Source organism: Cupriavidus sp. 01L45 (assembly GCF_056399885.1).
Genome location: NZ_JBFTSG010000011.1, coordinates 56,452 through 152,030, shown reverse-complemented (window position 1 = coordinate 152,030; position 95,579 = coordinate 56,452). Strand labels below are relative to the sequence as shown.

The following is a 95,579-nucleotide window of genomic DNA, read 5'->3' as shown; positions in this document are numbered from 1 at the left end:
CGCGACCGGCTTCGTCGAGTCATCTATCAATCGAATCGTTGGCCGTCGGATGTGTAAAAGCCAACATATGCGTTGGAGTCGTGCGGGAGCACACAGTGTCGTGCAAGTGCGCGTCGCCCTCTTGAACCAGGAATTCCACGAACTCGCTCGGCGGCAGTTTCCATGGATTGGCCAGAGACGTGTGTCTTGGCCCTGGCAAAGATCGCCCCGGGCTTTTTAACGGCTTCCCTCAACTCCAGCAGCCGTGGCGATACATTTTGGAGGGGCCCGCTGCTCGGAGATTCCTCTCGGCTTTTTCCTCCGTGGCCCGCTCAGCACTCTGGGTGGCCACCCCAAATCCGTTCACCTAAACCCATCCGTGCGCTTAGGTGCCTTTACGGGTGCGCAATCGGACGGCAGATCAAGCAGTCGGTGGTGGCGCAATGGAACGGGTTCATGAACGCACACGCGGCCGCGCAAGTAGTGTGGGTGGTGGAGATCCCAGTTGACTACTTCATCCCTCGCGAGCGTTGGCGATGCGCCGCGACCCACGCGTTGAGCTTGCTGATTGGGTTGCTCGGATCGAGGACCCGGGTAGCACTGCGGACCAGCTACCGTTGGCGCCGCGGAAGGCTCGCCCACAATCGGCGCAGCGGTAGCGGAGTCAGCCGCTCGCAATCGCGAAGCAGTTCATGCGATCCGGCTTCTGCCATCGCGCCGAACGTCGTACCGTGCAAGGCCACCACCCTACCGTGGCTAGCAACTGACGATTTGCACCAGCAGCCGGGGCGATTCAATAGCGAGGCCCGCTGCTCGGAATTTCCTCTCGGCTTCTTCCTCAATGGCCCCGCTCGGCACTCTGGGTGGGCACCCCAAATCCGTTCACCTAAACCCATCTGAGCGCTTGGGTGCCTTCACGGGTGCGCAATCGGACGGCAGATCAAGCAGTCGGTGGTGCGGCGGATACTACGATCACAACCGTCGCAGTCTGCGCTTCGAACCCCTTCACGTGCTGGCGCAAGACATGCGGTGCTCATCACGACGCACCGAAGATCGTGCGCATTCGTTCGGTGGCTATGATCTTCGGCTTAAGCTGCGGCCGCACGAGTCGCAACCGGCGAACACACCGATGAAATGCTATGCAGGGTCGTTGTACTGATTATCGGCATAGCATTCTGCTTGACAGTTTGGGCCTGTTAAATGCGGTAAGTGTCAGTTCATAATATAAATCAAATACTTACAGCTGGATTCCCGCCCAGGCTCACGAGCTGCGAGTTGCATGACGCTAGAAGTGGCTTCAGACCGTCAGCGCGCAATCAATACCTGCACCGGTTGGGGAACCATATCGGCCCGCCCCTTCTTTTAGGGCCGGTGGGCCTTTTAGGGAATCCAGATCGGCGACAGTGGTCAGGCCCCCGTTGTGCTGTTGTGCGCCCGCGCACTTCAGCGCCCGGCCCTTTGCCCGGATTTCACTGGCGCAAGGGTGCTTCTGTGCCGGACGAAACGAGGCTGACTGCCGTCCAAGATGATTCGGGCTCGTTTCGCCTTAGCACCCGGCACAGTGGATTTAGGTGAACGGATTTGGGGAAGGACTTCTCCCAGCACAGCTCTCGATTCATGGCACATTGACATCCTTCCGTCGCTCAGCTTTTGGCTGCTGCGCTTTGCGCGGAAAGGGAGGGTGGGAATTCCATCTATGAGCAGCACTTTGTCAAGCCATTTGGCGGAACTGGCTAGTCGATTTCGATCAAACTCCAGTATCTCCACTGCAGCGACCGATGGTGCGATATAACACAGGCGGCAACCCCTCGATGACCGAAAGATCACTGGTGCCCGCAAGCGACGTCACCGGACGCCGCGTGGCGAGCCCGGTACATAGCATGGTCCGAGAATCGTCGGTGACATTAGTGAGCGGCGCGAGCCGCATCCCGTTTGAGAGATCGGGTCGATTCTGATGCTTCCGCTGGTGCTGCCCTCAACCAACCAGCCGGGAGCAGGACATGGCCATGTGCACACGGGAAGACGATGAGATGCATCCGAACCCCATTACTATCTTCATGCCCCGATAATTGGGGCTTTGGCCAGCCAGGCCCAGCATGAATCTCGCCCCCAGTCGTCCATGATCCGGGGGGTGTTGTCACCGGGCCTGGTGGGTGACTGGTGATCGCTATTAGGGACTCGGCCGGAACATCCTGAGGCCGTCCGTAACGTGGACGCCGAGACTTGCCACCGTTGTTGCAGGCCAACCCGCTCAATCCGCCTAAACTTCGATGCAAGAAAACCAACAACATGACTCCGTCGATGTCTTCGTCGGCGTTGATGTAGGCAAAGGCCATCATGACGCTGTCGCGCTCGATCGGACCGGAAAGCGTCTGTACAACAAAGCGCTGCCCAACGATGAGGCCAAGCTGCGCGCCCTCATCACCGACCTCAAGGCGCACGGCCAACTCCTGTTCGTCGTCGATCAACCCGCCACCATTTGCGCGCTGCCGGTCGCAGCCGCCCGAGACGAAGGCGTCCTGGTCGCCTATCTGCCGGGTCCGGCCATGCGCCGCATCGCCGATCTGCACGCGGGCGAAGCCAAGACCGATGCCCGCGATGCCGCGATCATCGCCGAGGCCGCGCGATCGATGCCGCATACGCTGCGCTCGCTTCGACTCGCTGACGAGCCACTCGCTGGACTCACCGTGCTGTACCGTTTCGACGACGATCTGGCTGCCCAAATCACCCAAACCATTAACCGCATTCGCGGCCTGCTCACCCAGATACATCCCGCATCGGAACGGGTTCTGGGGCCTCGCCTGGACCATCCGGCCGTGCTCGATCTGCTCGAGCGCTACCCGTCGCCCGCCGAGCTTGCCTCGACCAGCGAGAAGACGCTCGCCAACCGCCTGACCAAACTCGCCCCGCGTATGGGCAAAGGCCTTGCGGGCGAAATCGTTCAGGCGCTCGGTGATCACGCTGTGGTCGCACCCGGCACGCAGGCAGCCACCACCGTCATGCCGCGTCTGGCCCAGCAACTCGCCGCCTTACGCAAACAGCGCGACGAGGTCGCCAGCGAAGTCGAGCGCCTGGTACATGCACACCCTCTTTGGCCGGTCCTGACCAGCATGCCTGGAGTCGGCGTCAGGACCGCCGCCAGACTCCTCACTGAGGTCGCACACAAAGCCTTCGCTTCGGCCGCGCATCTTGCCGCCTACGCCGGTCTCGCCCCGGTCACCCGCCGCTCAGGCTCGTCTATCTGCGGCGAACATCCGTCCGGGCGGGGCAACAAGGTACTCAAGAGAGCGCTGTTCCTCTCAGCCTTTGCAGCCTTGCGAGATCGGATATCGAGGGGCTATTACGCTCGCAAGGTCCAGCAGGGAAAGCGCCACAATCAGGCGCTCATCGCTCTTGCCAGAAGACGCTACGACGTGTTGTTCGTCATGCTGCGCGACGGCACCTTCTACCAGCCGAAATCTGCCCCGGGTGCTTGACGAAACGCATAGGGGCGCCCCTCAGTTCGACGCGCGTGCCGCGCTCGCGCGCTGGGCCGGCGTGGACCTGACCCGCATCAACGGGTTGGCCGTCACCTCGGTGCTATCGGAGATCGGGCCTGACTTGAGCCGCTTTACCAACGTCAAGCACTTCTGTTCCTGGCTGGGGCTGTGCCCCGGCACCAAGATCGGTGGCGGCAAGACGCTATCTTCCGGCACCCGACCCTCCGCTAACCGCGCCCGGCAGGCACTGAAAATGGCAGCCATGAGCCTGTCGCGCAGCCACTCGGCGCTCGGCGCCTTCTACCGCCAGCTTTGCGCCCGCATGACCTGCGTGGCTGCGGGGCCCTCAAGCGCCGCGCTGCCACGCTGGGCTTCCAAATCACCCCAACAGCCCCAACCCCAACGCCCTAAAAACCCGCCGTTTCCATTTGTTTCTCATGAGAGGATCTACGGCGCTACGGGAGGATCTGTTCAGTCGCTTCGATGGCAAGGACTTTCCCGATCTCGTGGCATAGCGATGAGCCAAGATAGTGGGTGTTGGGTAACCCATCTGAGCAGGGGACGGCCATGGACAAGATTGCTCGTATAGGCGTGGATCTAGCCAAGAACCTGATCGTGATACACGGCGTGGATCGCATTAAGAAATGCGCTCTCACGGCGGACGCTTCTCGATCGGTTTGCGAGCCTCCAGCCCTGCCTGGTCGCGATGGAAGCGTGCAACGCAGCCCATTACTGTGACGCAAGCTGTACGCGCTCGACCATGAAGTCCGCCTGATCGCGCCGCAGTTCGCAGCGCCGTACCGCAAAGGCGGTCAGCACGTGAAGAACGACAAGCTGGATGCCGAAGCGATCTACGAGGCCGCAGGCCAGCCGCACATGCGCTTCATGCCGCTCAAAACGGCGGATCAGCAAAACGCGCTGGTGCTACACGCCGCCTTGAACCTACCTTCGATAGACGTCCGCCTACCCTCCCCTATGGCATTCGGGTCACTCGATGAATTTCTACTAGAAAACACTTAAAAATCAATGACTTAAGAAAATAACAAGATAGATGCCGTCTTGCTCCCCACTGTCTAGCAAGCGGGAAATAAATTTAAGTGATTGATTATAAACGACTTTCTAGTAGAAACGTCTTGGTAAGCCATCTACATCAACTTTACGGCTGTCCAACTCGAGCACCTTGCGCGCTAACAGCGTGGAGGCGCGCGGAAAGCCTGTCGACGTCATCCATCGCGGCGACGAGCGCGTCATCATCGAGGCTAGGGGACGGCAGGGGGCAGCTGACCGTCAACGACCCCAGCGCATTTCTGCGGCAGACGCTCCAATCCAGATGCGACAAAATGGGCCAAGCGCCCTACTTCCTAGCATYACGCATCTCGCGCAACCAACTCGCGCAAGCGCATTGCATGAACGAATCTGAATGGGCCGAAATCGCCCCAACGCCTCAGGCATTTCAAGGAAGCGTTTGCGGCCCATCGGAGGCTACACAGGTGAGCAGGTTAGCGCGCAGCACAACAATGAGGGTCCGGCACTGTCCACTTCTCAATTTCTGCTTGGGCATAAGGTCGGCTTTGGGACGGCCACGGCCTTGCCAACTAAGAACTCGGCGTTGAAATCGTCCCCGCCCTCAGCCGTCGGCCGCCGCAGTTTGCGCGGAATTGGGGAGGACGTCTCCTACGGCCCAGTGCCGGCATGACGCCGCTCGTTGAGTCCACTTCGGTTGGTTTCTGCTGCTGGCGGCATCACTGCACCTTTCACTTCACAGGCGAACTTGGCGGGTCCCTCCCTTACAACATTGACCGCCTCATCATCTGCAAGGCCAGTGCCTTGCTACATGAAGCGGCACCGATCCAGCGAAGCGGCGGATGTCGAGCGGCTGCTCGCCATCGGGCATCGGTTCGTATTCGAAGGTTTGATGTCATCGCATAGGTAATTCGCGACAGCAATCGACCCCAGTCAAGGATGGCTCCGCCCTGCGCGCTATCCCTCCGTGCCCAGATGGACGAGCATTGCCCCCTGAGCACCGCGTGACCCAGCAAACCGGGGCGCGCTCAAGCAGACTTCTATCCGGCCTAATGCAGACCAAGCCTGCCGCCCCGAACGGCTCATTGCCCACCAGCACGGCCCATGCAGTTCGCGCCGCCTTGTTGGCTAGCCACTACCGTCACGTTGGTAGTGCGACGGCACGCCGGCTGTTCACAACATAAGCCTTTGTCCTTGGCCCGGAACAGAACTGCCCTGGCTCCGTGGATTAGCAGCATGCGTAGATAGCGGCACCGTGTTAGCTGATCGCGCCGAGGCGCACCTTGCCCCCGTGCGATGCTGACGCGGCACCAGCCTGAGGTAGGCCGACAGTTACTGCCACGATTGGAAGTCGCGTGCATCGCCGATAGTGGTGACTAGCGCCGATGCCGTGAGCATGCCAATCCCTGAAATCGTCACCAAGCGCTGGCACTCTGGTTGCGTCTGGGACCAAGCCTCTATTTGTCCCTTCAGCCCGGCACTGTCTTTCGACGTCTCCCGCTTCATGGGGGGGCGAGGAGGCGGTGGTATCTGAACGTCACGGCGGATATGGCGCACCGGATGATGCCACCTAATACACGCCCGTGTCGGTGAAGTGGAGGGGACGGATAAGCAATGGCCTTGGTGTGCGGGGCGCAAGCATCGTGAGGCAAAATGAGAAAGGCCTGGATGAAAATCCAGGCCTTTCGTATTCAATCGAGAAGGGAAACTTATCGCACCATCATCTTATGGGACTCTCTTCCGCCGCGAAGGGCGTTAGTTTGCATCTCTGGACAGAGAAATCTCCTTCTCCAAGAAATCGACCAAGCGGGCCTCCCATTTCGCCGCATCCGCCACGTCTTTAAAGCGGATGGCAATCACGCCGTTCCGGCTTCCCACAACGCATATCTGTTTTTTGCCCAACTTGATGGTGCGAGTTTGACCCGGCTCCCTTGCGGATTTTGCCACCGCGGTCACAAAAGCCAAAGCCTGTTTTTGCGAGAACTTGGCATCGGTAGCCAAACGCTGTATGGCATCGACAACGAGGTCGGTCTTTTCGGGACGTTCCGCAATCACTGCAGCTAATTCGTAAGCGGCATTGGCGCCCAGACATCCTCGATCCGGGGCATTTCGGAGTGCTTGCAGCGCTTCCTCCGGAAGGCGCGCATAGGCGAACAGCTTAGTTAGTTGCGCCTCGCTGATCCCAGCACCAGCGGCGATGTCCCGCTGGCTACGGCCGGTCTGTTGCTGATGGCGATAAAAACCCTCGAATTTCTCAAAATCGGGAAGTGAAGGGGATAGCAGATTTGAGTAGAAAGCTGCTAGCTCGTGCTCCTCAGTACCCTCAAGGTGGGAGAAGATCGCCGGAATTGTCGTTCGCCCCAACTCTTTGAAGATGTGGAACCGATTGTGGCCAGCGATCAACTCAAGAGTGCCATCTGGTCGCCTAAACAGGGTCACGGGGTGCACGAGTGGGTTGACACGCAGGTTCTCTTTCAGTTCACAGTACTGCTCTGCGGTTAGCTTCCGGCGGCGCCCTGGTATCTCAACCACCTCCGTTATAGACACGTCGACCGCCTTCCCGAGGTTCGACTCCAGGTCGGCTGCCCGTTTCTCCGCAGCAGCGACCGCTGACTGGACTGCCAGCATGCGACCAGGTGAAGTCTTTGGTGCCGCGCCTGCAGGTGTAGGACTGGCCCCCGGTTTGACAGTGACGTTCGCAGTCTTCGCTAGCAATCTATCGCCGATACCCATTACTTATTCCTTAATTTTCCAAGCCCTTGTGAGCTTATCGTCGACGTGCAGCGCTAGCCGATCAAGCGGCTCGCGGAAGCGCTGGTAGGCTTCGACGCTTCCGTCCGGTTTGGAGAGGTCATAAACTGTGGACAGTTGTGCCGATGCCCCTTTCGGTACCGATGACTCGGGTATCTCGATATCCAGAACGCGTGAGCCGTAAGCCTTAACCATCCACTCGCGGACGACTTTGGATACGGCATCCGCCTTGACCTTGGTCAGGACAATATTGATGAAGTCGAAGCGCTTCGACTCGAGCAGACCTGGCAGCTTTTTCGCAATATCGGAGAACAAATGCCAGAACTGCGTAGAGCTGGCGAAGTCAAGTCCATCGGGCGGGCAAGGCATCAAAATGCCATCCGAGGCGATCAACGCGTTAATAGTGATGTAGCTAAGGGCAGGGGGAGTGTCTATCACGATCACATCGTATTTTTCGGAAAGCGGCAAGAGCCCCTTCCTCAAAATGTCCCAAAACTCGAAACCAGATTGCGAGAGGACTTTCGACGGGATTTCGAACTCGGCATCAAACAATGCTGAAGATGCTGGGATGAGGTCCAGGTTATGCCAGTATGTCGATTGGACCGCATAGTTCAATGTGGACTGGTCGCCGTAAATAAGCGGAAGTAACGTCTGGCTTTCGTCGATTTCCGCGTCTGGCGCCCAGCCGCAAAGCTGTGTGGTTGTACCTTGCGGATCGCAATCCACGATTAGCACCTTGCGTCCGAGCAGAGTTAACGCCTGGGCCAGACAGACTGCTGTCGTGGTCTTTGCCACGCCACCTTTGAAGTTGCCAACCGTGATCACGCGGCCCCGCGCACCATCTGGACGCGACATGCGGCCAGCCGCCGATTTCGCCCACGTAATGGTGTCTTCCAGGGTGAAGACTTTGGTCCGACCGTTTCCTTGCGATGTCCCTGAAGGCAAGCCGCCCTTTGACGCCAGGTAGTGAAAACGCGCCTTGTCTATCCCGCACATGCTAGCGATTTGCGTGCTCGTAAACGTCGGGGCTATTTTCCTAGGATAGGGCTCTAGCATTGCATCACGGATTTGACTGAATACGTCATTCGCCTGGGCAGCGACTTCGGCCAGCCCATCAATGGTAAGCGCCTCGTCACCTGTATTGTCCGGACGCGGGAACTCCGCTTTAAGTAGGCTGGTTCTTGCCATAGATTTGAAGGTTTCCTAGAAACAACCCAAAATGCTAAAAGTAGACGGTTTTCCTCGATTCGGAGGTTGGCCGTAGAATAGCTGTCAACTAGGTAAACCGCAAGCAGTTTACGTCACCTCCGTAACCACAGCAGCGACACGACCGGTCAGTTTTAAGGGACAAAGTCCTTGGTATAAGGGAAATACTGACATGCGATCTGAGATCAAAGGTTGCTGACCAATAGGAAGGGTGAAGCTTCAATGAGCACCTTGGAACGGCCTTTGGGCGAGTGGCTAGCTTCAGGAAAACATCTCATCCTGGCTAACCTTGTTTAAGTGCTTTAGTAAACACTGTAAACCTTTAAGTAAACCTTTAGCGCCTCAAGAACCGCGCCAGTAAAGGGCTGCAGGGTAGATAGGTGAAATCTCTTAGGGATTGGGTGAACTCTGTTGGGGCCAAGGGGTTGTGGATTTGGGGGACAGGTGAAACTGATTGGGTTGGGAAGGCTGTGGATTTGGGGAATTGGTGAAGTGTATTGAGGGGAAACCGGATCACCATCTCCAATGGCTCGAGGGTGAACTGTATTGGGGATATGCCAGGGTGAACGAATTTGGGGGGTGGCGTTACCAATCTGGGGCCGGTGCTAGGTGGCGGTTGTGAAGGGTGAAAGGATTTAGGGTGACCCTAAGGTGAAGGGTTTTGAGGCGGTGCGATGCTCGCATTTGGACCAATGCCCAAGGGCCGAGCCATAGGTGAAGTAATTTGGGGGCTTTGAAGGTGAAAGCCTTTGAGGCGGCACTTTGTAAGTGGTCACTCTCATTCATCCCACAAAGATAGATCATTGGTGAATGAATTTGGGGTAGATGAGGGTGAAGGTTTTTGGGGACCGAGAGCAAGTCAGCATCAGAATAGTTGCGTATGCATCACTAAATTTGTGATGAGGAGCATCAGGACTTGAGAACTGCCTTGTGAGTGCAGTAAAGGCCGCTTTGTGAACGCGCTAAATTCAAAAGCTACCCAAAAACCTTCACCTTTCGAGCCGCGCGCACCAGGGAGCCCAGCAGATTGCCCCTGCCTCCCCAAAAGGTGAATGAATTTGGGTGCCTTTCAGGCCTTAGGTGAAGTGTTTTGGGGATGAAGCAACTTAGGCAGGGGATGAGAAACCGCTTGTAAGTGCCAGATTTCAAACGCAAGGAAGCCTCTCGTTCTTTGTGCTCCGCCCATTCGAGCAGCCCCGGAGCACAAAGCCTTGATAGGTGAACGAATGGCAACTAAGATTTCACCAATTCACCGTCAACCCTTTCCTATGACGAAACCAGCCGCGGGTCAGAAGGGCGCGCAGATCGCCCTGTTCCAGCAACCCGAAGTGCCAGAGCCATTCAAGAAGGCTGTCCAGGCAATTCATCTCTCGCCCGTCGGAGGGGCTCTCACTCTTCAGCAGCGGCGCCTCTTCAACGCTCTTATCAAAAACGCGATCGAGCATAGGCTTTCGAAGAGCGATGCGCCCAACATCTTCCAGATCTCGATTCCGGAGATGATGGCTGGTCTCGGCTTGACCACTAAGGACACAGGCTACATCAAGGAGACTGCCAAATCCCTGATGCGCACGGTTGTGGACTGGGACCAACTGAACAGCGATGGGACTGCGACCTGGACCGGTTCGACGCTGGTGGCCGGTGCAAAGATCACCGGCTCTCAGCTTTCCTATTCCTTTGCGCCTCAGATCTCGGAGGAACTGCTCAACCCGGAGCGATTCGCCATGATCGACATGCGCATCGCAAAGCTGTTTCGTCGTGCTCACTCGCTAGCTCTCTGGGAGAACACAGTTCGCTATGAGAGAGTAGGGGTCACTGCTCGTATTCCATTGCCCGTTTTTCGCAATCTGATCCTGGGTCGAGAGGAGAGCGAGACAAAGTACAAGGAATATAAGATCTTCAAGCGTGCTGTGCTCAATCCGTGTATCTCAGAGATCAACACCGTCTCAGATCATCTGATCGAGCTCATCGAACACAAGAACGGCAGGTCAGTGACTGATTTGCAGTTCAAGATCAACCGCAAGGAACCCACGTCCCAGGAGGAGCAGCAGCACTCTGACCTGGTCCAGGCAGTAGTAAAGCTTGGAGTACCTCTCACCGAGGCAAAGAAGATGGTTCGCACCTATGGGGCGGACCGAGTCAAGCAAGCGGTCGCGTACACGCGCGCTCGGGTCGCAAAGAAGAACTCTCCTGCCGTGGATAACGTGGCCGCCTACTTCCGCAAATCGCTGACTGAGGATTGGGGCAAGGGCGCTGAGATAGGCGAGGAAAAGCGTGGTGAGGCACGGGCCTCCAAGACAGCAAGTGCCAGAACTCCCGCCGAAGCGAAGGATCAGTATATTGCTGCGCGTCTTCCCGACGCACAGCGGTATTTCCTGGAACTGTCGGCCGAGGAACAGGCCTCGCTGATCACCGAGTACAACGAGCAATGCGCCGCCGCGGATCTACGGCTTGTCACTTCAAAGAAGCCCACCAAACTTGCGCAGTCCAGCTTCTTTCGCTGGCTTGCTGCTCGCACTTGGGGAGAGCCGTCATCGGACGACATCCTTTCGTACATCTTGAGCGGACAGGTTTAACACCGCATGCCTGTTTGTAATCCAAGTTTTCGCGGAGTCTGCCGTTTCAATCAATTGGTATGGCGCGCCTTCGGTCTGCGGCATGTCAAAGGGCCAAAGGTGGCAGGCTCTCGGGCAGAAGTGATAGCCGCGTCAAGAGTCCCTGGCGCGACCCCAGCAGATACAGGCACGCTAGCCGATCGGTGAAAGCGCCGGCGGCAAAAGAGCGCTGCTATGACGCGGGAAAGAAGATCGTCGGGCGCAAGCGGCATATTGCCGTGGATACGAATGGCCGGTTTCTGATGGTGAACCTGACTGCGGACATCGCCGATAGTACCGGGGCATTGGCGGTTCTGGAGGCGCTAAAGAAGCGCTGGCCGGGACTGAAGCATCTGTTTGTAGATGGTGCGTACGATCGTCGCACTTTGATAGCTAAGGCTGCGACGCTCGATTTCGTCGTACAGGTGGTGCGCCGTCACGAGTATCAGGTAGGCTTCGCGGTGGGTGGTGGAACGTATCTTCGGTTGGATGATTCGCTGGCGTCGCCTTGTCAGGGACTACGAGCGGCGTCCTGATGTGTCCGAGGCCATGGTCTATATCGCAATGGGCGGTGCTGTAACGCAAAGTCGCCCATCCTTGAATTATCCAAACGGGCTCCGAACGGTTGTGGCGGCTCCAAATCAACCRCCGGTATGCCTAGTATCCCATGCCCTTGCTAGGCCAAGTCGGCCTCGATCACAAATCGTGAAGTTGGGTTCTTCTTTGCAGTGCTTACATAAAGCCAGTCCTTGGCGCGTGTGAGTGCTACGTAGAACAGCCTGCGCTCGTCAGCTTCGGTGCTGCCATCATCTGGTATTACCGTTTCCTCGGCACGAATCACTCCCACGGCTGACCGGGGCGCGTAGCGACCGCGATGCGAAGACTGCCGATGGCGCGAAGCTCCTGCAGGAGCGCGCGACACTGGCGGCCAAGCAAAGCGCAAGCGCGGCTACCGAAGCGCGTCTGCGCGAACTCAGGCAACGGGAAACCGAGCTGGGAGCGCGCCGGCGGCAGTTGGATGCTGACCAGCGTGTTGCGGCCACCCGCGCCGCCACGAGGCGCCGGGAGTTGGAGCAGCTGATCGCCGGCCGCAAGCTGATGTTGGCCGAAGGGCCGGCCATCCTCGCGGCCGCCGAGCAGCGCGACGCCTTGCAAATGATCATCGGCCAGAAGCAGGGCGAGTTTGCCACGCTACAGCAGGCGGTCAGCAGCTTGGACGCACAGCAGGCGCAGCATGCCGCGCTCGCGACCGAGTTGCAGGGACTAGAAGCGCGCGGAAGGTCCGCCGCCCAGTTCGCCACCTCGTTGAAGGGCCAGGCCGATGTCATTGAGACGGTGCCATGCCGGGCCGATCCCATGCACAGCACGTGCCCGTTGCTCGCGCAGGCGCGTGACGCCAAGGGCAAGCTGGCCGAGCAGGTCATCCTCGTGAAGGATCTGCGGGCCAGCTACCAGGCGAAGCAGCAGTCGATGAAGCCGATGGCGGAAGCCCTGGGTGAGTTGCCAGCCCAACGCGCCGCCCTGGCGGCCTTGCAGACGGCACTGGCACGCGATCAGCAGGAGTTGCAACGGTTGACCGCCCTCGCGGCCAAGAAGCCGATGTTGGATGTGGCGCAGGAAGGGTTGGCGCAGGCACAACGCGACGCGACCGCTCTGCCTGACGAGGAAGCCACCAGCACGGCCCGGTATGACCGGGACGTTGCCGAAGCCGAGTCGCAGTTGTCGGTGGTGCAGCGCGAGTTGTCCGGGCTGGCAACTGAGGACGTCACCGGCCTCATCGCCGCCTTGGACACCCGTCTGCGACAGAGCCGCGAGGCAGTGGTTGCGCTGGATGCCCGGATCGAGGCATTGATTCGCCAGCAAACCGGTCTTGCGACCGAGCGCGAACGCTTGGAGTTGGTGCTGTCCGGCCAGCCTGCGGTACAGGGCAAGGCCGATCGGCTCTCCGACGAAATCGCGCAGTGGAAGCTGCTGGCGAAGGCGCTCGGCAACGACGGCGTGATCGCGCTGTCCATCGACGACGCCGGTCCGGCGCTCACGCGGATCGTCAACGACCTGTTGCTCGCCTGCTATGGAGCGCGATTCACCATCGCGACTCAGACGCAGACGACGCTGGCCAATGGCGAGAAGCGTGAGGGCTTCGAGATCGAGGTGAATGACGCCGACCGGGACAGCGTGAAGAACTTCGCTTTGCTGTCTGGCGGGCAAAAGATCTGGATCAATGAGTGTTTGACCCGTGGTATTGCGCTCTACCGGGCGCAGGACTCGGGTCAGCCCTTCCAGACGCTGTTCACAGATGAGGCCGACGGCCCGCTCGACCCGGAGCGCAAACGCGCCTTCATGCAAATGAAGCGCGAGGTGCTCCGTCAGGGCGGCTATGAGCGGGAATTCTTCATTTCCCACACGCCTGAGTCGGTTGATGAGGCCGACGCAGTGATTGACCTGGTGGCGCTCGCTGCCTAGTTTTTGTCTTTAACCCGATGGGGCACGCCCCATCGGGGCTGCCCTGTCCCCCGTACAGGGCATCCCATGAAACTCGTGAAATCTCTTTTCCTGCTCTACCTCGTCCTGCGCGTGCTGGCCGCTTGTGACCATCACACGCAGCCGGGAAGCAAGGAGCCGATGCGGTGACCCGTCGTCTATGCCATTGGCAGTTCCATCGTCTCGGCCGCACTCGGCTGACCCCAGCCCCCGGCCATTCTTAACCTTCGGCGCTCCCTCGGGAGCGCCATTTTCTTTCCTACGAGGGGTCTCTACCATGTGTCAGACCATTTAGCTGTTTCCACAGGGCGCGTTCGATCCAATGAGCGGAAGATAGACCGTGCTTTAGGTGCGATCCTTCGCCTGTTGCAAGCTGCGCATCCGGTGGTCATTGCCTACAGCGGTGGCAAGGACAGTAGTGTCGTGGTGGCGTTGGTGCTGCACGCGGCGCTTGGATTTTCATACCATTGCCTGCTAAGTTTGCAGGAAGGCCCCAATCCACGAGGCCTCGCCAAGCAGGAACACTGGTGAGCTACTTGTGCATACCTAGAGGCCGGCACTTCGTCATCGGGCTCGTGGCGGCCGCAGTGTCGATCTGGTACGCATTTGAGGAGGCGCGCGACCGCCAGGATGATGGACTGCGGGAAATCGCTGGCTCGACTCTCCTGGCTATGCCAAGGTTCTCTCCTCCCAGTGCGGGTTCGCTCAGGCCGATGAGCTGGAGATGCGAATCTGGGCGCTCAAGATATCCAAGCGGGCGCGCAAACACTCGTGAACGATTGAGGGTGGGTCGTCAGTGCGGAGCGGCATGGGAGCAGGCGCCCGGCCAAAATCGGATGACGAGCGGGATGCGGCATACTTGCGACTGGAGGCCGCCCCCCCTTGCGAACCATAGGTAGGATGACCGGTAAATGAGGATGAGCTCTCGTCTTGCGTTTGTGCGTCGCTACTATCGTTGGCTGATTCTGCTAGCCCTGCTGCCACTAGGGATACTACTAGCGATGGTGATCATAGCTTATGCATACGGTATGCGTGCCCAGGGCCTCAACTGGCAGGGCGGACTGGAACTGGCGCAGTGGCAAAGACTGAAAAATGGCTGTGTCAGCGCACTTGGCGAACGATTGCGGGTCACCGGCTGGCGCCCGGTGACGATCACCATGACCAGCATGAGCCTGCCCAAATGCGAAACAGCAGGTGCGGAAGAGCTGATTCCACCCCCCTGGATGCCGCCCTTCGATCTCTCAATCGACGCCTTCTCCATTCCCGGCTTGCCGCCCCTAGCGGTGGTCATTCGCCAGCGCGAGCAGCGCTGGCAAGTACAGGCATCGTATCGGCGCAGCATAGCGGCCGCTGCCTATGACCGCATTTCCGGGCGTTGGACCGCGCAAGGGCAAGTTCAGGCGGCTGACATTGCCCCCGAGCTCCTGGGCGGGCTGACCTTCATGAGCAATGGATTGTGGCAGGCCAATCGGCTGGACGGCACTTTGCAGGCGCAGGGGCAACAATTGGGTTATAGGGGGCAGTCGGAACGGACAGATACGACCATTGAGGCCAGCCTCGCTGCCAAGCAATGGCAGTTGAACGCGGTGCTGGGGGCACCGGTTGCGATCGGGGGCGGCTGGAGCCTGGACGCTCGGCAAGGGCTCCAGGCCAGCGGGAACTTGGACGGGGTGAATGCCTTGAGCCTGGACCTGCGGGCGACAGGCCCGCAAGGTACAGTGCAGCTAAACCTGAATACGGAGGGCGGCGGCGTGGCACGCGGCCAGGGCATGTTGACGCTGGACGGACCCAAGCTGGCCGGTACGGTGCCGCTACGCTGGAATCAGCAGGAACTGGCGGTGTTGCCTGCGGCGATACGGCTCCCAGACGAACTGCGCCTGAGCTGGCCTCGTCCGGTGGTTCTGCCGCTGGCACTAGTCGGCAAGAGTACCGTCTCTGCCGACCTTCGATATCGAGACTTCAGCGTTAGAACCGTCGACAGCTTATTGTCCTGGCAGCAAGTCCAGTGGGRCTGGCAAGGGCGGCTTGAGCTGGCCGGCAAAGCGGCCGGCCATGACCTGACTGGGTCTTGGCAGGGGCGTATCGATGCCGCAGGCCTCACGGGCGAGCCGGCCAGCCTGACTGTCAAGGGGCCAAGCCTCCTGCTGGCGCTGCATTTGCCAGTAGCCGACTTTCACGCGCCGCGCTGGGCGACACAGGCGAAGTTCAATGGTCACTATGGCAACCAACCCATCGCGGGAGTGCTCAACGCCAGCTATACACTGGGAAACTGGAAAGGCTCGGTCGAGTGCAGCTCTCGGCCTCCGTTATATATGAAGGGCGGAACCCTGACGCTGGTTGCGCCTTGGTATGGCAAAGGCGACCAGTGGTTTCTAGGCGCTGGCAGCCGCGCCACGATAAGTGAGGGGCTGATCGGAACCACGCTGATCAAGCCAATAACGATTATCGCTACGACCCCATTACGCCTTAGCCCACAGGGGATATTCGGTGACTTGCAGATCAAGGCCGGTGGAGCGGTGACAACGCGCGGTGCATTGCCGGGCATCGACGGACAGTTGGCTGTCGAAGGCCGGCAGGGCAACGCCAAGCTGCGCGTGCCCGCCTGGCAGTCGGAGTTGGCTCTGACCGCATTGCTGACTAGTTATGGAAGGAAAACAGGTGCGCAAGGCACGGTGCAGATAACGACCCCCCTGTCCACTGGCATGAGCCGCAGCTTTGGCGTCACCTTCCAGAATGGGCAACTCAAAGGCCAAGGCCGCTGGGAGTGGCAGGATCACTGGCAGTTGCGAGGGGATATTACCGCGTCCGGGCTCGCGTTGGACTGGGGAGGCATTCTGGCGGCAGGCGGCGATGGGACCGTGCATGTCGAATGGCGGCAAGACGGGCTGACTCTCGCCAGCATTGGGCCGATCATGCTGGCCGAGTTAGATGTGGGCACCCCGGTACGCAACGTGCACATGACGATGCAATCGGACCTGGCCACCTGGAGCCTGACGGACGTTTACGCCGAAGTACTGGGCGGCAACTTGCGCGCCCCTGCCCTGCAATGGCCCTCCCCGCAGTTTCAGCCCGTGACCGTGAGCCGCATCGACCTCGCGGAGGTAGCCGCCCTGCAGAACGACCCGAACCCGACAGTTCAGCTCGTGGGCCGCGTGGGCGGGGTTTTGCCACTGCAGTTGATGAAGGATTCTCTGGCCTTGCAAGGAGGGATCATGCGCAATGAAGGCCTGCTATCGCTTAAGGTTTCGCCATCCGCGGGCGTCACCGCCATGGGCCAGTCCAACCGTGCGGCCCAGTTTGCGCTGGATACGCTGAGTAACGTGGCAATCCATGATTTTCAGGCGCGCGTGAATATGAAACCGGATGGCTGGCTGGATGCTGCCGTGACCATCAAGGGCCAGAACCCACTGCAAGATAACCAGCCGATAGTACTAAACTACACGCACCAGGAAAATGTGCTGGAACTATTACGCAGCTTGCGTATTGCTGATGAACTATCCCGACGGGCATTGGAGCGAAAACCGGCGGAAGGCTCACGCTGACATTGTGCGAAGGACTCATCATGAAAATCTTTTGGCTCGGGGCTTTACTGCCACTGGCAGCCTGTACTCCACGGATCGCATTGGAGGCACCCAAAGATCCAATCACCATCAATCTCAATGTGAAGATCGATCACGAGATCCGCCTCAAGGTGGAAAAGGATGTTGATAAACTTACCGAAGACAGCAAATTGTTTTAGGAGCGGTTAATGAAAACCACGGCACGACTGATAGCGGTGCTCTTACTGGCCTGCAGTACATTGGCTCTGGCGCTTGACTTGGACAGCGCCAAGTCACAAGGGCTGGTCGGCGAACAACCCAATGGTTTTCTAGGGGTGGTCAACCCARCCCCGGACGCCGTAAAGCTTGCCGCCGATATCAATGCCCAACGTCGCGCCGCCTACGAGGCGATTGCTAAGAAGAATGGCGCCACTCTGGATCAAGTAGCCGTCCTGGCTGGGCAGAAAGCCATAGATAAAGCGGCGCCGGGGGCTTACGTGAAAACTTCTGACGGGCAGTGGGTTAGAAAATAGTGCCTCGCGCCTACCACGGTCAGGACGTGAGGGGGAGGATGTCAATAAGGCTGCTCAAACTCAGAGTTCCTCTTGCAACTGAGGTCGAACGCCTGCCTCGCCTGTTCAATGGCCGGGAGATGCGCGATGGCCCATAGGCCAAGGGCTTCCACAGGGGTCCTTAGCGAATGCCCGAGAGAGGTCAGCGCGTAATCAACGCGCGGCGGAATCGTGGCGTATACGGTTCGCGTAACCAGTCTGTCTCGTTCCAATCCCCGCAAAGTCAGCGTCAGCATTCGCTGCGAGATGCCGCCGATCTTCCGCTTCAGTTCATTGAACCGCATGGTCCCCTGCCTGGTCGCACCGGACAAGGCGCGCGCGCTATCGCCGGCGGGACTGGCGGCCGAGATGGCTGCAACCCAGGGGGGTCTCCCGGTTCAGCATCGTACCCGTGCGCAATTGATTCTGGTGTCAGATCTCACGCAGCGTCCCCCGGAGTCACCACTTCTGCGCCCATCTTTGTCGCCTCCTCGTTTGAAGTCGTCACGGTGTATCCGCAACCTTCTCGCCGCCTGGATCGGCGGGCGTTTGTAGAGCAGCAATGAAGATTTGTTCCGTGCCTCGCCTATTCGAGGGCCGGTGCCACGTGCGGCGCCCGCAGATCGCTGCATAGCATGCCAGCGCCTCCGCATTGGCCTGGATGGCGCGCCAGCCAGGCAGTTTGTCGGACACGTTGTACACCGCGCGCCACTTGGCAAAGCGTGCGCCCTGCTGGCGATAACCGGCAAGGCGCTTGGCCAGCCCGTCGAGGCCCTCGGTGATCTCGTCGCCGGGAGCGTGGAGACGGGCGTGGTGCCCATCGTCGAACCCGAGGTGCCGATGGATGGCGCGCACTGCATGGCGCGTTGCGCCGAGGTCACCGAGACGTGCTGCACGAAGTCTTTCACGCCTTGCACCGGCATGCGGTGGTGCTCGAACACATGCTGCTGAAGCCCAGCATGGTGCTCCCCGGCAAGGAGACCAGGCACGCCGCACCGGCTGAGGTTGCCGCGGAGACTGTGCAGGTGCTCAAGCGCACGGTGCAGGCGGCGGTGCCGGGCGTCTTCTTCCTGTCCGGCGGCCAAACGCCCACTGAGGCCACCGCCAATTTCGATGCCATGAACCGGCTCGCCCCGCTGCCTTGGCGGCTGGCCTTCTCCTACGGGCGCGCCTTGCAGGAGCCGCCCCTGCTGGCCTGGCACGGCGAGGCCGCTAGCGCAACGGACGCTACTGCAGCGCTCACGGATGAATGGCATGGCTTGCCTGGGGCAATACGAAGCGGCGCTAGAGACCGCTGTGGGCTGAGCTCTCGGCAGGCGCAAGATGGAAAAACCCCCGCCGCCACGTGGACGACGGAGGCGGATAAGAGGGATGGCCGGAATTCGCAAATATCTGAAGCTTAAGATATTCGCCATTGTGACGCTTCACATATCTGCGAATCCCGGCCGACCCTCCTCAAGGCGATCGTCGCCAATGCTGTGCAATCGATCTGGCAGGCCGCCAACGAGGCGGCCACCGGCGAGCTGGCCGCCTTGCGGGCCGAAGCGCGGCTGCAGGCGAGCGAGGCGGAGGCGCAGCGCGACCAGGCGCGGGCCGCGGTGGTGGTGGCCGAGCAGGAAACCGCCGCCACGCAGGCCGGGCTCGACGCGGAGCAGAGCGCACGCGCGGCGCTGCAGGGGGAACTGGACGCCGAGCGCCAGGCCCACGCCGCCGCGCGGGCACGTCTGGAGGCGGGGCAGCGGCAGATCGAGGCACTGGAGCGGCAATTGGGAGAGTTGCGTACCCAATTTTCGACGGAGCTGGAGCACACCCGCGAGCAGGTGGCCGTCGCGCAGGAGCGGACCAGTGCCACCGAACGCCGCGCGCTGCGCGAGATCGACCAGGAGCGCACGCTGCGTCAGAAGGGCGAGCAGGCGCTCGCGGACCTGCGCGCTGAGCTGGCGGCGGTGCAGGCGAGGGCGCAAGACGCCGCTGTGGCCGGCGCCGAGGAGCGGGCGCAGTTGCAGGCCGAGCGCGCGCAAGCGGAAGCCAATGCGACGCGCCACTTGGCGACCGCCAGGCGCCGGGCGCCGACGACACGCACCAAGTTCAAGCCCGGGCCGGCCTGAGGGGGACGGGAGGTGTCGGATGGAATTTATCCACCGCACGCAGGGACAAGCCTGTGGACAAGCCGCGCGGGGCCGAGTGCCGACGGCATCAGCGGGTTTGACTAAAATTTAAGCAATGAGGGCGGCCACGTCCTCCCGCCGGCGCGGATTCCCACTGCAGCCATCACCTAGAACAACCCCGAAATCCAACGCTGCCGTCAGACGGCACCACGTGGGACCCGGCGCCGTCCCAAATCTATTCACCTACGCCATGTCGATTGAAATCGAGCGCGCCGAAGCAATTGCCTTGGATCCGCATGCAGGGCTGGGACGGCTGCGGCGCCATGCCGGACTGGCTGCAGCGGGCGATCCACGCCGGGCAGACCGTGGAACATTTCCGGGTGCCCATCGCGGGAGTCACAGGGCGCGCCGTGAAGGGGGAGTTCCGATCTGAAATCGAACGGTTAGCGAGCGGCGCGGAATGCGCCACTACCCAGTGGGTGAGGATTGGTACGCGTTCGTATGCGGTCCGCTATAGTGGAACCCGTCATCTGCAAATTGCAAACGAGCTGTTTCCCGTGAAGAAACCCGACCTGCAAGCCAAGCTAGCCTACTGCGCCAAGACGCGCCGTTCCAACTATGCGGCAAGCCTGCGTCTTGAGGGCTATGACGTCACGCCAGCTGAGTCAAAGCGCAAGCTGCCCTCGCGTGAAGCCGTCCTGCAGACCTATCGCAAACCAGCTTGACCTTGGACAAGTACGGCACCGGCCAGGATCGTACTGCTACCCGGAGACGCACATGCTGCGTAACCGGCTGGACATCCAGGACGATGCGCTGCTTGCGCAAGCCGAGCGTGATCTCTCCGAGATTGCCGCCAGCCAGATCGATTTTTCGCTTCCCCCCTACGATCTGGCCTACCTGAAGCATATCCACCACACGCTGTTTCTCGATGTCTACGACTGGGCGGGCGATCTTCGCACCATCGACATCTCGAAGGGAAGCACACGCTTCTGCAACGTCAGCCGCATCGAGCCGGAGGCCGACAAGATCTTCCGTGCCATGGCGCAGCAAGCATGGTTCGAGGATTGGGAACGCCCTCAACTGGTCTGCGCCATGGCTGAGCATTTCGGTGACCTCAACATGATCCACCCCTTCCGGGAAGGGAACGGGCGCGCCCAGCGCATCCTGTTCGAGCACATCATCGTCAATGTCGGCTTCGAAATCAGTTGGTGGGCCGTCGAAGCGTCCGAGTGGATCGACGCCAATGTCGCGGCGGTCGTGTGCGACTATCGCCCGCTGGAAGCGGTGTTCGAACGGTGCATCGGACAGCGGATTGGCGATTGATTGGGGCTTGCCGCCCCCTCGCTGAAGGCGAAGGCGGGTAAGACCGGCGCCAGCCATAGGGCGGAGGGGGCACTGCGCGGAGACCGCGCCAGATTGCGGCCAACCCTCAGGTAGACCTTCCGCCGGAACGATGGATCAAGGTGTCGGACATAGCACAGGCGGGGCAGGAGGGTGTGGGACCGGTCAGAGCCGCCGAGGTTCAGGCGGCAGGCTTACCGGGCCGAGCGCAATGCGCCGGCCGGCCGGGCGGCGCTTCTGGAAGAGGAATAAAGACCGCCCGCCGGTACCGACGCCTGCGCGGCCGCGGCTGGTCCCGGACTGGGCTGCTGGGCGCTTACCAGTCCCTTCAAAGCACGAAGTCGTGGCACGGCGGCAAGGCATAATCAAGCTTTCCAGCACTGCGACTGAACTGACAGGCGTCCGTGGGCATGGTTTCCTGCTTGGCAAAGCCGCAGTGCGGGCAGGTCAGCACGGATTCAAGAATGACGGCACTCATCGCGTCCTCACAATCGCAACGCCCCTCGTCGTCAAACGCAATGGCCACCACCACGGGACGGCAGCGCAGGGAGAAAGGCAACGTGGGGTACGTATTACTCGATCTCGAAATGGCAGCCGTCGCCGCGCGGAACGGTTTTCCGCTCCGATAGCTACATGGGGGAGAGGTCGGCCAGCTTCGGCGCCGGCGCGCGCGGTGGCATGGTTGGTCCTATGGGATGGTCCTTCTGTTGTAGGCGCGCCGGCAGAATAGCGCCATAGGGCAAATGGCAAAGCCGAATGCGATCTCACGTTGGAATCCGATGGGTGGAAAATTGCCGGTCTTACCTTATAGAAAGCGGATCGCCGTATCGGCAAAGCCCTTCCAGCGTCGAATCTTGCCGTCGACGACCGTAAAGATGTGCAGCCATTCGGTTTCAACCAACTTGCCTTCGGGACGCGCGGTCCCACGTAAGAAGCCGAGTACAACCACATGCTCGCCTGACTCGATAAACTCCCGCGGCTCGAAAATTTCTGTGTCGTCCGCCTGTGCGAGCTGTGCGAAGAAGCTGGCGACTTCGGCTTTGTTGGTACGTTGCCCGGTGTAGGGAATCTGCGGTGGCCCTACCATCTTCCAGTCGACCTGGTCGGCCACCAGATCGAGGATGGCATTGACGTCGCCACGGCCATACGCCTCATAGGCTGCTTTCACGACAGAAATCGGGGTTGTCATTATTGTCTCCGATTGCACATTCCGGCCTGACTTCGCAGGGGCGGATGTTTCCAACTTAGTGCGAAAGGGTGTCCCATTCAAGGGTCGTGTTGCCGGGTTTGACGTCTGGCTTTGACTGCGGGCGACTCGTAAAGATTATGCGTTGCTCCCTGGGGCGGCGTTCCACACGCCAGTCCGGCATGTCGATTATTTCACGATTGTAAAATAATGCTCTGGACTTGCCTGCCAAGGAGCATTACCGCCCGTGCTGGTGGCTGGCAAAGACGAACCGGTCGGTCGTGCGAACGAGGCTGCGGTAGATGAGGCCCATGGGCCGAAAATTACCGGGGATTGTGTTCAAAATGGCCTTCGGCGAGGCCGGGGAGATGTCTCTGGCCGAGAGGAGGGGTGCATGTTGTGTTGGACCATGCCTGCCGCACCGCGGCGCACACCGCAGTCAAGGTAGCCGCCGCCGGGCTCTGGGCTGCGCCGCAGGTGGGAGCGCTCAACTGATTGGACGCGCGTGATGATCGAGAGCGCGCTCTGTGTCCGCCTTGGTGGAGGAAACAGTCCGTCATGATCGCGCCGCTTTTGCTCACCGTCGTCTGCTCACCTAACCATTCTCCGCAAGCCGATCATGGGCAAGCCAGCGGGGGTTTCCTTTGGCGTCGGCCGCCTGGGGGGGGCGAAGCCTATGGCTTGCTAAAGAGAGGTCCTGGCAAATAGTCTGCCCGAGGCCGGCCACCCGGCGATGCTCGCAGTACCTACTGGGTTTGACGGCGGGAAAGTGGCGAGGCGCTTGTTGCAATGCCAGAAACACGGAAAACGAGAGAGCATATGGAGACGACACTTGCCCCGAGGTAGCCGTGGTGGACGACGAACACACGCTCAGCCAACTGGTAAAGCCGGCCATGAGCGATACCGCCAACCGGGGGTCACTGGCGGATCCGAATCGGGGTCATCGTGGACTTTTCCCRCATCGCAACTAGACTGGTGCAATCACACCTTTCTCTGCGCGACTGCGCGAAATCCGGGGCCATTCAATGGAGGGACGGATCATGCACACTGTTATCAGAGCCTATTCCGGAAGCGGCGCCAGGGAGCTGTTCGATCTGCTGGAAAAGCGGACACCGGAAATCGAATCCCTGATGCGTTCGGTCCAGGGTTTTGTCAGCTACACGCTTGCGCGGACCGCCGATGGCGGCTTTTCTGTCACGACCTGCAATGACAAGGCGGGCGTGGATGAGAGCGTCAAGAAGGCGAAGGACTGGATCGCCGGGAACGCAGCCGGCACGGGCACAAGCGCGCCGACGATTTCCGAGGGAACCGTCATCCTGCACTCGAAATAGCAGCACGTGGCATCTCCCAGCGCTTCCCTCGTCGAGCCATCCTGAACGCTGCTGTTCTTCCGCTATGGTGTCACGCCCAACGCCAGCGAGCTCTACGGCATGGTGTGTAAGGGAGCAGGGGCATGCTGGCGTTGCGCGGGCGTACGCGCGTCACCATCGATCACGCGGACCGATCGTAACTCGACCGGGGGTGATCGAATGGACGGGACCTCCCCATCCCGGGGCTGCGGCGGAAGCCGCAAGTCGGCATCGAGGTGCCATGATGGCCTTGTCAAAATGCCATCACGACCACAGGAGGGGAAGTCCCATGTCCATTGTTACCGTGGGTATCGCGATCTGGCCAAAGCGTGTTTGCCGTTCATGGGGTCGAACTGCGTTAGCCGTCAGCAATGCCCCACGGCCGCGTTCGGTTCTGCTGCCCAGCTCGCTGAGGCAAAAATGAGTCGCAGCATGTGCGGCACTACGGCACCAGCCGTCACACAGTGAGGGCAGCGCTGGCCGAGCTACAGGAACTCGGCCTGGTGTCGAGGCGCAAGAATGTGGGGACTCGGGTGGAGGCATCCGCACCGACGAAAGCGTTTCGTCCCTCGCTGGCATCCGTGGAGGATCTGGTGCAATTCGGCGCCGCGCATCTGCGTGTGGTGCAGGCAATCGAGGAAGTGACGGTGAGCGGTGCGCAAGCCAAGGAACTGGGCTGTGCCAGCGGCGCGCACTGGCTACGCATCTCAAGCTTGCGCAGGGACGGCGATGCCAACACGCCGCCAATCGGCTGGACTGATGTGTATATCGATCCAACCTATGCGGAGATCGGCGAAATCGTACGCGCGTCGCCTGGTATCCTGATCAGTTCCCTGATCGAGGCGCGCTACGGCCGCTGCATTGCCGAGATACGCCAGGATGTGTGTGCCTTCAATGCCGGCGACACCGACATCTCACACGCCCTTGGGCTGACGCCGGGACAGGCGGCACTCAAGATCGTGCGCCGCTACTTCGATGCAAGCGGTCACGTGTTTGAGGTCTCGGTCACGGTGCATCCCGCCGACCGTTTTTCGCTATCTATGCGGCTGCAGCGTTCGAATGGATAAGCTGTCTTGTGAGATGGCATACGCCGCCGACCTGCTGCTTCGGCCAAGACGCGAGCGACGCAAACAACGTGAGCAAGCGGCAGGTTACGGACGGGYGGTGGCAAACCGCACCGTCGGCCATGAAAGCTATTGCGCCTTCTCTGCCCCATCAGCCAGTCGATTGCGAGCTGAGCCGAGGCATGACCGTCCGAAACGATGAAGAGACGATCACCGCCCTCGGCTCGGATGGCCGTTCGTGGGTGCTCACCGGACCTTCCGCAGCCAGAGTCCGGATGCCCGCTCGTTGATCGCCAAGCGGCGCGTGTCCGGCTCCATACTTTGCGCGGCGGTGGGACTTCGGGTGCTGCCTGAGGGGCTAAGTGCCGATGCGAACTGGAATTCGCCGCCGCCCGAATTGGCGGTTGAAGTGTCCAAATCGCCCGGCAATCGTCACGGAGCATTCGGGACAGTTGCCTGGCTGAGTGAGACGGTAGCTCTCAATGTTGTGCCAGTCGCGCACGATAAGCGGCGCACGACACGCCGGGCAGTAGGTCGTCGCGCCGTCGGGATCATGGACGTTGCCGGTGTAGACATACTGCAAGCCTTGCGCAATCGCGATCTTGCGGGCGCGGGAAAGCGTCAAGAACGGCGTCGGCGGCACATCGATCATCTTGTAGTCCGGATGGAATGCCGTGAAGTGCAGCGGCACGTCGCTGCCAAGCTCCTTCGCGATCCATTGCGCCTCGGCGCGAATCTCGACGTCGCTATCGTTCCTGCCAGGGATGAGCAGTGTCGTGATCTCGAGCCAGACATCAGTATCGTGTCTCAGATACTGGAGCGTCTCCAATACCGGCTGCAAACGAGCGCCAGTGAGCGTGAAATAAAACGCGTCGGTGAAGCCCTTCAGATCGACGTTCGCCGCATCCATCTTGGCGTAGAAGTCGCGCCGTGCTTCCGCGCCCATGTAGCCGGCGGTCACCGCCACTGTCTTGATGCCGCGCTTATGGCAAGCGTCGGCCACGTCCATCGCGTATTCGGCGAAGATTACCGGATCGTTGTAGGTGAATGCCACGCTCTTGCAGCCATGGGCCACTGCCGCGTCCGCGATCGATTCGGGCCTTGCCACAGCGGCAAGAGTCTCCATCTCGCGCGACTTGCTGACGTCCCAGTTCTGACAGAACTTGCACGCCAGGTTGCAGCCGGTCGTGCCGAACGACAGGACGCTGGTGCCGGGATAGAAATGGTTGAGCGGCTTTTTCTCGATCGGATCGATGCAGAAGCCCGATGAGCGGCCATAGGCCGTAAGGACCATCTGATCACCGACACGCCTGCGCACGAAACAAGCACCGCGCTGATCCCTATGCAGGCGACAGTTACGCGGACACAGGTCGCATTGCATGCGCCCATCATCGAGCAAATGCCCATAACGGCCAGGGTAAAGAGATTCCTTCATGGTAGTGGCAGCGGCAGGCGACTCCTAGACAGTGGGGTCGTGTCCGCTCATCCGGCAGCGCGTATCCGGAGCGACAAGCCCACCTCTGCCCATTATCCATCGAACGAATCCAATCCGCATCCGCTCCTTTTCCTGTACGGGGTGTCGCCAAAGTCTCAGATCCAGAGCGTGTTCCCGGTGCGGCAGCCATGGTCTTCGGCGAACCAGGGCTTCCCGCATCCGGCGTCGCAAGCGGAATCTACGCGCTGGCTCAAACCAGCTGGAGAGCATCGGACGATATTTGGGCACCGATGATTGCTGGAGGACCGTTCTCCGGTCGATGACGAGACGATCACGCATTCGGCTCGGATGACGGCTCGTTGCCACATACCGGGCGCTCGGTGGACAGAGACGGTATGCCCGCTCATCGGCCACTTCCGCTATTGGGCCGACTCTTGCGCCGGTTTCATGGCAGCACTCATTGAGGTTGCGGCGCCCGAGAAGACTGCTGAGGGACTCCACCTGCGCACGGATTGTGCCCCACGCGGCGCCTGGCTCAAGTTCGAGGGCAAGGTGGTGGCTCCACAAAGACTGCGCGGAGCCACCACCAACTGCGGGAGGAAACAATGCGTGTTGTTATCGCTGGCGTAGCGGGCGCTTGTTCAGGACGAAATCACCTAGACTGGACACAAGCCCGCCCTCAAGCCGTGCTGGATAAAAACAGTCCACTGGACTGGACGCCATATTGCACCGTTACGGTACTCCGCGCGTGCTGCCGCGTCCGCGGCCAAATCCTCCCTAATAGCCTCGATCACTACTCGCTCCCTCGACCTCGGTCGCATGTGAGCAATGGCCGAAGGACAGCCACTGTGCAGGCAGATGCGGCTTCAAGTCGGCAGGGAATGCATCAAGCGCTTTCGATCAAGCGCAGTACCGCAGCGGAAAGGGCGCCATTGCTGTCGCCAAGCAGGTCGACAGCGTCGAAATGATGGCCTCGCCTCTGTTCGACCACCTGCACGTCGAAGCCATGCGCTTCCAGTAGCGTCTGGTAGTCGCGCTGGAGCCGGTGATATTCCGGCGACTCATCGCCGCMCAAGGTAAGAATCATCGGCAGCTTCACCTTCGGCAGATGAGAGACGGGGCTGTAGGCGGCGACGTCCGCCTTGGTCAGTTGCACCACCTTGTTGAGATAGCAAAGCCGGATCGGTTCGAGGTCGTACAGCCCACTGATCGCGCAACCGCCCTTGAGTACGTTAGCCGGAACGCCGAAGTTCTCCCAGTTGGTGCCCGCCAGGATTGCTGTGAGATGTCCGCCAGCGGAGTGCCCCGAGACATAGATTCTGTTGGCATCGAAGCCACCGAGTTCCCCAGCGTTGCGATAGAGCCATATCACCGCGTCGCGATTGTCGCGGATGATCTCCGACATCCCCACTTCCGGCGCCAGCCGGTAGTTGACCACCGCAACGTTGATGTCGCGCTTCAGGTAGGGCGAGGCAATGTAGCTGAAGTCGGATTTGTCCAGAGACTGCCAGTATCCCCCGTGAATGAAGACCAGCAGCGGACGGCCCTTGTTGGCGGCCGGGAAAAAATCGAGCGTCTGCTTGGCGTCGGGTCCGTACGCGCGACTCTCCATGACGGGGTGGGTCAGGCGGAAGTTCTCGCTGACCTTCGCCCAGGTCTGGAAGATGTCCTGGAAGCCGGGAATACCCGCCCTGACGTTGTACTGCTTGTCCAGCTCTTCCTGATTGAAGTTTCGATACACTGACATTACTTTGGCTCCAGACTGTTGGAATCGATCGGCCGATTCCTTTTGCAAGATGCGACGCTCGTTGGCGTCCGACCAAAGATACTTGCCTGCGCCAGATCCTCGCGCGCCTGCAGATGACAGCGACTATCGCGGAGATGCCATGTTTGGAAAGAGCGAGAACCGGGATGACTATCAGGCCATAGGCCGGCCGATCGGCGGGATGGCGCGCACCCTTGCGGACGGCTTCTATATCGACACGCACTCACATCCGCGCGGCCAACTCATCTATGCTTACGTCGGCGCCATCTCGGTGTCGACCGACTATGGCTCATGGGTCGTGCCTCCCCAGCGCGCCGTCTGGGTGCCGTGCAATGTCCGGCACGCCATGCAGGCTTGCGGCGACGTCGAGATGCGCACCGTCTACATTCGCGAGAACGCCATCCCGGCGGAATTGCAGACGTGCTGCGTCGTTGCGGTGCCGCCGCTGCTCCGGGAACTGATTTCTGCCGTCGTGCGCATGCCGGTCGAGTACGAGCAGGACGGACGCGACGGCCTAGTGGTCCAGCTTCTGCTGCATGAGCTGCGCCCCCTCTCCGTGGTCCCCCTTCACTTGCCCATGCCCAAGGACAACCGGCTGCGCAAGATCTGCGCGAGGATCCTCGACGATCCTGCCGACGAAACGTCGGTACAGGAGTGGAGCCAGTTCGTTGGCGCCAGCGAGCGCACCATCATCCGTCTCTTTCCCGAAGAGACTGGACTGACCTATAGCCGCTGGAAACAGCAGGCGAGACTGATGGCTGCCGTTCGCCTCCTGGCGGAAGGATGCCACGTTACCGATATCGCACTGCAGCTCGGATACGAGAGTCCCAGCGCCTTCAGCGCCATGTTTCGCCGGGCGCTCGGTATGACGCCCACCGAGTATTTCCGGGATGCCGCAGGTGACTAACGCAGCCCCGCAGGCTGGATTGGCGTCTGCGCGACAGTAACTGGCGTCGGGACGCCGGTCACCGTCTCGGCCGTACGGCACAGTCAAGGGGCCGACGGTTGAGGCAGCGTGCTTTCTCCGTCGGTACTTGTTCAAATCGAGGAGTCAGCATGTCAGTCATCGATCGTATCGAGGCGGCCGGGATCGTCCTGCCAGCCGCCGAATTCCCCAGGGCTCTGTACGTGCCGTACACAGTACACAACGGCCTCCTGACGGTGTCGGGGCAGTTGCCGCTGAAAGGCGGAAAGCCAGAATTCGTCGGTAAGGTACCTGGTGAAGTCACCGTGGAAGATGCCCGCGCGGCGGCGCGGCTTTGCCTGGTCAATCTGCTCGGCTGGGCCGCGGCCGCAACGGACGGCGATCTCGAGCGGATCCGGGGCATCGTTCGTGTGGGTGGCTACGTGGCGGCGCAGCCGGGGTTTCATGACGCGCCCGCGGTGATCAACGCTGCTTCGGAGCTTCTCAATGAAATCTTTGGCGAAAAAGGGCGCCATGCCCGCGTGGCCATGGGGGTCGCGAGCCTGCCCTTCGACGCGCCAGTCGAAATCGAAGCCACGTTTGTCCTGGAAGCCTGAGCAATGGAAACACAGACAAAAGCCGGGTACGCCGACGTCCTGGTCGGATTGCAATACGGCGATGAAGGAAAGGCGCGGGTGGTGGATCATCTCGCCGGCGCTTATGACGTGATCGCGCGCTTCAACGGCGGTGCCAATGCGGGTCACACGATCGTCACTGCCAGCGGGGAATTGCGCTTGCGGCAGATCCCGTCAGGAGTATTGCATAGGCGGGTCGCACTCTATATCGGATCTGGCTGCGTCATCGGCTTGCAACAACTGGCGAGCGAGCTCGGGATGCTCGCCGCATACGGGATCGATCTCGCCGGTCGACTGACGATCAGCGACCGATGCCCACTTGTCCAGCCGGTCCACGTGCTGCGGGATCGCAATGAAGGCGGACAAATCGGCACGACGGGAAACGGCATTGGGCCCTGCTACGCGGACCTCGCTGTCCGGATGCACGACGGTGAGCGATGCTCCTTCCAGCTTCGGGACCTGTTGCGGGATGCCGAGGAGGTATTTGAAAAGCTGAATCGGGCTGCCGCATTGCGCGAGGAAGGCGAGCTCGCCAATGCCATGAACCGGATGCGCGAAGCGTGGGACGTCGTGCGGCCGTTCGTAACGGACGATCCACTCTGGCTGCCGCGTCGGGTGGAACAGGGGGCGAGGGTACTCTTCGAAGGCGCGCAGTCCGTGATGCTCGACGTCGTACATGGTGACCAGCCGTGGGTCACGTCCAGCCATACCTTGCCCTCGTATGCCTACGTGGGTGGCGATTTGCCGTGCAAGTACCACCGGAAGACGATCGGCGTGGCCAAGGCGATCGTCTCGCGCGTCGGCGGCGGACCGTTACCGACCGAACTCGGAGGAGAACGATCCGAGCGCTATTGTGCCGATGCCGCACGCTCAGGACGCGGCAAGGCCGACGAAGCCGCTGGGGCCAACGCCCTCGCGCTGCTCGCCGGGGACGACGATTTCGGCATCGGCATGGCACTCCGCATGCTGTCGAACGAGTACGGCACCGGAACAGGCAGGCCGCGCCGCGTCGGACTTCTAGATCTCGCGCAACTCCGGCTCGCCGTGCAACAGTTCGGCATCGACGAGGTCTTCGTGAATAAATGCGACAGCCTGGCGGCATTCGCCCGGTGCGCCGACCAAGGCATTCCGGTCATGGTCGGCAAGGGCTATGCCGGTGGCCGGCACACCATCCGCTTCCCCGCCTTCGGTGAAGCGGCGATTCCGAAGGATCCCGCTGCTCCGCTCCCTCCGCAGTTGGTGGCTCTGCTCACGCGCGTGGAAGAGGTTATCGGCCGGCCGCTGCGGGGGATCGGACTGGGCCCCGGGCGGGAGCAGATGCGCATGGTTGAAGAACACCAGGAAGATATGAAATGACCGATACAACACCATCCTATCTCGACAGCGCCATGCGTCGGACTGACCTCGCATGGACCGACTGGGAAGCAATCGAAGCGTTTCTGAAGGACGAACTGATCTGCAGGATTGCCGTCCACGATATGCCATACCCCTACGTCACGGCGCAGAGCTTCACATTTGCGGGTGACGCGTTCCTGATACACAGTTCGCGCTTCGGCAAGCTCGCCGCTGCAATCCGCGCCAATCCGCTGGTCACGATCGAAATCGACCGACCCATTGCGCTGCTTAAGGCACCCAAGGGCCAGAATACGAGCCTGGAGTACTACAGCGTCATCGCCCGGTGCGTGGTCGTGCTGCGCGATAGTACAGACGAGGTGCGCGCGCACCAGTATCAGGCACTCGACAAGTTCCGTCCCGAGAAGGATTACTCGCCGATCGAGGATGGCGCTGCCAATCAGATCGTGGCGTATCGATGCGAGATTCGCGAGATGACTGCAAAGAAACGCATCCTCGCCGACGGACAGTACTCGCCGCCTGGACAGCCGAAGGCGCCGTATCTTCGCTATCCCTTCCAGGCAGGCGCCACGCTATCCGGATTGGCGCCGGAGGCGTTCGATCCGCACAGGTTCGGCCGGGAAGGACGATAGCTATCACTCTAAATTTCTCTTTGCAACTCGCATGACAGGAGGGGTGCTCAGGCACCTCTTTTTTATCCTCAAGCCATCTTGCTTCGGCAATATTCCATGGCATCTGCGAGATAGAGCTTGGCGTTCCGGCACGCGCTTCGGAAGCGCATCCACGCGACAGTAGCAAGCGATAACGCGGCTTCGCGCTATCGCTTTCGGCCGGCACTCCCGGTGCCGGCACAAGAACTACTGGAGACAATATGAAGCTCACCCCCCTCGAGTTGATGCGCGTGCGCACCGGAGACCGTTTGGAACGGTTGCCGGTGTGCGGGTATCACCGATCGCTCTTCGCCATCATTGCGTTGGCGTTCTTCTTCGATAATCTCGACCTGGCTATGATGACGTATCTGCTGGGGTCTATTCGCACCGAGTTCGGGTTGACGTCCGCGCAGGCCGGCATGCTCGGGAGCGCCAGTTTCGTAGGGATGGGAATCGGTGCGCTAAGCTCCGGCGTGCTGGCGGACACGTTCGGCCGCAAACCGGTGTTCCAGGTCAGCATGATCATCTGGGGCGTCGGCAGCTATCTCTGTTCGACCGCCGACAGCCCGCAAGTGCTAGCCGCGTATCGATTGCTGCTCGGGCTCGGTATGGGCATGGAGCTGCCGTTGGCGCAGACCCTGATGTCGGAGTTCATCCCGGCGCGCCAGCGCGGCAAGTATCTGGCATTGATGGACGGCAACTGGCCGATCGCCTTTATCTGTGCCGGCCTGATGTCCTATTATGTGCTCAGTGCCTATACATGGCGAACGATGTTCCTGTTTGGGGCAATTCCCGCCCTCTTTCTGTTCGTCGTACGGCGGTATGTCCCCGAATCGCCGCGCTGGCTCGARTCGAAAGGCCGTCACGAGGAGGCCTCCGGCATCGTGGATCGTATCGAGAAAGTGGTCATGCGGAAATTGAAGCTGTCGTCGCTGCCGGAGATCATGCCTGCGCTGTCGGCTGCCGAGCCGGAGACCTCCGGTCTGCGCGTACTCTGGTCGCGCGAGTACCGGAGCCGGACATTGACGGTCTGGGGACTGTGGTTCTTCGCACTGCTGGGCTTCTACGGCCTGAACACGTGGATCGGCGCATTGCTGCAGCAGTCAGGGCTCGGCGTGAGCCAATCCGTGCTCTACACGGTCTACATTTCCATCGGCGGCATTCCAGGCTTCCTCTGGGCGGCGTTCGCCGTTGAGCGTTGGGGACGCAAGCCTGCATGCGTGACCACGCTCGTGGGCGGAGCCTGCATGGTATTCCTCTACGGAAAGGTCGCGGGCTCCAATCCGGACGCCATGATGCTCTTGATTTCGGGCGGCATGATGCAGTTCTTCATGTTCGGCATGTGGGCGGTGCTCTATACCTATACGCCCGAGCTCTATCCGACGCGGGCGCGGGCGTCTGGCTGCGGCATGGCGTCGACCATCGGGCGGATCGGCTCGTTGCTCGGGCCGACGCTGGTCGGGCTGGTATTGCCGATCGCCGGTCAGGCTGGCGTGTTCTGTCTCGGTGCGATGTGCTTTCTTGCTGCGGCAATGATCGTCTACAGGTTCGGCATCGAAACGCGAGGGAAGGCGCTGGAGACCATTGCCGAATGACGAGGCTGGCGGCGCGCTGTCTGTTGGACACCACCTCGGGTGGCGGCTGCTAGTGCCCGAGGTCGTGCTATCGACTGTAGTGTTGTTGCAACGAGCATCCAATTCGCCAGGTTCCCACCTCGCTGACCTGCTAGAGCTACTACGAGGCATGGGGCATATCCGAGGCGCGTTCGCTCGACTTCAAAATGTGGTTAGCACGGATTTGCACCTAGCGATGAAACTGGCAGAGTCGGCTGACATCACGCTATGGTTGCTGGATCGGGTGGTCTAGTATCTCGCTGCCACCGACAGCCACGCGATGCAACGATGGGGGCGGCACGGCAGCGTGGTGGCTTGAAGCCGGTCATCCGAGGTTGTCGGGACAGGGCATGTGACTTGGCGAGTGTCGGCTTTGGCCGATGAACCGACAAGTGCCGCCGACGCGCGAGTGGCCGTTGTTTAGTGTTGAAGCGACGCTCGAGCGTCCGAATGGACCACCGGGCCGACGGCCGGAACTGGTCAACGGCCGATGTGGTGACGGCACCGAAGCCGACCGATTCCGGCTGTTTGCACCTGGGGTCATCAGTGACCGGAGCTCGGCCGAAGCGACCGCGCGCATCTTGTACGCGCCGGGCGAGGCCGGCAACGCGGGCGGCGTAGCCACCGGGTGGAGATTTCGGCTGTACGCGATGAAGGACCTCCACGCCAACTGCATACACCTTGGCCAGAAGGACGACGGCTGCATCAACTATGTGGACGGGGCCAATATCGCCGGCTTTGTCACGGTGGCGGACGCCATGCTGGCGCAGGGCGTGATCCGACGCAGGCACTGCCGGCTCGCGGCAATGGGCCTGCGCCTTCGGGGCATCAATTCGGGCTGGGAAAGGCGCCGTTGACGCAGATCATATAGGTCAGTCCGTTGGGCGTGACCGAGCCCAGGTTCGGCAGCGCAAAGTTGGTCATGCCGTCGCCGCCGTATGTGGTGCCAAGCAGGCTGAACAACGCCGTGTACTGGTTGATGAGCAGCAGCTGGCCGTTTGCGGGCATGCCCTGCCCCCAGCGCGCGGCAGTTAGCCAGACCGAGCCCAGCACGCAATCGACGCCGGCATTGGCGGGGCCGGCTCCGCCGGGCGTGCCAAGGCCGGGCACGGTGCCGGTAGCGCCCGTTGCGCCCGTGGCACCGGTCGGACCCGTGGCCCCGGTGGCGCCCGTCACGCCGGTCGCACCGGCGGCACCCGTTGCGCCAGTGACACCGGTCGAACCCGCGGCCCCGGTGGCCCCCGTCACGCCGGCTGCGCCGGTGGCACCCGTTGCGCCGGTCGGACCCGTGGCGCCGGTGGCCCCCGTTGCGCCCGTGGCACCTTGCGGACCCGTGGTACCAGTGGGCCCCGTCACGCCGGTGGCGCCCGTGGCGCCGGTCGGACCGGTTCCCCCGGTTGCCCCGGCCGCGCCCGTGGCACCTTGCGGACCCGTGGCGCCGGTGGCGCCAGCTGCGCCATTCGCACCTGCCGCACCCGTGGCCCCGGTCGCTCCCACGTCGCCGCGCGCGATCTGGTTTGTCACCGCCGCCAGCGTGGTGTTGGTTGCGGCCAGGCGGGCGCTCAGTGCTTCGAGGCGGTCGTCATAGGCGTCGCCGTTCCTGGGCGAGAATTTCTGGTTTAGCAGGTCGAGGCTGCCGGCATCCACGCCGAGGTTGGTCAGGCGCTGCTTGACCAGCGTCAGCGCGGTCTGCAGGCGATCGCTGGTCGCGCCGGCGGAGACGGCCGAGAAGGTCGCGAAGAAGGCTTCGGTATCCGGATTCTGCGCGGCTGATGCCACCACCAGTTCGGTGATCGGCGTAATGTTGGTGGTACCAGGGCCCTGCAAAAAGGAGTGCAGCACCTGTCCGTTGGAGGTGACGACCCGCGCTGCGCACGGCAGCGTCAGCCCGGTGGTCGAGACCGACCAACTGCCGTCGGCGCCAGTGGTGGTGCGGATCTGGCCGCTGACGCACTTGATCAGCACTTCCGCGTTGGTGATGGGTGCGCCGGTCGCGGCGGTGCCGGACATCGTGGCGGCCGGCAGTGCGCCGGCGGAGACCGCCGCGCCCGCGTTGCCGCCGTCGCCACCGCCGCAGCCGGACAGGAGAATGGCCGTAGCGGCGGAAAGGCCGATGGCCCATTGGTGTTGTTTCATGATTCCCGACCCCTTCGATTAAGTAGTTCTGGATGTGCGCGCATTGGCGTGCTGTTGACATGGCACGCTGACCTTGCCGAAAAGACAGGATGTCTTTATCGGTGAATGCCATGGCCCTGTGGATAAAAATATGGCCGTTTCCGGACGCGAAAAATGGTAGCGTCAGAAATGGTTCCCATGTCCCCACTTTAGTAGGGGGTGTCGCATTTGAATTGACGGTATGCTCTCGCCTTTCTGACCCGCGACTACGGAGAACCGGCGGTGGCACGCATTTGCCTGAACATGATCGTCAAGGATGAAGCCCCTGTGATCACGCGCTGCCTGCAGAGCGTCAAGCCGTGGATCGACCACTGGGTCATCGTCGATACCGGTTCCTCCGACGGCACGCAAGAGGTCATCCGTCAGTTCATGGCCGACATTCCCGGCACGCTGCACGAACGTCCGTGGCGAGATTTCGCCCACAACCGCAATGAGGCCATGGCGCTGGCAAAGGACGAGATGACCGGCGCTGATGACTACCTGCTGTTCATCGATGCCGATGAAACCCTGCGCATGGACTTGGGGTTTCGGTGGCCGGCGCCCGGTGCCGACGGGTACCAGTTCCGCTGCGAACTCAATGGCTGGCAATACCTGCGCAATGCGCTGGTCTCGGCGCGCATGCCATGGCGCTGGGAGGGGGTGCTTCACGAATACCTGACGCAGGATCAGCCGCATCGCTGGGATGCACTGCCCGGTGCTGCCATCGTGGTGTCGCATGACGGCGCAAGGGCGCGCGCCTGGGATACCTATCTGCGCGATATCGCGGTACTCGAAAAAGCGGTACACGACGAGCCGGCCAATACGCGATATCGTTTCTATCTGGCACAGAGCTATCGCGATGCCGGCAAGTTCGACGAGAGCATTCGCGTTTATGGCGAACGCGCCGAAATGGGGGGCTGGGAAGAGGAAGTCTGGTTCGCTCGCTTCCAGATCGCGGCACTGCGGGAGCGTCGCGGCGATGCGCCTGCTGCCGTACGCGAGGCGTATCTGATCGCCTATCAGGCGCGCCCGACCCGGGCTGAACCATTGTGCGAGCTTGCCCGTTATCACCGGCTGCGCAACGAATATGCCCTTGCGCACTTGTTTGCCCAGCAGGCAGCAGCGCTGACGAGGCCAGCGGACGCACTGTTCGTGGATGAATCGGTCTACGTATGGCGCGCACTAGACGAACTTGCCGTGAGCGCCTACCACGTCGGTGCGATCGAACAGGGCAGGCTGGCCCTGGCGCGGCTGGTGGCCGAGGCACGGTTTCCTGCAGACCATCAGGCGCGCATCGAAGGCAATCGGCAGTACTTCGGCCTTTGACGCCCACCTGGCGCATCGTTCTACCCCCAGCGGGTGACACGCCGGGCCTGCAGAAAGTGGCCATCTTGCAAACTCGTTGAATGGCCGTCGTGGCCGATCTCAGCCGTCTGCCTGCGGCCATATCCACCCTGCGCCCATCCTTCGGACCACTAGGCATGGGCCGATTCTTTCGCCAGTCGGGATCGAAAAAATGGAGCCTCGCGGGCTCCATTCGTTCAGCAGGTCGGTACACCTTACAGGGCGGCGTCCTTCAGTTTCTTCAGCGGGCGGACCTTCACCTTGACGGTTGCGGGCTTTGCTGCGAACCACTGATCTTCGCCAGTGAACGGGTTCTTGCCGAAGCGCTTCTTGGTCGCCGCCACTTGCAGGGCCGTGACCTTGAGCAGGCCAGGGAGCGTGAATTCGCCCGCACCCTTCTTGTGCACCGCGCTCAGGACCGTGTTTTCCAGGTGGGCCAGCACGGTCTTGACGGTCTTGGCGTCGAGCTCGGTCTGGGCGACCAGGTGGGCCAGCAAGCTCGCCTTGGTGAAGGTTTCCTTCAGCGGCTTCGCCACCGGTGCAGCCGCAGCGGCCTTCTTTGCCGGTGCTACTGCCTTCTTGGCCGGCGCTGCCTTCTTGGCGGCAGGCTTGGCCGGGGTCTTTACGACAGCTTTCGCTTTGGTTGCCATGGATTCTTTCGTCTGGTTACTCGTTGATATTTCGCCGTAGAGGCGTCCGCGAGAATAGCAAACTCTATGCGGTATGTGGGACCTGGGGACACCAACACTTACAACTGAGCATCAATGGTGGCCCTGATCCGGTCGCAGGTTCTCGTGCTGGCCAGCCCAAGCAGCTTGCTGACTTCATCGCGGTTGCGCCCGGCAAGTAGCAGCCGCCGGCAGTAGGTGTTGCGCAGCACCCGCGGGCTCATGTCTTGCGCTTCGAAGTCGATCGCGAGGAGCGCCGCTCGCACGATCTTGCCAAGACTCATATCCGTGATCGGCTCGCCGCTGGCCTGGAGGGAGAACACGAGGTCGCCAACGACCGGAAGGGTCTGCCGGCGAACGCGGCGAGGTGGATCGTGCGGGTATCACGCGCGCCGTGGGCTGGCACGTGCAAGTAGGGCGGGGCAGCATCGGGCTGCAGGTCCTCCCGGCGGGCCGTGCGGCCTTCCAATGCCGTGACGCCGGTGCCTAGGAAGAGCGCCACGATGGCGCGGTTGCGCAAGGCCGCCGGATCATCCCCGGCGTGCGGCTGCACCCAAGCCTGCAGGCGGGCGTCCGCGTCCTCGGGCAGGTAGATGGGATCCGGCTCGGCCTTCGGCCACTGACCGTCGCGGACCAATTGACCGGCTGGATTGCTCTTGCGCACGCCGATGGCAACCAAGTGGCGGCACAACCGGTCCAGCAGTTTCAGATAGCGCATGCGCGTGGCGGCACTGTAGCCGCGCGCGTCGGGCGCCTGCCAGAAGGTATCGATATGGTCAGGACCGAAGGTGGCCACGGTGGCGTCGACGTCGAGCAGATGACGCCGGAAGTGCTCGAACATGGCCTGATGCTGGATGATCGAGCGGGCCGCGAAAGGGCGCCGGTCCGCGCCGGATGCCTCGCGGCGCTGCCAATCGGCGTAGGCGAGGGTGGGATTGGTGAGCCAGAGGCTGTCGACGGGTGTCATGACCGCATTTATATACTGAATTCCGCTTTCCCCGCACCCCAACCGCCTCTTCGAGGCGGACATAGCCTTCAGGTTAGCGGGGTGGAACCAGGCGGACAGATGCTCGCCGCCGTGTGGCTCTGGAGAAAAGGTCGCCACCATGCTCATGCGCGATGCGGATTGCGCTTGAGGCGGGCATAGCGCGGATAGCGGGCGTCGAGCATCTCTTCTATCATCTGCTGGCGGTCTCCGTCCTCAGGGTCGGGGGGGCACTCCAGCAGGTTTGTGTCTGCACAGAAACGCATGATTTCCAACAGCAACGCTTCGCGCCGCGGCGGTGGGAAATGCAGGCGTCTGGCTTTGGTCCAGTAGCGGTGGCCGCGATGGGTGAGGGCAAGCAGGGCGTCGGGCGTCCCATCGAGGTTGGCAGCGAGGGCCTTGGCTTCCAACTGCAGGGTGATGGTGATAGTCATTGATTTGGCTGGAGATTCGTCAGGGCGATCCAACGGGAAACGATGTGCGCGCGGTTTCCCGTTCCCTCCTCGACGTCGGCTTCGGCGGTCATGCCACTGGGTCCTTGGAAAATGCTCCGGATGGTTGCCCAACGGGGCGCAATGCCGGGCAGGTGGCGGTAGGCGTGAATGACGCGCTCGCCCACCGTGAACGGCCCAGCGCGGCGGAAGTAGGGCACCCCGTTGGGAAAGCGCCCGATCTCTTCGGTTAGTTGGCAGGACAAGCCGTCCAGGTACTGGCCGAGCTGGGAGCGCTGCATCCCGATGCCGCCGCTGGTTTCCACGATCGCCGGCGTAGCGCCAGCACCAACCTTGCGGGCCCACCGCTCAACGGCCGCGCGCATCACCCGACGGTAGTGCATGCCGCCGGCGAGGAAGACCGGGCCGACCTGGTCGGGCCACGCCGCACCGGCCATCGCCGTCGACAGGCCCGAGAGCATGGATCTCCGCGCGATCCGCGGTCATACGGGCATCGTAGGGGGCAATCTCCGCGTCCGGCTGGATAAAGCCATGCTGTGCCGAGAGGATGATGACTTGGGGCTGCGCATCGGCTCGCACGTGCGCGCGAAACGTTTCATACATGACGCCGCGATACAGATCCATGGCGGGGGCAGGGCGGTTGAGCTTCGTGGCCGAGCAGGCCATCAGTACCAACGGGCGAGCCGGCGATCGTGCGACGGTTGCGCGAGCGATTTCATCAAAGAGGCTGAGTTGCGTGGGGTGGGCTTGCATCGGAAGCACGGGGGTGATGGGACATACTTCCAATCTACAGGCGCAGGCTGGAAGTCAAGGCCGGACAGCCGGGGGGGCCGTCAAATGTCCCGTCCGGCGCGCTTGGCGTTGCGCGCCCCGACAAGCGAGGCCTCGCTGCGCGTTGCCAACTCGGGGATTGGCACCTGCATCATGTTTCGTGCGGCCTCGCGTATCGCGCTGGTGAGGCACTCACGTCTGCCACCCAGGTCAACATTCCCATGGTTCCGGATCAAGCGGGTCGCGTTGAAACGCCAAGCGGGAACCCGTGCGGTGGCTCCGGCCTCGGGGGCGGCGCTGATGCCGACGGTGGCGTGGCACACGCGGTCCATTCCCAGCTGTACCGTATCGTAGTGAATCACCAGGACCGTCCCGGCGGCACTAAAGAAGTGCTCGAACTCCGTCGAGATCAAATCCTGCACGACGGCGCCGGGATCACCCACCGGCTCGTCGCCGTAGGCGAGGACGCCGAGCGCTGACGCGGGCGAGGCGGAAAAGGTGAGGGCGGCGCCGATCGGGGCGATGGTGCTACGCATGTATTTCTCCTGACAGATGACGGTCCTTCGGCTTCCAAGCCGGAACCTTCAGCAGAACGGGCGTGCGTACGGGCGCGTGTTGCCGGCTCTGATGGCAGATGTAGTGACCGAAGGTCCTTCTACAGCCGGCCGATCAACGTCACAACTAGTTCGTTGAGGGCTAGATGGTCGATGATCTGGAAATCGGACATTTGTGCAAGGCCCAATCCCTGCACCACAGCATAAAAGCACGAGGTCGGAGTTGTTGACGGTGAAGCGGGATTCTGGAAGTAGCTTGTGCACTCCGCCATCGATTTGGAATTCTGAGTCGGGTGATCTGCCATTCGTGCCAGCGTGGCACCTGCGTTCATGCTTGGATATTTCCTCGCATGTTTCGGGAAGCCCATACCAGGCTACGAAGGAAGGGGCTGCAGAAGCCGCCCTGCGCATCGGCTCAAGCCGCCAGGACCGATCTGATGCGCGCATTCAACGACTTTGCGCGTGCGTTCAAAGTGAGGTCGGTGCGCGAAGTCGAACTTCAGCACATCGAGGGATGAATGGGGCTCGTGACTCCCTGGCCGCCCGCTGAAATCCTCCCCGCATGGCCAAGGACCTGTAAACGCCTGCTGCCCTGGGCCTTGTCCGACCCCTCGCCCCGTCGCTCGCTGTCTTCGCGAAATTCCGCAGGTACTGCCGCGCGCCCACAAAGGGGAGCCAAATTTTGGCATTCGACAAGTTTCGCAATCATGCGAGGGGATTGGCGCTGCGCGAACAACATGCTGTTTCTTCACGCGTGCCTAGTGCCTACTAAAAATGACGGCTAGGATTCAACGCAACACGTCAAGTATCTGGCCAGAACGCGCGCGACGCACTGCGCAGCAGCGCGCCAAGGACAAAAAATGAACTCTACGCCCTGCACGCGCCCGGGGTGGAGTGTGTTGCCAAGGGCAAGGTCCGTCATCCCTACGAATTCGGCGTGAAGGTGAGCCTGGCAATCACTGCCAAGCGGGGTCTCACCGTCCGTGCGCGCAGCTTCCCTGGCAATACCTCCGACAACCACACGCTACACGCAATTTGCTGTCTCCTTGACTAAGGCTGCTCAGACTCGGAGTTCCTCTTGCTGCTGAGATCGAACGCCTGCCTCGCCTGTTCAATGGCCGGGAGGTGCGCGATGGCCCATCGGCCAAGCGCTTCCACAGGGGTTCTTAGCGAATGCCCGAGGGAGGTCAGTGAGTAGTCAACGCGCGGCGGAATCGTGGCATAAACGGTCCGCGTAACCAGTCCGTCTCGTTCCAATCCCCGCAAAGTTAGCGTCAGCATTCGCTGCGAGATGCCGCCGATCTTCCGCTTCAGTTCGTTAAACCGCATGGGCCCCTCGGCAAGGAGCATGACGATGAGGACGCTCCACTTATCGCCAATGCGCGCGAGGACTATCCCCGCTCCCCGGCAGTCTCCAGGCAGATCTATCCCGTTACGTCTGTCCAACATTCCGGGCAAGTGGCCCTTGTGCTCGACAACCGTGCCAGTCGCATCGTCAGACTCCCGTTGAATGGTCGCAGGTAACATCGGTGTGCCTCCTTGTGGCGGACGCGAATGGTGGGTATGTTGGTCGCGAGCCATCACGCAATCGCGCCCATTGAATTCGGACTGTTCAACTCCGCGATGGGCAGCGCATACCATTGGAGATCCCCGAGTGACCACGAAGCTTCTTCACATTGATTCCAGCATCCTGGGAAACAATTCCGTCAGCCGTACCCTTTCGGCCGGCATCGTCAACAAGTTCAAGGCCGCGCATCCGAAAGTCGATGTCATATATCGCGACCTCGCCAGTTCACCCATTCCTCACTTGTCCGGCGCCTACTTCGCCGCATCCCGTGATCCCAAGGCGCCGAATGACGCAGCGCTTCTGCGGGATATTGAGTTGGGACGCGCCATCCTGGAAGAATTCCTGGCGGCCGACGTGGTGGTCATTGGTGTCGCATTTTACAATTTCAGTATCGCCAGCCAACTGAAGGCTTGGATCGACCGTATCGCCGTCGTGGGAAAGACCTTTCGCTATACGGACAGAGGTCCAGAAGGGCTCGTGACCGGCAAGCGCATCATCCTGGCCGTTGCACGCGGCGGGTACTATGGCCCCGGTTCGCGCAACGCGGCACTTGAGCACGCGGAAGCCTATCTCCGGAGCGTATTCTCGTTCGTGGGCGTGTCCCAGCTTGAAGTGGTCGCTGCTAACGGTGTGTCTGCAGGTGCCGAACAACGGCAAGTCGCTATCGAGCAGGCACAGCAACAGATTGACGATCTGCTTCCGACCTAAGTGGAACCGAGTTGTCAGGCCTAAGGAAACGGCAAGACACGATCACAGCTTTTCAGAGACCTTTCAAGTGCGAAACGTGTCGCACTTGAAAGGTCTCTTAGTCATCGTCGTCAAAACAGCTTGATCAAGCGGATCTGGCTAAAGCTGCCGACCTTTGCGTTGCGCGAAGTGGTTGTTGCCATGTATTGCAACGTCAGCGCCGCGTCAATGCCAGGCACCATCGCGGTATAGAACGCACCGGCATTGAGCGATCGGTATCGGCTCGGGCCCCAGGGATTGTTCGAGTCGTCCTGGTACTGTTGAACGAAGACGGTGTGCAGTCCGAATACACCAATCCCGGTCTTGTATGCTGCCGCGCCTTCCAGTCCGATCCAGTTTCCGCTGCGGAGGTCATTGTCCCGATTCTTCGTATTCAGGCCCAGGGTCACCTTTGCCGCGAAGGCGATGTCGGGCGTTGGCAGGTAGGCCATTTGCACCGACGGCCGCAGCGTATAGAAATTACCAGTGCCTATGTCGGGTGCAGGCGATGCGTTGTAGCGCCCTGTCGGAATGACGAGGGATGCGCCCAGCAATACGCGCAGCTGTTCGGTCGTATAGAGCCAGCCGCCTTGCAACTCCAGGTCGCCGATGCCCGATACGTCGCCACTGGAACTGGCTGCTTCGCCGGCAAGGGTTGACTGATATGTCGCCCCGAACTGGCTCGCGATGGCCCGCTGTGCGGCCGCGGGGACTGCAGGGTTCGCCTGCACGGCTGGCGTTGCGGCAGTAGCCCTGACCGATTGGGATTTGACGCCATACGGCAGAACGCCGCCGAACGCGAAGCGACCGCCGCCATAGTCCGCGTCGGTAATGTAGCCAACGCCGAGGTTGAACAGCTTGAAAGTGCCTGAGGCGGGGATCTGGGCGGTATTCGCGCCATAAGTGGGATACGCGCTCACGGGTGTCGGGGACGGAAGTGGAATGGCGCCACCGGGGATCGGCTTCGTCAGTGTGTTGCCGTCGTTGCCGGTCACCTTCCTGATGTCGATATAAGTTGCTGCGACGCCAACTGCGAGCCCGGCGGCATCTGGGGGTGTAAACATTTCCCCTCCGATGCTGCCTGCTATGTTGTACCGCACCTGAAAGTCTTCTCCGGCATGCGCGGTCATGCTTGCAAGGCAAATTATCGCCGAGATAGAAAGACAATAAACAGAAGTCTGCAACACAAGGGTCTCCTCCTTGTTATTCAGGTGGTGCAAAAAAAGCCCCGCCCGCCGAGGCCACGAACTGGCACCGGAAGGTTCTTATACTGTCTGCGGGGCGACTGGTGCCTTCAGGCGGCCTTGGGGAGGCGTATGTCGAGGCGTACCTGCGGCGGATCGATCAAATAAAGGGCGCGCTGGAGGATGTGCTCGGCTTGAGAGGCCGGGCCTTCGGCGAGCACGCATCGGTCAGGGCGGACCACCACCATCCAGTCGAGCGGGGCCACGCGGGGCAACACGACCTCGTCCAGTGCTTCAAGACGCCGGCCTTTGGGCGCGAGATGCTGCGCTTGGGCACGCTGGCACCATTGCCACACCTTGCCACCGGCGAGGGACCAGCGGACCATGAGCTCAGACGAGAGACGCGTCGCGGGGTCAAAGCCAAATCCGATGACTGCACACTCAAGCCCCAGGCAATCGTCGCTAAGTGTCGGGATTCCGCTTTCTGCCGGTCGGACCCACCCCTGTGGAAAGCTCGAACCGGCACGCAGCTTCTCGGTGCCGCGCACGCGCACAAACAGGCCTTTGTCGAAAGTGTTTGCCGGCTTCACTTTCAGGTCTTCGAACAGGGCACGGCCGCGCGGCAACAACCTTATCGCGCTCATGCACCCGTGTATAGCGAGTGCCGCAGCTCGGTTGCGTGGCATGACAAGTGCTCCAAGAAAGCGCGCCAGGTTGATGATCTTTCTTGCGTGAGGCCGGCGTTCCTGATCATAGCTGTCGAGAATCTGCTCGCTCGCCTGGCCGCGTAGCACCCACGCCAGCTTCCACCCAAGATTTGCCACGTCTCGCAGGCCGGCCACCAATCCTTGCCCGGCAAAAGGGGGGGTAATGTGAGCGGCATCACCGGCCAGGAAACATCGGCCTTTTGAGAACGATTTGGCTTCACGTGCGTGAAATCGATACACGGCGGTGCGTTCTATCTGGATCTTGTCTACATCGCACCACGGCGCGAGCAGATTGCGCACCGATTCAGGCCGCTCCATTTCCGCAGCGCTTTCGCCCGGCTTCAACATGAATTCCCAGCGCTGGCGGCCTCCTGGGGCGACCATATGCGGCGTTGGCCGCGCGGGGTCGCAGACGAACTCGCAATGGTCAATGGGATTCGGCACGCCAAGCGCGTCGACAATCAGCCAGTCCTGCTGGAATGTGCGGCCCTCGAAATCAAGCCCCAGCTCACGCCGGACCAGTGAACCTGCGCCATCGATGCCCACCATGTACTTCGCCCTGACCTGCAGGTCGGGGCCGCCAGCTGATTTCACGACGGCACGCACACAATGACCATCATCGACGAAGGACTGGAGTTCAGTCCCAAGGCGAACGTCCACGGTGCGGTACGCTGACAGCTTCTTGCGCAGCACGGCCTCCAGCTCTGGCTGGTAGAACGTGACGAGCGTCGGATGGCCGTCGACAATTCTCGCGCTATTGATGCGCGCAAAGCGGCCGAACAGTGGCGAGCGGTATTGCACCTTCGGAATCGCCACCGTGGCGAATTCGCCCTCCGCTACGCCCACGAGTTGCAGAATGCGCAGGGCCTCGTTGTCCAGCGCGATCGCGCGCGGTTTGGCAAAGATTTCCGTGGCGCGGTCGATGGCCAGGACGCGGATCCCGTAGCGGCCAAGCAGGTTGGCCAGCGCTGCCCCCACCGGCCCCAGTCCTACAAGCAGGACATCCGTATCAAGCATGTTCCCCTGCGGGGTCTTCGTGGTGTCCGTCATCATTGCTCCTGCCATGCGGGAATCACGGGATAGCGGGCTACCAGTGCTACCGCCGCCTCACGTGACGCGACCGGACCGGAGATATCGGCTATGGCGCCGCGCTCGGGGCAGAGGCGGGCCTTGACGCGGGTGTCGGACATGCCATCCTCGGCAAGCGCCGCCTGGATGACGTGCTCGATAGTGAGCAGCCGCAGGTCTGGCTTGGAGACCTTGCCGACGGCGGTAAGGGGCAGTGTAGGCATGATTTCGATGCGTACCGGCACCGCCGCACGTTCAGGAATCCTCTCCCGCGCGTATTCCATCAACGCCTCGCTGCAAGCCTGTCCGCCTGGCTTGAGTATCGCGAAGGCCACCGGCAATTCGCCCGCATGGATGTCCGGCTGCCCGACCGCGGCGACCATGGCGACCGCGGGGTGTGCGGCGATCGCATCCTCGATCATCGACGGATCAATGTTATGGCCGCCACGGATAATCAGGTCTTTCGCGCGGCCGCACAGCGTGAGAGCTCCGTCCGCGTCAAGGCGGCCCAGGTCACCCGTGTTGAACCATCCGCCCTCGATCCAGATGCCGCGGTTGTCGCCTTCCCTTAGGTAACCGGGAAACACATTGGGGCCGCGTATGCCGATCACGCCGGTCGTACCGGCTTCGGCAAGTTCGGCGGGCCTGCCGTCTGCGCATAGCTTGAACAGCTTCAATTCCTGATACGGAATGCGGATGCCAACCGTACCGGCCTTGGGCGCGGCTTGTGGCGGGTTGACGGTCGATACGCAACTACCTTCCGTCAGGCCATATCCCTCGTGAATGCGAACGCCGGTGAGCTTTTCRAACTCGTGTGCGACCTGACTGGGCAGCGGCGCGGCACCGCAGAGAACGTGGCGCAAGGTCGGGACCCCGTCCGCAGGCAAAGGTCTGGAAAGCAGGGCCGCCAGGATGGTTGGTACGGCGGAAAACGTGGTGGTCCCGAACCGGTTGGCAATTTCCCAGAAGGCGTCCAGCAGGCCGGGCGTCCGGTACCCGCCCGCTGTCAGCATGACGATTTCCGAACCACTGTGAAGTGCGCCGAGTCCGGTCACCATGGCTCCATTGACGTGGAAAAGGGGCAATCCAGCCAGCATCACGTTGCGCCGGTCATCGATCCGTTGAAGGACCCATGCCATCACAGCTTCGTTCAGGTGACTGTGCACGGCCACCTTGGGATACCCGGTGGTCCCGCCCGTATGAAAATAGGCACACGGCTCGGTGGGCGTGAATCGCCGCCCGCTGATCAGCCGCGTACTGTCCGATTCGGCCAGCGCGTCATGGAAGTCGAGCACTTGCACGCCGGTACGGGCCGGCATCTTGCCGCGCGGGGTGTGGCCGCCGGAGCAGATACGCCCCCCCAGCGCGGCCATCGGGTCAACCTGCAGGATCGTATGGACCCGAGGCAGCCGGTCCGCGACTTCCACGGCCTTTTCCCAGATATTCCCGTCCGTCGTGGGCCCCAGGGCGATGACCACCCTGGCCCCCGTCTCTTCGCAGATACGGGCAATGAAGCTGGATTCCAGCATCGGGTTGATGGGGCTGGCAATGCCGGTAGCTTCCGCGCCCCATAGCGCCAGGTGGCCCTCGATCAGGTTCGGTAACAGGATGGCGACTGGCACCCCCGGAGTGACACCCAGGCGGTGGAGCGTATTGGCGGTGCGATGGATGCCCTCGAGCAATTCGGCATAACGGACATCGCGCGTCGGCGCGGAAGCGCTGCCGTCCAGCAGCAGCCGCAGGGCCACGCGTTCCGGCCAGCGCTCGCAAGCGGTCCGTAGTACATCGTAAGTGTTTGTGGCGCGGATCGCGTCCCGCCAGGGCGTCCGTTCGATCTGTTCCACGTCCTCCAGTCGCCTGACGACCTCTGGCATGGCGTTGATTGCAAGGCTACTCATAAGACTTCACTCTCATTCCAAATGCTGCGATGGGATGCCACGTATTTCGTCGCAACCTGCGTGGTCGTCATGCCGTGGCGATAACGGTGGTCTGCTCACCCAGGTCGATGGTGCCGTCATCCGTGCGAATCGAGGCCCGGATGCTATCGCCGGGCCGAAGGTAGGCGGGATTGGTCATGCCGCGGCGCACAAACATGCGCCATTTTCCGGCGTCGCTGAGAAAATGTTTCGCCATGAACATGGCGAGCTTGCCCGGCGCGCGGGCCGCGCAACCGGCAGGCGTACCGGTGGCGATCAGGTCGCCGGTGTGAACGTCGTGCATGGATGCCAGTTCCGTCAAGGTTGAAGCCGGCGCGTGGATCATATCGGCGCAGTAGGCATCCTGCCGGGGCTGTCCGTTGACATCCAGGCGCATCCGCAATTCCGGCCAACGTTGCCACTCTTCCGGTGTCAGCAATATGAGCCCAGGGCCAACAGGTCCGAAGCCGCGATAGCTCTTGCCCTTGTAGAACTGACCCTGCGGCAATTGCACGTCACGCGCCGACAGGTCATTGACGATGGTCACGCCGGCAAGCCAATCACCGAGAGCGTCAGGGCTGACCTTCACGCCAGGTTGCAAATCCCGCCGCAGCACCAGCCCGAGCTCGATCTCGTAGTCGAGCAGCTTGACGTGGGCTGGGGAGGCAACCGGAGCATCCGCGGCCGTGATGCATGAGGATGCCTTCGTGAAGATGGTGTTGAAGGGAAAATTCTCGACACGCAGGCCGGATTCCATGACGTGGCTGCGGTAGTTGACCCCCTGGCAGAGGAATTGCTGGTTCTGCGTGACGGGAGCCAGAAGCTCGACGGCCTCGCGCGGAATCGTTGCCTGTGCCGCCGGCACTTGCCAGATGCTTTGCCAGTGTTTGGCAAGCAACTCGCCTGTGGTCGCGGCGTTGACCTGCAACGGCGCGATGCGTGCGCCAAAGAGAATGCCCCATTGCGGGCCATCCGTATGGATGTAGCGAATTACGGTACGAGACATGACACTTCCTAGGGAATTGCTTAGTTCTAAAGCCAGGGCCTGGCGGGTGCACCCAGCGCTGTTTCGATCAGCTTGAGCCGCGCCGGCGCAATTGCCTTTCGCTGTACCAGCCTCAGCACCTTCAGCACATTGCGCAAAGTCTTTCTTGGCTTCATGGAGGCTGGTGCGTCGGCACCCCAAGCCCAGATGCCGCCGAAATCAAGCGGCGAGTAAGCGGTTTCGAAATCCGCGGTGAACAGGTCGCCATCGGTGTAGTGCTCCAGCTCGAAGCCGTCCGGGTCGCGCCAGTAGTCGAACAGCTGGCTTCCCAGCAAGTGCCGCCCGATGCCCCACATGTGCGAATGGCCTTGCGCACGCAGCACCTGTTGACCTTGCCCGAGCGCATCGAGATCGATGACTTCGTACGCGCTGTGCTCGTATTTCTCTTCGATGCCACCCACCAGTACGAGGGTGTGGTGGTCAGCTGGCGCCTGGCCAAGGTCGAGCCGGCAGAAGGCCAGGTTGGGGCTGCCATCCGCGAGGTACTGCACATCGGTCGGAATGACACCAAGTACGGTCATGTACCACGCCGCCATGGCGGCAAAGTCCACGGTTTGAAAGACAACATGACCCAGCCGGACAATACTGGCCGGCTCAATCGGGGTGCGAACAGTGCGGTTGACTCGCGGCGCATGTTGCCCCGTGTTGGTCAATGTCATGGGCGGGCGCATGGGCAGAGCTTCGACACGCTGCTGGCCTTGCACGAGCCAGACGCTGCGCCCGGAAGGATCGAATAGCTCGACACCGCGCCCGCCTCCGGGAATCTGCTGTTCGGACAACCACGTGGCGCCAATGCGATCGATGTACCGATTCAAGTCGGTATCGTCCGACATACGAAAGGCGGGCCCAACGAAGCGGCTCGCCGCCGAACGTTCGGCCACCGCAATGCAAGGGGCCGTCCCGACGCCACGGGCCGTGATCCGGTCAGGCGAAACGCTGACCAGATGCATGCCGAAATCGCGCCAGAAGCGTTCAGTCGCCGGCAGGTCTTTCTTTTCCCAGCGAAGGAACGCCAGTTCCACTGCTCTACCGAGCGGCTTTGGGCGAGTGAGCCGTTGCACGCCAGGTGGCAGCCGGCTCTCCGGGTGAGACTCCGGCTGGCGGAGCATGACAGTCGATTTGGGCATGAGGTCTCCAACCGCTGAGCGGTCCGTTTGAGATTATTTTGGATCAGCACCATGCATGCAGGTGCTGCCAAGGAGGCGCCACGGCGCTTGCGACGTCGGAATGCGGGGGCAATCGACGTCGTGCATAGACGTGATAATAGTATATTTGTCATAATGACAAATAGCTCGTTAACACCTAGGGAGTGCGACAGGGGGGGCGGTCGCAGCGCCCCGCCGTGCGCAAGGTGCGGCGCGTTTCGCGTCGACCGGCCAAGGGATTGCATGCCGGCTGCCATACGAGCCGCATCGCCCGGAGCACTGGCGACCGAAATGGCTGCGGCCCAGGGTGTCTCCCGGTTCAGCACCGTACCGGTGCGCATTTGAGTCGGGTAAGCGACACACCGAAAGAGCCGGGTTGAGGACTTGGATACGCGATCGTCGGCGCGGGGCCGTGGCCCCCGGCCCCGCGCCGCGAGGACGGATTCTGTGGGGCAGCCAGCACTTCATCGAATACAAAGCCGGTTTGAACTGTGATGCGCGCTATCCAACACGGGCTGGGTAAGCCGAATCGCGGCCCAAAGTCCATGTGAGCAACGATCAGCTGAATACGATAAGCCGTATGGTGAGTGGCATTTTCGATAACCTATATCTTGCGACGGGCGGTCATTACGCTTCTAATGAGTTCGTGGCAGGCGAAGGCTGTCAGAGGGCGATATGCGCTGCACAAAATGCGGGTTCGAGAACCCCGCGGGAGGAAAATTCTGCGAGGAGTGCGGGCAAAGGCTTGCGCAGATCTGCCCGCAATGCGGCCATGAGTCCAGCCCCACAGCAAAGTTCTGCGGTTCTTGCGGCGCGCCCATGATGGAGCTGGCCGCAACGCCAGTCGCTGCCGCAGTGCCAACGCCCGCTGTCCCCGCACCGGTTCTTTACACGCCGCCCCATCTCGCCGAACGCATCCTCGCCGAGCAAGCCGCGATGGAGGCCAGGGGACAGGCTGCCGGCGAACGCAAGACCATTACGGCGCTGTTTGCGGACATGGCCGGCTCGACCGCCTTGATCCAGGACCTGGACCCCGAAGAGGCACGCGGGCTGATCGACCCCGTGATCGCGCTGATGATGGAGGCCGTGCATCACTACGAGGGATACGTTGCCAAATGCCTGGGCGACGGCATCCTGGCGCTGTTTGGCGCGCCGATTGCCCACGAGGACCACCCCTTGCGGGCGTTGTACGCGGCGCTGCGCATGCAGGAAGTGATGCGCCGCCATGGTGACCGGTACCGTCTGGAGCAGGGGGTCCCGCTGCAGATCCGGGTTGGCATCCATACCGGCGAAGTGGTGGTGCGCTCGATCCGCAAGGATGACTTGCGCGCGGACTACGACCCGGTGGGGCACACGATCCATATCGCCTCCCGGATGGAAGGCGTCGCAACACCGTCGTCGATCCTCGTTAGCGAGTCGACCCATAAGCTGACCGAGGGGTACTTCGCGTTCAAGGGCCTCGGGACCACCCACGTAAAGGGCATTCGGGACCCGCTTGCGGTCTATGAGGTGCTCGGCCTCGGCGCCATGCGCACGCGCCTGCAAGTGGCGGCCCATCGCGGTCTGGCGCGGTTTGTCGGCCGCCAGGCCGAATTGGAGCGCTTGCAGGAGGCGTCGGAGTCGGCCAGGGCTGGGCGAGGGCAGATCGTCGGGGTGGTGGGCGAGGCGGGTGTCGGCAAGTCGCGTCTGTACCACGAATTCAAGGCGCGCTCGCAGCGGGGCTGCATGGTGCTCGAAACCTTCTCGGTTTCGCATGGCAAGGCCTTTCCCTATCTGCCTTTGATCGACCTGTTGAGAAACTATTTTCAGATCACCGCGCAAGATGACGAACGGCTGTATCGCGAGAAAGTCACCGGCAGGTTGCTGACCCTGGATCGCACACTGGAGGACCATCTGCCCTATCTGCTTTACCTGCTCGGTATCAGCGAAGCGGGCTCGGCGCTGCCCAAGATGGATGCCACCATCCGGCGCCACCGCACCTTCGAAGCCATTGCACGGCTACTGGTGCGTGAGAGCCAGAATCAGCCGCTGATGGTCTTCTTCGAAGACTTGCAATGGCTGGACAGCGAGACCGAGGCCTTTCTCAATATCCTCATCGAGCATGTGCAGCGTACCAGGCTGCTTCTGCTCGTCAACTACCGTCCGGAATACGTGCATGATTGGGGCGGGAAACTTTACTACACCCAATTGCAACTGGAACCGCTGGGGCAAGCGGAGGCACAGGGCCTGCTCACGGCCCTGCTGGGAGACCATCCCTCGCTCGTGCCCCTGAAGCTGCTTATCCTGGCGAAGACGGAGGGCAACCCGTTCTTTATTGAGGAAGTCGTCAAGACGCTGGCCGAGGAGAGCGTCTTGCTTGGTCAGCCCGGCAGCTACCGGATCGAGAACGCCCCTTTGTCATTTCATATTCCGACGACCGTGCAGGGCGTGCTCGCCGCCCGTATCGACCGGCTCCCCGTCGCCCAGAAGGACTTGCTGCAGACCCTTGCGATCATCGGCAAAGAGTTTCCCTTAAGTCTGATCCAGCATGTCACAGCGCAACCGGAAGAGGAACTGCGCCCGCTTCTGGGTGACCTCCAGGCCGGCGATTTCATTTACGAGCGTCCCGCTTTCCCGGAAGTGGAATACGCGTTCAAACACGCGCTTACCCAGGAGGTGGCCGCTAACTCCCTGCTGACCGCTCAGCGCAGTGTGCTGCATGAACGCACGGCCCGGGCCATCGAGACACTGTTTCCAGGCCGGCTGAAGGACTATTGCAGCGAACTGGCTCACCATTACAGCAAGAGTGGCAATGTGCCGAAGGCCATCGAATACCTGCATCTGGCGGGCCAGCAAGCCTTGCAGCGTTCAGCACAGCTTGAAGCGATTCATCATCTCAGTGCAGCCCTCGAACTGCTCAAGTCCTTGGCAGACACCCCCGAACGCGCACGCGAGGAACTCACCCTGCTGCTGACCCTCGGTCCTGCCTGGATGGCCGCTCGAGGCTATGGTGCGCCAGAGGTGGAGGAGACCTACACGCGTGCATTGGCCTTGTGCGAACAGGGCGGGGAAATACCGCAGATCTTCTCGGCGCAGTTAGGACTGTGGTCGTTTTATCTATTGCGTGCGCAACTCAGTACTGCACACGCCTTGGCGCAGCGGCTGCTCGGTCTCGCGCAGGATAAACAAGATCCGGAACAGCTCGCGGAGGCGCACCGCATTCTCGGCGCCACCTTGTTCCGTCTGGGCGAGATCAGGATGGCCCGGACCCACATGGAGCAGGCGCTGGCACTGCACCGCCCCGATCGGAAAACATACAGCAAACTTCTACGTTATGCGCCGAACCTCGCCCTTCATATCGGGAGCACGCTAAGCTGGACGCTCTGGTTTCTGGGCTTGCCGGACCAGTCGCGTGCGCGCAGCGAGGAAGTGCTGGCGCTGGCCAGAAAGTCCTCTGATCCGTTCGGCCTTGCCTTGTGCCTGATCTTCGCGGCCGAATTGCACCAGTACCGGCGCGATGTGCAACTGGCGCGGGAGTACGCAGACGCCGCCATCGCGCTTTCAAGCGACCAGGGGTTCCCCCTCTATCTGGGTTGGGGAACGATCCTGCGCGGCTGGGCGCTGGCCGAGCAGGGTAGTCATGAGGAGGGCATCGCGCAAATACAACAAGGCCTCCGCGCCCACGAAGCCACCGGAGCGACACTGGGTCGGCCGAGGCTTCTGGGACTGCTCGCCAACGCTTATGAAAAGGCAGGGCAAGCCGAGGCAGGGCTTGCTGTGCTGAGTGAGGCGCTGGCTCTGGTGAAGAACACGGGCGAGCGGTTCGCTGAGCCGGTTCTGCTTCGGCTCAAGGGGGAACTGATTCTGATGTTGTCCGGCGACAAAGCCGGCTCGTCCATCAGGGCCAAAGAAGCCGAAGCATGTTTTCAGGCGGCTATTGCCACTGCTCATGACCAGGGAGCCAGGTCAGTCGAGCTGAAAGGCGCGCTGAGCGTGGCCCGGTTATGGCAACGCTGCGGCAAGACGGATGCTGCGCGCTCGATCCTGGCCGGTATTCATGGCACATTCACCGAGGGGTTCGATACCGTCGACTGGCAAGATGCCAAAGTACTGTTGGAAGAGCTGACGTAAGCAGTCTGACCAGGCTCGCGGAGGCGTTTGCCGACGACACGTGGCTGGCCCTTCGGATCGCTGCAGGTGCTCAGGCGCTTGGTGAGGCGTCCGATACGGTCGCAGATTGGCGCGGTGTTCCCCTGGCGCTGGTCGTGACAAGTGCCAATCAGTTGGATCGGGTCACCTTCGAAGTCCTGGTCCATGCAATACCAGCACTGCCCGGACTGTCCGGCCGAGTATTCTCGGGCCGCCGAAGGTGCGGGCTATTCCGGCTGGATGCCGGCGGCTTTGATCACCTCAGCCCATTTCGCGGTTTCGCTGCGCACGAACGCCGCCAACTCTTCTGGCGTCGATGGGGAGGGTTGGCCTCCAGTCTGGCTGAAGTGTTCGGTAGCCGCCGGGCTGGTCAGCCCCTGCAGAATCAGCTGACTCATACGCGCGATGACCGGTTTTGGCGTAGTGGCAGGGAAGAAGGCAGCAACCCAAGCCGTCATCTCGTACCCCGGCAGGCCGCTTTCCGCCATGGTCGGGACATTGTCGAGCAGGGGATGGCGCCTGGACGTGGTCACGGCGACTGCGCGCAGCTTGCCGTTCTGGATCAGGGGCAGGGCTGGATTGATGTCGGAAATCATGAAGTCGACCTGGTGGCCCATCAAGTCGGTCAGGGCCTGCGGCACGCCCTTGTAGGGCACATGCAGTGCCGGTGCGCCGCTCATGATCTTGTAGAGCTCACTGGCGACCCGGGTGGAGGAACTGCCGCTGGCGAAGGTCATCTTGCCTTGCCGGCTTTTCGCCAGCGTGGTCAGATCGGCCACCTTCTGCACGGGGCTGTCGAATGGCACCACCAAGACCAATCCGCTCTTGGCGATCAACGACACCGGCGCGTAGTCCTTGATGGGATCATAGGGCAGCTTCCTGAACAGGGACGCATTGGCCGCGTGGGTGGTATTTGTCGTGATGAGCATCGTGTAGCCATCTCCGGGCGCTCTCGCGACCGCCGTGGCCGCGATGAACCCGTTGGCACCGGGGCGGTTTTCCACGACCACGGACTGGCCGGTCTGGGCGGTGACGTTTCGCGCGATGTAGCGCGCGGTGTTGTCCGTGCCACTGCCTGCAGGGAACGGCACCACCACACGGATCGGTTTGTCCGGATACTCGTTCAGGCCAGCTGCCCACACCAGCTGCGACGCCGCGCAAGCAGCGGCTAGTCCGAACAGCAGGGCGAGCACGCGTCGCCGGGGAAATCGCTGGATCATCTTGTCTCCTCCCGCATCTTGGGATCTGATTGATTCACTTGGCCGAGCTTGCGTCAGGTCAGCGGATCGTGTGCGCGAATGACAATCAGCTCGCGCATCTCGTCCGCCGATTCGAGGCTGAGCTCCGCACCGTCGGGAACGTAGACCCACTCCCCAGTCCCGGCGGCGAAGCGCTCCCCTTCGATGCGCCCATGGAGCGTGCCGCTGCGCACGAAGAGCACCTGCTCGGTCTCGCCAAGCCTGTGCGGCTCGGCGCCGCCATCTGGATCAAGGTCGACCATGTAGATGTCGAGATACCGGGAATCGACGGTCTGGCGTGTGATGACCGGCCTGACGAGCGCGGCACGGTAGTGCGCCAGCGCGATCGCTTCGGTGCTGGTTGGAACGTCGCGGACATCGGCGGCACCGGCCTGAAGGCGCGGGTCGTCCGGGCCGCTCGCGGTCACTGCTGCGTTCGGGTTTTCGCTATATGGCGGAGCGTAGACCACCATCACCTGCACCGGTTCGTCGCTGATGACCTCGAAGCGATGGAAGACGCCAGCCGCGTTGAAGCTCCAGTCCCCTGCGCGCAAGATGCGCTGCTTACCGGGTAGTTCGCCGATACCCTCGCCGGCGAGCAGGAACGACGCCTGTTCGAGGTCCGGGTGTGCGTGCGGCAACGCGCCGTGGCCCCGGGAAATCGTGCCCAGCAGGACCTCGAGCCGGCGCGCGCCGACAGTCTCCTTGCCGATGATGCGCTGGTTTGCCGTTCCCGTGTGGTTGGCCGGCGCGTACGCGGCCACGTCGGTGGCCCTCCGTACATAGGATGATGTCATTCCGATGTCTCCTTGTTCGAATGGTGAAGGTCTGTTGCGCTCAGCGGCGGCTGTCAGGGATGGCCAGCGCCGGGTAGTGCTCGGTCAGCTTGGCTGGCATCTCCACATCCAGGATGAAACGGTCGCCGCGATACCAGAACTGCCCTGCCAGGAGCACATTGCCGTCGACGTCCAGCGTCGATCGGATGATCCTGGCGATTGGCGCCCCGAAGCCATAGGCGAGATCGCGTGCCAGGATATAGTCGGCCGGCTCAACCGTCATGGTCTGCTGCATCATGCCAAGGCGGTCACCTTCGACCTGGCGCAGCAGATGACCAAGCTTGTGGTGCTTTTCGGCACCGCGGGGAAAGCGGGCAAAGACCGACGAGGCTACATACATCTCGATCAGGCAGAATGGCGTCCCGCCATGTATATGCATTTTGCGCACCATTACATAGCTGTCCAGCGGCGTGCCACGCCGGACCAGGCCCGGCCGCAAGGCCACGCCCTCGCGCATTTCCAGGATGCGGATTTCCAACTCGCTGCCATGGGCCGATTCGTCATTGATGGCGGAGCGCAGCCCTTGTCCGGGTTCTGGTGGCTGCTTGATGACGTGCGTGCCACGACCGCGCTGGCTGCTGACCAGTCCCTCTTCCGTCAGCGCGGCAAAGGCCTGGCGCACGGTGACCTTGGCGATCCCGTGGGTTTGCGCTAGGCTGTCCACGGTTGGCAGCTGCATGCCCACCGGGTACTCCCCCGAAACGATCTTGTGTCGGATGACGCTGGCCAGCTGGCGATATCGCGTCACGCCGCCAGTGCCGTCGTCGGCGAGGATGATACTCTCGTTGGCAGCTGCGTTGGGCGCATTCCTCGTCATGACAACAGCCCCCGCGGCACGCTTACCGGCATGGTGAGCAGGATCTGCGCCATGCCCTTGCCGAGCGGATCATTCCGCAGCGAGGCCATGCCGCCGCCATCCAGCGCCGACTCGCAGACAAAGTTCATGGCGTCGAAGCCGGGCAGGTCGTAGCATGTCACCGGCCCCTTCACCAGGTACCCAAGCCAGTCCGCCACGCGCGCCACCGTCACTTCGGCCCGGAGCACGGGCAGGTACGCCGGCCGGCGGGCGATCAGCCCGATGTTCGAGGTATCCCCCTTGTCGCCGCTACGGCCATAGGCGAGCCGTATCAGCGGAACTTCGACGGTATCGTGTTCCGCAGGGCCGGCGCCCGTTTGTTCAGCGACTGCAGGTGCCGCGGGCGCGACCGATGCCGCCGGGCTGCCCGAAGGAACGGTGACGCCGCTGCGTGCGCCGTCCATCACCACCGCCGGGATCAGGGCGCTCTTGTCGAGCAGGAATGCATACTGGCGGATCGATGGCGAGGGACTGGAACGCCCACCCGTCGAGCCCGTGGTGCCCGGCGCCCAACTGGTCCCCGCCGCTGCAATTTCCCGCGCGAACAGTTCCAGCGCCGCCTTCTCGGGATGCATGACCGCCAGCCGCATCACCGCCTCGCGGGTGTGCCGGACGGCAGCATGTGGCCCAAAGCAGGACTCTGCTCCCAGCACCTCGATCCGGGTGCGACTGTAGTCCCCCCACCCGTTCTCCCCGAAAAGCTTGCGCGTGCGGGCAAGGATCGCCTCAGCCGTGCGTTCCGCCTTGGCGACCGCGTCGACGCCGACGATGGAAAGCTGCGCGTTGCAGCGAAAGCCGTCGACATAAGTGGCACAGACCTTGTAGGCATTGCTCGGGGCCCGCCCGCGTGCGCCGCTTACTTCCACCTGGTCCGGTGCGGCCTGCCGAAGGGTTACCTGCGTGAAATCGCAGGTGACGTCTGGCAGCAGGTAGGTGGCCGGGTCGCCGATCTCGTACAGCACCTGCTCGCCGACCGTGGCGGTATTGACCAGTCCCCCGGTGGCGGGGGGCTTGCCGACAACGAAGGTGCCGTCGGCATGGCACTCGACCACCGGGTAGCCGATGTCGTGCCAGTCCGGGACGCTTTCCCAGTCGGTATGCAAGCCGCCCGTTGCCTGGCACCCACACTCGATGATGTGGCCGGCCAGACTGCCTTGGGCCAGGCAATCATAGTCGTCCGCACGCCAGCCGAACTCGTGCATCAGCACCCCGAGTGTCACGGCACTGTCCACGCAGCGTCCGGTGATGACGATCTGGGCCCCCTGGTCCAGCGCCTGCCTGATCGGCAACGCGCCCAGATAGGCATTGGCGCTGACCACGTGCTCTGGCAAGGGGCGGCCTTGCTGCATGTCTTGCACACCGGCTTCGCGCAGCTGTGGGAGCAGGGGCATCACGTCATCGCCTTCCACCACGGCAATGCGCAGCGTCAGGCCCTGTTCCGCCGCCAGAGCGGCAATGGCCTGCGCACACCCGTGCGGGTTCATGCCGCCGGCGTTGCTGACCACGCGGATCCCGCGTGCGGCTATCTCTCCGATCAGGGCCTTCATTGTCACCGTCACGAAGTCGGTGGCGTAACCCAGTTCCGGCTTGCGCAATCGGGCAGCGGCCAGAATCGACATGGTCAGTTCGGCCAGATAGTCAAACACCAGGTAATCGATATCGCCGTGCCGCACAAGCTGTGGCGCGCCGACGCTGCTGTCGCCCCAGAAGCCCGAAGCACCGCCAATGCGTACCCTTTTCGTGTTCATGCTTATCTCCCTATCTGCCAGTCCACATCGGCTGGCGCTTCTCGCGGAATGCCAACTGGCCTTCGCGCGCGTCTTCGGTCAGTGCAAACAGCCCTATCTGGCTTTCCGTGAACGCCATGGATTGCTCGAACGACATGGTTTCCATATGCTTGAGCGTGTACAGCCCGCGACGGATGGCGGCGGGCGATTTGTTCAGCATGCGGGCCAGCAAACGGTCCATCTCCGCGTCGAGATCGTCGCTGACGTAGTTGACCAGTCCGGCGGCCAGCGCTTCCCTCGCCGAAATCGGCTCGCCGCACAGACAGAGTTCGGTGAGCCTGCGACGTGGCAGCAGATGCTGCAGCACGCTCAGGACCTGCGCCGGAAACAGGCCCACATTGACCTCCGGCAGGCCGAAGAAGGCGCCTTCGCTCGCGACCGCCAGGTCGCACATCGCCATCAGTCCCATGCCACCCGCCATGCAGGCCCCGTTGACCCGCGCGATCAGCGGCACTGTTGACTGCCTGGCGCAGCGGAACAGGTCGGCCATCCCTTGGTAGGGATCCGCGTAATCGAACGTGAACGATTTACCGGTCTGCAGATCGGCGCCGGCACAGAATGCCTGTTCGCCCGTTCCCGTAATGACCACAGCGCGGATGTCGGCATCGCGATCGGCGCGCAGGATGCCCTCGCGAAGTCCCTGCAGCACCCCCGGCGTGATGGCATTGCGGCGCTCCGGCCGGTTGATGGTCAGGTAGAGTGCTGCGTCCCGGACCTCGCACAGCAGTTCATCATTCATGGGGAGCTTCTCCTTCGGTTCGTTGCGCTTTTGACCCATCCCTGGAGATGCCTGACGCGAACAGCGTATCGATGGAGGCCTCGTCGTAGCCGGCCTCACGCAGTACCTCACGGCTGTGCTCACCCAGGCCGGGTGCATGGCGGCGGCTTGTCGGTGGGGTGCCATGCCATTCGCTGGGCACCGCCATCTCCCGGATACGCCCGACGGCTGGGTGGTCCGATTCGCTGAAGAAACCGATATCCCGCAAATGGGGATCGTCCAGCAGTGACTCGAACGTGTGCATCGGGAAGACCGGAACATCGGCCTCCTTTAGCAGGGTGCGCCATTCCTCGGTGGTGCGCTTGGCCATTTCGTCGCTGACCATCGCATACAATTCGGTGATGTTGGCGGTGCGGGTGTTCATGTTGGCGAAGCGCGGATCGGTGTCGTACAACTCCGGCTTGCCAATGACCTGGAGGAAGGCGCGCCAATGATGATCGTGATAGATCAGGCAGCAGACATGTCCGTCCCTCGTCTTGTATGGGCGCCGCTCGGGCGAGAGCAGGCGCGGATAGCCGAAGCCGCCCTTTGCCGGAACGAAGGTCTCGCCATACAGGTGGTCTCCCATCACATAGGGAACCATGGTCTCGAACATGGGGACATCAACGCGCTGGCCCTTGCCGGTGCTCCTCCGCGAATACAGGGCGGCACAGATCACGCCGAAAGCATAGAGCCCCACCGAGCGATCCGCGATGGTGATTGGCAGATATCGAGGACTGTCGCCGCTGCCCAGCGAAACGGCCTGCGGCAGGCCGGTTGCGGCCTGGATCAGATCATCGAAGGCAGCCTGGGGCGCGTAGCGTCCGCGCTGCGAAAAGCCGAACATGCCGACATAGACCAGGCGCGGATTGATGGCCGATAGCGTTTCATAGTCCAGCCCCAGCCGCTGCATGGCCTGTGGGCGCACGTTGTAGGCCAGCACGTCAGCATCCCGTACCAGGCAAAGCAGGGCCTCGCGCCCCTCGGGCGCCTTCAGGTCAAGTACGATGCTGCGCTTGTTGCGGTTCAGGCCCAGGAAGAGCGGCCCCAGCTTTTCATCGCCGCAAGGACCTATGCCGCGCGTACTATCTCCGGTCGGAGACTCGACCTTGATCACGTCGGCGCCCAGGTCGGCCAGCATCTGGGTAGCAGAGGGCCCCATGAATACTGACGTGATGTCAACCACTTTCACGCCGGCCAGCGGCCCCGTTGTCTCGTCTTTCTTCATATCCATCTCATCTCGGTGGGTCAATGTATGACGGCTGGCCCCGAGGCCGCCGTTCCCTGCCTGGCCGGTGTTGAACCGGCAGCCGAGCACATCGTTCTATAAGTCGACCTATCGAATAGGCGGAAGGTAGGTCAAGTGCCGCGCGCTGGCTGACGGGGGAGACATCTGGCCGATGGTCTACTGGGGCCCGCCGTCGAGTTCTGGTATCCGCTTCTTGATTTTCGAGATTGTGTGGATCTTCACCCTTTGCGCCCAGGGACCATCGATGGTGCGCAGATTCTTGCCCACGAGATGCGCCAGGCCAAGCTCGTCACTGAGCAGCGGAAGGGACGTCTCGATATCGAGCGAGAGGTTGGTGACAAGAACGTCGCCGCCATGGAAGACGAGGCTGTTCGACCAGAGAAAGCCTTTGGGTGCCCCCTCGCGATCGATACCGCCGAAGTCGCCGAGCTTGGCAATCACCCGGCCCTGCGTCGGCTCGAGCACGAGAATCTCGTTGGACTGGTTGCACGCGATCCAGAGGTTGTCGTGCTCATCGATCTTCACACCGTCGGGTCCGCCGCCGACCCGGTTGACGAAGACTTCAGGCGTGCCCGGCTCAAGCGTCGAGCCTGTCAGCGGTATCTTGACAACGATGTCGTTCGCCGTATTGGCGACGAACAAGGCTGTATTCTTGTTGTTGAACGCCAAGCCATTGGCGCCGATGGTCGGTGGGATCCGCGTGGGTTTCAGCAGCGCGCTGGTGACCCATGCCGATGCTTCGCCGCCGTCGGGTCCGACCTTCCAGATGATGCCCTGGTGGGCGTCGGTCACGTAGACGTTTCCGGCGGGGTCGAACGTCAATCCGTCGAGGCCGGGGTTCTTGCCGGTGACCGTCATGAATACGGACGAGGCCCCCGTTCTGGGATCGACGCTCAGGACCTTCGCGCCCTTGTAGTCGACGACGAGCAACTGGCCCGTGCGAGGATGGAAGCCGAGGTCAAGCAACAATCGGCTCGAGCCCTTGATGCTGACAGTGCGCAGGTGCTTGCCCTGCGGGTCGAACACAAGAAGCGCACCCTCGCTCGTCCTGGGTTTTTCCACCGCCACCGTGACGACGTAGACGTTGCCTTCGCGGTCCACGGCGATCCCCTCTGGATGCGCCTCCCCCGAGGGCAAAGTGGCGAATGTCTCAACCTTGCCGCGTTCCCAGGCTCTTGCGGCTAGCGGCGTCGCCAGCAACACGAGGAACATCAGCATCGGCAGTATCGGCATCCTCTGGGCTTTGATCATTCTCATGTTGCACTCTCTCAATCTCGCGGATTGATGGATCGTCACTGATTGATCTGATCGGTGTCGTACACGCTGGTCTATAAGGAGCAGAGGAACGGCACCGCGCAGGCCGACGAGCGGCCTGCCATGGTGTAAGTCGCTTTTTATTCCTTGACAACGTCGGCGCCGTTGCCGCGGACGTAGGGCACCGGTCCGATGCCGCGCGCCGCCGCGAGAGCGTGGATCGCGTACTGGATCGAAAGCGCGTCATTGAGCGAGTGGAACGTGCCGTCCTCGTTGAAGCTCACTTGCGCGCCTTCGATCCAGGCGATGGTGATCGTGTCCTCGGTGTTGTCCTCGGGGGTGTAGAAGGTGTGCACCGAGCCGCCGGGCTCGTACAGGTAGGAGCCCGCCGTCTGCGGCTGGTCGGGGTACTCGCGATACTTCCAGCAGCCCTGGATCGTCCACACCTGCGCCGTTCCGGTGTGGTAGTGAATCGGCAGGGAACAACCGGGTTCCACTATGGCCATGAAGACCCACTCTCCGCGCTCCGGGTCCAGGCGCAGCGGCTTGATGTGGATGCCCGGAAAGACATCCTTGATCAGCGGGATCTGCTCGATGTTGACGGTCAGGAGCTTGTCCTGCGGCAGGGCGGGCAGCGGCAGGAGGGCGCCGGTAGACGTGGTGGGCTGCGCGAGAATTCTTGCATTCATGAGTTGTCTCCGTTTGTTAGAGGAGGTGAAACAGTGGACGGAAAGTGTCCTTTGATGAGGCAGAAGAGGCACGCCGGACCGGCGGCAAACTCAGAGCGGCGCCGGCAACGCGCCGGAGGAATAGAAGCGTCCAGCGCAAAAGGTGAAGCCTGGCTAACCGCTGCCGGGCCTGCATGTCACTGTATACTCCTAAAGTTCTAATGTTGGAAGTTTAGGCGCTGAGGAAGGTTTTTTCTGCCCCTTGTTTACCCTAGGGACTGACTGAATAAGGGCCTTTAGCCTTGCTTGCAGCCCGCTAGCTGCCCGCCGTCGGGGTTCGATGATGGCGGGTACCGTTTTCAATGCGGACGCGGGGATGACGATCTCTGAGATGTAGCCGTCACCCCGATACCAGATAACGCCGGCGTACAGCATTTGCCTCTGCCGTCGACTACGCACGCCGCGACAGCTAGCGTTTGTAGAGGCCGGTCAGGGTGGCCGTGGCGAGCGTGTTCTGGTGGATGAAGAAGCGCACCACAGCGTTGGTCGGGTTGGCCGGCAACCCCAGCTTGGGCACGCCCAGGGCGTGCACGGTGAAGATGTAGCGGTGCGCGGGCAAGCTCTTGGGCGGGCAGGGGCCGCCGTAGCCGATGGCGCCGTAGTCGTTGGCGGCCTGGGTACCACTGGCGCCCAGGTCAGTGCCGTCGCTGGAGCGCGGGCCTGCGGCGAGCTGGGTGACGGACGAATTGATGTCGAACAGGATCCAGTGCCAGAAGCCACTGCCGGTGGGCGCGTCCGGGTCGTACAGCGTCAGCGCGAAACTCTTGGTGCCTTCCGGCGCGCCCCGCCATTGCAGCGCGGGCGAACGGTTCTGGCCGGTGCCGTCGTAGCCATCGAACTCATGCACCAGTTGCAATGGATCCTGATCCTTGAATTCAGGCGATGTTAATGTGAAGTTGCTCATGCCCTTTCCTTTCACTTGATTTCGATAATCAGAAAGCCGTATCGTTTGGAGGTGCCTGCGGCCGCCGGACGAAAGCAGGCGTCGCTTGCCAGCTACAGCGCCGCTTCGGCGACGTCGTCCACAGTGCCAATACGTCCGAGCGGAAAGCAGGCCTCGAAGGCCTGCAATATCTTGGGGATGTTCAGGGCGTCACCCGGCATCGACGTGCGAGTGATGCCCGGCGAGATCGAATTGGCGCGAATACCGAATTGGCCGAACTCGTTCACCACACAGCGCACAACGTGGTCGGTGCCAGCCGTGGGTGCCAACGGTTCCGCGTGTCATCCCATGGAGTCGTGAGCCCGCTTGCCTTCGGACCTCACGACGGCGTAGAACCAGCGCGCTGCTGGATCTACATGTCACTGCATATCCTAACATTCTAATGTTGGAAGTTTAGAGGCTGCGGAAAGTTTTCTCTGCCTCTTGTTTACCCTGGAGGCTGAACGAGGAGGGCCTTCAGCCTTGCTTGCGCTCGCTAGCTGCCCGCCGTTGGGGTTCGGTGATGGCGGGTACCGTTTTCAATGCGGAGGCGGGGATGTCGATCTCTGAGACGTAGCGGTCACCCCGATACCAAGTGACGCCTGCGTACAGCACGCTGCCTTTGCTATCAAGAAGACACCGCGACATCTTCGCGACGGGTGAGGCGAACGGGATCTTCAGCATGTCGCACAGTGGAAAATCCGCCGGCATCACGGTCATGCGTTGTCGCACACGTTTGCTCCGCGAGCCCAATTCATCGAGCACCGCAGCGAGTAGTTTTTTGTTCTTGGCGGTGTCCTGGGGCAAGGATTCGAAGACCGGGGTCAACACATAGATCTCCGCGTAGCAGAACGGCTCGCCGGAATAGGTATGCAGCTTGCGGACGCAGACGTATTCGCCGTTCGACTGTTCGCCCGGTCCGAGCAGTTCCTGCGGCACCCTGGTGTGGCGCCGGACTTCGAGTACGTCAAAGGCGAGCGCCTCAGGCGCGGCGAACGGATCGTTGATCGCCAGTTCGAGGTCGCCCGTGGCGGCGGGCAGGGCCGCCACGTGGGTCCCGATGCCTCGCTGGCTACGAATCAGCCCTTCTTTGGAAAGCAGCTCATACGACTGCCGAACGGTAACGACGGCCACGCCCAGGTCAGCCGCGAGCTGCGTGATCGGCGGCAGCAGCATGCCGAGCGGATACTCGCCTTTTGCGATCCGGTACCTCAGCACCGAAGCCAGCCGCTGATATTGCGCAACGCCCCGTTCAGCCGACAGCTCCGGCCGCTCAATCCCCGTCGTTCGATCGTCCGTCATTCTAATTGCCTAACATTCAGATCATAGGAGTATGCACTAGAAGAACGGGACCGGCCCTTAGCGAGCAGGCGTCCACGCCTGTTCGGCTGGAATCGGAAAGGGTCGAGATGTGGCGCGGTGGCCGTAGGATTGATTTGTCTGTTGAACTAGTTGAAACGCGAGCTAGAACGCCTGGCCACGCCCTTGGTCGGGCGATGCCCCTCGCAAATCTGGCTATGTCGCGCACACCTAGTCGGTGCGATATGCCGGGTTGGTCGCCGCGCCACATCGCTAAAGGTGATGCATGATGCATATTTAGCGATTAAGCGACTGCACGCCCACTGCTATATCGGCCGCGGTTGCCGCCAGGATCTCCCGATACGCATTCACCACGCCCTCCACCTGCCCGGGCGCGGGCACCTCTGTTTCGGTGCGGCCGCTCAGAAACTTGCCGTCCGGCAGTCGCCGCACGGTCCAGGCGATGGTCGCCGCTGCCCACTTGCCGACATTGGCGTCGAGGCTTACCACCTCGGTCGTTACCCGGAAGGCCGGCTGCGCCGCCGACAGGCCGTGCCGGTAGACATCCACCGCGTCAAGAGTCGATTGCAGTTGCTGCGACAGCGCATCGCGTAGCTCGTCGGGTAATGGGGACGTCCAGCGCGATGTGTCGAACAGCTTCACCCCCCCGCTGGTGCCGTCACGCACCACCAGCTGAATGCGGTTCAGCCGCTCGGGCACGCGCACCGGCGTGACCTCGATCCATAACGGGTCGCCGCTACGGCTGGCTCGCCCTGTCACGGCCGGCGCGGCGTTGGAGCGACTGGCTGCCAGCGTGTAGTAGCGCGCCTCGGGCGACGCGCAGCCGTTCATCATGTTCGTGGCCGCGGCGGCCAGTGTAAAGAGCATCGTCAGACGTTTCATCATTTCTCTTCCCTCTTGCCTTGCAGTAGCGCTTCGGGATGCCGCTCGAGATAATCGGTCAGCGTGCGCAGCGAGACCGCCGTTTGCGTGAGTTCCTGCATCATCCGACGCGTATCCTGTTGCAGCGATGCGTCGGGCGCCAGCGCGCCATTGGCCGTGGCGAGCGTGCGGCGCACATCCTTCAGCGCGGCGAGCACTTCTGGTGCCACATCGCCATTGACCTGTGCCACGAGCTTGTCAGCGTTGACGAGCATTTTGTTCATAGACACCATCGCCGTGCGCGCGTCCTGCCCGATCTGGTCGAACGGCACCTTGCCGATCTTGGTCACAATGTCGCCAAGCTTGGCTTGCAGCTCGTCGAAGGTGCCCGGCGTGGTGGGGAACTCAGGCAGCGACCCGTTCAGGTCCAGATCAGCCGGCAGAGGTGCCTTCGGAAAGAAATCGAGTGCCACATAGAGCTGGCCGGTCAGCAGGTTGCCGGTGCGCAACTGCGCACGCATGCCGCGCTGTATCAGGCTATGCACGATGGCGAGCTTGCGCGCGTCGTCAGCCACGTCTTTCTCGTGCAGCCCCATGCGAGACGGATAGAGTTCCACCACCACGGGCATGCGGAAGGCCTTCTTGTCACGCTGGTATTCGATACCGATCGAGCGCACTTGCCCGACGGTCACACCGCGGAAATCGACTGGCGCACCTGGAGACAGGCCGCGCACGGACTGATCGAAGTTGAGCACTGCCAGTGCGGGCGCGAGTTCCTCCGGCTCCTTCATGGCTTCCGATTGGTCCGCCGCAAGCAGGAACTCTGTGTTCTCGGCGGCCGTGGCGTGCGCAGTCGAGTGCTCCGGCGCCTGGAAAGCCAGGCCGCCAAGCATCACGGTGACCAGCGACTGCGTGGACAACTTCAGCCCGTTCGCGTCAAGCTTGAGGTCGACGCCGCTGGCATGCCAGAAGCGCGTATCGGCGGAGACGAGCTTGTCATAGGGCTTGTTGACGAAGACCCGCAGCGTGATGTCGTGGCCGTTCGGCTCGAGTTGATACGCTACGACATGGCCGACCTGCACGCGACGATAGTAGACCGGTGAGCCGATGTCGAGCGAGCCCAGGTCCTGCGCACGCAGCACGAACTGCCTACCAGAGGCGTCGGCAGTGACAGTCGGCGGGACTTCGAGCCCGGTGAAGCTGCGCGTCGTCTCGCCTGACTTGCCGGCATCCACGCCGATATATGCGCCCGATAGCAGCGTCTCGAGCCCCGACACACCGCTGGTTGCAAAGCGTGGCCGTACCACCCAGAAGCGTGTGTCGGCCACGGCGAAGGTCTCCGCATCCTTGGTCAACGCGATCGTCGCGATCACATGCGAACGGTCCGCTGCCAGCCGTGCCGTCTTGACCAATCCGATATTGACGTCCTTGTAGCGGACGGGAGTCTTGCCCGGCGTCAGGCCTTCGGCGGTGCGAAACGTGATGGTGATCTCGGGCCCGCGCGATGCTAGCGTGTTGATCAACAAGGAAAGCCCGACTACCGCCGCAACGATGGGGATCAGCCAGACGAGCGAGGGTAGCCAACGCGCGCGAGGGGCGCGCCCGGGCTGCGGTACACCCTGATGTGGGGGATGATTAGTGTGTTCGGGCATGGTCGGAGTGCGGAAATTCGATGAGAGGAGGCGACGTCTCAAGCGCATCCCACAGCAGACGGGGATCAAAGCTCAGTGACGCGAGCATGGTCAGTACGACAACCGAGGCAAAGGCCAGGGCCCCGCCCCCGGGCGTAATTGTGGCCAGTGCCCCGACCTGCACCAGCGCGGCCAGGAGTGCCACGACGAAGATGTCGAGCATGGACCACCGGCCGACGACCTCGACCAGCGCGTAGAGCCGGGTCTGTTCTCGGATGCGCCAGGTCGATCTGCGGCGCACCGATATCAGCAGCAATGTCAGGATCATCATCTTGAGCAGCGGGACGACAACGCTGGCGATCAGCACCACGAGGGCCAGCATGTGCGAGCCGGACAGCCACAGATAGATCACGCCGGACATGATGGTGTCGCGCTGCGTGCCGAAAATCGATTGCGTCACCATCACCGGAAGCAGATTGGCCGGGATATACAGGAGGTAGGCGGCCAGCAGGAAGGCCCAGGCGCGCGCCACGCTTGCCGGCTTGCGATGATGCAGTACGGCGCCGCAGCGCGGACACGGTTCGGCCTCGAGCGTCATCGGACTGAGCCCGTCGCAGGCGTGGCACGACAGCAGTCCGAGCGAAGTGGCGGTAGCGTCTGGCGATTGAGGCGTGGTCATGACGCGGCACCCGGTGAGCGGGGTGGCACGTCATCTGCATCATGGACAACGAGGTAATGCCACAGTTCGCGCGGATCGAAGGACAAGATGGCGGCAAGTACGACCACAAGGGCACCGAACGACCAGAGGGCGACGCCAGGCAGCACCTGCGCAATGGTGGACAGCTTCACCACCGTGACCAGCACGCCGATCATGAACACTTCGATCATGCCCCACGGCCGCGTCTGGCGAATGCTGCGCACGATGAGGTCGAACCCGGGTGGCATGCGGTGCTGCGCCATTGGCACGAGCAGGTAGCACATCATGAGTAACTCGGCCAGCGGAAGCAGGATCGTCGTGGCGAACACGAGCATCGCCACCGGCGACATGTCGTCCGCGTAGAGTGCCTGTACGGAACCCCATAGCGTGGTCTCCATGCGCGAGCCCTTGAGGTCCATAGCGACGATCGGGTACGCGTTCGAGATCAGAAACAGGATCAGAGCAGTCACCACGAGCGGCAGCAGGCGGCGATAGGTAAGCGAACTGTCGCGATAGAGCCCACCGCCGCAGCGCAGGCAGGTGGCACGTTCGCCCGGTTGCAGTGTCACGCGCATATGGAGTGCGTCGCAATGCTCGCACGCAACCAGCCGGTGCATGGCCTGTGGTGGATCTGGCGGCGGGATGTGGTTCTGATGCACGACGTGTCCTGGGATGGTTATCGGCCTCGTTACATGAGGCAAGCAGTGCTTCGAGCGCACCGGAATCTTTCGAGATTCCCGCATTCTGCTACAAAATGACTTGAATGTCATCATGACAATAAGTATCTTATAAGGATTGCAACGAGCACGTCTGCTGCAAAACGCCTCCTTGTCCCACCGTTTCCAGCTGCATGCAGGCTCCTTCTTTCCTCAGAACGATGTCCATGAAAGTTGTGTGCGAAGTCGAAATGCGCGATGGCCTGCCGCATGACATCCTTGCCGCGGCCGAACGGCTGGTTGCCGCGGCGCAGACGCTGCGCACTCGGTGCGAGCCGAGGACGGCACTGAGCTTGTTCGTATCAAGGAGGGCGGGACGTGGCCTACGCCATGGTGTCGGCGTTGTAGCGRTGTATTGATATAATCATCCAATCACATAAGGTCCTCAAATTGAAGATGCCTGCCGCCCCTGATCTTAAAGACCATCGCCCTCGCGTTGCAGCCGAACGGCGTGCACGGATGCGCATGCGTCTCATTGAAAGCGCGATGATCGTCTTTGCGCAAAGAGGTATCGGAGTCAGCGTGATTCCGGAAGTCATCGCGGCAGCTGGCGTCTCACAAGGTTCCTTCTACAACTACTTCCGTACTAACGACGATCTGCTGGCGGCTGTCAGCGAAGCGCTCAGTCACGACATGGTGCAAATGATCGAGAGCGTGGTCGGCGATATCGAAGACCCGGCGTTGCGTGTTGCAACGGGTATTCGCTTGTATCTGCACCTTGCGCGATCCTATCCTGTGGTGGCGCAGTTTCTTTCCGGCACAGGCCTGACCTTGGTCGGCAAGAAGAGTGCCGTGTACGAGTACCTGCCCTCGGATATCAAGGAAGGCCTGAAGACGGGCACGTTTGACGAGGCTTCGGCCGATGTTGCATTGGACATGGTGGCAGGCGCAGGGGTGATCGCCGTTCACCGTATGGCCCAGGGAAAAACGACCAAGGATTATCCCGAGCGGATAGTCCGGGCGGTGTTGCGGTCGCTCGGCGTGTCTGCATCGAGTGCCACAAAGTTGACCTCTGCGCCTTTGCCAATGCTGGTCGCTCCGCCGGAATCACTGCTCGAAAAGGCACAGGAAAAGCTCGCCGAAATGGCCGAGCCCTCCAACTTTCGAGCGTAGCCAACGCTACGGCACTTCGCCGCTCGCTTCGGCGAGCAAGCCATCGAATAGCACTTCGCTCGCATCCAGCGGCGACTTGGATATCGCATCAGCCGCCGCTTCCTCCACGCCTAAGCCGCGCAATGCCACGGCGGCGGCAAGCTCCGAAAAATCTTCGCGACATTCGGTTTCAAGCATGCGGTGCATTGCGCTCATTGCCGCGCCGGCAACGATATTGAACCCCAGGGCGGTCGGCATGCGCTTGAATCGATTGCGTCGAACACCTTCCTCTATGTCCCTGCGGACGAACTCCAGCATATTGGGTGCCTGGTAGCCAGCCCAGCCAAGCCGGCCAAGGATTCCAGCCACACCCGGCTGGCGTATCGCAAGTATCGACGCCAGCCGTATTCCCCTGGCGATGTGTTCGGCCGGGTCGTCATGGCCGCGCACAATGGGGTCCGCGGCCCGCACCCATTGTTCAGCAATATTCCCAACAAGCTCCCGCACGATCGCGTCAGCCGACGGAAAGTACTTGTAGAACGTTCCACGTGACACCCGTGCTGCCGAAATGATGTCGTCGATGGAAGGCGTCGTGGCGCCGTTCTCTACCATCAAGCGCATCGCACTGTTCAGCAACAGCGAGCGCATACGCTGTCGCCGCTTTGCCGCAACTCGCTGACGGTGGTCGCGAGTCTCCCACGGTTCTGTTTCAGCTGCCAATCTCTTCTGTATCGGGGTCATTGATCTGTTTTTTCCTCATGGTCAATGAGTCGACATGGCCGCGCGCACAGCACTTCCTGCGCCTTCGGTCTATGCCCATCACATCACTCCGCGTCCAGTGCTTGTCTCTGCGCGTCCACATCTTGCGGTCGCACGCACCTTATTCGTCTCATGTGGAATCCGGTACGTCATAGTCGTCCCGTTCCACACATAAAATAAATTGTACGTCATCATGACGTACAAGTCATTATGATGTATATTTCGGGCTATCGGAAAGGGCGAAAGCCCTAACAGGCCTGCCGTTGCTGATGCCAGCACGAGTCCGTGGAGCGGCTCGGTGGCGTGGACCGCTGATGACTCGCAGGCGAGCGAAGGACCTTATTGGAGGGCAGAAATTGAACAGGAACCATCGAGCGGCAGCTCTTACCATCATCGCGGCGCACCTGCTGGCCGCCTGTACACCGGGTCCAGCATCCGAACACACGGACGTCAGGCCGGTGCGGACAGTGATCGCCGGGCGTGCCGCCGGCTCGGTCAGCGCGACCTACTCAGGCGAGATTCGTGCGCGTTACGAAAGTCAGTTGGGATTCCGCACAGCCGGCAAGATCGTCGCGCGGATGGTGGAAGTTGGCAGTCATGTCAAGCGCGGTCAGCCGTTGTTCCAGCTCGATCCCACGCAGGAAACATTGCAGGTGGCCGCGGCGGGAGCGGAGGCAGATGCGGCGCGGAGCCGGGTAGCCCAGGCGCGGGTGGACGTTAAGCGTACCGAGCAACTGCTCGCGCAGAACTTTGCCTCGCAAGCCGAGTTGGACCAGCAGCGGCTGGCGCTCAACCAGGCGGAAGCACAACTGCGTTCGGCACTGGCGCGGCAGCAGTTGAATGCCAACATGCGCGGATTCACCACGCTCGTGGCCGACCGCGATGGCGTGGTCAGCGCGATCAACGCGGAAGCCGGCCAAGTGGTCTCAGCCGGGCAGACGATCGCAACCGTCGCGGCTGACGGTGAACGCGAGGTCTCCATCAGTATTCCGGAGTCGCGAGTCGACGAACTGCGTAAGGCGCCGACGCTGACGATTACGGTGTGGGCGCATCCGGACAAGTCCTGGACGGGCAAACTCCGGGAGCTTGCTCCGGACGCGGACAGTATCACGCGGACGTACTCGGCGCGAATCTCCATTCAGGAGGCGGATCCGGAGCTGCTGCGTCTAGGCATGACAGCGTCTGTCATCGCACCCGACGTGGACGGCAGTGGCGTTGTCCGCGTGCCGTTGACCGCCATTGTCGATCATGAACGCAGCCGTCAGGTGTGGGTGGTTGACCCGAAGACGTCTCGGGTTATCGCGCGTGAGGTCAAGCTGGGCGCCGCGCAGAACGACAGTGTCATCGTGGTTGGGGGCCTGGTGGGCGGAGAAACCGTGGTGAGTGCCGGCGTGCATATGTTGCAGCCTGGCCAGCAGGTAAAGGTGGCCGAGGCGGTAGCTGTCGCCAAGGCGGGGGGTGTGAAGTGAAAGGCATCAACCTGTCCGAATGGGCACTGAAGCACCAGCAGATGATCGCGTTCCTGCTGTTGCTGTTGTCCGTGGCCGGCGTGCTGGCATATGGCAGCCTGGGCCAGAAGGAAGACCCGGAGTTCACGATCAAGACCATGGTCGTCCAGGCGTACTGGCCGGGAAGTTCCGCGCAGCAGATGGCCGATCAGGTCACCGACAAGATCGAGCGCAAGCTCCAAGAGGTGGCGGAGATCGACTATACGTCCACTTATGTGAAGCCGGGCGAAACGCAGGTCAAGGTGAACTTGCGCGAGGACGTACCACCAGGTGCAGTGCCGGACGTGTGGTACCAGGTTCGGAAGAAGATGGGCGACATCCGGCACACCCTGCCACAGGGCACACAGGGCCCTTTCTTCAATGACGAGTTCGGGGACACCTTCGGTAACCTCTATGCCATCACTGGTGACGGATTCGACTATGACGATCTGAGACGGATTGCGGATGCCGCGCGTAACGAGTTTCTTCGTGTCGGCGACGTCAACAAGGTCGACTTGGTGGGCAAGCAGGAACAGAAGATCTATGTGGAAGTCTCCACCGCCAAGCTCGCTTCGCTGGGGATCGACCCGGCACTAATTGCGTCGACGCTCCAACAAACCAATGCCGTGACATCGGGCGGGACAGTGCAAACCACCGCGGAACAAGTGCGGCTCGCTGTTAGTGGCGAGTTTGACTCGGTCGAAGGGATTCGCGCCATCGGCATCCGTGCCGGCCAGCGTACCTTCCGCCTTGGCGATATCGCCGACGTCCGTCGTGGCTTTGTGGAGCCTGCCACCTCGAGGATGCGCTTCAACGGCAACGAGGCGATTGGACTTGCGGTGAGCATGCGCAAGGGCGGCGACGTGATCCGGCTTGGAACAAAGCTGGACGAAACGGTAAAACGCATCGAGTCCCACTTGCCGGTGGGTGTGCAGATCCACGCCGTAAGCGACCAGCCACATATCGTTGAGCACTCCGTGTTCGAGTTCAAGAAGAGTCTGGCCGAGGCGGTGATCATTGTGCTCGTTGTGAGCTTCCTCTCACTCGGCTTGCGCACGGGACTGGTCGTCGCGCTCAGCATCCCGCTCGTGCTGGCCATGACATTCCTGGCGATGTACGTGATGGGCATCGACTTGCAGCGCATCTCGCTGGGTGCGCTGATCATTGCGCTCGGACTGTTGGTCGACGACGCCATTATTGCCGTGGAAATGATGTCGTTGAAGCTCGAGCAGGGCTGGGACAAGTTCCGCGCCGCCACATACGCCTACACGGCCACGGCCTTCCCGATGCTCACCGGCACGTTGATCACGGCGGCGGGCTTCCTTCCGGTCGGCTTTGCGAAGTCGGGCACTGGCGAATATGTGTACTCCCTGTTCCAGGTGGTGGGCATTTCACTGTTGTTGTCGTGGATCGTGGCCGTCCTCTTCACGCCATATATCGGTTTCAAGCTGTTGAAGGAGCATGCGCACGCGTCGCATGACGAGGATGCGGTCTACCAGCGCGGATTCTATGTCAAGTTCCGCCACTTCATCGACTTCTGCCTTAAGCAGCGCGTGTGGGTACTCGGCATCACGCTCGCGGCATTCGTAGGCGCACTGGTGCTGTTCAAGGCGATACCCCAGCAATTCTTTCCGGCGTCTGACCGGGCCGAACTCATTGTGGACCTGTGGATGCCGAAGGCCTCGACCTTTGAGGCGAGTCAGCGCGAGGTCCAGAAGCTGGAAGGGCTGCTCAAGGGCGATCCGGACATTGCGGCGGTGACCAGCTTCGTTGGAAACGGTACGCCACGATTCTACCTGCCGCTCGATGTGCAGACGCCCAATCTGAACTTGGGCGAGATGCTGGTGATGACGAAGGGCGGTGAGGCACGGGAGCGGGCGAAGGAGAAGCTCGAGAAGCTGTTCGACGAAAGATTCCCGAATGTGCGGGGCCGCGTCAATCGACTGGAGAACGGTCCGCCTGTCGGATACCCGGTGCAGTTCCGCGTGTACGGGCAGGACAACGTCAAGGTTCGTGCGATCGGTCAGCAGGTGGCGGACATCATGCGCGAAGAGCCGCACGTGCGCCAGGTCAACCAGGACTGGGGCGAACGTATCAAGCGCGTGCAGGTCGACGTGGACCAGGATAAGGCGCGTGCACTGGGCATCAGTTCAGGCCAGATCAAGGAAGCCCTCGAGGCCTCGTTGTCGGGCACGCCAATCACGCAGTACCGTGAGGAGGACCAGGGAGTCGACGTGGTCTCGCGCCTCGTCGCGGTGGAGCGCACGGACCTGAACAACCTGAAGGACGCCAAGATCTATGTGCGCGACGGCAAATTTGTGCCCGTCTCGCAGGTGGCCCGGCTCACGCTTGACAGTGAGGACAGCGAACTCTGGAGGCGCAATCGCGTGCCAACGCTGACCGTTCGTGCCGACATCGCGGGGGCGCAGGCACCTGACGTCACGCGTGCGCTACAGCCGAAGATCGAGGCATTGGAAAAGGCGCTTCCGCTCGGCTATGGCATCGAGATCGGAGGCGCTTACGAATCGAGTGGGAAGGCCCAGCGTTCTGTTTTCGCGGTGATGCCCGTGACGATTATCGCGGTGCTCTTGCTGCTGATGATTCAACTTCAGGACATGAAGAAGATGGCGATGGTCCTGCTGACCGCGCCGCTCGGGCTGATCGGTGTCAGCGCGATCATGGCCGCGTTCCAGATTCCATTCGGTTTTGTCGCCATGTTGGGCGTTATTGCCCTCGCTGGAATGATCATCCGCAACTCGGTGATCCTGGTCGTACAGATCGATCAGGACGTGGGCGCGGGCGTCGCACTGTGGACGGCCATCGTCGAGGCGGCGGTGCGACGGCTGCGTCCGATCGTGCTGACTGCTTTGGCGGCAATTCTGGCGATGGTGCCGCTTACACACTCCGTGTTCTGGGGCCCAATGGCGTGGGCAATCATGGGAGGGCTCGCCGTTGCCACGGTGCTGACGCTGGTCTTCCTTCCCGCTTTGTATGCGACCTGGTACCGGGCCAAGCGCCCCGCGACCGTCCGATCGCAAATATGACGATGAGAGTTATTTCGATGAAAGGTTTGAGCATGGCCCTGCGGGCCGGGCAAGTGGCTTTGGGCTGCATGCTTTTCCTGAACGCTGGGGAGTCGGGCGCTATCGATCTCGTGGGGTCCTACCAGCAGGCATTGGCGCATGATCCGACAAGCCTAGCTGCAAATGATGCACTCACGGCAGGGCGGGAGATGGCTGTGCAGGGCGACGCCTTGCTGCGTCCCCGCGTAAGCCTGCAAGCGGCACTGGACCGGATCAACAATCGTTCTTCCGGCAACCCGCCGGCCGAGGCCGCACCGTTGGTATCCGCCGATAGTTCAGGCACTGCGCGGCAGGCCGGTGTGATGCTCATTCAGCCACTGTACGACAGGACCGCAGTAGCCACGAGGAAGCAGTTGCGCGAGCAATCGAACCTGGCGCAAACGCAGTTCGACCAGTCTCGCCAGAATCTGGCCTTGCGGGTGGCGGAGGCATACTTCGGCGTGGTATTGGGTGAGGAAACGCTCCGTGTGGTACAGGCCGAGAAGGCGGCCTTGCGACAGCAACGGGACCGCGCGAAGGCGCGCTTCGACATCGGCCAGGGCAAAATCACCGATCTTCATGAAGCCCAGGCCCGCCTGGATGGGGTGGAGAGTCGCGAAGTCACGGCGCAGTCTGCGCTAGAGCAACGACGCGCGCGATTCCTGGAAACGGTCGGCATGCCGCCCGATCAGCTCAGCGGGCTGGCGCCAAATTTCGCGCCGCGACCGCCGGAACCGGACAATCTCATGGCGTGGCAGGCAAGGGGTGAAGATCAGAGCTACGTCGTGAAGACCAAGCAGTCGGAGCTCGACATTGCCGGCGCGGAGATCGACAAGTACCGCGTCAGCAGTCGCCCGACCGTCGCGCTCGTGGCACGTTATGGCGCCCAAGGCCAAACCGGCAATCTGGCTCCCTGGGTTGCGGCCAGCAACACCCGCACCGCGACGATCGGCTTGCAGCTCAACATTCCGCTGTACGCGGGCGGCGGACTGGATTCGCGCGAGCGGGAATCCGTTGCGAGGAAGAGCCAGGCGGAGCAGGAGGTTGCCGCCGCCCGGCGAGACGTGCGCTTGAATGTGCAGGATGGATTCCTCTCGGTGAAAACGGGCGTGTCGCGCGTCGCCGCGCTCGAGCAGTCGTTGACTTCGGCGCGTAGCGCGCTCGCGGCGACGACGCTTGGCCGGGACGTTGGCACCCGTACGGAACCCGACGTACTGGACGCGCAGCAGCGCGTGTTCGCCGCTGAGCTTGACCTGGTTCAGGCACGCTTGGACTACCTCCTTGGCCGTCTGCGGCTTGCCGCCGCGGCGGGGGAACTGAGCGAGGAAACCTTGCGCTCGTTGAATGCCTGGCTCGCAGCCTGATCGAGAAATCCTATGCTAGGAGATCTGCAGCACTATTGGAGCGGCGCCTTTCTCGCCGCCAACGCGTTCATCGGGCTGAACATGGTGGGCGCGTTGCTGCTGGGAATGCTGGTTGGCTACGAGCGCTCGTACAATGGCCGCGCCGCCGGCATGCGCACTTACGGCCTCGTGTGCATGGCGTCCACAGCGCTGACGGTATTCGTCGGTCACACGTCGCTCTGGTACGGCGGTGCCACAGCGCACATCCAGGCAGATCCGACCCATACCATCCAGGGCGTGGTCACCGGCGTCGGCTTCCTTGGCGCCGGGGTCATCATGAAGGACGGCATGAGCATCCGCGGCCTCACGACCGCGGCATCCATCTGGGCTGCCTCGGCCATAGGCGTGTTGCTCGGCGTTGGCTTCTATGCCGCCGCGTTGCTGCTCGCCGTGCTATGCGTGGGCTCGATGTCCCTGTTGCACCGGCTGGAGGCCAGGCTTCCGGGGCGCATGACGCTTGATGTGTCGCTGACTTTCCAACCCGGCGAAGCCCCTGACTTCGATCTGCTGATCGACAGGGCAAAGTCTCGCGGCTATCGCGTGCTTCACGACAGCCTTACCATCACGTTTGCCGACAACCAGGCCGTGTGGCGAGTCAGCCTGGTCGCACCGGACAAGGCGCGCGCGCTATCGCCGGCGGGACTGGCGGCCGAGATGGCTGCAACCCAGGGTGTCTCCCGGTTCAGCATCGTACCGGTGCGCAATTGATTCGGGTAAGCGAACACATCTATTCAAGACAACCAAGATGTTTAGCAGCAGCGCGCGGATAGACGAGTTGACTCAGGTGCAGTGGATACACAGAAATATTGCCGACCCCGTGCGAACCTCAACTGGAATCCTGATTTGTCGCAGAGCGCCCCACTCCCTACTCCAAGCCGCCGCCAAGCCCTGCTCTGGGGCGCCGTCGCATTCGGCCTCGGCAGCCTGCTTTGGATCTTGCGTCCCGTCCTCACACCGTTCCTGTTCGGTGCGCTCATCGCATACATGTTGCAGCCGGGCTTCGAGTGGCTGGTGCGCCATCGCACGCCGCGCGGCCTCGCGGCGCTCATGGTGATGCTCGTCTTCGGGTTCTGTCGCAGTAAGGACGTGGTGGAACAGCCGGGCCTACCACGTGAATCGGGGTCAGGCGGCCAGCGAATAGAACTGCTCTGCTGCGGACGTAGCGCTCCCATCCGGGCACTTCATCTGGCCCTTTGCGATCATGTGCATGAGCTCGATGGCGCCCAGCAGGATGCGTGCGCAGCGAAAGTCCTTGAAGCCGAGCATCGGTCGAGTCAGTCGCTTGATGGCCCGATGGTCCTGCTCGACGATGTTGTTCAGGTATTTGCTCCGCCTGATGACGGTGGGCGCTTCACGTTCGGCGTTGATGTCGTGCAAGGCGGCCAGGTTGGCCGGGCTGCCGTCGATGGTCACCGTGTCAGGCTGGCCGTGCTGCGCGATGGCGGTTTCGAAAAACCCCCGTGCTGCGGCCTTGTCACGCTGGGCGCACAGCAGGAAGTCGATGGTATTGCCCGCCTTGTCGACCGCCCGGTACAGATACTTCCACTGGCCGCGTACCAGGATGTAGGTCTCGTCCATGCGCCAGCTTTTCCCCACCGGACGCTTGGAGTGGCGAAAGATTTTGCTTAGCGCCGGTAGCAACTTCAGCGCCCAGCGATGCACGGTCGAATGGTCAACCGAGATGCCACGTTCGGCCATCATATCCTCGAGATGACGCAGGCTCCGCGGATAGGCGACATACCAGCGCACGCAGGGCAGCATCACCTCCAGCGGATAGTGCAAGCGCTTCAATACCTTCGCAATCTCCGTGTTCATCACCACTGGCCACATTGCCTGAATTCGATACCGGCTCATTCTACCGGAAGCTTATTGCGACAAAACCCGTGTACGAGAAGGCAGGCGTCGGTCCCGAGGACATCGACGTGTCCGAATTGTACGACTGCTTCGCGCAGAACGAAGTCATCTCCTATGAGACGCTCGGCTTTTGCCCGGAGGGTGGTGCGGAAAAGTTCGTGCGCGACGGCGACAATACCTACGGCGGCAAGGTCGTCATCAACCCGTCCGGCGGCCTGCTTTCCAAGGGGCATCCGCTTGGGGCCACCGGGCTCGCGCAATGCTACGAGTTGACCAACCAATTGCGCGGGCAGGCCGACAAGCGGCAGGTCGAAGGCGCGAAGCTGGCGCTGGCGCATAACATAGGGCTCGGCGGGGCTTGCGTGGTGACGCTCTACGGCAAGAACTGAGCCACCAGCGCGGATCATGTCTTGGCCGCCGGCACGCGTCATGCGTCCGGCGGCTTTTTTTGTCGTTGCCATGGCGCATCAACCCAATCCTGTGGCCCGCCATCCGCCTTCGACGGGCATCGAAAAATGGCCAGCAGGGCAAGATGCCCGTGCTGGCCCCAATCCTGGGAAGGGAATGATGGTCCGGATGGCCTACGCCGGGTCCGCTTCCCGTGCGTTGCGATCGCGCTCGTTCTGCATGAGTTGCAGCTCGCGCCACAGGATCTTGCCTGTCGACGTCTTGGGCAGGCTATCGAGGAACTCCACGACGCGGGGAACCTTGTAGGCCGACATCGATGACCGGGCCCAGTCCACCAGCGCCTGGGGCTCGATCGTGCCACGGGCGCCAGGGCGCAACACGACCAGCGCCTTCACCGTCTCGCCACGGTGACGGTCATGGGCCGAGATCACGCACGCCTCCTGTACCGCAGGGTGCCCGTACAGGAGAGACTCGACTTCCGCGGGCCACACCTTCAGGCCCGAGGCGTTGATCATGCGCTTGAGCCGGTCGGTGACGTAGAAGTAGCCGTCATCGTCGTGATAGCCAAGGTCGCCCGTGCGCAGGAACGGCTTGCCGTCGATCTCGATGAAGACTGCCGCAGTGGCGTCGGGCTTGTTCCAGTAGCCTCCAAACATCGTGGGGCCGTGCAGGACGAGCTCGCCGGACTGGTTCGCGTCGAGTTCGGCGCCGGTCTCCGGGTCAATCACGCGGGCATCGCAATTGATGACCGGCACGCCGGCGCACTGGCGCCTGGCGGCCTGCGGCGGATTGCTGTGCGACATGCCGCAGAATTCGGTCAGGCCATAGCTTTCCAGGAAGGGCTGTCCCAACCGCGCCTGCAACGTACGGGCCAGCGCCTCGGGCATCGCTGACGCGCCGCCGTAGATGCGCGTTAGCGAAGACAGGTCACGCTGGTCGATGTCGGGACGTGCAAAGAGTTCCGCCAGCATGGTAGGGACGGCGGCCCAGGTGCGAAGGCGCAGCCGCTCGATGAGTTCCAGCGCCGCATCGGCATCCCAGCGCGCGAGTATCGCGACGGTGCGCCCCAGGCGCACGGCCTGGTTCATCGCCCGCATGCCCGCCAGATGGGTCACCGGCAGCGTGAGGAGTTCGTCCTCCTCCGCGCGATCGGATTGCCAGTACTCACGATGCGTCATTGTATAGACGAAGTTCCGGTGGCTCAGCATCGCGCCCTTGGGCTTGCCCGTCGTGCCGGACGTGTAGCCGATCACCGCGAGGTCAGGGCCGCCGCCCTGCATCGGCAGGGGACCGATGCAGGCGTCCAGCGCGCCCGAGAAGTCGTGCATGCGCGGGTCCGCCGACTGGCGCGGCGGTTCGCTGATGCACGCGGGCACATCGAGATAGGGCACCTCGCCGGGTCTGCCGGCGAACTCGGCCGGCGCCCCCACTACACAGCCATCCAGGTCATCGCCTTCCAGCAAGCCCTGCAACCGGTCCACCAGGTCTTGCGTCGCGATGACGACCCGCGCGCCGCTGTCCCTGGCGTAGTACTCAATCTCCTCGCTCGTGCTCATCGGATTCATGGCGACGACGACGGCGTCGCAGCGCATCACCGCGTAGAACGCAATCATGTACTGCGGACAGTTCTGCATCAGCAGCAGCACGCGGTCGCCCTGACGCACCGACAGGTGATGCTGGAGGTAACCGGCCAGCGACAGGGCCGCGGTGTGCAACGCGCGGAACGTCGTCTGCCTGCCGTAGAACACGACGGCGGGCTTGTCCGGCACGCGGGTTGCCGAGTCTTCCAGGTGGCTGAACAGGTTGCAGTCCGCCACCTCCAGCGTGCGGGGGACGCCGGCAGGCCAGTGCGCGAAGTGTCGTGTCAATTGGGGCATGTGTGATAGCTGAATGAATGGGGACGGGCGGGAATCAGGCCACTGCGACGATGGCCTCGCCGACGATCTTGGTCTCGCCTTTGTGGTTGGTGCACTGCATTTCCACGCGCAGCCGCGGCTCGCCATCCTGCTCGAAGCGTTCGGCGACGCGTCCCGTGCAATGCGGCTGGTCATACAAGTGCGTGATGCCGGTAAAGCGCATCTTCAGGCTGCGCAGGCGTGTGTGCCCGGCCCAGTTGGTGATCAGCCGGCTCAGGTAGGCGGCCGACAGCATGCCGTGGGCACGAGAGGAAGGTGGGAGGCACGCGCAGCGACGGCAGGCCGGCGGCACGCGCCACGGCAACGTTGCTGTACTCGGGGTTGGTCTCGCCGATGGCATTCGCGTACCACCGCACGGCCCATTCCTCCACGTTCACTTGGCGCTGGCCAAAGCTGTGGYCGATCAGGTTCTTGTCAAGCATTGCTAGTTCTCCATGGGACTGGCCTGCCGCGTCCGCCCCGGGGCGCTGCAGGAAATTGATCCGGCCTCAGGCGCGGGCGGGAATGACGCCGTCGAGGTTGGCCGCGGGCGCGGCGCCGGCCACGAGATCCGGCATCAGCGCGCCAAGTTCAGCCACCTCCCAGCGTCCGGCCTTCTCGATCCTGGGGCCGGCGCGCCAGCCTTCTGCCACCGTGATGCGGCCGCCACGGCTGCCGAACACGCGGCCGGTGACGCTGTCGGATTCTTCGCTGCCGAGCCAGACGATCAGCGGGGCGACGTTGGCGGGGTCGAACGCGTCGAAGCCTTCCACGGCGTTGGTCGACACCTGCAGGCGGCCGCTCTTGAGCAGATGCTCGGTGTGGCGCGTGGTGCCGCTCGGATAGATGGTGTTGACGGTCACGCCATAGCGGCCAAGCTCTTCGGCGGCGATATTCGACATCGCCGCGATGCCGGCCTTGGCCGCGCCGTAGCAGGTCTGGCCGATATTGCCGAACAGGCCCGCCGACGACGAGGTATTGATGACGCGCGCCTTGCGCTGGCGGCCCGCCTTCGATTCGTCGCGCCAGTAGGTGCTCGCGTGACGCATCGGTACGAACGTGCCGCGCAGGTGGACGCGCATCACGGCGTCCCAGTCTTCCACCGGCATGTTCACCAGCATGCGGTCGCGCAGGATCGCGGCGTTGTTGACCAGCACATCCAGTCCACCAAACGTCTCGATGGCAGCCTGGATCATCCGGCCGGCGCCTTCCCAATCGGCCACGTCATCCTCGTTGGCGATCGCCTGGCCGCCCATCGCGCGGATTTCTTCCACCACCTGGTGGGCCGGGCCGGACGCGGCGCTGGTGCCATCGGCGGACGCGCCGAGGTCGTTCACGACAACCTTGGCCCCGTGACGGGCGAACTCCAGGGCATACTCGCGGCCAAGGCCACGGCCGGCGCCGGTGATGACCACTACGCGGTCTTTGCAGAGCTGTTGCATTGAGCTTTCCTTTCGTCGATTTGAACAGCGTGGGAAATGTGCGGGCGTATTGGTCCCGGCGCATGACGGGAGCGATCGGGCCGCTTCGGAATTCGGTAGGCGGTCGGGACGCTCTGCGAGTCAGTCCCGGCCAGCGGGCGGTTATTCGGCCTGGATGCCAGCCAGCGCGATCACGCGCTTCCACTGCGCCTGATCATTCGCCAGTGCGCCGTCAAATGCCTTCGGGCCCAGCGCGTAGGGCGTGGTGCCGCGTTGCGCGAAGTGCGCGGCGGCCTCCGGCGGGTCGAAAAACTCCAGTGCCGCCTGTGCCAGTTTGTCCACCACGGCGGGGGGCGTTCCGACAGGCGCGGCCAGGCCGACCCAGCCGGTCAGCGTCGCGCCCGGCTTCCCGGACTTGACCAGCGGCACGGCGGCCGATATCTCGAGCACGGTATAGTCCACCACGCCGCTGATGAGGTCTGGCAGCAGTGTGCTCATCGCCTTGTAGGGCGCGTCCACCGCCTGCACCTTGGCCGGGTCATTGATCGCTGCCAGCATGGCGCGATAGCCGGCACTGCTCGTGCCGAAGTTCAGCTTGCCCGGTTGGCGCCTGCCTGCGGCTGCCAGTTCGGCGAGCGACTTGTTTGGCGAGGTGGCCGGGACGACTACCGTCACCGGCAGCGCGCTCAGGCGCGCGACGGGAACAAAGTCGCGGGTCGGGTTGTACGGCAGATGCTTGAACAGCCAGGGATTGGCCGACATGGAACTCGACAGTGCCAGCAGCAAGGTGTATCCGTCCGGCGCCGCCTTCGCCACGGCATCGGTGGCAATGATGGTGTTGCCGCCGGGCCGGTTCTCCACGTAGAACGACTTCCCGAGCTTCCGGGTGAGATGGCTGGCCAGCAGGCGCGAGAAGTCGTCCACGCCCGTCCCCGGACTGGTGGCGGAGACGATCTTGACGGGCCGTTCGGGATGGCCGTCGGCCAGTGCGGCGCGGCCGGCAAACAGCAGGGTCACGCCCATGCCCGCAGCGAAGCAGGCGAGGGTGCGTCGGGCTTTGTTGGAAGCAGTCATGAAGCTTGTCTCCGATGTTGTCTTTCTGGGATCGGCGCGCAACCTGAGTCCTGTTGCGCACCGCCTGCAACATGCCTGCCGTCAGAAGCCGCCGCGGCCTCCGCCGCAGATGATGGTCTGAGCGTTCACGTAGTTGGATTCGGGAATGCAGAGCATGTACACCGCGCCCGCTGCTTCCTCGGCGGTGCCGAAGCGGCCGAGCGGGGTGTCGCGGCCCGCCGCGGCGATCCGGTCCGGATGCACGCCGACCTTGATTTCGCGGCCTTCCACCCGCACGGTCATCTCTTCGGTGGTCGATTGCGTCAGGCGGGTCTCGATGGCGCCGAAAGCCACGCAGTTGACATTGACCTTCATGCGTCCCCACTCCTTCGCCAGCGACTTCGTCATGCCGATCACCCCGGCTTTGGCCGCGGAATAGTTGATCTGGCAGGCATTGCCCTGCGTGCCCGAGACCGAGGAAATGTTCACGACCTTGCGGAACACTTCCTTGCCGGCCTCCGCCTCTGCCTTGCTGGCTTCGCGGAAGTACGGCTGGGCCGCGCGCAGCAGCATGAAGGGCGCCTTGAGGTGACAATCGACAACGGCATCCCACTGCTCGTCAGTCATCTTCTGGATGACGTTATCCCAGGTATAGCCGGCGTTGTTGACGATGATGTCGAGTGCGCCGAACGTATCGACCGTCTGCTTGACGATGCGCGTGCCGAAATCCGCTTCCACCACGCTGCCCGCGAAGGCAACGGCCTTCCCGCCGGCCTGCACGATGTCCGCTACGACTTCATCGGCCGGCGCCTGGTCGAGATCGTTGACCACGACGATGGCGCCTTCGCTGGCGAACTTCAACGCAACCGCGCGGCCGATGCCGCGGCCGGAGCCCGTAACGATGGCGACCTTGCCTTCCAGTTTTCTGCTCATGAAAATATCTTCGTAATGTGTGAATCCGCGTGCCGCAGGCTTTCATGATGGCCATGCCACCACGTGACGGCACTACTCCTGTTGGCGAGTGCGACGCAGCGGTTCCGATCGGGGTGCCCGGCTCGCCTTATGCGGCTTCCCGGCGATGCGGTTCCTCGAGCACGCCGAGGTGGTACTGCGTTTCGCCATGCAACTGATCGAGCACGAGAATGCGCTTGAGGTAATGGCCGACGGCACACTCGTGCGTCATGCCGATGCCGCCGTGCATCTGGATGGCTTCCTCGGCAATCCGGCGCGCATTGCGGCCGATGAGCACCTTCGCCGCGTGGAACTGACCATCGCCACGCGCGAAATCATTGCGTCCGGCCAGGGTGAGGGCGAGCGACATGACAAGACTGCGGCTTTGCTCGCGCGCGACGAGCATGTCGGCCGCGCGGTGCTGAAGCGCCTGATTGCTACCGATCGGCCGCCCAAACTGCCGGCGAATCTTCAGATACTCGAACGTCATCGCGCTGGCGCCTTCCATTGCGCCGAGCATTTCGGCGCACGCGCATGTAATACCGGTGCGCATCACATGCTCGAGCGCCGCGGCGGTATCCTGCGTACCGCCGAGCCGCTTCCCCTGAACATTTTCCAGTTGGATATTCCCCGCGGGCGAGCCGTCCACCAGTCGGTACGGCGACAGATGCAGGCCGATGTCCGCGGCGTTCACCAGGAACAACTGAATACCGTCGTCCGGCGTCGTCGCGCTCACAATGAACTGCTGACAGCTCGGCGCGTCCAGCACCATCTCCTTCGAGCCGGTCAGGAACCAGCCGGCGCTGTCATGCTTCGCCGCGCATTCGATGCGGCCGTGCTGGCGTTCCTGGTGCGCCCATCCCATGCGAGACATGCCCATTGCGATGCGGGGCAGCCATTCCGACTTCTGCTTGGGCGAACCCATGGCCTGCAGAGCAGTGGATGCCATGACCACCGTCGAGTGATACGGTTCCAGGGCGAGCACCTTGCCGAGGGCTTCGGAGATCATCGACAGGTCGACGGCGTCGCCGCCGAAGCCGCCATATTCCTCGCCAATGGCAGCACCAAGAACACCCATCTCGGCAAGCTGCCCCCAGACGCGGGCGCGTGGGCCAGGCGAGTTTTGCAGCAGGCCTTGGCGCGCCTCAAAGGTGTACTCCTTCGCCAGCAACCGCGAGAGTGCGTCGTTGAGCTGGAGCTGAATGTCGTTCAGTTTGAGATCCATTTACAACCCTATTACGGTGGAAGCCAGGATGTTCTTCTGTACCTCGGTACTGCCGCCATAGATGGTCACAGCGCGCGAGTACAGATACGCGGTGGTGAGTTCGCCGCAGTCGCCGCGCAGGGACGCCGCACCGCCGATCTGCATCGCCAGTTCCACGATTTCCTGGTACAGCTCGCTGCCGCGCACTTTCAGCAGCGACGCCATGTTCTGGTCGATACCGGCATGCATGAGCCGCAATTGCGTAATCTCGAGGGCATGCACGTCGGTCTCGATCAGCGCGATGCGGCCTCGCCATGCCGCGGCGGTCTTCGCCGGAAGGCCGGCGCGTTCGCGGCTGGCGAGCAATTCCCGCGCGTAGCTCATACGCTCACGGGTGCGCCCGATGCCGGCCACGTACGTTCGCTCGTGGCCGAGGAGGAACTTGGCATAGTCCCAGCCCTTGTTTTCCTCGCCGATAAGCCCACTCTGCGGGACGAGCACATCGTCGAAGAAAACCTGGTTCAGGCTGTGCCGGTCGTCGATGCCGATGATGGGGCGAATCGTCACGCCGGGCGACTTCAGGTCGATCACGACGAAGGAGATGCCCGCCTGTTTTTTGGCGGCGGCTGAATCCGTTCGAAGCAGGCAGAAGATCCAGTCGGATGCGTGGGCCTGGCTCGTCCAGATCTTCGAGCCATTGACGACATAGCCGCCGTCCACTCGCCTGGCGCTGGTCTGCAGCGACGCGAGATCCGAGCCGGAGTTCGGCTCGGAGAAGCCCTGGCAACTGAGGATGCCGCCGTTGAGCAGTCTCGGAAGAAAGAATTCGCGTTGCGCGTCGTTGCCGAAGTGAATAATGACCGGCCCGAGCATCGTGATGTTGAAAATATGCGGGGTAGGCGCCGAGGCCATCGCGCATTCGTCCGCAAAGATCATTTGCTGGCCGGCATTCCAGCCGGTGCCGCCATGCGCCACGGGCCATGCCGGCGCACCCCAGCCATGTGCGTCGAGGGTACGTTGCCACTGGCGCTGGTCCTGGTAGCTGACAAAGCCGGTGCTGCGTATCCGCTGGCGCATGTCGGCCGGCAGATGGGCTGCGAGGAAAGCACGTACCTCTTCCCTGAAGCGCTTGTCTTCGGGTGTGCCAAGTAAATCCATACATGTCCTTTCTGTTGATGCTTGGAGCTTGAAGCGCGCGCTGCGCGCGATGCCTTGCCTGAAGTGTCCTGGCGCTAGCGCGAGCAGGCGACAAAGGCGGGGGGAAGCTCGGCGTAGAGCACGTCGATCAGTGGCGTGCGTCGCTGGCGCGCAGCGGCCTGGTTGATGTAGCCCTTGTCGGCAATCTCGTTGGCCTCGGACGAGGGCGGCTCCGCCATCAGCAGCAGCCGGCGTACCTGCTGGCTGGCGCCGGATGCCGCCTGCGCGCGAAGCGCGTCACGCAGGGCGGCAATGACCGTCGGATGCTTCACCAGTTCCTCCGGCGGCAGGGCTGCCAGTTCCGGCGCAAGGCGCTGGCAGGCGGCCACGTTGGGCCATGCCAGGGCGGCAACATAGTTGCGGTCGTGGCCGCAGATCACGGCGTCGGCCAGCAGCGGCGCACAATGCTCGACCAGTCCCAGCCGGACCGAGCCGGTGCGTACCCAGGTGCCGTTGGCGAGCTTGAAGTCTTCGACGCATCGTCCGGCGTAGCGCAGGCCGTGCAACGGATCTTCCGGATTCGCCAGGCGCACTGCATCGCCCATGCGGTAGAAGCCTTCCTCGTCGAACGCCGCCTGGGTGAGATCCGGGCGCTTGTGATAGCCATGGAACACGGGCCGGCCGCGCAGGCGGACTTCATAGCGGTCGTCGCCGCCATCGAGCGGTACGAGTTTGATCTCGACGCCCGGGATCGGCACGCCCACGTTGCCGAGGTCGCCACCGGGCAGCGTATAGATCGCACCTTGGCCGGTGGTTTCGGTCGAGCCAAAGCCCGCGACGAACCCGATGCGCTCGCCCACCGTACGGACGGCGGCGCTCTGGAAGCGTTCCCAGACATCGCGCGGCAGGCTGGCCCCGCCATAGGCGACGAAGCGCAGGCGAGAGAAGAACGAGCGGGCGAAGGATTCGTCGCGCTCCAGTTCGGCGGCGATCAGCGCCCACGCGGACGGCACGGTGGCATAGAACGTGGGGCATACGTCGCGCAGGTTCTGTACCGTGCGCGCGAACTGTCCCGGCAGCGGACGGCCGTCGTCGAGATAGTAGGAGCCGCCCAGCGTCATCACGCGGCCCAGGTTGCCCATGCCGCCAAAGATGTGGTGCCAGGGGAGCCAGTCGAGCATGACGACAGGTTCGTCCGCAATGGCGCGATGCAGGTACTGGTACTGCCCGATCATCGCGGCCACGTTGTCGTAGCGGATCGGCACCGCCTTGGGTTCGCCTGTTGAGCCCGAGGTAAAGAAGATTCGCGCCACATCGCGCACGGGATCGATGGAGGCGTGCGCGGCCTGCAGGTCGGCGATCCGTCCGGCAGTCGGCGCGGCGCCGGCGAGCGCGGCCCACGCGGTATGGCCTGCCTGCGGGCTGTCCACCGCGATGACCGCAGCGGCCGGCACGCCAAGCGCGTCCAACGCGCGCGAGAACGGCGCCGACGACTGCACGAACACGGCGCCCGGCTCGACCAGCGCATGCATGCCGCGGACTCGCTGGTGATCCTGGCTCAGCAGCGAATACGACGGGGAGACGGCTGCCGAAGGGATGCCCGCATACTCGGCGCCCAGCAGCAGGACGGCCTGCTCCAGCGAATTGCCGGACAGGATCATCAGCGGACGCGCCTGCGACAGGCCCATCGCCAGAAGTCCCGACGCTACCGACAGCACCTGCCGGTGGAGCTCCGACCACGTCAGCGTGCGCCATGCGTCGCCGGCGCGTTCGCTGATGGCGGGCAGCGCGCCCCGCGTTTCGGCCCAACGCGCCAGGAAGCTGCTGAAGGCGAAGGGGCCGCCTTGCAGCGGCGCGTCGGTCGACCATAGCAGCAACGAACCGTCCTCACGACGTCCGTACGCGGCGCCGGGTTGCGACAGGCCGGATTGTCGGTAGCAGGGTGCAGCTTCGGTTTGGGTGCGCGACGTCGCGGCCGGAATCGTGGTAATGCCAGACATGTGTCGGTCTCCGTGGGATGGCTTATAGGAGACCAAGCATGCATTGCCGGCGCGCTGCAATCACTAGCCGGGGAGGCCAGTTCAGGGTATCCCCTTAGAGCCGCCCCCTTCCAGGTGATCAAACGACACTTCAGTTTTGATGAAGCGGGCGGTGAAAACGTGCCGTCGTGCACGCTCCTGCTACGTAGCCCTTCTTCCTTGAGGGTCGGCCGGGATTCGTGACTATCTGAAGCTTAAGATATTTGCGAATCCCGGCCGACCCTCGACTACGACCTGACCATGAAGGAACTGCAGGCGGCGGGGTGCTTTGATCCGCCGCCCCCACCGCCCACCGCCACCCCCGCCAGCGCCGCCAGCGCCGCCAGCGCCGCCGCCGGTGGTCTGCTGCCGCAACGCCGCGGGGCAGAGCTGGCGACGGGACCGGCGAGATGCCCGACTGGCTGCGGCGGGCGGTCAATGCGGGGCAGAGCGTGGAGATTTTTCGGGTCTGATGGGGCGACTGGGGCACTCTATGTGAACTGACGCGCGCGGATGCGGCCCCTTCCCTCTGAGTTGCTGCGCCGCGTCATCAGGCGATAGAGCGCTTTCAAGGTCAGACCCATTTACCACGAATCTTCAGGTAGATTTCATCAACACGCCATGAGCGCCCTGTGGGCTTGCCGAAACGGTTCCAGCGCTTGACGAACTCCGGCGTATAGCGCCTCACCCAGCGCAGGATCGTAGTGTGAACCAGTGCCAAGCCCCGCTCCGCCATCATCTCGACCAGATCGCGTAGGCTGAGTTTGTAGCGCAGGTACCAGCGCACGCACAGAATGATGATTTCCCGATCAAAATGTCGACCATCGAACAACCCCTCAAGACTCTCCAGCTTGCTCATCACCGGCCATCAGTTCGTTTACCCCGACAACTCTAACCGATTCGCCGCCCCTATTTGCACCAGAGCCCCCTATCCTTCTATCACCACATTCGAGAGCCCAAATGACCGGATCCAAGACCGAGCGGGCAGCGTTCCAACCCGCGGACTTTTCAACCTCGCTTTGACAAAATAGTGAAAACATGCTACCGAAGCGCCGTTATTTGCAGCGTCGATCTGAATACTGTACATACGTACAGATTTCACGCGTATCGCTTAACCCGTGTCCACGGTCGATTCATCCGTCCTATCGCAGGCATGCGAGGCTAAATGCATGTGCGGTCGGTGCTGCTTTTTAGGGGTGCCTGAGCAGGCACAGGAACTTCCGGCCAGCAGGCGGCGCAGAGTCGGCGCTCGACTGCCTTGTCGGCGTACGTTATAAGGTGAGACGAACTTCTGCAGCACTGTCCCCGTGCTGCCTGGATAGTAATAACAGCGTTAGACATGCACGAGCACGCTACCAACTCCCGGGCGGCAGACCAGTCCCCGGGTCTTGCCATCGAGGCCGTCGCCAGTACGAAACTGGTTCCCCCGCGTGCGACCCGCCGCCTAATTTCACGGGATGCGCTACAGCAGCGCCTCCTCGATGCGCGGCGCCAGCGTTGCATCGTTCTGCAAGGCCCGGCCGGCAGTGGCAAGACGTGCAGCCTGGTGGCGTTGCGGCAAGCGTTGCTGACACTTGATTTCGATGTCGCTTGGCTCTCGCTCGCCGCAGAAGACAACGAACTCACGCGCTTCTTCAGTTGCCTGCTGGCCGGCATTGGGATGGTGGACGGTGAAGTGGTGCGCGACGCGGCGCTGCTGATGCGGCGCGATAGCGATGGCACGGATTTTGAACACTGGGTCGTGTCCCTGGTCGAGGCGCTTGCCGCCCGGCAGCGCGATCTGACAGTGATCGTCGACGATCTGCAATACCTGAACAGTCCGCAGATCTGTCAGGCGCTGCAATGCCTGCTCGACTACGCTCCGCCCAATCTGCATCTGGTCTTCAGTTCGCGCAGCGCGTTTCCGCTATCGCTGGCGCGTTTGCGCGCGCAGTCGCTTGTGGTTGAGTTCGACCTTCACGACCTGCGCTTCACTCCCGAGGAATCCGAGCGCTTCCTGCGCGAGCAATTGGGCCACATCGATCGGCGCGACGCGCGCGTGCTGCACGATCTGACCGATGGCTGGGTGGCCGGGCTGCAGCTGTTCGCGGTGGACATGCATGCCAAGCAGGGCGGTGGCTATGCACGTGTGCGCGTGCGCGATGCCAAGGCGTTTGCGAGCTATTTCGAGCGCGAAGTGCTCGACAACCTGCGGCCGGAAGACCTGCAGCTGCTGACCATTGCGGCAACCTGCAGCCAGTTCTGTGCGTCGCTCTGCGCGACGCTGCTCGGCGTGCCGCAGGCGGTAGCGGCCATGACGTCGCGCCTGACGCGGCTCGACGACCACAATCTCTTTATCAGCCAAGTGCGTAGCCAGGACCGCGAGACTTGGTATCGCGTACACCCGCTGCTGCGCGAGGTGCTGTCGCACCGCCTCGACGAAATGCCACCTGCCGACCGGCTCGCGCTGCATGGCGCCGCGTGGCGCTGGTTTGGCGCGCGCGGCCACATCGACGACGCGGTGCGCCATGCCGTGCAAGCCGGGGAGGTGCAGGCAGCGGCCGATATCGTTGAGGCTTGCGCGGTGGAAATGATGGGCCGTGGCGAACTGTCCGAGGTGTCTAGCCTGGTGCGCCGGTTGCCCGCGGAGCAGGTGCAGGCTCGTTTTCCGCTGCGGCTCGTAACAGCCTATCTCGCCATGTACGCCGGCAACCTTGGGGCAGTCGATGCGGCGTTGCGCCGGTTCGAGTCGGACCTCGATGCGCTGGGCGTGGGCGAGCGCTTTGCTGTGCGCGTCCTGCAGGCAGCGCTGGCGCTGCAACGCGACGACTCCGAATCGATCCATGCTATCGCACCCTTGCTCGAAGCGATCCCCGATGATGCCCAGGCGTTCGCGTTCGCCGGCCGCGCCCACCTGCTGGCGTGGATGCATATGCACCATGGCGACTACGATGCGGCTCGCGCGCTGCTGCAGGAAGGCGCGGAGCGCAACGTGGCGCCGGCGCGCCGAATGACGGGACAAGCGCTGTCTGGTATGAGCCTGTCCCTCGAAGGGCGCATTGTGGAGGCCGAGCGCGCGTTGCGTGCGGTGCAGCACGAGGTGGGCCGGCACGACACGCTCTACATCGACGTGGGCGCCGTTGTCGATGGGATGCTCGGCGAAGTGATCTATGAGCTCAACGAACTCGACGCAGTGTGTACGCAGCTGGAGCCATGCCTCGACATGGTGGAGCGGACGTCGGTACCTGACGCGGCGCTGCGCGGCTTCCTGGCCGTGGCGGCGGCGCATTGGCGGCTCGGCCACCGCCTTGAGGCACTCGAGCAACTGGATCGTCTCGACGACTATGCCAGCCGGCGCGGGCTCGACCGCATGCAGGCCCACGCGCTGGCGCTGCGGCTGCGCATGCTACTGGAGCAGGGCGCGACCACCGAGGCCATCGAGGTTCTGGAATCGCTGACCGCGCTCGGCCGGCGGTACGCCACGGCGGCACGCGGTACCGGCGCCGAAATCCGGCGTGTGGCCGACGCCGCACGTGCAGCGGCAGACCTGCACTGGGAGGACTACGACGGTGCTATTGCCTGCCTGAAGCCGCTGCTCGAAGACGCCAGGGCTGCGGGGCGGGGCGCGGCGGTGGCTGCCGCCCACGCAGCGCTCGCGGTGGCTTACCACGGACGCGGAGACGCCGATGCGGCGCGCCGGCAGTTGCTCGAGGCACTGCGGCTTGGCCACCAGCTCGGCCTCATGCGCAGCCTGCTCGACGTGTCGGACCAGATCCCGGCCATGCTCGAAGCCCAGGCTCCTGACGCGCTAGACCCGGTGCTGGCGTTTTACGCCAAGCGCCTCGTGGCTGCGGCGGCCAGCACGCGCGAAGCGGCCGCGCAGCCGGCCCTGCGCGATGCCGGTGGCACGACGGACGTGCTCAACGTCCGGGAGCGCGAAGTGCTGGCGCTGGTCGCCCAGGCCATGCCAAACAAGAAGATTGCGCGCGTGCTGGGCGTCACGTCCCACACGGTCAAATGGCATCTGCGCAAGATCTACAGCAAGCTCGGCGTGTCAGAGCGGGACGAAGCGGTGGCCCGCATGCGCGATCTTGAGATGGATTCGGCGTCGAGACCCCACTGACGGCCGCCTTGCTGCCCAATCCGGCTAGTGAATTGCAACGCTGGATTGGACATCATGAGAGGTATCCGAGAGGCGCGCCTGGATCGGAGCGCGCCGCCGGAACCTTACTCATGGAAAGGAGCTTGACAGTGGAAGTGAATCGCACGGTCTTCCGGGAAGACCATGAAATGCTGCGTCCCATGGCGCGAAGGTTCTTCGAGCGCGAGTGCGCGCCGCGCCAGCCGGAGTGGGACAAGGCCGGCAAGACAGACCGCGATACCTGGCTCAAGGCAGGCCGCGAAGGGCTGCTCTGCGTGTCGGTCCCCGTGGAATACGGCGGCGGCGGCGGCGATTTTGGCCACTCGGCGGTGGTCATGGAGGAGATGCATCGCGCAGGAATCTCGGGTGCGGGCTTCTCGATCCACTCGGACATTATCGCGCCCTATATCGTGCGTCTAGGCACCGAAGCGCAGAAAAAGCGATGGCTGCCCGATATCTGCGCTGGCAAGACCATCATGGCGGTGGGCATCACCGAGCCGGGCGGCGGATCCGACGTCAAGGCCATCCGCACCACCGCAGTGCGCGATGGCGACGAGTACGTAATCAACGGCAGCAAGACGTTCATCAGCAACGGCCTGAACTGCGACATGATCATGCTTGTTTGCAAGACGGACCCGGCGGCGGGCGCCAAAGGTGTCAGCCTGATCATGGTCGAGGCCAATCGCGCGGGGTTCAAGCGCGGCCGCAAGCTCGACAAGGTGGGCCAGCCCGGCGCCGACACGGCCGAACTGTTCTTCGACAATGTGCGCGTGCCCGTGGAAAACCGGCTCGGCGACGAGAACGGCGGCTTTGCATACCTGATGCAGGAACTGCCGCAGGAACGCCTGCTGATCTCGATCTATGCCGCCATTGCCATCGAACGGCTGCTGCAGATTACGGTGGACTACGTCAAGGACCGCCGCGCCTTCAACCAGACGGTCTGGGATTTCCAGAACACCAAGTTCAAGCTAGCCGACGTCAAGGCCCAATCGGTAGCTGTGCGGACCATGGTCGACTACTACATCGGCGAGCACATGAAGCGCAAGCTCACCGTCCAGGAAGCGGCTATCGCCAAGCTCTTCGCCACTGAGACGCTGTGGAAATGCATCGACGACATGGTCCAGCTCCATGGCGGCTACGGCTACATGCTTGAGTACCCGATCGCCCGCGCGTTCACGGACTACCGCGTCTGCCGCATCGCGGGCGGCGCCAGCGAAGTGCTGCGCGACCTTATCTCACGCAAGCTGTGAACCGCCACCGATTTCCCGCAATCCATCTCAATAACAGGTTGAACCATGAGTGAGAAAGTCATAGTCGCCGGCGTGGGCATGATCCCGTTCCTGAAGCCGGGCGCCAGCAAGAACTACTTCGAGATGGGTGCCGATGCCGTGCGGCTGGCCCTGGCCGACGCCGGCATCGGCTACGAGCAACTGCAAGAAGCCTACGCCGGGTACGTCTACGGCGATTCCACCTGCGGCCAGACCACGGTGTACGAGGTTGGCATGACCGGCATCCCGGTGGTCAACGTCAACAACAACTGTTCCACTGGCTCAACGGCGCTATACCTGGCCCGCAAGGCCGTTGCATCGGGCGACGCCGACTGCGTGCTGGCGCTCGGGTTCGAACAGATGCAGCCGGGCGCGCTGAAGATGCACTGGGACGACCGTCCGCCCCCGCGCACGCGCTTCTTGCCCGTGCTGAAGTCGCTGACCGAAGACATGAGCCACCTCGGCCAGGCGCTGCGCTCTTTCGGCGGTGCCGGGCGCGAGTACATGGAGAAGTACGGCGCAAGCATGGAAACGTTCGCAGCGGTGCGCGCCAAGGCGAGCCGGCATGCCGCCAACAACCCGCTGGCGCTGTTCCGCAAGGTACTGACCGTCGGGGAGGTGATGGCCGACACCGTGATGGTTCCCGGTGTCATGACGCGGCTGATGGCGTGCCCGCCCACCTGCGGCGCGGCGGCGGCAATCGTCGTCTCGGAGCGATTTGCGCGCAAGCATGGCCTGCGCACCGATGTGCAGATTCTCGCGCAGTCCCTGACCACCGATCCGCCCGAGGCGTTCGATCCGCCTTCGATGCTGAGCTGGGTTGGCTCGCACATGACGCGCGCCGCTGCGGGCAATGTCTACGAAAAAGCGGGCGTGGGTCCCGAAGATATCGACGTGTGCGAACTGCACGACTGCTTCGCGCAGAACGAAGTCATCAGTTACGAGACGCTGGGCTTCTGCCCCGAAGGCGGTGCCGAGAAGTTCGTCCGCGACGGCGATAACACCTATGGCGGCAAGGTCGTCATCAACCCTTCGGGCGGCCTACTGTCAAAGGGGCACCCCCTAGGCGCCACCGGCCTGGCGCAGTGCTATGAGCTGACGCAGCAGTTGCGCGGCGGCGCCGACAAGCGCCAGGTGGAGGGTGCGCGACTCGCACTCGCCCACAACATCGGTCTGGGCGGCGCCTGCGTGGTGACGCTCTACGGCAAGAACTAAGCTTCTGTACAGAGTCGGACTTCGGCCGCCGCGACGCTTGAATGCGTCCGGCGGCTTTTCTTTTGCCTAGGGTGACACTGGAGGCTTGTACTGGGAACAGACCTGGTAGATGACCGGCTGGAACGGCAATTGACTGATTGCAAGAAGCGCCAGGTGGACTGTCAAACGGTCGCCGTCATCCCGGGCATTGGCAGGCTCACGGCCACTGCCCCAATTGCTACCGCCGGAGACGCCAAAGCCTTCAAGTCAGGAAGAGAGTTGGCCGCCTTCCTCGGCCTGGTACCTCGCCAGACCGGTACAGCGGGCAAGGTGCAGCTCGGAGGCATTAGCATCCGCCGCGATGTTTACCAGCGCTCGCGCACGGATGCAATTCCAATCGAAAGAGAAGGGAATCTGGTGCGATCGTCTGCGCCAGAGACGACCGACCAACGTCGCCGCCGTGGCCTTAGCCAACAAAATGGTTCGCACTGCCTGGTGCGCTGCTAGTGCATGGAACCACATTTGAAAAGAACCACGTGTCAGTGAAGCCGGTGTAGCTTGTACGCCTGAYGAATCCTCGTCAGCAAGTTGCGATGGGAAGCGGATAGATGATGGCGTGACAGGGTGGACTGCAAGAGCGCAAGCCTGCTTTGGTGTGAGAGGGCTCTCGGCGAATTCCATCAGGACCCGCAGGCATGGCCTGCACGATGAGGCCGGATATATTGGAATGGCCCCATCCCTCCCCCGTCTCTCGAGACTCCATGCGATCATGAAGTCTCGAGAGAYGGGGGCATGGAAACGTAGCTATTAGGCTACTTGGGAGTCCATCATGAGCATCGCGCTTGTTGGTATCGATCTTGCGAAAAACGTCTTTCAAATCCATGGAGTAGACGAGCATGGCAAGCCGGTGCTGCGTCGCCGGGTAAGTCGTTCAAAGCTGCGGGAGACAATAGTCCGTCTGCCAGCCTGTTGAATTGTCCTGGA

The 95,579-nt window shown here is 62.4% G+C and carries 77 protein-coding genes and 15 pseudogenes (1 of these 92 running past the window's edge); 40 read left to right on the top strand and 52 right to left on the bottom strand.

Annotated features, from left to right (window positions below):
- The 3 genes and pseudogenes from AC1DT6_RS10230 to AC1DT6_RS10220 all read left to right on the top strand — a co-directional run.
- Positions 1–220: pseudogene (locus AC1DT6_RS10230) on the top strand (ISKra4-like element ISBusp5 family transposase); the annotation flags it as partial.
- A gap of 2,029 nt (positions 221–2,249) precedes the next feature.
- Complete coding sequence (locus AC1DT6_RS10225) at positions 2,250–3,455, top strand: IS110 family RNA-guided transposase (RefSeq protein ID WP_441637596.1); 1,206 nt, start codon at positions 2,250–2,252, stop codon at positions 3,453–3,455.
- A gap of 22 nt (positions 3,456–3,477) precedes the next feature.
- Positions 3,478–3,813: pseudogene (locus AC1DT6_RS10220) on the top strand (transposase); the annotation flags it as partial.
- A 374-nt stretch (positions 3,814–4,187) separates the two neighbouring features.
- On the opposite strand, the gene AC1DT6_RS10215 reads toward AC1DT6_RS10220, so the two are convergent.
- From AC1DT6_RS10215 to AC1DT6_RS10205, 3 genes are all read right to left on the bottom strand, one after another.
- Entirely contained in the window at positions 4,188–4,370 is a 183-nt protein-coding gene (locus tag AC1DT6_RS10215; RefSeq protein WP_441634866.1) for a hypothetical protein, read from the bottom strand.
- Between the two features lie 1,866 nt (positions 4,371–6,236).
- Positions 6,237–7,214: a ParB/RepB/Spo0J family partition protein gene (locus AC1DT6_RS10210; RefSeq protein WP_441634864.1), complete on the bottom strand. Its 978-nt coding sequence runs from the start codon at positions 7,212–7,214 to the stop codon at positions 6,237–6,239.
- A 3-nt stretch (positions 7,215–7,217) separates the two neighbouring features.
- The gene (locus tag AC1DT6_RS10205; RefSeq protein WP_441634862.1) at positions 7,218–8,420 is read right to left on the bottom strand and encodes a ParA family protein; all 1,203 of its coding nucleotides are present in this window, start codon (positions 8,418–8,420) and stop codon (positions 7,218–7,220) included.
- Between the two features lie 1,244 nt (positions 8,421–9,664).
- Between AC1DT6_RS10205 and AC1DT6_RS10200 the strand changes: the two genes are divergently transcribed.
- On the top strand, positions 9,665–11,011 hold the full coding sequence (locus AC1DT6_RS10200; protein ID WP_441634860.1) for a replication initiation protein: 1,347 nt from the start codon (positions 9,665–9,667) through the stop codon (positions 11,009–11,011).
- A 176-nt stretch (positions 11,012–11,187) separates the two neighbouring features.
- Positions 11,188–11,630, top strand: a pseudogene (locus tag AC1DT6_RS10195) (transposase); the annotation flags it as partial.
- A 75-nt stretch (positions 11,631–11,705) separates the two neighbouring features.
- Here AC1DT6_RS10195 and AC1DT6_RS10190 read toward each other — a convergent pair.
- A pseudogene (locus AC1DT6_RS10190) lies at positions 11,706–11,870 on the bottom strand (3'-5' exonuclease); the annotation flags it as partial.
- A gap of 227 nt (positions 11,871–12,097) precedes the next feature.
- Between AC1DT6_RS10190 and AC1DT6_RS10185 the strand changes: the two are divergent.
- From AC1DT6_RS10185 to AC1DT6_RS10170, 4 genes are all read left to right on the top strand, one after another.
- Positions 12,098–13,492 (top strand): SMC family protein, encoded by a 1,395-nt coding sequence (locus tag AC1DT6_RS10185; protein ID WP_441634859.1) that lies wholly within the window; start codon positions 12,098–12,100, stop codon positions 13,490–13,492.
- Between the two features lie 929 nt (positions 13,493–14,421).
- Entirely contained in the window at positions 14,422–17,052 is a 2,631-nt protein-coding gene (locus tag AC1DT6_RS10180) for an intermembrane phospholipid transport YdbH family protein (protein WP_477114652.1), read from the top strand.
- A 20-nt stretch (positions 17,053–17,072) separates the two neighbouring features.
- Complete coding sequence (locus AC1DT6_RS10175; RefSeq protein WP_441634855.1) at positions 17,073–17,249, top strand: YnbE family lipoprotein; 177 nt, start codon at positions 17,073–17,075, stop codon at positions 17,247–17,249.
- A gap of 9 nt (positions 17,250–17,258) precedes the next feature.
- Positions 17,259–17,582, top strand: coding sequence for a YdbL family probable chaperone protein (locus AC1DT6_RS10170; RefSeq protein WP_477114651.1), 324 nt, complete (start codon positions 17,259–17,261; stop codon positions 17,580–17,582).
- A gap of 41 nt (positions 17,583–17,623) precedes the next feature.
- On the opposite strand, the pseudogene AC1DT6_RS10165 reads toward AC1DT6_RS10170, so the two are convergent.
- Positions 17,624–17,911 (bottom strand): annotated as a pseudogene (locus AC1DT6_RS10165) (winged helix-turn-helix transcriptional regulator); the annotation flags it as partial.
- Positions 17,912–18,218: 307 nt separating this feature from the next.
- Positions 18,219–18,401, bottom strand: a pseudogene (locus tag AC1DT6_RS10160) (class I fructose-bisphosphate aldolase); the annotation flags it as partial.
- 39 nt (positions 18,402–18,440) lie between these two features.
- Between AC1DT6_RS10160 and AC1DT6_RS10155 the strand changes: the two are divergent.
- The 5 genes and pseudogenes from AC1DT6_RS10155 to AC1DT6_RS10135 all read left to right on the top strand — a co-directional run bounded on the left by AC1DT6_RS10155 (position 18,441) and on the right by AC1DT6_RS10135 (position 21,031).
- Positions 18,441–19,003 (top strand): annotated as a pseudogene (locus AC1DT6_RS10155) (class I fructose-bisphosphate aldolase).
- A 75-nt stretch (positions 19,004–19,078) separates the two neighbouring features.
- Positions 19,079–19,708, top strand: coding sequence for a hypothetical protein (locus AC1DT6_RS10150; RefSeq protein ID WP_441634851.1), 630 nt, complete (start codon positions 19,079–19,081; stop codon positions 19,706–19,708).
- A 299-nt stretch (positions 19,709–20,007) separates the two neighbouring features.
- A pseudogene (locus tag AC1DT6_RS10145) lies at positions 20,008–20,091 on the top strand (H-NS histone family protein); the annotation flags it as partial.
- Positions 20,074–20,433 carry a YhfG family protein gene (locus tag AC1DT6_RS10140; RefSeq protein ID WP_441634872.1) on the top strand — a complete coding sequence of 120 codons (360 nt, stop codon included), beginning with the start codon at positions 20,074–20,076 and terminating at the stop codon, positions 20,431–20,433. The pseudogene AC1DT6_RS10145 and the gene AC1DT6_RS10140, both read left to right, overlap by 18 nt.
- A gap of 52 nt (positions 20,434–20,485) precedes the next feature.
- A complete protein-coding gene (locus tag AC1DT6_RS10135; RefSeq protein ID WP_441634849.1) occupies positions 20,486–21,031 on the top strand; it encodes a Fic/DOC family protein in 546 nt (181 codons plus the stop codon).
- A 346-nt stretch (positions 21,032–21,377) separates the two neighbouring features.
- Here AC1DT6_RS10135 and AC1DT6_RS10130 read toward each other — a convergent pair whose 3' ends face one another.
- Together AC1DT6_RS10130 and AC1DT6_RS10125 are read right to left on the bottom strand one after the other, a co-directional pair.
- A complete protein-coding gene (locus AC1DT6_RS10130; RefSeq protein ID WP_477111335.1) occupies positions 21,378–21,608 on the bottom strand; it encodes a hypothetical protein in 231 nt (76 codons plus the stop codon).
- Between the two features lie 246 nt (positions 21,609–21,854).
- Positions 21,855–22,238 carry a nuclear transport factor 2 family protein gene (locus tag AC1DT6_RS10125; RefSeq protein WP_441634845.1) on the bottom strand — a complete coding sequence of 128 codons (384 nt, stop codon included), beginning with the start codon at positions 22,236–22,238 and terminating at the stop codon, positions 21,855–21,857.
- 1,037 nt (positions 22,239–23,275) lie between these two features.
- Here AC1DT6_RS10125 and AC1DT6_RS10120 point away from each other — a divergent pair.
- Entirely contained in the window at positions 23,276–23,566 is a 291-nt protein-coding gene (locus AC1DT6_RS10120) for a hypothetical protein (RefSeq protein WP_441634870.1), read from the top strand.
- 482 nt (positions 23,567–24,048) lie between these two features.
- Positions 24,049–24,651 carry a GntR family transcriptional regulator gene (locus AC1DT6_RS10115; protein WP_477114650.1) on the top strand — a complete coding sequence of 201 codons (603 nt, stop codon included), beginning with the start codon at positions 24,049–24,051 and terminating at the stop codon, positions 24,649–24,651.
- Positions 24,652–25,006: 355 nt separating this feature from the next.
- On the opposite strand, the gene amrS is transcribed toward AC1DT6_RS10115, so the two are convergent.
- Both amrS and AC1DT6_RS10105 read right to left on the bottom strand, forming a co-directional pair.
- Positions 25,007–26,083, bottom strand: coding sequence for an AmmeMemoRadiSam system radical SAM enzyme (gene amrS / locus AC1DT6_RS10110; protein WP_441634841.1), 1,077 nt, complete (start codon positions 26,081–26,083; stop codon positions 25,007–25,009).
- An 886-nt stretch (positions 26,084–26,969) separates the two neighbouring features.
- Positions 26,970–27,830 (bottom strand): alpha/beta hydrolase, encoded by an 861-nt coding sequence (locus tag AC1DT6_RS10105; RefSeq protein ID WP_477114649.1) that lies wholly within the window; start codon positions 27,828–27,830, stop codon positions 26,970–26,972.
- Between the two features lie 139 nt (positions 27,831–27,969).
- Here AC1DT6_RS10105 and AC1DT6_RS10100 point away from each other — a divergent pair, with 139 nt between their 5' ends.
- The 6 genes and pseudogenes from AC1DT6_RS10100 to AC1DT6_RS10075 form a co-directional block, all read left to right on the top strand.
- Positions 27,970–28,755, top strand: coding sequence for an AraC family transcriptional regulator (locus tag AC1DT6_RS10100; protein ID WP_441634839.1), 786 nt, complete (start codon positions 27,970–27,972; stop codon positions 28,753–28,755).
- Between the two features lie 149 nt (positions 28,756–28,904).
- Positions 28,905–29,369, top strand: coding sequence for a RidA family protein (locus AC1DT6_RS10095; protein WP_441634837.1), 465 nt, complete (start codon positions 28,905–28,907; stop codon positions 29,367–29,369).
- A 3-nt stretch (positions 29,370–29,372) separates the two neighbouring features.
- Positions 29,373–30,743 (top strand): adenylosuccinate synthetase, encoded by a 1,371-nt coding sequence (locus tag AC1DT6_RS10090; RefSeq protein ID WP_441634836.1) that lies wholly within the window; start codon positions 29,373–29,375, stop codon positions 30,741–30,743.
- Positions 30,740–31,372 (top strand): pyridoxamine 5'-phosphate oxidase family protein, encoded by a 633-nt coding sequence (locus AC1DT6_RS10085; protein ID WP_441634834.1) that lies wholly within the window; start codon positions 30,740–30,742, stop codon positions 31,370–31,372. Before AC1DT6_RS10090 ends, AC1DT6_RS10085 begins: the two co-directional genes overlap by 4 nt.
- 239 nt (positions 31,373–31,611) lie before the next feature.
- A complete protein-coding gene (locus tag AC1DT6_RS10080; RefSeq protein ID WP_441634832.1) occupies positions 31,612–32,985 on the top strand; it encodes an MFS transporter in 1,374 nt (457 codons plus the stop codon).
- A 659-nt stretch (positions 32,986–33,644) separates the two neighbouring features.
- A pseudogene (locus AC1DT6_RS10075) lies at positions 33,645–33,782 on the top strand (NADP-specific glutamate dehydrogenase); the annotation flags it as partial.
- A 49-nt stretch (positions 33,783–33,831) separates the two neighbouring features.
- Here AC1DT6_RS10075 and AC1DT6_RS10070 read toward each other — a convergent pair.
- Positions 33,832–35,139 carry a phage tail protein gene (locus tag AC1DT6_RS10070; protein WP_477111333.1) on the bottom strand — a complete coding sequence of 436 codons (1,308 nt, stop codon included), beginning with the start codon at positions 35,137–35,139 and terminating at the stop codon, positions 33,832–33,834.
- 261 nt (positions 35,140–35,400) lie between these two features.
- Here AC1DT6_RS10070 and AC1DT6_RS10065 point away from each other — a divergent pair, with 261 nt between their 5' ends.
- Complete coding sequence (locus AC1DT6_RS10065) at positions 35,401–36,483, top strand: tetratricopeptide repeat-containing glycosyltransferase (protein ID WP_441630800.1); 1,083 nt, start codon at positions 35,401–35,403, stop codon at positions 36,481–36,483.
- 233 nt (positions 36,484–36,716) lie between these two features.
- Here AC1DT6_RS10065 and AC1DT6_RS10060 read toward each other — a convergent pair whose 3' ends face one another.
- From AC1DT6_RS10060 to AC1DT6_RS10025, 8 genes are all read right to left on the bottom strand, one after another.
- Entirely contained in the window at positions 36,717–37,151 is a 435-nt protein-coding gene (locus AC1DT6_RS10060; RefSeq protein WP_441630802.1) for an HU family DNA-binding protein, read from the bottom strand.
- Between the two features lie 98 nt (positions 37,152–37,249).
- Positions 37,250–37,453, bottom strand: a complete 204-nt coding sequence (locus AC1DT6_RS10055) for a hypothetical protein (protein ID WP_441630804.1) — start codon at positions 37,451–37,453, stop codon at positions 37,250–37,252.
- Positions 37,450–38,136 (bottom strand): hypothetical protein, encoded by a 687-nt coding sequence (locus AC1DT6_RS10050; protein WP_441630805.1) that lies wholly within the window; start codon positions 38,134–38,136, stop codon positions 37,450–37,452. The genes AC1DT6_RS10055 and AC1DT6_RS10050 overlap by 4 nt, the downstream gene beginning before the upstream one ends.
- A 143-nt stretch (positions 38,137–38,279) precedes the next feature.
- Positions 38,280–38,588: a hypothetical protein gene (locus AC1DT6_RS10045; protein ID WP_441630807.1), complete on the bottom strand. Its 309-nt coding sequence runs from the start codon at positions 38,586–38,588 to the stop codon at positions 38,280–38,282.
- A complete protein-coding gene (locus AC1DT6_RS10040) occupies positions 38,585–39,067 on the bottom strand; it encodes a hypothetical protein (protein WP_441630809.1) in 483 nt (160 codons plus the stop codon). The genes AC1DT6_RS10045 and AC1DT6_RS10040 overlap by 4 nt, the downstream gene beginning before the upstream one ends.
- The gene (locus tag AC1DT6_RS10035) at positions 38,955–39,230 is read right to left on the bottom strand and encodes a DUF6884 domain-containing protein (RefSeq protein WP_477111393.1); all 276 of its coding nucleotides are present in this window, start codon (positions 39,228–39,230) and stop codon (positions 38,955–38,957) included. Before AC1DT6_RS10035 ends, AC1DT6_RS10040 begins: the two co-directional genes overlap by 113 nt.
- 209 nt (positions 39,231–39,439) lie before the next feature.
- Entirely contained in the window at positions 39,440–39,913 is a 474-nt protein-coding gene (locus AC1DT6_RS10030) for a hypothetical protein (RefSeq protein ID WP_441630812.1), read from the bottom strand.
- A gap of 119 nt (positions 39,914–40,032) precedes the next feature.
- Complete coding sequence (locus AC1DT6_RS10025) at positions 40,033–40,263, bottom strand: hypothetical protein (protein ID WP_441630814.1); 231 nt, start codon at positions 40,261–40,263, stop codon at positions 40,033–40,035.
- A 478-nt stretch (positions 40,264–40,741) separates the two neighbouring features.
- On the opposite strand from AC1DT6_RS10025, the pseudogene AC1DT6_RS10020 reads away from it, so the two are divergent.
- Positions 40,742–40,958, top strand: a pseudogene (locus AC1DT6_RS10020) (IS5/IS1182 family transposase); the annotation flags it as partial.
- A 23-nt stretch (positions 40,959–40,981) separates the two neighbouring features.
- On the opposite strand, the gene AC1DT6_RS10015 reads toward AC1DT6_RS10020, so the two are convergent.
- Positions 40,982–41,380: a winged helix-turn-helix transcriptional regulator gene (locus AC1DT6_RS10015; RefSeq protein WP_441630885.1), complete on the bottom strand. Its 399-nt coding sequence runs from the start codon at positions 41,378–41,380 to the stop codon at positions 40,982–40,984.
- Positions 41,381–41,585: 205 nt separating this feature from the next.
- On the opposite strand from AC1DT6_RS10015, the gene AC1DT6_RS10010 reads away from it, so the two are divergent.
- A complete protein-coding gene (locus AC1DT6_RS10010) occupies positions 41,586–42,206 on the top strand; it encodes an FMN-dependent NADH-azoreductase (protein WP_441630816.1) in 621 nt (206 codons plus the stop codon).
- Positions 42,207–42,316: 110 nt separating this feature from the next.
- Here AC1DT6_RS10010 and AC1DT6_RS10005 read toward each other — a convergent pair whose 3' ends face one another.
- From AC1DT6_RS10005 to AC1DT6_RS09985, 5 genes are all read right to left on the bottom strand, one after another.
- On the bottom strand, positions 42,317–43,411 hold the full coding sequence (locus tag AC1DT6_RS10005; RefSeq protein ID WP_441630818.1) for a transporter: 1,095 nt from the start codon (positions 43,409–43,411) through the stop codon (positions 42,317–42,319).
- 107 nt (positions 43,412–43,518) lie between these two features.
- Positions 43,519–45,168, bottom strand: a complete 1,650-nt coding sequence (locus AC1DT6_RS10000) for a bifunctional 3-(3-hydroxy-phenyl)propionate/3-hydroxycinnamic acid hydroxylase (protein ID WP_477104084.1) — start codon at positions 45,166–45,168, stop codon at positions 43,519–43,521.
- Positions 45,165–47,057, bottom strand: a complete 1,893-nt coding sequence (locus AC1DT6_RS09995; protein WP_477114653.1) for an acyl-CoA synthetase — start codon at positions 47,055–47,057, stop codon at positions 45,165–45,167. Before AC1DT6_RS09995 ends, AC1DT6_RS10000 begins: the two co-directional genes overlap by 4 nt.
- 91 nt (positions 47,058–47,148) lie before the next feature.
- Positions 47,149–48,027 carry a fumarylacetoacetate hydrolase family protein gene (locus AC1DT6_RS09990; RefSeq protein ID WP_441630824.1) on the bottom strand — a complete coding sequence of 293 codons (879 nt, stop codon included), beginning with the start codon at positions 48,025–48,027 and terminating at the stop codon, positions 47,149–47,151.
- A gap of 104 nt (positions 48,028–48,131) precedes the next feature.
- The gene (locus AC1DT6_RS09985; RefSeq protein WP_441630826.1) at positions 48,132–49,271 is read right to left on the bottom strand and encodes a VOC family protein; all 1,140 of its coding nucleotides are present in this window, start codon (positions 49,269–49,271) and stop codon (positions 48,132–48,134) included.
- Between the two features lie 693 nt (positions 49,272–49,964).
- Here AC1DT6_RS09985 and AC1DT6_RS09980 point away from each other — a divergent pair.
- On the top strand, positions 49,965–53,399 hold the full coding sequence (locus AC1DT6_RS09980; protein ID WP_441630828.1) for an adenylate/guanylate cyclase domain-containing protein: 3,435 nt from the start codon (positions 49,965–49,967) through the stop codon (positions 53,397–53,399).
- A 245-nt stretch (positions 53,400–53,644) separates the two neighbouring features.
- Here the strand turns inward: AC1DT6_RS09980 and AC1DT6_RS09975 are convergent, their stop codons facing one another.
- The 15 genes from AC1DT6_RS09975 to AC1DT6_RS09905 form a co-directional block, all read right to left on the bottom strand.
- The gene (locus AC1DT6_RS09975) at positions 53,645–54,637 is read right to left on the bottom strand and encodes a Bug family tripartite tricarboxylate transporter substrate binding protein (RefSeq protein ID WP_441630830.1); all 993 of its coding nucleotides are present in this window, start codon (positions 54,635–54,637) and stop codon (positions 53,645–53,647) included.
- 53 nt (positions 54,638–54,690) lie between these two features.
- Positions 54,691–55,452, bottom strand: a complete 762-nt coding sequence (locus AC1DT6_RS09970; RefSeq protein ID WP_441630832.1) for a cupin domain-containing protein — start codon at positions 55,450–55,452, stop codon at positions 54,691–54,693.
- 40 nt (positions 55,453–55,492) lie between these two features.
- Positions 55,493–56,308: a GntR family transcriptional regulator gene (locus AC1DT6_RS09965; RefSeq protein ID WP_441630834.1), complete on the bottom strand. Its 816-nt coding sequence runs from the start codon at positions 56,306–56,308 to the stop codon at positions 55,493–55,495.
- Positions 56,305–58,095, bottom strand: a complete 1,791-nt coding sequence (locus AC1DT6_RS09960; protein ID WP_441630836.1) for an acyclic terpene utilization AtuA family protein — start codon at positions 58,093–58,095, stop codon at positions 56,305–56,307. Before AC1DT6_RS09960 ends, AC1DT6_RS09965 begins: the two co-directional genes overlap by 4 nt.
- Positions 58,096–58,105: 10 nt before the next feature.
- Complete coding sequence (locus AC1DT6_RS09955; protein ID WP_441630838.1) at positions 58,106–58,873, bottom strand: enoyl-CoA hydratase/isomerase family protein; 768 nt, start codon at positions 58,871–58,873, stop codon at positions 58,106–58,108.
- Positions 58,866–60,119, bottom strand: coding sequence for a CaiB/BaiF CoA transferase family protein (locus tag AC1DT6_RS09950; RefSeq protein WP_441630887.1), 1,254 nt, complete (start codon positions 60,117–60,119; stop codon positions 58,866–58,868). The genes AC1DT6_RS09955 and AC1DT6_RS09950 overlap by 8 nt, the downstream gene beginning before the upstream one ends.
- A 177-nt stretch (positions 60,120–60,296) precedes the next feature.
- Positions 60,297–61,391 (bottom strand): SMP-30/gluconolactonase/LRE family protein, encoded by a 1,095-nt coding sequence (locus AC1DT6_RS09945; protein ID WP_441630840.1) that lies wholly within the window; start codon positions 61,389–61,391, stop codon positions 60,297–60,299.
- Positions 61,392–61,534: 143 nt separating this feature from the next.
- Positions 61,535–62,083 carry a 2,4'-dihydroxyacetophenone dioxygenase family protein gene (locus tag AC1DT6_RS09940; protein ID WP_045238266.1) on the bottom strand — a complete coding sequence of 183 codons (549 nt, stop codon included), beginning with the start codon at positions 62,081–62,083 and terminating at the stop codon, positions 61,535–61,537.
- A gap of 448 nt (positions 62,084–62,531) precedes the next feature.
- Positions 62,532–63,026 carry a YbhB/YbcL family Raf kinase inhibitor-like protein gene (locus AC1DT6_RS09935; protein ID WP_441630843.1) on the bottom strand — a complete coding sequence of 165 codons (495 nt, stop codon included), beginning with the start codon at positions 63,024–63,026 and terminating at the stop codon, positions 62,532–62,534.
- Between the two features lie 92 nt (positions 63,027–63,118).
- Entirely contained in the window at positions 63,119–63,334 is a 216-nt protein-coding gene (locus AC1DT6_RS09930) for an SDR family oxidoreductase (RefSeq protein WP_441630845.1), read from the bottom strand.
- A gap of 187 nt (positions 63,335–63,521) precedes the next feature.
- A complete protein-coding gene (locus AC1DT6_RS09925; RefSeq protein ID WP_441630847.1) occupies positions 63,522–64,346 on the bottom strand; it encodes a GntR family transcriptional regulator in 825 nt (274 codons plus the stop codon).
- Positions 64,347–64,640: 294 nt separating this feature from the next.
- On the bottom strand, positions 64,641–65,249 hold the full coding sequence (locus tag AC1DT6_RS09920) for a PqiC family protein (RefSeq protein WP_441630849.1): 609 nt from the start codon (positions 65,247–65,249) through the stop codon (positions 64,641–64,643).
- Complete coding sequence (locus tag AC1DT6_RS09915) at positions 65,246–66,877, bottom strand: PqiB family protein (protein WP_441630851.1); 1,632 nt, start codon at positions 66,875–66,877, stop codon at positions 65,246–65,248. Before AC1DT6_RS09915 ends, AC1DT6_RS09920 begins: the two co-directional genes overlap by 4 nt.
- Complete coding sequence (locus tag AC1DT6_RS09910) at positions 66,861–67,535, bottom strand: paraquat-inducible protein A (protein ID WP_441630853.1); 675 nt, start codon at positions 67,533–67,535, stop codon at positions 66,861–66,863. The genes AC1DT6_RS09915 and AC1DT6_RS09910 overlap by 17 nt, the downstream gene beginning before the upstream one ends.
- Positions 67,532–68,170: a paraquat-inducible protein A gene (locus AC1DT6_RS09905; RefSeq protein ID WP_441630889.1), complete on the bottom strand. Its 639-nt coding sequence runs from the start codon at positions 68,168–68,170 to the stop codon at positions 67,532–67,534. The genes AC1DT6_RS09910 and AC1DT6_RS09905 overlap by 4 nt, the downstream gene beginning before the upstream one ends.
- Before the next feature lie 564 nt (positions 68,171–68,734).
- Here AC1DT6_RS09905 and AC1DT6_RS09900 point away from each other — a divergent pair.
- Positions 68,735–69,382, top strand: a complete 648-nt coding sequence (locus AC1DT6_RS09900; protein WP_441630855.1) for a TetR/AcrR family transcriptional regulator — start codon at positions 68,735–68,737, stop codon at positions 69,380–69,382.
- Between the two features lie 6 nt (positions 69,383–69,388).
- Here the strand turns inward: AC1DT6_RS09900 and AC1DT6_RS09895 are convergent, their stop codons facing one another.
- Positions 69,389–70,009, bottom strand: coding sequence for a TetR/AcrR family transcriptional regulator (locus tag AC1DT6_RS09895; RefSeq protein WP_441630857.1), 621 nt, complete (start codon positions 70,007–70,009; stop codon positions 69,389–69,391).
- A gap of 467 nt (positions 70,010–70,476) precedes the next feature.
- Here AC1DT6_RS09895 and AC1DT6_RS09890 point away from each other — a divergent pair, with 467 nt between their 5' ends.
- From AC1DT6_RS09890 to AC1DT6_RS09875, 4 genes are read left to right on the top strand one after another with little or no spacing between them, the layout of a single operon-like run.
- Positions 70,477–71,589 carry an efflux RND transporter periplasmic adaptor subunit gene (locus AC1DT6_RS09890; protein WP_441630859.1) on the top strand — a complete coding sequence of 371 codons (1,113 nt, stop codon included), beginning with the start codon at positions 70,477–70,479 and terminating at the stop codon, positions 71,587–71,589.
- Positions 71,586–74,651, top strand: coding sequence for an efflux RND transporter permease subunit (locus AC1DT6_RS09885; RefSeq protein WP_441630861.1), 3,066 nt, complete (start codon positions 71,586–71,588; stop codon positions 74,649–74,651). The genes AC1DT6_RS09890 and AC1DT6_RS09885 overlap by 4 nt, the downstream gene beginning before the upstream one ends.
- A gap of 17 nt (positions 74,652–74,668) precedes the next feature.
- Positions 74,669–76,033, top strand: a complete 1,365-nt coding sequence (locus tag AC1DT6_RS09880; RefSeq protein WP_441630863.1) for a TolC family outer membrane protein — start codon at positions 74,669–74,671, stop codon at positions 76,031–76,033.
- A gap of 12 nt (positions 76,034–76,045) precedes the next feature.
- Positions 76,046–76,780, top strand: a complete 735-nt coding sequence (locus AC1DT6_RS09875) for an MgtC/SapB family protein (protein WP_441630865.1) — start codon at positions 76,046–76,048, stop codon at positions 76,778–76,780.
- A 414-nt stretch (positions 76,781–77,194) separates the two neighbouring features.
- Here AC1DT6_RS09875 and AC1DT6_RS09870 read toward each other — a convergent pair whose 3' ends face one another.
- Entirely contained in the window at positions 77,195–77,887 is a 693-nt protein-coding gene (locus tag AC1DT6_RS09870) for an IS6 family transposase (protein WP_441630867.1), read from the bottom strand.
- 56 nt (positions 77,888–77,943) lie between these two features.
- On the opposite strand from AC1DT6_RS09870, the pseudogene AC1DT6_RS09865 reads away from it, so the two are divergent.
- Positions 77,944–78,315, top strand: a pseudogene (locus tag AC1DT6_RS09865) (thiolase C-terminal domain-containing protein); the annotation flags it as partial.
- A gap of 192 nt (positions 78,316–78,507) precedes the next feature.
- On the opposite strand, the gene AC1DT6_RS09860 reads toward AC1DT6_RS09865, so the two are convergent.
- From AC1DT6_RS09860 to AC1DT6_RS09820, 9 genes are all read right to left on the bottom strand, one after another.
- Positions 78,508–80,211 (bottom strand): AMP-binding protein, encoded by a 1,704-nt coding sequence (locus AC1DT6_RS09860; protein WP_441630869.1) that lies wholly within the window; start codon positions 80,209–80,211, stop codon positions 78,508–78,510.
- Between the two features lie 34 nt (positions 80,212–80,245).
- Positions 80,246–80,485, bottom strand: a complete 240-nt coding sequence (locus AC1DT6_RS09855; protein ID WP_441630891.1) for a hotdog family protein — start codon at positions 80,483–80,485, stop codon at positions 80,246–80,248.
- On the bottom strand, positions 80,382–80,672 hold the full coding sequence (locus AC1DT6_RS09850) for an FAS1-like dehydratase domain-containing protein (RefSeq protein WP_477114648.1): 291 nt from the start codon (positions 80,670–80,672) through the stop codon (positions 80,382–80,384). Before AC1DT6_RS09850 ends, AC1DT6_RS09855 begins: the two co-directional genes overlap by 104 nt.
- A 66-nt stretch (positions 80,673–80,738) precedes the next feature.
- A complete protein-coding gene (locus AC1DT6_RS09845) occupies positions 80,739–81,671 on the bottom strand; it encodes an SDR family oxidoreductase (protein WP_441630873.1) in 933 nt (310 codons plus the stop codon).
- 141 nt (positions 81,672–81,812) lie between these two features.
- A complete protein-coding gene (locus tag AC1DT6_RS09840) occupies positions 81,813–82,724 on the bottom strand; it encodes a Bug family tripartite tricarboxylate transporter substrate binding protein (protein ID WP_441630875.1) in 912 nt (303 codons plus the stop codon).
- A gap of 81 nt (positions 82,725–82,805) precedes the next feature.
- Positions 82,806–83,636, bottom strand: coding sequence for an SDR family NAD(P)-dependent oxidoreductase (locus AC1DT6_RS09835; protein WP_441630877.1), 831 nt, complete (start codon positions 83,634–83,636; stop codon positions 82,806–82,808).
- Between the two features lie 127 nt (positions 83,637–83,763).
- On the bottom strand, positions 83,764–84,879 hold the full coding sequence (locus AC1DT6_RS09830; RefSeq protein WP_441630879.1) for an acyl-CoA dehydrogenase family protein: 1,116 nt from the start codon (positions 84,877–84,879) through the stop codon (positions 83,764–83,766).
- Positions 84,880–86,016: an acyl-CoA dehydrogenase family protein gene (locus tag AC1DT6_RS09825; RefSeq protein WP_441630881.1), complete on the bottom strand. Its 1,137-nt coding sequence runs from the start codon at positions 86,014–86,016 to the stop codon at positions 84,880–84,882.
- 74 nt (positions 86,017–86,090) lie between these two features.
- Positions 86,091–87,995, bottom strand: a complete 1,905-nt coding sequence (locus AC1DT6_RS09820) for an AMP-binding protein (protein ID WP_441630883.1) — start codon at positions 87,993–87,995, stop codon at positions 86,091–86,093.
- Between the two features lie 240 nt (positions 87,996–88,235).
- Between AC1DT6_RS09820 and AC1DT6_RS09815 the strand changes: the two are divergent.
- Positions 88,236–88,486, top strand: a pseudogene (locus tag AC1DT6_RS09815) (H-NS histone family protein).
- Positions 88,487–88,593: 107 nt separating this feature from the next.
- Here AC1DT6_RS09815 and AC1DT6_RS09810 read toward each other — a convergent pair.
- Positions 88,594–88,872: pseudogene (locus AC1DT6_RS09810) on the bottom strand (IS6 family transposase); the annotation flags it as partial.
- 480 nt (positions 88,873–89,352) lie between these two features.
- On the opposite strand from AC1DT6_RS09810, the gene AC1DT6_RS09805 reads away from it, so the two are divergent.
- The 7 genes and pseudogenes from AC1DT6_RS09805 to AC1DT6_RS09775 form a co-directional block, all read left to right on the top strand.
- Positions 89,353–92,115: a winged helix-turn-helix domain-containing protein gene (locus AC1DT6_RS09805; RefSeq protein ID WP_441629685.1), complete on the top strand. Its 2,763-nt coding sequence runs from the start codon at positions 89,353–89,355 to the stop codon at positions 92,113–92,115.
- Positions 92,116–92,243: 128 nt separating this feature from the next.
- Positions 92,244–93,383, top strand: a complete 1,140-nt coding sequence (locus AC1DT6_RS09800; RefSeq protein ID WP_042887778.1) for an acyl-CoA dehydrogenase family protein — start codon at positions 92,244–92,246, stop codon at positions 93,381–93,383.
- A 45-nt stretch (positions 93,384–93,428) separates the two neighbouring features.
- Positions 93,429–94,616 (top strand): lipid-transfer protein, encoded by a 1,188-nt coding sequence (locus AC1DT6_RS09795; RefSeq protein ID WP_045242023.1) that lies wholly within the window; start codon positions 93,429–93,431, stop codon positions 94,614–94,616.
- A gap of 159 nt (positions 94,617–94,775) precedes the next feature.
- Positions 94,776–94,970 (top strand): annotated as a pseudogene (locus AC1DT6_RS09790) (transposase); the annotation flags it as partial.
- Between the two features lie 52 nt (positions 94,971–95,022).
- Positions 95,023–95,152: pseudogene (locus AC1DT6_RS09785) on the top strand (IS110 family transposase); the annotation flags it as partial.
- Positions 95,153–95,424: 272 nt separating this feature from the next.
- Positions 95,425–95,568, top strand: coding sequence for a hypothetical protein (locus AC1DT6_RS09780; protein WP_441629686.1), 144 nt, complete (start codon positions 95,425–95,427; stop codon positions 95,566–95,568).
- Positions 95,569–95,579, top strand: partial view of an IS110 family RNA-guided transposase gene (locus tag AC1DT6_RS09775; protein WP_477111392.1) — the 5' portion only. It continues 514 nt past the right edge of the window; the window shows 11 of its 525 coding nt (coding positions 1–11); it begins with the start codon at positions 95,569–95,571; its stop codon lies beyond the right edge, outside the window.

Bases quoted from the DNA above. Each gene is read 5' to 3' on its own strand.
- AC1DT6_RS09965 (WP_441630834.1), bottom strand. From the start codon at position 56,308: ATGACGAGGAATGCGCCCAACGCAGCTGCCAACGAGAGTATCATCCTC.
- AC1DT6_RS09945 (WP_441630840.1), bottom strand. From the start codon at position 61,391: ATGATCAAAGCCCAGAGGATGCCGATACTGCCGATGCTGATGTTCCTC.
- AC1DT6_RS10090 (WP_441634836.1), top strand. From the start codon at position 29,373: ATGGAAACACAGACAAAAGCCGGGTACGCCGACGTCCTGGTCGGATTG.
- AC1DT6_RS10040 (WP_441630809.1), bottom strand. From the start codon at position 39,067: ATGCTCTCGGGCCTGTCGACGGCGATGGCCGGTGCGGCGTGGCCCGAC.
- AC1DT6_RS09875 (WP_441630865.1), top strand. From the start codon at position 76,046: ATGCTAGGAGATCTGCAGCACTATTGGAGCGGCGCCTTTCTCGCCGCC.
- AC1DT6_RS10055 (WP_441630804.1), bottom strand. From the start codon at position 37,453: ATGAGTCTTGGCAAGATCGTGCGAGCGGCGCTCCTCGCGATCGACTTC.
- AC1DT6_RS09835 (WP_441630877.1), bottom strand. From the start codon at position 83,636: ATGAGCAGAAAACTGGAAGGCAAGGTCGCCATCGTTACGGGCTCCGGC.
- AC1DT6_RS09820 (WP_441630883.1), bottom strand. From the start codon at position 87,995: ATGTCTGGCATTACCACGATTCCGGCCGCGACGTCGCGCACCCAAACC.
- AC1DT6_RS10000 (WP_477104084.1), bottom strand. From the start codon at position 45,168: ATGATGACGGACACCACGAAGACCCCGCAGGGGAACATGCTTGATACG.
- AC1DT6_RS09905 (WP_441630889.1), bottom strand. From the start codon at position 68,170: ATGCACCGGCTGGTTGCGTGCGAGCATTGCGACGCACTCCATATGCGC.
- AC1DT6_RS10050 (WP_441630805.1), bottom strand. From the start codon at position 38,136: ATGACACCCGTCGACAGCCTCTGGCTCACCAATCCCACCCTCGCCTAC.
- AC1DT6_RS10035 (WP_477111393.1), bottom strand. From the start codon at position 39,230: ATGGATCTGTATCGCGGCGTCATGTATGAAACGTTTCGCGCGCACGTG.
- AC1DT6_RS10045 (WP_441630807.1), bottom strand. From the start codon at position 38,588: ATGACTATCACCATCACCCTGCAGTTGGAAGCCAAGGCCCTCGCTGCC.
- AC1DT6_RS09855 (WP_441630891.1), bottom strand. From the start codon at position 80,485: ATGCTGTCGGCCGCCTACCTGAGCCGGCTGATCACCAACTGGGCCGGG.
- AC1DT6_RS10060 (WP_441630802.1), bottom strand. From the start codon at position 37,151: ATGGCAACCAAAGCGAAAGCTGTCGTAAAGACCCCGGCCAAGCCTGCC.
- AC1DT6_RS09780 (WP_441629686.1), top strand. From the start codon at position 95,425: ATGAGCATCGCGCTTGTTGGTATCGATCTTGCGAAAAACGTCTTTCAA.
- AC1DT6_RS10025 (WP_441630814.1), bottom strand. From the start codon at position 40,263: ATGAACGCAGGTGCCACGCTGGCACGAATGGCAGATCACCCGACTCAG.
- AC1DT6_RS09955 (WP_441630838.1), bottom strand. From the start codon at position 58,873: ATGAATGATGAACTGCTGTGCGAGGTCCGGGACGCAGCACTCTACCTG.
- AC1DT6_RS10085 (WP_441634834.1), top strand. From the start codon at position 30,740: ATGACCGATACAACACCATCCTATCTCGACAGCGCCATGCGTCGGACT.
- AC1DT6_RS09845 (WP_441630873.1), bottom strand. From the start codon at position 81,671: ATGCAACAGCTCTGCAAAGACCGCGTAGTGGTCATCACCGGCGCCGGC.
- AC1DT6_RS09895 (WP_441630857.1), bottom strand. From the start codon at position 70,009: ATGCGCTCGCTGTTGCTGAACAGTGCGATGCGCTTGATGGTAGAGAAC.
- AC1DT6_RS09915 (WP_441630851.1), bottom strand. From the start codon at position 66,877: ATGCCCGAACACACTAATCATCCCCCACATCAGGGTGTACCGCAGCCC.
- AC1DT6_RS09970 (WP_441630832.1), bottom strand. From the start codon at position 55,452: ATGACATCATCCTATGTACGGAGGGCCACCGACGTGGCCGCGTACGCG.
- AC1DT6_RS10125 (WP_441634845.1), bottom strand. From the start codon at position 22,238: ATGACAACCCCGATTTCTGTCGTGAAAGCAGCCTATGAGGCGTATGGC.
- AC1DT6_RS09805 (WP_441629685.1), top strand. From the start codon at position 89,353: ATGCACGAGCACGCTACCAACTCCCGGGCGGCAGACCAGTCCCCGGGT.
- AC1DT6_RS09950 (WP_441630887.1), bottom strand. From the start codon at position 60,119: ATGAAGAAAGACGAGACAACGGGGCCGCTGGCCGGCGTGAAAGTGGTT.
- AC1DT6_RS09880 (WP_441630863.1), top strand. From the start codon at position 74,669: ATGAAAGGTTTGAGCATGGCCCTGCGGGCCGGGCAAGTGGCTTTGGGC.
- AC1DT6_RS10135 (WP_441634849.1), top strand. From the start codon at position 20,486: ATGCTGCGTAACCGGCTGGACATCCAGGACGATGCGCTGCTTGCGCAA.
- AC1DT6_RS10205 (WP_441634862.1), bottom strand. From the start codon at position 8,420: ATGGCAAGAACCAGCCTACTTAAAGCGGAGTTCCCGCGTCCGGACAAT.
- AC1DT6_RS10175 (WP_441634855.1), top strand. From the start codon at position 17,073: ATGAAAATCTTTTGGCTCGGGGCTTTACTGCCACTGGCAGCCTGTACT.
- AC1DT6_RS10100 (WP_441634839.1), top strand. From the start codon at position 27,970: ATGTTTGGAAAGAGCGAGAACCGGGATGACTATCAGGCCATAGGCCGG.
- AC1DT6_RS09985 (WP_441630826.1), bottom strand. From the start codon at position 49,271: ATGCCCAAATCGACTGTCATGCTCCGCCAGCCGGAGTCTCACCCGGAG.
- AC1DT6_RS09940 (WP_045238266.1), bottom strand. From the start codon at position 62,083: ATGAATGCAAGAATTCTCGCGCAGCCCACCACGTCTACCGGCGCCCTC.
- amrS (WP_441634841.1), bottom strand. From the start codon at position 26,083: ATGAAGGAATCTCTTTACCCTGGCCGTTATGGGCATTTGCTCGATGAT.
- AC1DT6_RS09935 (WP_441630843.1), bottom strand. From the start codon at position 63,026: ATGAGCAACTTCACATTAACATCGCCTGAATTCAAGGATCAGGATCCA.
- AC1DT6_RS09795 (WP_045242023.1), top strand. From the start codon at position 93,429: ATGAGTGAGAAAGTCATAGTCGCCGGCGTGGGCATGATCCCGTTCCTG.
- AC1DT6_RS10120 (WP_441634870.1), top strand. From the start codon at position 23,276: ATGCACACTGTTATCAGAGCCTATTCCGGAAGCGGCGCCAGGGAGCTG.
- AC1DT6_RS10225 (WP_441637596.1), top strand. From the start codon at position 2,250: ATGCAAGAAAACCAACAACATGACTCCGTCGATGTCTTCGTCGGCGTT.
- AC1DT6_RS09860 (WP_441630869.1), bottom strand. From the start codon at position 80,211: ATGCCCCAATTGACACGACACTTCGCGCACTGGCCTGCCGGCGTCCCC.
- AC1DT6_RS09960 (WP_441630836.1), bottom strand. From the start codon at position 58,095: ATGAACACGAAAAGGGTACGCATTGGCGGTGCTTCGGGCTTCTGGGGC.
- AC1DT6_RS10210 (WP_441634864.1), bottom strand. From the start codon at position 7,214: ATGGGTATCGGCGATAGATTGCTAGCGAAGACTGCGAACGTCACTGTC.
- AC1DT6_RS09900 (WP_441630855.1), top strand. From the start codon at position 68,735: ATGCGTCTCATTGAAAGCGCGATGATCGTCTTTGCGCAAAGAGGTATC.
- AC1DT6_RS10015 (WP_441630885.1), bottom strand. From the start codon at position 41,380: ATGTTGGACAGACGTAACGGGATAGATCTGCCTGGAGACTGCCGGGGA.
- AC1DT6_RS09980 (WP_441630828.1), top strand. From the start codon at position 49,965: ATGCGCTGCACAAAATGCGGGTTCGAGAACCCCGCGGGAGGAAAATTC.
- AC1DT6_RS10030 (WP_441630812.1), bottom strand. From the start codon at position 39,913: ATGCGTAGCACCATCGCCCCGATCGGCGCCGCCCTCACCTTTTCCGCC.
- AC1DT6_RS10200 (WP_441634860.1), top strand. From the start codon at position 9,665: ATGGCAACTAAGATTTCACCAATTCACCGTCAACCCTTTCCTATGACG.
- AC1DT6_RS10070 (WP_477111333.1), bottom strand. From the start codon at position 35,139: ATGAAACAACACCAATGGGCCATCGGCCTTTCCGCCGCTACGGCCATT.
- AC1DT6_RS09925 (WP_441630847.1), bottom strand. From the start codon at position 64,346: ATGACGGACGATCGAACGACGGGGATTGAGCGGCCGGAGCTGTCGGCT.
- AC1DT6_RS09920 (WP_441630849.1), bottom strand. From the start codon at position 65,249: ATGATGAAACGTCTGACGATGCTCTTTACACTGGCCGCCGCGGCCACG.
- AC1DT6_RS09830 (WP_441630879.1), bottom strand. From the start codon at position 84,879: ATGGATCTCAAACTGAACGACATTCAGCTCCAGCTCAACGACGCACTC.
- AC1DT6_RS10095 (WP_441634837.1), top strand. From the start codon at position 28,905: ATGTCAGTCATCGATCGTATCGAGGCGGCCGGGATCGTCCTGCCAGCC.
- AC1DT6_RS09840 (WP_441630875.1), bottom strand. From the start codon at position 82,724: ATGACTGCTTCCAACAAAGCCCGACGCACCCTCGCCTGCTTCGCTGCG.
- AC1DT6_RS09825 (WP_441630881.1), bottom strand. From the start codon at position 86,016: ATGGATTTACTTGGCACACCCGAAGACAAGCGCTTCAGGGAAGAGGTA.
- AC1DT6_RS09910 (WP_441630853.1), bottom strand. From the start codon at position 67,535: ATGACCACGCCTCAATCGCCAGACGCTACCGCCACTTCGCTCGGACTG.
- AC1DT6_RS09870 (WP_441630867.1), bottom strand. From the start codon at position 77,887: ATGAACACGGAGATTGCGAAGGTATTGAAGCGCTTGCACTATCCGCTG.
- AC1DT6_RS09975 (WP_441630830.1), bottom strand. From the start codon at position 54,637: ATGATCCAGCGATTTCCCCGGCGACGCGTGCTCGCCCTGCTGTTCGGA.